The following is a 115343-nucleotide window of genomic DNA, read 5'->3' as shown; positions in this document are numbered from 1 at the left end:
ATTAAGCCCTAGAGCGAGCTGACTCTTTTGCAGATCGACTCTTAAAGATCGACGATTAGGGCCTGCAAATGGGATTGTACCGTTTACTTGTGCTTGAATCATATTAAGCTCACGTCCAACAGTTCTTTCAGTAACTTCTTTTATATGAAAGCTTAAGAAGCCATTAAATACTAAATCACTTTCTTCGATAATATTTCCATCAAAGCCAACAACTGCACCTTTAACTTGAGTCATGCGCTGAGATTGGTCACTATAGTCTTGCTGGTTAAAAGTAAGGACATTTTTACAACTAATAAGCTGAATATTTAAATGATCCTTTGCCATCTCTGCCTTACAAGCAGACTTTGGAAATTTAACAATTAAAGCATTTAAATTATGTAATTCAAAAACATCGCTTAATCGATCTGAAAGCTCAAAATTAAACCCAAAATCAGGATACTGCAACAGAGCACCTTTTATAATAATTTCAATATGCTCAGTAGAGTTATTTAAAACTTCAACTGCTGGCATTTGATAATTCCATGGACTTACATATTTTAGAGACTTAATTTCACTAGCAAATGAATTAATTGATAATAAACCTAATAGAATAACAAATATCTTTTTCATTAATATCTCCTTAATGAGCATTGTGCTCATTGATTAAGAGATAAACTAACGAATTAAATTAGATAAATAAAATACCTATATTAGATCACTGTGATAAAAAATTCTTATACCTATTACCACCATTTTTTTGTAACGTATTCCTGGTGATCAAAGCTTACAATTTCTCCCATCTTAGGGGCCATTAACTTTAGCTTTCCTTGCTGTGAAAACTCATTGAGCTTTATTATAGGATCATCCCACGTGTGAAATGCTAAAGAAAATGCACCCCAGTGAATTGGAAAGTAGTAATCTGCATTGATGTCTTCATAGGCCTTTGGCCATTCATCTGGCAAGAGGTGGACAGCAAACCAATCTGGGTTATATTGACCTGATTCCATAAATGCTACATCAAAAGGACCTAGACGTTGTCCGATTTCTTTAAAATGAGTATCGTAACCAGAGTCACCACTAAAATAGAGATTATTATTACGAGTTTTTACGGCCCAAGATGCCCATAGAGTTGTATTTTCGTGTGCTTGGTCGCGGCCAGAAAAATGCTGAGCAGGTGTTGCCGTAAATTTTACCCCATCAAATTCAACGTTTTGCCACCAATCAAGTTCTGTGACAAGTTTACGATCAATACCCCAGCGTTTTAAGTGTGAGCCAACTCCTAAAGGAGTGATGAATTTAACATCCTTATCCACAAAGAATTTTATGGTTCTCATATCTAAATGATCATAGTGGTCATGAGAGATTAATATATAGTCAATCTTTGGTAATTCTTTAAGTGTTAATACAGTAGGTCCAAAACGTTTAACAAATATTGGTACAGGAGATGAAGAATCTGAAAAGATTGGATCAATTAGAACAATCTTAGAGTCGATATTAAATAAGACTGTTGAATGACCAAACCAAATCGATTTTACAACATCAGACTTCTCTAGAAATTTATCCATATCGGGTTTTAACATTGGAAGTGGTTTATCTGGATAGCGGCCATTGCCCTTACCCAAGAATTCTATGAAGTTAGAAAAACCAAAGCCATCTTTCTTTATTGGCTGTTCACTAGTTATATTAGGTCTGCGATTTACAAACCTCATCTTCTCCTTGTTAAATTGACTAGATTTAGTGAAAGTCTCTAATTCTTCCTTATCTGGGTGTGACCCCATAGAAGACATAAATACTGAAGCAACTTTTGTCACGGCCGAACATCCTGAAAAATTTATTAAAATAATTAACAATATTAACTTCTGCAATTTCATTGTTTCATTCTACTATAAAGCTTTATCTAAATCCTTAAATTAAATATTTCTTACAAAAAATTGTCACAAATTTGAATTAGCATACGAATGAAAGAATAAAACCAATGGAGTAATAAATGAAGTTAACTGTATACACTATTTCTATGCTACTTCTCCTTTCTTGCACAGGAAAAGAGAATAATACCGATAAGAAATCTTTAGAAGAAAGGCGAGAATTATTTGGTAATGGACTAAACTCAATAAGATACTTTGGTGAAAATCGTCCAAAAGAAGAAGTCATCGAACTTGGAAGAATGTTATTTTACGATACTAGGTTAAGTAATGACAAAACAGTAAGCTGTTCAAAATGTCATTTACCACAATTAAGCTTTAGTGATGCTCTTCAAAAATCTATTGGTGCAAAATATCGTCTTTCACATCGTAATGCTCAAACACTAATCAATACTGCAGCTCAAATATCACAACATTGGAACGGAAATCGAAAAGACGTCGAAGAGCAAGCAAAGAAAGCTTTCTTCTTTAAGGGGGCCTATGATCTTAAAGACAGTAGTCATTTAAAGAAGAAACTTGTGGAAAATAATTATAATGAAGCATTTAAAAAGGCTTTTAACACTGAGCTTATCACATCTAATGAAAACGACATTTTAGAATTGAGTGCAAAATCAATTGGCGCCTTTGAAAGAACTCTCGTCGGTCCAGCTATTTTTGATGATTACCTTGAGGGGAAAGATGACGTTCTTAATTTAGAACAAAAAAGTGGACTCAAGAAATTTACCCAATACGGATGCATCGGCTGTCATAATGGTAATCTTGTCGGTGGAGGAATGTATCAGAAATTTGGAATCGTTGAAGATCCCTATAAGTACACAAAGAGTAAGAATCGTGACTTAGGCCGCTACACACATACAAAGGATGAAGATGATAAAGAGTATTTTAAAGTCCCTCCACTTAGAAATGTAACAAAGACATCTCCCTACTTTCATGATGGTAGTGTGGCCTCACTTGATGAAGCAATTGATATAATGGGGCGAGTTCAACTTGGAGTGGAGATTCCAAAAGAAGATCGAAAACTAATTATTGAATTTCTAAAAACGCTAGAAACAAAAGAGGAGCATTTAAAAGAACTAACAAGGATTCCTGATCTTCCGTAGTGAAGTTTTGAAACAAATCGAACACAGGTTAAGTACCAACCTTTTTTACGAAGGTCATGAAATTGCCATTGTCTTTAAAGAATCGCCAATTAGATAACAACGTAAAGACGACAGTGATAATAACGGGAACAATGAATGAATAGAAAAATGATGATGCCTCAAAACGTACTGGTAATGAACGATCAACAAACATGGCCGGCATGATTGTAGGTGAAAACTGAACTAACAATTTTAACACAATAAAGCTTAAGATATTTCCAACTGCAATTGCACTTGCAGTTATGATTGCAATATTTAAACCACCGTATTTCTTTATATGGCCCATGCTCATGCCAAGAATCCAAAATGAGGCAAAGTCATTTCTAACACGTGCATAGAAAATTGAAAGACCAGAAATAATTGAAAATGTAACAAGAACAATAGTTGCTAGAAATAGAAAAAGAACGACATTATTTTCTAAGGCCAGAGCAAATACGAGGTTTTGATTTAATTCTTCCCAAGTATGAAAACGTGCTCCATCCCCTGCAAACTTCGACTTAAGTTGTTCTTCTTGTATTTTCGTTAAGTTTGAGAAGACTCTAAGCTTATTATAATGACGAGACTTAGCAATAGAGAATGCACTATAAGCGTGTCCCCAAGCGTGAAATTCATCAATATCAGGGTCCATAGAATCGGTAAAGGCCTCAACATCAAGAGACTTAAAACGAGGTAATTCGCCAAAGAATGTATCTGTATGGGCCGGTGAGATTAATTGCACACGATCATCAAGTCCTGCATAAACCTTACGAGCTAAATATGGCGACATTAAGATCTCATTTCTCTTAGGCCAATGATCAATGGCCTTTGGAAGTATTGAACTTGTATCTTCTATAATTCCGTGAAAAATGACTGGTGCTAAATAACCTTCTAATCTTATCAGGCCTTCAATTTCATACTCTAATGTATACTTATAATTATTATCATTGAGATAAGAAGAGGCCTTTTTAAAATTGAAGTCTTTTTCAAGGTCAATAATATAGCGACCTAATGTTTGTTTACCACGTTCAATACGATTGCTTTGCAACCCTTTTAAAACTGATTGAACAGTAAGTAGAGAAAAGCTAGATATAACAAGACTCGCCAAGGCCATAATAAGTAGCCTTTGGCGAGTCTTCGCTTTAAATAAATAACTTAAAAAGAATTTAAAGAAACTAAAAAACATTATTCTTAGTTCTATAATTCGTAGAACTTTCCATTATCACTTGCGAGTTTATTAATTAACTCACAAGGAGTGTAGCGATCTTTATCAACACTATCTGCAAATTTAAGCATCTCTTCTTTTAATCTCGCAATACCTTGAGTATCTGCATATCTTAGAAGTCCTCCTCTAAATGGAGGGAATCCGATACCAAAAATTAGACCAAGATCAACATCTTTTGCTTTTGCAACAATCTTATCTTCAAGAGTCGTTGCAGCTTCGTTAATCATTGGTAAGAAAATTCGCATTTGAATTTCAGTTTCGCTCATCTTCTTAGATGCTTTTGGAAGCATTTTCCATGCTTCATCATTAGGTCCTGTAACCTTTCCTTTCTCATCGTAAAGGTAGAAGCCTTTAGAGTTCTTCTTGCCTAAGAATTCTTTTTCAAGCATCTGCTTTCCAATTCCATTAGAAGCAAGACGTGCTCCAAGGCCATCGAAAATAATCTTAGAAACTTTATCACCTACATCGATTCCAACTTCATCTAAAAGCCTAAATGGCCCCATTGGCATACCAAAGTTTAGACAAGCATCATCGATATCTTTAATTGAAACACCTTCTTCTAATAAGAATCCTGCTTCATTCATATATGGCATAAGAATTCTATTAACTAGGAATCCTGGCCCATCATTAACAACAACAGGAGTCTTCTTAGTTTTTACAACCCAATTATAAAGAGATTCAACAGTTTCGTCTGAAACGTTATCATGCTTAATAATTTCTACTAAAGGCATCATATGAACAGGGTTAAAGAAGTGAAGTCCAGCAAAACGAGAACTATCTTCTAATGCCTTAGACATCTCTTGAATTGATAGAGATGAAGTATTTGACGTAAGAATTGTATCTGGACGAACTTTTGTTTCTGTCTCAGCAAATACTTTCTTTTTGATATCCATATTTTCAACAACGGCCTCAATTACAAGGTCAGTATGTTCAAAACCACGATAATCTGTTTGAGCACTAATTGATCTCATCTTGCGCTCAAAATCATCTTTAGACATACGTTTTCTTTTTACAGCACCTGAAAAGTTACTTGAAGCCTGCTTTAAACCAAGCTCTAGTCCGTGTTGGTTTAGATCCTTCATGATTGGAAACATATCATTTTTGGCCATAAGCCATGCGATTCCACCACCCATTGTACCGGCACCAAGACAAGCTCCACGCTTTAATGGACGTCCTACACCTTTAGCATCATCCATTTTCTTAGATCCTTCCATTAAGAAGAAAATATGACGTAGGTTCTTTGATTGTTCACCAATACATAACTCTCCAAAAGCTTGTGCTTCTGTTGTTAAGTAAGATGCGCGACCTTTCATCACTCCACCTTCCATAACATCAAGTATTTTAAGAGGGGCCTGATAGAAGCCTTTTGTTTTCTTTAAAACTGACTCGCGGGCCTTTTGAAAAATAATTTTCTTTGTAAATACGTTATCAGTAGCAGCATCTTGTACTTTATCCATCATGCTACGCTTATCTGCTTTTTTCTTAAAATGCTTTGGAGCAAGATCAAGAAGGCGCTCTTTTGCATAAATCTCATCAGCAATTCCAACTTTCTTTGCTTTCTTTGCATTTAAGTTCTTACCAGTAAGGATCATATCTAAAGCAGTTGGAAGTCCCACTTTCTTTGGCAGGCGATAAGTTCCACCAAAGCCTGGAATTAATCCAAGTTTAACTTCAGGAAGTCCAAGTCCAGTAGACTTATCATCACTCACAATAATAGACTTACATGATAGAGCAAACTCAAGTCCACCACCAAGACATACACCGTTTACACAGGCCACAGTCGGCATTTTAAGGTCTTCAAGACGATTAAAAATTGTCTGCCCTGCCTCAGCTCCAGCCTGGCCATCAGCAGCCGTATGCATTGTATCGAATAGATTGATATCCGCACCTGCTAAGAAGCATCTATCTTTGTGTGAAAAGAAGATGGCACCATCTAATTCTTTTTCTTTTGAGTGAAGATCTTCAACAATATCTTGAAGCTCTTTTAATGTTTCTTCATCTAAAACCGTCATTGCCTTGTCACAATTGTAACCAAAACCAACAAACGCTTTCTTATCCTTAATTTCAAAACTTAATCTTTTATATGTCATATCTGTATCCTACTTATTTTTGAAGGTTCTCAATAATCATGGCACCACCTTGGCCACCACCAATACAAAGGGAAGCAATTCCGTAACCGGCCTTACGCTTTTTAAGCTCATGTGCAAGTGTAACAACAAGACGTGATCCAGTTGAACCAACAGGGTGTCCAAGTGCAATTGCCCCACCGTTTACATTAAGTTTCTCATCAGGAATTTCTCCCCAAAGCTTATCAACACCAAATTTGTCTGCAACTTTTTGATCAGTAAAAGCTTTCTTAACAGCAATAATTTGAGCAGCAAATGCTTCGTTAATTTCAACAAGATCCATCTGTTCTAAAGTTAGACCTGTTCTTCTAAAAACACCATCCATTGCTAATAGAGGTCCCATTCCCATACGCTCAGGCTCTAGACCGTGGAAGTGGTAGTCAACAACTCGCGCCATTGGCTCTAAGTTGTATTTTTTCACTGCTTCTTCAGAGCAGAAAAGGATTGCTGATCCACCATCAGTAATTGGACAACTATTTCCAACTGTAACTGTACCTGATTTACGATCAAAGTAAGGCTTCATCTTAGCAAGACCTTCAACAGAAGATTCTTTACGTGGACCGTGATCATTCATTAATAATTTATCTAATTTTGCACCGTATATTAAAGGGACAATTTCATCTGCAAAACGCCCTTCTTCAATGGCCTTAATGGCCTTGTGGTGTGACTCATTTGCATACTCATCTTGTTGCTCACGTGTAATTCCTAACTCACGTGCAAGAAGTTCTGCTGTTTGTCCCATATTTAACCCACAAAAAGGATCTGTTAGACCTTGCTCAATAGCAACAATAGGAGAAAGATAGGCCGGCTTAAAGCTTGATAAAACTTTTAGCTTATCACCTGTTGTTTTTGCCTTCATAAGCTTTGCAAAAAGCTCAGTCATCTGCTTTCCATAGATAAGAGGCATATTTGACATCGACTCAACACCACCAGCAACAACGATCTCGCTGCGGCCAGATGCAACTTTTAAAAAGCCTTGTGAAGCAGCTTCTAAACCAGAGGCACAATTGCGGTGAACAGAGTAACCTGAAGTTTTCTTATGTAGTCCTGCTTCAAGAGCGATAACTCGTCCAATATTTGGATATTTAGCTGGTGTCCCTGTGTTACCAAAAATAACCTCATCAACAGCATCATCTTCAATACTTGTCCCATCCATAATATGACGTACAAGGTAAGCTCCAAGGTATGGCGCTTGAATATCTTTAATAATTGTACCGGATTTGGCCTGTGGAGTTCTTACGGCCTCAACAATGTAGACTGGTTTCATCTATGATTCCTTTCTTCTGATTAATTGTTTTGACACTATTGTAGGGATTTTGACAGGTTATGCAAACAAAAAAAGGCTCCACTTTGGGAGCCTTCTTATTAGAACAGGATAAATTTCTTATTTAAACAATTGATTAGAATAGGTATGACAGTCCAAGACCTAAAGTGAATGAATCTGCACCTTCAAGGTTCTTAGCTTGATTATTTAGAACATAATCATTTGCTGAACCAGCATATTCATCTTCTTCACCCATTCTAAAGATATTCTTATCGTAGTTTAGCGCTAGCTGAACTCCAAATTCTTTAGCAAAATTAACTTCTGCACCTAAAGTCGCTCCACCTGAAACATAGCGATAAGATAATTCAGTATTATTAAAGCTATCTCTTGGGTTTTCAATTTTAAAGTTACCAAAGTGAACTTTAGTCCCAAGGCTTAAGAATGGCTTAATTTTCGCAGCACGAGAAAAGTAGAACTTAGCGTGTCCACCGAAATTAAACTCATTATATGAAATTTCATCATTTGCTGAGTGGTAATAACCAGTGCTGTAACAACCAGAATAACTACATGAGTATCCTCTATTACTAGCTAAGTCTTGGTCACCAATAGTCATTCCCATATAACCAACACTAATACCTACATCAACGCGATCAGAAACCTTAGTTTCTACTACCGCATCAAAATTAAGTCCTGCTGTCCACTCTTTCTGATCACCAGTGATTGTTTTAAATCCTGTTTGAACAGAAACTTTATTATCCAATTGTGGCCCTTGAGGTACAACTGGAGCTACGACCTCAGATCTAGCTGGAGCTGATTGAATGCTATTGATCTCGTCCATGGCCTTAATTTGACCTTCTAGAGCCTTTTGAATCTTCTTAGCGATTCTTCTCTCTTCTTTAAGACGCATATCCTCAACATTCTTTCTCATCATTTGCTCGTGCTTTTCCTCGAGCTCACGACGAAGCTTTTGAATCTTGTCTGCCGCAGATTTCTTCTTTTTCTTTTTGTAAAATCCATCCAGATTAATTTCATCTGTATGAACGACTTGATCTGTCTCACTTAATAGTGGGTCTTCTTGTGCAAATGAAGCTGCACTAGAAAAGATCAATGCTGCCATCACGGCGCAATTAAACTTTGTTGTTTTCATTCTGTACTCCCTGTTCTTTGTAGTTCTTTGTACTAAATAAGAGTTTTATACTTGTTTATAACACGTAGCGAGATTATTCTCTGCAAAAGGTGAACGTTGATGAAATTATTTCATGGAGAAAGAAAAACACTTAAAAATCAGACACTTAGACTGTCTAACGAAGGTTATAATAGCGAAATTTATCGGCCCTGACATCAGTTGAGCTATCAAGACCTATGGTATCAAGGAAACACAGAGGGTTTATGCTGCCTCGATCACAAGCACCGGGATCGGCCTTGAATCTGGCATCAAGAGTTTGAAAAGCAGCAAACATAATGGATACAATTGCAGTAATTAAAAGCAGATACTCGACAACAGTCTGTCCTTTATCATTATTTAACTCATTATGCTTTTTACTTTCTATCATTATAGTCCCTAATTTTAGACAAAAGTTTTATAATCTCTTGCCTCTAATAGAGTTTGAGTTATTCCAAGGTTATTTTTCTTTAAAGGCCCGTGATAATACACGCCCTTTACACTTTCAAGTTTACCACGACTTCCTGTTCTAAACTTGAGTTTTACATTTTCTCTAGCATTTAAAAGTCCATGATTTCTTAAAAGACAAACTTCATCTATGGCAACACAATTTAATAAAACATCTTGTGAATCGATTATCTCATTTTCAATTAGTAGTTTGTGAAACATATCTTGAACAAAGTCTACTTTGAAACAGTCTTCAAAACGCCAATACACCTTCACTTCACAAACGCCATCACCACCTATTTTTTTACGAATAAAGGCAACGTCGCTACCAAAGCTATGAGCATCAAAATGATAATACTCTCCAGACAATAAATTATCAGACATTTTATAATTAAGCTTGATACAGCCATATACGCTACTTAAATCATGGCCAATTCCCAACCTTTCAACGTTAGAGCTGAAGATGGCCATTTTTGATGGTGCTACAACTCCACTATAAGAAGCAAGTTGAGCGGCCCAAGGTCTTGCGTTTGAAAAACTAAATTCTTCAATCGTATCTTCTAAAGTTACTCCTCCAAGCTTTTCGATGGCATCCTTGGCCTGGGCCTCTAGAGCGAGACTCCAAATAAAGCGATATCTTGGAGATAATAGAACAATGAAGAAGTATATTAACTCAAGATCAGAAAATGTAAGCTCTATTGATTGTGTATAAATACAACGCAAAGAACTCATTAGCTTTTGTAATTCGCTATTGTTTTTAAACTCTCGTCTAAATGAAGAGTAACAATCATAAATATAATCAGGAAGTGCACTTTTAAAAGTAGCAACAGAAACTTGGTGAATCGTCTTGTAACGACATAATGACTCTCCAAGACGACTTACTGCTGTTAGGAAGTCCTCTTCAAAATCACTTATCTCTTTTTGTTCAGAAGCAAGTATCTGCTGTAATTGCGCATGTAAGTTTGGAAATTGTCTTGTTACCTGTGAATAATTCAGATAAGGCCTAGGTGATGCGAATTCATATCTTTTAGAATTAACTAATAAGCAAAATGGAGCCAGCTCAAAATTTGATTTCTTAAAAATTGATGACTCTTCATCAATATCTGATATCCATGTTTTAATGAAAGCTAAATCAATAGGCCCATAGAATTTAAAATAAGGATCGTTAGACTTAATTCTTTGATCCTTTAAATAGACAGCATCATGCCCGCTTTTTAAAATTTGAGACGAAGTTAAAAAACTCGTTATATTATTACCTATAATTAATGTATCAATATTTTTATTCATAATTTTACTTTGTTAATAAGTTAATTAATTTTCTCTTGGCCAATTCACTTTCTTCAATCATAGCAGAGATGACCTCAGCTTTCATAGAGTCTTCATTTTCTTGACTCATTATATGGTAAATCTCATGACAGTCTTCAATAATCTTTATATTAAAATTTGATGAGATAATCATATCGTATTCTGTCGAGCGATGAATATTAGGGCCACAGAAGATTTTCGAACCAGCAACAAATGGCTCCAATAATGAGTGAACACCTTTACCGTGGCCACCACCAACGTACACCTTATGAAAGTATGGATAGATTTCACAAAGGATTCCCTTCACTGTACATAAGATTAGTCCAGGATTCATTGTAATCTCTGTCAGAAAAGACTGAAATGATTCAAGTGATAATTTTGATTCATCTAAAATATGTATCTTTAACTTTGGAGAGAGTTTTTTGATCTCTGATAACATCTCTTCCACTTTATCTTCTTTTAATAAATGGGGAGCTAGAAATATAAATTTCTTCTTATCTGCTATATCATTTAATAAATTTGTATCATTGAAGAAAGTGAATTCATTTATCCACATTTGAGCAAGACAAATTCTATCTTGATAAGGATAGAGTCCTAAAATCTGACTTAAGAACTCATAGTGTTTATGTTTTCTAAAACTCTTTTGACGAGAGTTAATCTGAAGCATACGAAGTTCAATTGGGGCAACGATCTGAGTGCCTAACTGCGCACTTTCAAATACCTTCTGATCTTCAGTAGTTGCAGCAATAACCTCACTAAATTGAGCGTAGATAAACTTCTTAATCCAAGAGATGATAGGTTTACCATCTTTATTAAACCTTGCTTTAGAGCTTTTTGAAGTAGCGGAAAATAAGATAAACTCACTCATCTTTGATCCAAGATAAATAAGCTCAGGAAAAAAGTCATATCTAACCATCATCATCTTTGAGGCACTAGACCAAGCAATAATATTTTGTCTTTTTAAAAGTGGAAAGTATGTGATGAGGGGCAACCTTAGATAACGAACTCTCTCACGATGGGCCTGATAATATTCAACGACCTTGTGCTCCACACTAGGAGAAGTGAAAAGCAATTCAACATTTTTACCATGTGAAATTAGCTCATCAATAATAGGCCTAATTTGCTCGAACTCCCCTTCACTTGAGAAATGAAATAAGCAGTGGGCCTTCTTGCCTACACGAGAAAATGCTCTCGTTCCTTCATCCTGATAATTTTTGGACTCAAAACTTACTCGACGATAAAATGGCCCTATTCTTAATAAGTAGAAAAATAGAAAAAATGGATAGGCCACTATTCGAAGAATCGCCTGAATAAGAAAAATCAACAACATACAAATAGTATAAAGATACATCTAAGAGAATAGAAGCTAAAAATGTGGTCGAGATGACACCTAGTGGATACATTTTACATAAAATTATATAAAACGAGTGTCATTTTCTTAAAAAATCTTACATATAACTTTAATTTTGTACCTTAACGAAATTCTGGATTGCCATACAATAAAAAAACTTCGATTATTGGCTATTGTATAAAAAGAGGGAGAAAAAAATGGGATTATTTAGGGGAGCGATACTCGCATTCATGGTTACCAGCGCACTTGGTGCTACATCAACGGCATCAATGCCTTCAGTACCAGCTACAACGACAACTCAACAAACAGCAGCGACACCAAATCCAGAAGAAAACACAATTTGGCAAAAATTAAAGAAATCACCATTTAATGCCCAATATTTAGTGGAAGGATCAAATGGTTTTAAAGAATCAATTAATGGATACAGTTTCTATAACTACCTATATTTAGGTTACAATATCAACGACAGATTTGCTGTAAAAGTTGTTCCTTATTGGCAAACAGACTTCTCAGAAAAACAAGAAAATAAAGATGGAAGCCGTACAATTCATCAACAATACGGTGCAACTCAAGCAAGACTTTATGTTAAGAAACTTTTAACTGATAAAGAAAATGGTTACGACCTTTATCTTCAATACCGTCTATACCACTACCCGGCCGCCACAAGAAAGTCTGGATATGATGCAAAACAACGCTTTTACCTAATTGGTGGAAAGACAATTAATGATAAATTAAGAATCGGTACTTATGCATTTTACGAAAGTTATATTAGAAACTCTGGTAAATCATCTCTTTTAGCAAATTACTACGCAGCAGTTGCTCCAACATATTATATAAGTGATAAGCTATATACATCACTTACAATTGACTACTATAGACAACAAAGAAAATCTGGAAGTACAGAATCTGAGACTCTTTCAGTTTCTCCAGAAATTGGATACAGCTTCCCATTTGTTTCTCTTTCAGCATCACTAGCTCTTGAGCCAGTAGACTTTAGAGGTGAAGATCCTGATTTTGTTGATGAAACACTTAAGAATGCCAGACTAGTAGTGTCGGCCTATTTCTCAATCCTATAATTTCATAATTACATTACAGATACTTACTAGGCCGACTTTATAAGTCGGCCTTTATTTTTAAAGCTTTATTAAACATCAGGCAATATTTTCCGATAACTCTAGTAAGAAAGTGATTAAACTTATCAGGGTTTGAGGATTTATGAGTTCAAATACAAAGAAGAAAGTTACAGAATATCTACTGACTAAGAAGCAGATCTCAGCTGGCCTCTATGAGCCAAATGAAGTCTACTACATTAAAGACAGTGGAAAAGAACTTGGACCATTCTGGCAGGAAGATTTAAAAGAGTTTATTGATGACTATGGACTTCTTAATCAAAATGTTCTCGCTAAGAGCTTAAACGACTCAGATTGGACACCAGTAACTTCTCACCCATTATTCCAAAGACGAAGACCTGAAATTGTAAAAGAATTTAAAATTGATGAAGATGATCAATTCTTCTTACTAAAAAATGGTAAGAAAGATGGACCTTTTACAAGCAATGAGGTCAATGCAAAGCTTGATAAATTAGAGGTGCTTCACACTGATCTTGTATCTGTTGATAATGGGATCAGTTGGGGAACTATTTACGAATTTGAAGTATTTGATCGTCGTACTAGAGATAATCAAAGTTTGCCTGAATCACCGCAAGGTCATGTTTTTCAAAACTCTATGCTTGATGCGGATCGTGCGATGGCCGTATCTAAAAAAGATCAAGGCGATCGCGAATTTATTTATGATCTTGCTTATATTGGAAACCAAAAGCTAAATCCGAATAAGCCACAAATTGATGATTTTGAACAAAAAGAACAAACAGATAATACTGCAATGTTTAGACTAGCTGCTTTTGCTTTTAGCTTTATCGTTGTAGCTGCAGTATTTTTTACTTTTTCAAACTTTTCAGGAAGCCCTGAGCCAGTAGCGAAAAAACCAAAAGTGCAAAGAACGCAACGTACTCCAGCTGCTAAGAAGAGAACTCAACCAAAAGTTCAAGAAAGGCCAAAGCCTACAAAGAAGCCTACAACGAGAATTAAAAAGAAGAAAGAGGCCCCTAAAAGAGAGATTACAAGAAGCGATAGACCTCTTAATAAAGGAAGTTTTCTAAGTGACACTAGAGAGATGACTGATGGACAAATGGATCCAAGAGACCTGCCTCCTGAAGTTATTTTTGATGATAACTCTGAAGCATTAGAGCTTGATCCGATCAGAGAGAGAATATCAAAAGAAACTTTTGATCCACAACAAGAAGAGTTAGAAAATTATGACGAACTTGATGCGGCCCGTGAAATTGTCGATGATTATCTTGAGCGCTCACCTGCTGCAGGAGGACAAGAAGAGTTCTATGAAGATGAGTTTGTCCCTGAAGATGCTATTGAAGGTAGTGAGTATTAAGCAAAATTTTAAAGAATAAGTAGTCAAAAATTAAATATTTGTGTTATTTTTAAGTATGGAAAACACAAATGAAATCACGAATTTAACACAATACTTTAGAAAGGCCGCTTTCCCTGGCTCATATTTTTTCAGTTTCGAAGGTATCGAAGGATCTGGAAAATCAACTCAAATCGTAAAGATTAAAGACTATCTAGAAACAAAAGGTTTCAACGTAATTGTCATTAGAGAACCAGGTGGAACTGCATTTGGGGAAAAGCTTAGACAAGCAATTCTGACGTCTACACAAGAACTTCACCCAGCAGCGGAAGCACACTTATTTGCTTCAGCAAGAGCGCAGAATCTTTCATCATTAATTCTTCCAGAGCTTGAAACACCTAATACTGTTGTTATCTGTGACCGTTTTCTAGATAGCTCAATAGCCTACCAAGGTGTAGCAAGAGGTTTAGGGCCAGAATATATTTTAAATATTCACTCTAGTTTCCCTCTTAATATCGTTCCTCATAAAACATTCTACTTAAGAATTGATTTACAAAAGTCATTAGAGAGACAGCGACTAAGAAATATGCCTAAAGACTATTTTGAATCAAGAGATAATAGCTTTCATCAAAACCTCATTGAAGGATATGATTATTGTGCAAGTATTTTCTCTGATCGCGTATCAGTAATAGATGGTTCACAGAGCATGGATGATGTTACAAACGAATTAATAAATAACATTGACCAAATTATTAATGCAAAAGAATAATCAAGAACAAGATCTCGCCTTTAAGGCCCTCTTTAAAAGATACAAATCTTCTCAGATGGCGCATTTCTATACCCTACACACAGCAGGGCAATTAGAAGTTGATGAGAAATCTAAAATCTTAAGTAATTGGACAACTAACTTCCTTGAAAATATTCTCATGTTTGAAAATAATTGGGATCATGACCATGCAAGCGAATCCTTAACTCTAGGCCATGAAGACATACTAATTATTGAGACAGAAGAGAAAAGCTATAAAGTAAGTGATAAGAAAATTGAAGAATTTTTCGACTTTATTCGATTTAGGCCATCAAAATTAAAATACTGCATTACTATATTTAAAGACTCTCAAAAGATATCACCAATACTGGCAAATAAATTATTAAAAACACTGGAAGAGCCTCCTGCAGGCCATTTATTTATTTTTCTAAAATCTTCAAATGAGAAGTCACTAGCAACAATCGATTCAAGAACTATTAATATTCACATTACTAATGACTCTAATGATAATATTGATAAGGTTCAAAATCTCGATTTTCATAGCTTTCTAGATAGAAGCTGTAAAGATACTGAACTTAAAGACATCTTAGTTGAGATAAGAGATGGCAATCTAAAATTAGATGCAATCCAAGGCCTTATAAAAGAGAAGCCTGCCAGAGAATTAAACCTCCACCACTTGATAGCTGCCTATATTAATCAAAACGAAAAATTTGATATTAGGGATCAAATGAAGTGTCTAGAAGCAATAAAGAATTCAACTGAAGAAATTCCATTTAATGGTGCTGTAAAGTCACGTCTTTCACGCCTTTTGCAGTTCGTTATATAAGAAATTTACGATGCATAAAGGCTAGACATAAAGCAGTATAAAGAGGACAATAAGATCTGTTCAAAAATAAATTTGGTAATTAAATGACTGATAATAATACGACGCAGGACTCTGAGCAATCAGAAGCTGCTAAAAATACAGAGACAAAACAAGCAAAGGACTCTCATCGAGAATCCAATAAAGAGCAAAAGAAAAAAGCAAATAAGTTCAGCAAGCACGATGACAAACTTGCTAAAGAGCAAGAGGGAAAGTTCGAAGAAGGACAGACCCTAACGATGGTTCGTGTTAGATTTCCTGGTAATGCTAAATCTCAGCCTTTTTTACTTGGTAAGAGAAAGTTTACTTATGGCCAAAAAGTTATTGCCATGAGTGACCGCGGAATGACTGTAGGTTATATCAACTCTTTTCCATATGAAGTTGAATTTGATAAATCAATGCTACCAATCCGCTCCATCTCAAAAGTTGCCACTCAAGAAGATATTGACGAACAAAAAAGCTACATGAAAAAGGAAAATGAGGCTGAAGTCACATGTATTCGCCTCATTGAAAAACATAATCTCAATATGAACCTAACTCACGTTGAATTTATTCAATTTGGGAAAAAGGCCGTTTTCTACTTCACAGCTCCAGAGCGTGTTGACTTTAGAAACCTCGTCAAAGACCTTGTTTCTGAAATAAAGATGCGTATTGAACTTCGTCAAATTTCAGTAAGAGACCGTGCTGCGGCACTTGGTGCAACCGGTGCTTGTGGACTACAAACGTGTTGTTCATACTTTCTAACAAACTACGGTAATACATCGATAAAAATGGCAAAGAATCAAAATCTTGCCCTTATCCCGGCCAAGATTAATGGTGTTTGTGGACAAGTTAAATGCTGTATTAAGTATGAAGATGATGTTTATACAAATAAGAGAGAATTCCTTCCAGGTGAAGGATCATATATTCGCACTAAAAATGGCGATATTGGAAAGGTCCTAAAGCTTCATATTCTCCTTGAACAATTTGAAATGCTTACAGACCGTGGCTATATCCGCCGCTACTATAAGAACCAATTCGACCGCAAACGTTGTCGTCCACCAAAAGATTGGAAATTCCCGACAGAGTTTAGATCAATCACAAAAGAGAACTCTGTTGTTATTGGAATTGAAGAACTAGAAGAAGAGCTACGCCTAAGAAAGCAAGCATTTCTAAAGAGCCTTCACGATGAAGATGATGATCAAGACGAAGATGCTCATGAGTTAATGGATGATGAAGAATCGACTTCAGATGATGAGGAAATTGAAAAGCTTCCTCTTGATTCAACTGAAGATGAAAATGACAATATTCCAAAAGAAAATGTCGAAAAGAAGCGTCATAACAATAATAGGCCAAAGAGACGATCAAATAACAATCGCAATCGCGGCCCTAGAAATGACAAATCAGATAATAAAGATGGTGAAAAGAAGTCTCGTGGGAGAAATAATCGCAACCGACCACCAAAAGGTAAAGGCGGTGGAAACTTCCGTAAACCATCAGGTGAAAAGTCTGAAAACAAAGGGACCAACTCCCCTAAGAAGTCTGATCAATAATTCTTTTTAATGAATCATAAGCGCGATGGTGAGGGAAACGATTTTCTCTTACCATCTCAATATTTGGCAACTTTCCAAGAAACTTCACATTTAACATTTCATCTTTCTTATCAACAACAACCTTACGAAGACATTTCTTTAGCTCAATCTTCTCGTTTAACAAAATAATTTCTCGATAAACACCAAGGCTTACATATGAACGAACGCGAGTCTTTATTGGGGCAAGAGATGGTATTGGAAGGATCGCGGCAGGGCCTTTAGCAACCTTACCAACAAGCTTTGCTAATTTATTACGAGGTATAAATGCAGGAGCAACGTAAGTAATCTTACGATCCCCTACTTCAATCACATCGTGTTGTATAAGCCATTCTATTAATAGAGCACTTAAAGAGTGGGCCACAATATGAGCGGTAGGATTTGTTTTAAATACCTCTTTAATACGCTCACAATCTTCTTTAAGATTTGGCCTGGCCTTCTTATTAAAAGAAAGTGAAATATACTTAACATTTGGATTTGAAAAAATAAAAGATCCCGGGGCCTGATTGAGCCCCGGAAAGAATACTATATTTGGATAGTTTTTTTGATTAGAAGTCACAATTTCCCGGAGTACGAGGGAAAGCAATTACATCACGAATATTGCTCATACCAGTAATATACATAATTGCTCTTTCAAACCCAAGGCCAAAACCAGAGTGAGGAGCAGAACCGAACTTACGAAGCTCAAGGTACCACCAGTAACCTTCTTTCTCCATTCCCATCTCATCCATACGCTTTGTAAGCTTATCAAGGTCTTCTTCACGTTGTGATCCACCAATGAGCTCACCAATACCAGGAACAAGAACATCCATGGCACGAACAGTTTTACCATCGTCATTTTGCTTCATATAGAAGGCCTTACATGTTTTCGGGTAGTCTGTAACTGTAACAGGCGACTTGAAATGAACATCTGTTAAGTATTTCTCATGTTCAGTTTGTAGCTCATCTCCCCAATTCGTTGGGAATTCAAATTTTTGGCCAGAAGCATTTAATATATCAATTGCTTCTGTGTAAGTAATCTTTTTGAACTCTCCATCACGAACGGCAGCTAAAGTTTCAAAATGAGACGCATCAACATCTGTAAATGGCATCTTATATAAGAACTCAAGTTCTTTGCGACAATTAGTGAAAGCATAATCAATCATATACTTTATATAATCAGCAGCAAGATCAGCAACATCATCAAGATCAGCAAAAGCAACTTCTGGCTCGATCATCCAAAATTCTGCTAAGTGACGTTTAGTATTTGAGTTTTCAGATCGAAATGTCGGCCCAAATGTATAAACCTTACCAAGACCAAGAGCGTGGCACTCACCTTCAAGCTGACCTGTAACACATAGTGAAACATCTTTACCAAAGTAGTCCTTAGTAAAATCAACTTCACCTTTATCATTTTTGGACGGGTTTTGCTTATCAAGAGTTGATACATTAAACATCTCACCAGCACCTTCACCATCTACTGCAGTAATAATTGGCGAATTTAAATAGAAGAAACCTTTTTCATTAAAGAAATTATGAGTGGCCATTGCAAGTGCGTGACGTACACGAAAGACTGCGCCAAAGAGATTTGTTCTAACTCTTAAGTGAGCAATATCTCTTAAGTGTTCAAGAGAAGTTCCTTTCTTTTGAAGAGGATATGACTCATCAACTGCACCAATAATTTCACCAGTAACTGCTTGCATCTCAATTGTTTGATTCTTTCCTTGAGACTCAACAACCTTACCTGTGATTGAAACACATGTTCCTGTTAGCATCGTTGATAGAGCTTCATAATTTTCAATATCAGCATCTGCTACAATTTGGAGTAGATCTTGAGAAGATCCATCATTAAGAACAATGAATGAAAACTTCTTAGACTTTCTAACTGAGCGAACCCAACCTTTAACTACTACTTCATTACCGATAAAATCACTTGAACGATCAAATAATTTCTTTAATTCAATACGCTTTAAATCTGTCATTTAATACCTTCTATAAAACTTCTTTTAAAATACTCTGAGTTGTTTCTTTTTCTAGTCTTGGACCATATTGAGTCACAAGTTTTGCTGAGCAAGAACAAGCAAGTGTTCCAGCTTGAGCGTAATTTAGGCCATTAGTAATCCCATAAAGGAATGCTCCAGCAAATAAGTCACCTGCACCATTTGTATCCATAGCAGTTACTTTTGGAGATGAAACGTTTAGACGCTCATTTCCATCGAATAAGTAGGCACCTTTGGCCCCTGCAGTAATAGCAAATGTATGAGAAACTTCTTTAAGAGCATTGAAGGCATCATCTATATTATCCAATCCTGTGAACGACTTCGCTTCTTCTTCATTACAAAATAGAAGATCAAGTTTTTCACTACCGATCATTTTCTTAAAACCATCCTTAAAGAATCCAACAATACCAGGATCAGAAAAAGTTAATGCAACTTTAACATCATTTTTGCGTGCATAATCTCTTGCCGTTTCGCAAGCAGCAATGCCTGCAGCTCCAGTAACAAGGTAGCCTTCCATATATAGCCACTTACTTTCACCAAGACTAGCAAGATCCAGTTGATCTTCTGAATAAGTTGCAGTTGTTCCAAGGAAAGTATTCATTGTTCTTTCAGCATCATCTGAAATCATAACGAGACACTTACCTGTTTCACCATCATATAGGCCTTGCTCAATATTAGACTTTACACCATTAGCAAGAAGATCATTCTTGTAGAACTCTCCTGTCTCATCATCTGCAACTTTACAAGAGTAGAAAGTCTTTGCTCCAAGCTGAGTCGCACCAATAATTGTATTTGCAGCAGAACCACCACATGCTCTGGAATGACCAACGTTATTACCACTTAAAGCTTTAAGAAGATGATCTTGTCTTTCCTTTTCAACAAGAGTCATAAGACCTTTTTCTATTAAGTGATCAGTTAAGAATTCATCACTAACTTTAAATTCCATATCAACAAGGGCATTTCCCATTCCATAAATATCGTACTTCTTCATATAAATTCCTTTATTATTCTTCTCTTCTTTTAAATATTAATTCGTTACTAGCTTCATCAAATCCATCATATTGATATCCGGCCACATTAAACTTCTTGAGACCTTCAATATCTTTGACTTTATTTTCGATAATATAACGGGCCATCATTCCACGTGCTCTTTTAGCATTGAATGAGATCACTTTATATTTACCATTCTTCCAATCAAGAAAGCGTATATTTACTAATTCGGGAACTAGCTTATCTTTCTTCACACTTTTGAAATACTCTTCTGAAGCAAGGTTCACAAGGTACTTAGACTTATTCTTCTTAGCGTCTTCATTGATTTTTTCAACAATTTTATCGCCCCAGAAGTTATAGAGATTTGTTAATCCTTCTGCGTTGATACGTGTTCCCATCTCAAGTCGGTAAGCTCTTAACTCATCAAGTGGTGCTAAAACACCATATAGACCAGATAAGATTTTTAAATGCTTTTGGGCGTAATTCAACTCACTTTTTTTGAATTCACTTGCATTTAGTCCCTGGTATGTATCGCCAGCAAAGCTAAAGACGGCCGCACCAAGATCATTTGTCTTCTTAAACTTTTTAAAACGCTCCACATTTAAATTTGCAAGATTATCAGAGAGCTTCATCATTTTAGAAAGATCACTACTATCAAATTTTGCCATTTTCTTTGCCAACTCACTGGCCTCATCGATGAATGCAGGCGTTTGTAATTCGACATTATTTGCAAGCTCAATTTCTGAGTGGTCAAAATTAAGTTTTTTCGCAGGTGAGATAACAATATCCATGAATATCCTTTGAATAAAATTCGTAACTAAACGCTTGAAATGATAACAATAACTTTATCAAAAGACTATGATTTCTTAGGAGTATTTAAGGGATAAAATAACGTTCATAACGAGTGGATTTACCTGTATAGACAACTTTCTGACACCTAGAATCATCCGGGAGTTCTAAATTAGGTGCTTTCAATGGCCTCTTAAAACAAACCAACTTAAATTTCTTACATAATTCAGATAAAATAGTAGCTTGGTCTTCGTCACTTCCAACAAGTTCTTTGAATGTTTCCATTTCTTTACGGCTAAGGGCGCTCTTTGTTTTGGACTTAACTGATTCGTACATCGGATCATAAAAGCAGCGATCGTAGCCAGCTGGAATTTCACTAGAATAGGCCTGGCCATATTCTAGCCTCATCTGATTTTTAAAGGTTTGAGCAATCATTTCGTCGTCACTAGCACAGGCCTGCAAATAGGCCCATAATCCTAACGCAAAGACATATGGGTTTCTTTCAAAACAAATTAACTTGCATTTAAAACTTAATAATAAACAAGCATCCTTTCCTGTCCCCATTGTTGCATCAATAATTTGATTATGTGCTAAATCATCACCCTTGAGTTTTAGAGCACGAAAAAGAGGCTCTTTAGTAACTGCATAGCGTTTTTTGAGATGTGATTTTAATTCTTTGGCCCAATCCAGTGTTAGCTTAGATGATTTCTTCAAATCAATTAAACTTAACTGTTCACCGTTAAATTCTAAATAATAAGAAACCTCATCAGTTAAGCTTGAACAAATCTCAAATTCGACACCAAAATCCCTTAACTGCTTGGCCCAAAGACCTAGTGCATCGTTCTGAGATTCTAATGATTTCATATTAATATCAATGCCATGAACAAGAATTTGAATAGGTGTTAGTTTTACGTCATTTTTCATATTAAAATCAAGTAGATGGCCTGTTGTTTCTATGTTATAAAATCATTCTTAATTGAGACACAATTTATAACACAATTGGAGAATGGATGTCACACACACAAGACGTTTCTAATGCAACAATCGATAAATTAGGATTTGATCCTAGAAGTTTGAAGGTAAACTCTCAGGATATAAACCGTGAGCTAGCAAAGAATTACATTAGCGCTAGTGATAACGACATAGAATCAATGTTAAAAGAGCTAGGTCTTAATTCTCTAGATGAGCTTTTTTCACATATCAAAGATGACGTTAAATTCTCTGAAAAGATCGCTTTAGAAAAGGGCCTTAACTACGACGAGCTAGTAGCAAATTTAGAAGCACTCTCTAAGAAAAATAACATCCCTACTAATTACTTAGGAGATGGACTACCACAATATAAGATTCACGATATTGTTCCTTACGTATGTAATATCCGCGGACTTACTACTGCCTACACTCCATATCAACCAGAAAGGTCTCAGGGAACACTAAACACTCTTTGGATCTATTCAAGTGCAATAACTGCACTAACTGGTTTTGAAGCAATTAACTCTTCTCTTTATGAAAGATCAACTTGCTTATTTGAAGCACTTAAAACAGGTGTTCGTTTAGCTAGAAAAAAAACAAAGGTTCTTGTAAGTGAGGCAATTTACCCACAAGACAGAAGTGTAATTGAAACAAATGCTGCACATACTGGATTAGAAATCTTATGGGCACCTATTAATAAAGAAAGCGGACTTATTGATTTCGAAATTACAAAAGAGATCCTTACTAAAAATAACGACATCGCTGCATTTGCCTTTGGACAAGTAAACTCTCTTGGACTTCTAGAAGATGTCGATGCTCTAACAGATTTATGCCAAGAAAATGACGTATCTTCTATTGCAATTATTGATCCAATTCTTCTTGCAAACAAAGGACTTAAAAAACCAAGTGAGTACGGAAGTGACAAGTCAGGTGTCACAATGATTGTTGGTGAAGGCCAACACTTATGTCTTGATGCAAATTACGGAGGACCTGGTCTTGGTATTTTCGGTATTCGATTTAACGAAAAGAACAAGAATCAAATCCGTCAAACTGCTGGCCGCTATGTTGGTAATGCAGTTGATATGAATAATAAACAATGTCTAGCAATGGTTCTATCGACTCGTGAACAACATATTCGTCGAGAGAAGGCCACGAGTAATATTTGTTCTAACCAATCTTTTGTAGCAACAATTGCAGGAGCCGCCCTTCTTGCTCACGGTGATCAAGGGCTAGAAACGAAGCTTGGGATCTCAAGACAAAACACACAATACTTCCTTGCTAATATTTTACACCTTGATGGTGTTGAATTAGCTTTTAATGCGCCTTATTTCAATGAAGTCGTTTTAAAAATCAATAAGCCAGTAAAAGACTTCATCAACTCTAATAATGATATTGTTATAGGAAAAGATATCACTGGACGCCACGGGCTAGAAGGAAATCTATTAAAGATTTCATTTGGTGATCTTCATTCACAAGAAGATATCGACAAGCTTATTAGCGTATTTAAAAATAATTTCACAGGTGATGAAAATGCAGATGTATTCATGCCTGATTTACCAGAAAAGTTCCTACGTACAGACGCACCTGGGATAGCTCAATTTACATTAGAAGAAGTAAAGGCCTTCTATGATAAATGTGGAGAACTAAATGTGTCTCCTGATGATGCAATCTATCCACTAGGTTCATGTACAATGAAGTATAACCCATACGTAAATGACTGGGCAGCAGGTCTTAAAGGCTTCACAATGGCCCATCCAGACCTAGATGATAAATACACTCAAGGAACTCTTGAGCTCCTTTATAATATTCAAGAAGACTTTAAGGCCATCACAGGACTACCAGGTGTTGTAACTCAAGCAGTTGCAGGAGCTCAAGGCGAGCTTGTTGGTATTAAAATGTTTCAAGCATACCATGCTGATAAAGGAAATGCGCAAACTAAGAATGTTATCTTAATACCAAAATCAGCACATGGAACTAACCCAGCAACTGCTGCAGTGGCAGGATTTGTTCCTGGTAAAGTGGATGGAAAACAAGTCGGAATTATCACTCTTGATGCTGACCAAAGAGGTCAAATTGATCTTGAGCAATTAAAAGAGATTATTAAAACAGATGGTGATCGCATTGCCGGTATCATGGTTACAAATCCAAATACAGCAGGTGTTTTTGAAGAAAACTTCAAAGAAGTTGCAGACCTAATTCACTCAGTAGATGGGCTTGTCTATATGGATGGGGCCAATATGAATGCAATTGCAGGTATTGTCTCTCTAGAAAAGCTTGGTGTTGATGCTTGCCATAATAATCTACATAAAACTTGGACTATTCCACATGGTGGAGGTGGACCAGGAGATGCTATTGTAGCAGTAAGTGACAAACTCGTTGATTATATACCAGGTACTCAAGTTGAAAAACTTTCAGATGGAAGTTTCAAAAAAGTACGTGCAAAAAAATGCATCGGAGACTTTCACCGTCACGATGGAAATGTTGCCCACAAAGTTCGTGCATACACTTACCTTAAGGCCCTCGGTCAAGACGGCGTTGTTACGATGTCACAAATTGCAGTTTTAAGTGCAAGGTACTTATTTAATAAACTTAAAGATGTATATCCAATGCTACCTCTTGGTGCAGACAATACACCGAGAATGCATGAGTTTATTATTACATTAAGTGATGATATGTTTGCTCATATTGAAAAATCTGGGACACCAAAGAATCAAATCATTGCAAAGGTTGGAAAGCTATTTTTAGACTTTGGACTTCATGCTCCAACAGTTGCCTTCCCTGAAGTTTTTGGTTTAATGATCGAGCCAACTGAATCATTTACTAAAAAAGAATTAGATGAATTCTGTGATGTACTCATTGCAATCAAGAATGTTTTAAGCGATTCTCCAGAAGTTCTTCAAACAGCACCACACTTTACACCAATAAAGAAGGTTGATGAGGTATGGGCCAATAAGAATCTAAAATTCTACACAGAGCTTAAAGAATTGTGGGAGCTACCAAGTGACGAAGTTTCGCCTAAGCAATTAAGGCTAAATGATGCAATCGAAGTAGTTGAAATGATTAGAAAGAAACACAGAGAAATAAAAGAAGCATAGAAATAAAAAACGCCAGTCAGTGACTGGCGTTTATATATTGAAGTAGCAGGAATTGAAAAACATACGAATAATTCGAGAATAAACAACAACACGAAAATTAACACGAATTTGGGGAACAAAGAACAACAACACAACTTTATCGATATGTTTATTCATCAATCCCTGCTACATATGTCTGTGATTTATACGATGTGATTTTGGAAGTTACAACCTATCATTTTTGCACGTGTAAATATTACAAAGGGGTCTTGAACTGTTAAGCCTTGTTATTAACAAAGCTTAATTCAGATATAAGTGGCCCTTATAGAAACGAAAGAAATTAAATAAAATACTAACTGAAAAGACAAGAAAGAAGTAACTATGGAAGATTTAAAAAGAGCAACATTTGCAATCATCTCTCACCCGGATGCCGGTAAGACAACAATGACAGAAAAGCTATTATGGTTTGGTCAAGTTGTAAGAAGCGCGGGGATGGTAAAAAGTAAGCAAGGTAATTATGCTAAATCTGACTGGATGGAGATGGAAAAAGAGCGTGGAATCTCTATTACTTCTTCAGTTATGTCATTCCCATATAACGAAAGGGCCATGCACCTACTCGATACTCCTGGTCACAAGGACTTCTCAGAAGATACTTATCGAACTCTTACGGCTGTTGAAAGTGTTCTTATGATGATTGATTCAGCGAAAGGGGTTGAGGCACAGACAAAGAAGTTAATGGAAGTCTGTCGTATGAGAGACACTCCTATTGTATCTTTTTGTAATAAGTTTGATCGTGATGCTCTTGACCCGTTTGAGCTAATCGACGATGTGGAGAAAACTTGCTCAATTCAATGTGTTCCAATGACTTGGCCAATCGGCTCAGGTGTTGAGTTCAAAGGTGTATACGATCTTCGCAATAAAACGATTATGAGTTTTAAAGATGCTAAAGATCCGTTTAGCCCAAATATTATCGATGCAAGCGATTTAAAAGCGGATCACATTAAAGAATTTGTAGGTGAAACTCTTCTAGAAAAACTTGAAGAAGACCTAATGATGATTGAAGAGTTAATGCCAGAATTTAACGAAGAAGAATTTCTAGCAGGTATCATGACTCCAATGTATTTTGGATCTGCCCTTAATAACTTTGGAGTTAAAGAAGTTCTTGATACTTTTTCAAAATTTGCTCCAGGCCCTGGAGAGCGTGAAGTTCTTAAGGCCCCATTTGAAAAAGAAGAAACACGTATGGTTGATCCAAGTGAAAAGAAGTTCACTGGATTTGTCTTCAAGATTCAAGCAAATATGGATAAGAAGCACCGTGATCGTGTTGCATTCATTAGAGTATGCTCTGGGCGATTCACAAGAGGACAAAAAGTTACTCTTGCAAGAACTGGTAAAGAGATAAAGATTGCAACTCCTCTTATGTTTCAAGCACAAGATAGAGAGATCACAGAGTATGCAATTCCTGGAGATATAATTGGAATCCACGACTCTGGAAAATTACAGATTGGTGATACATTCACTGAAGGTGAAATTATCCAATTTACAGGAATTCCAAGCTTTGCCCCAGAGATCTTTAAAAGAGTTTTATTAAAAGATCCAATGAAAGGAAAGCAGCTTGATAAGGGACTTCAACAACTTTCAGAAGAAGGCTCTGTTCAATTGTTTAAAAGACATAATTCAACTGAAAAGATTCTTGGTGCCGTAGGTGTTCTCCAATTTGAAGTTGTACAAAGAAGACTTGAGGATGAGTACAATGTAAAAGGAGAATATGAAGGTTTCCCTTATACAGGTATTCGCTGGGTTAAAATTCCAACAGAGAAGATGAAAGATGAATTCGTGTCGCGTTATTCTGCTAATATCGCCTACGATATAAAAGGGCGTATATGCTTTATCTATCGCACGGAGTGGGATTTGAAGCTGGCCCAGGAAAAATTTGAAGAAGTGGAATTTTTCAAGACTAATGATTTTAAATAGTTAACTAAACTAAACTAAATATGTCTTGTAAATCAAATAAAAATTAACTATTATTATCTTCACCTTATTGAACAAAAAACAAGGTTAAGAGTATTGAAATTTTTATTTGTAGAAGATGAAGTAGAGTTAGTCGAATTATATCAATATATGTTTGATCGAATCGGCCTAGACTATGAAGTCGCTTATAATGGCGAAGAAGCACTTGAAAAAGTGAAGAATGGTCAATTCGATTTTATTTTCTCTGATATTCGTATGCCGAAAATGAATGGAATTGATTTTCTAAAGAATCTTATTTCAGAAGGTCTCAACTTCAAGAAGTTTGTTTTCGTTACGGCCCATCAAGAAGTCTCACTAGATGAGGTTAAGGAGATGGGAGCACACGACATACTCTATAAACCAATAAGACATCAAGTTTTCATGGATTATATTCAAGATTTACAAGCATAAAAAAGGGCCCTCAACGGGCCCTTTTTATTTATAGAATTTCATTAATTAATTCGTCACAACTATTGGTTCGAACAAACTCTCCAGGTAGCTCACGAGCTGGTACAATTTCTTGTCTCATTTCTTGAGCGGCCATAGCAGCTCTAATACGATGATCATTATTCATTGTATTTAGTTCATCTGCAGGACCTGGTGTCCACTGACGGCCAGTAGAGTTTAAAGCATTCTCTTCACTTCTAGCATCAACGGCCTGTCCCCAACCTCGTTGATGTGGATGAATCGCCATTTTCTCTTCAATATCTCTAAAGAAGACCTTCTGACTCTCAATTTGTGAAGTTGATAATCCTTCCATTGCAGCAGTTCTAAATTGATTTACATCAAGACCTAAGTCATCACAAAGTTTCTTTAAGTCATCTTCAACAGTAGCTGGAGATTTTACATAATCTAAGTGAGTTGTATTATCAACTTCGCCATCTAAAGGCTCAGTTGAATTAATTGCCTTATCAAGCATTGCACGAACTAGCTTAATTTGCATTGCTGATTCAGCAGCATCTCTTGGCGCATTAAACATTCTAAACTCAGCTTTTCTAATTTTCGGGTCAACTCTGAATGTTCTTCTCCAGTCTGTTGTCGGATTTGAAATATCGAAATCATCTGTTACAAACTCTTCAGGAATTACATCTTGGTAATAAGCTGAAACATCAAGTTGTAGGTAACGTGTCTTACGTCCAAAACGAGTGTTAAAGTATCTTTCATTATAAAGAAGTTTTTTAAGCTCTTCCTCTGTTCCGTTAAAGTCTTTTAGCGCATTCTTAAGGGTATCACTAATCTCTATTTGTTCAGAAGTGTGAGTACGATTAATATGCTGGAACATAAGTGAAATAATCCCTCTGTGCTCATGGAAGATCGTTAAAAATCTTGCAAGGGCCTTAGGGTTATCATCAAATGCAGCTAGGTCAATATTCACGTGACCACCACCGGCCATAATAGACGGTAGAACATTATTTTTCTCAAATGCTTTATAAACTGCACTTACTTCTTCAATTGTTGGTGTGAACTTTGGTGTAATAAGCTCTATCGTTCCACCACGTGGAGAATCTGCGATGATTTCACCTTCAGGAGTATACGAACGTCCAATACCGTCCCACTCAACTTGCCACTTACGACCTTTCGAGTCGCGAATAGCATAGGCTACATCTAAACCGTGGCCGTGCCCATCAACCTCTAGCTTAACAGGTGGCTCACCTTCTTCACCGCCAATCTGATCGTAAAGGTCCTTAGCAACTCTCTTAATAATTGCTTCTCTTTCTTGTGAAGATAGATCAATAATCGTTTGTACCCATGCACGTTTTCCATCTTCAAGTCTCTCTTTAGAAGTGATTGACTTAAGTCTTAATGGGAATTTACCTGAATATTCAATTCCTAGATCGATATCATTAACGTCAACTGGATTATTAACTCGGTTAGGAGCATCAACTTTGGCCTTAAAGTCCATTGTTAATTCGTTATAGTCCATATCTTTAGGACGCATATAGTTTTCAAGATCATCAATAAGCTTAGAAGCAGAAACCCATGTACGATTCATTTCACGAATTTCATTTTTCAATTGCGAAGGATCCATATCTGGGTCCATTAGAGCAACCTTTTGCGTATAATCCTTAACTAAGTTTTTAATAATCTCTCTTTTTGTATCACCGATGAAAGCAACACCTGGCTCAGTCCATCCCCAATACATGACTCGATAAGAGTCTTTTATTCCGGCCTTATTCATATTATCAAGGGCCTGCTTAACAACGTCTTGTTCAATTCCAAAACGCTCTGAAATACTCTGTGCAGTCTGAAACGATGAACTATTTAAATTATAATCAGCAATGTCTGCAATTCCACTAAAGTCATTAGCTGCAATTCTAGCGGCAAGTGTTGTTTGATAAAAACGAGCTGGTGCAAGATTCTTTGTCCCCGCTCTAAATTCAATACCTAGTCCGCCAGTATTTCTAACCCATGGTTTCCACTGATCATCAGGTCTAATTACACCGCGGCCACCATGATAGAGATTACTTAAGTTTGCTTCAGATTGAACACTTTTATAATTCGCAAATTCAATTCCAGAATTCCCTTTAATTCCGTTAAGAACAATATAAGACTGGACCATACGATAGAATTCAGAAAGTTTTCCTGTTTCTAATTCAGGGTGTTTTGCAAATACAATACGTTGGTGACCAGGAGCTTGGAATAATTTTATTTTTTTCTCTAATGTTTGAGGGTCACGAATAACCTGTGCTAGTGACTCTCTAAACCAAGCGACCATTTCCTCAAACTCACCATATGTGTTTTGAGCGTGGAAGTTGATTTCCCAACCACCACCTTGTCCACCACCATGTGCGTGGGCATCATTAATAAATTTTTCCGCCTTTCCAAAAACAGAAGTCCACTGAGAATAATCATATCTTTGTTTAAGAAATTTATCTGGAAGGCCAGGTAGATTTCCATTAAACATTTTCATTCTTACAGTAGGTTTAATAAATGAAAGAGGCTTATCCCCCATTTGATCAAAGAGGTTATTAAAAACTGTTTTTAGAGTATCTAAATTTGCCTCTTCAATATTTGTTGCCTTAAGTTCTGTAAGATCAAGTACCTTAGGGTTCCCCTCTAAATCTACAACATCTGAAGCAAGATCGATTTTCTTTCCTGTAAACATATCTTTATATGTACGATAACCATTAGCATCTTTGGCGTAATTAGAAAGAAAGTCACGATAGAACTCTTCTTGCTTTTCAGCACTTAAATTTCCAATTTTTGTTTTAATATAAGAAGTTGGTGGCGTCATTACACGTGTAAGTAAACTTGAAGATGCCTCTTTTTCTGCACCAAAAGTTACCCCACCAAGCATTCCAGGAAGAGTCTGACCATCGACAAGTGCTGCTTTTGCGCTATAGCTTGCCCCAGAATACTGGAGGTCTGCCCAGGCCTCATAGGCCGTTTTATAGTTACCATCTGATGATGGCGTACGATAATCACTATTTTTTACGTGGGAAATACCAAACCAAGCAGCAGTTCCAATCGCAACAGTTCCAAGAACTGGCAAATAGAGATCTTTAAATTTTTTGTTTGTTTTACTCATAGGTCATACCTTTTTGTATATTTAATAAAAATTAATTACTTAAAAAAACATTTCTTAGACTTAAGCTCTTCTATACTTGAAAGAGTCTCAGGAGTCTTATCACTCACCTTGTACAGTTCTTTAAAGAACGCATCTTCCCTTTGTGAAACAGGCTTATTGGCCGCTTCATCAATGGCCTTTGCAAGCTTTGCAGCTCTTTCAGGTGAAAACTTTCCATCAATAATCTTCCAAAATGAATTTTTAGCTCTTGGCCCGACCATTGTTACTTCTCTAGAATTACCTTTGCTAAATTTTGCAACGGCATTAAAGAATTCACGATACTCCTTCTTAGCTCTTTGCTCAGAGAAGCTTAAGAAAATTGCATATGATCTTCTTTCACTACTATTTAGATAGCGAGAAGCATCTTTGATATTATTGTTTCGTGATAATCTAGAAATGTATCTTGTAACTCCGGCAGGAGTTTTAGGTACTCTTTGAACAACTCTCATTAAGTTTGAATCAGCAACTTTCACAAGATTGTTACTAAAACCTAATGTTGCGAGTTCATCTGCTTTACAATACGAACAGTTAAGAACTTTTGCAGATTGCTCACCATATACTGAAGCAATATAAGCGAGATCATTTACAACATCTCTAAAAGTCTCACCTTCTACATCTTTATGAGACATCTTCAATGCTGCCATAACACGACCAATCTTTGCTTGGTCTTCTCTATTGGCACGATTTTTAATATCGGCCAGTGCGGTACTTAAGTCAGGATAACCATGCTTTAAGGAAACAACACTTGTACGAATAGAATCCTTTAATGTCGTTACCGATGCCCCTGAAACACCTTCTTTTACAATTTTTGATTTAATTGAAATAGGCTTTAAAAGCATTTCACCTAAAGTAAAAACACTGGCATTGGCCGATAACGTTATTGCAACTGAAGCGCAGAAAAGTAGCGCACTTTTGCCAAATAATTTCATTAATCTCTCCTCACTTATCAATAAATTTGATAAATAGCTAAAATATCATTCAACTTAACGGGTGAATTAACTGATAACTTGAGTCCAGTAATTGCTTTTTTTTCAAATTAGAGCATAATTTACGTAAATCTGATTAGTTACCAAGGACAGAAATGAGTGCAATACATGGTCGAATAAAAAAACTCTATCGACATAAGAAAAAGTGGGCCAGAAAAAATCAAATCGATTCCTATCGACTCTACGATCGAGATATTCCTGACTTCCCATTTATTGTCGATTGTCATGGCCCATATTGCGTGATTTATCGAAGAGAGATTGATCGAATTGATGAGAAGAAAAATCATCTCCCACTACTCATTGATGCCTTAATCAATGAATGTGAGTACAGTGAAAAGAATATCGTTATCAAAGAAAGAAAAGTTCAAGACGAAACTTTTCAATACACAAAAGAGAGCACACACCAAGATCTTGTCTTTAACTCAAAAGAAGGTGAAATTCAGTTTAAGTTAATTCTTAATCGCTATATTGATACTGGTCTCTTTTTAGATCATAGGCCCCTTAGACAGAAACTAGCAAATGAACAGCTAGAAGATAAAAATGTCTTAAATCTATTTTGCTATACAGGAAGCCTCTCTGTTGCCTCTGCCCACGCTGGTGCAATCGTTACCAGCGTTGACATGTCTAACACCTATCTTAATTGGGCAGAAGATAATTTTAAATTAAATGATATCGATCCGAACAAGCACAAATTTATAAGAGAAGATGTCTTAAAGTATTTAGCACATAACGCTCAAAAGGTTTTAAAAGAAGAAGAAAAATACGATCTCATCATCCTCGATCCTCCATCAATGTCTAAATCAAAGAAAATGGAGAAGCTCTTTGATATTCAAAGTGATCATGTTGAACTTATAAATAATTGTGCAAAGCTTTTAAAGAAAGATGGGACTCTCTATTTTTCAAATAATTTACGCAGCTTTAAGCTTGATGAGAGTGTTCAAGAATCATTTGACGTCAAAGACCTCACCAAATGGAGTATTCCACAAGACTTTCACGATGCAAAAATACACAAGCTGTATAAAATAAATTTGCACTGCTAGATTTTGTCCATATAATGGTAATACATGAGTTTAAAACTTCTCTTTCAATTGATTACAACATTAATTATTTGCACCAATATAATGGCAGCAACGGTCTTAATAGACCCAGGACATGGGGGTGAAGACTGTGGAGCCAAAGCAAAAGTGTGGAAGAAGAAAAAGCTAAAGGTAGTTTGCGAAAAAGATATCGCACTAAAAATTGCAAAAAAACTCAAAAAGTTTATCAATGAAACAAAAAGGCATCGAGCCTATTTAACAAGAACTCTCGATACTACAATCACCCTACAAAAAAGGGCCGATATGGCCGACATAATAAAGGCCGATATTTTCATTTCAATTCACTTAAATGCAGCAACAGATAAGAGCTCAAATGGCTTTGAAACTTATTATTTAAATAATCATAAGGATGCGGCAATAACAAAGATTGAAAATGTCGAAAACCGAGATCTTCACGGCAAAGAAGTTGTTATCAATAATATTCTTACAGACCTTGTTGTTGAAAGAGTTGCTCCAGAATCAAAAAAGCTTGGAGAAAATGTTCACGGAGAACTAAGTAAACTCTTAACAAAGAATTATAAAATGAAAGACCGAGGCTTAAAACCAGGTCTCTTCTATGTTTTGGCCCTTTCAAAAAGACCTTCAATTCTCTTGGAGGCTGGTTTTTTAACAAATAACTCTGAAGCTAGTTTGGTATTGGATAACTGGTTTCACCACCTTTATGCAAAGTACGCTGCAAAAGGTATTATTAGCTACTTAGACTCCATATCAGGCCCTAACCTCTTTTAATTTATTTTTCTCAAAAAAACTTTCGTTAAATACTCAAGTATTACCCATACATAGCCGAAAAGTTTAACGAAATGTATCGATATATCATTATTGTTTTAACATTCATTCTACAATTGAACTTCGCCTACGGTGCGCAGACTTCAACATGTGTGGTTCAAAAAGAATCAACAGTGAGCAATAGTGTTCGAGATATCTGTAGTGCAACCTTAATTGATCAACACAATATTCTATTTGATCCTTCTTGCCAGGGCGGCGTAAACCCTAGAAGTAGAAGAAATCAAAGATATATCGTAAGCTGTGCCAATGGATTAACGTCATTTAAACTTCCAAGAATAAACACTTTTCGTCCTAAAAGAAGTTCCACATTATTCACATTTGAAGATGAGCTTCCTTTCATCCCGACAAAGCATTCTAATCAAGTCGATAATTCAACATTAGCAAATTGTTTTATTGAAACCCACAAAAGACAAATTCCTTTAAGAAGTAACAGGCTCAAAGAAGATACAAGAAATTTAAATTTTCAAAAAGATTTAAGTAATGCTCCTGTCTATTGTAAGAGTACGAATGATGACGAAGTTGTGCTCATGGGTACATTAGATGAGAATGGTCATTTCAAGGACATTGATAGTTTAAATAATGAGTTCTCAATTGAATCTGACTTTAAGGTAAATTTAGATACAAGTAATTACGAACAAGATTCAATATCAGAAATATGTCACGGTGCTTATCAGTGTGTAAGTGAATTAATTGAAGATGTAAATCAGCTTAATAAAGACTTAGATGAAATATTAAAGCGCTTTTCAAACAAACAAATAGAAGAAGAACGTCAACAACTTGCACGAGATTTTCAAGAACTTGAAGCAAAATGTCATCGAACAAATGTAGAGGCCAGAATCGATTACAATACAGGTAATGACGCCGGAATGGGTGATAAAGCAATGGGTGCTTTAGAAAAAGGTGTTATTGGTGTCTTTAGGGCCATTGAAAGCGTTAACCCATTTGATGATGAAGACTTCTTACTAAGTCAATTTAAAAACACTGAAGCAATTGCACAGAACTTAAGTGAAGCAGAGATCAAAGCAACTTTTGATAAAGTTAACCAGCTTGATCTATCTAACTTTGAGAAAATACGAGAATTGGCCCTTGCCTACTCTGAAACGGTAGTTCATAAGGTTCTTGATGAAATGGGAACTTTTGAAACGGCACAAGAAAAAAACGATTTTCTAAAATCGTATATGGATGATTTTAAAGTATGTCTTTCAAAAACAATAAACTCTTCCCAAGTTAAAGAATGTGCAAATACTTTCACTAATAATATTTCAACGGCCATTGGTGAAGTTGAATTAGATCGCCAAATTGGACTAAATTTTTCACCAGAAGATGATCTCTCTTCTTTAAAACTTAAAGCAAAGAATAAATATCTGGGTTGCCTTGATAAAAACTTAGGTAAATTTGAAAAAATAATTGATGCCACTGCAACTGTTAAAGGATGTGTTTACCAGGGAATGATAGCAAGTTATCAAGAAACAAGAAGAACTCGCTTAAACGATACCCTAAAGTCATACACTGGAAGAGATGATAATAGAGAGATTGTAACTTCCATCCTTTCAAAGACAAATACATGTCGATTTGCACCTGTGATAAACAAAGCAGATCACAATGACAGAGACTACCTTGCTTTAGCTCAAATGAGCACTGATAGTTTTACCAATGAAATAAAAGACTGCATCGATGGATTACAAAGAGTAGCAGCTGGTGATGTTGTTGAAATTGCCGTTAGAACAAATCAACAAATCGTAGAAAATTTAAGTGCAGATGAAGCGCAACTACTGTCTCAAGAACTAAAAGATATTCATCTAAGAGCATGTATGGAGGCACGTAAGACGAGTGATGGAAATGAATGTGCAAAATTCGTTACGGCCATGGCAACACTAACAGCTGCGGAATCAATTTTAAGAAATGAGTTTGAATCACAATTTGAAGACTTAAACCTACCACAACAAAGAAGAGATGAATTAACAGATGAAATAATCGAACAATACCAAGCTTGTGCACAACGTACAAAAGAAGAATACTACAAAGACTTAACAAAAGAGCCAAATGAGAAGTTAGTAAACAACTGCTTAACAGGTGCCATTAAAAAGCTATCTAGTAGTATCTTAGAAGACAGTATAAATAAGGCAACAGCAGAAAAAGATATCGATGTGTCTCTCGTATCCAGAGCAGTTGACCGTCAGAAACTAGAAAGACTAAAAACAGAGATTAAAAAATGTTTTGATGAGGGCCTAGGAAAGTATGAAACAATGAGTACTTACCAAGAAAACCTCAATAAAGAGATTGAAAATTGTACCTTTAAAACGCAAAAAACAGTTATTGAATCAATCGCACAAGAGATGGCCTCAGATAAGATTGGAGACTTTGGTTTAAGCGAGAATAAGACTAATGAAGTTAGACAATTAATCTCTAGTCATATCAATGCAAGTACTCCACTAGATATGGATGAAAGAATTGATACTCTAACTCCTCTACTGATAAGAAATGTCGCATCGGAGGCCATTGAGGGAACAGTAAGTGACTTTAAGTCAACAATGACAAAAGAAGAATATGAGACAAAGCGTGATCAAATTCAAGACCAATTAAATACATGCCTTGATAAGGTTATGTCTGAAAATGAAAAAGATACTTCTTTTAATGCTACTGATGCATCAAATATTTGTATCTCTGTTACAGCTAAGGATGCCTTTATTACATTAGCACCAACTATAATAGAAGAGTCGATCGCACCTTTATTTAATTCAGAGCCACAAAAAGTTCTAGACTTAACAAATCGTGCAAAGAGAAATGTCATGCCTTGTCTTGCAAGAATTAAAGATGATGAAAACGCACAAGCTAATGCTGAAAAATGTGTTATTGATGAATTACCACAAATTGCGACAACAATAGCATCTCAACTATTAGGAGATCTTAATAGTTTTGCAAATAAAGATGGAAGACAACCATCACTACTCGCTTCTAATAGCTACCAAGAATTTGAAAAGTGTCTTATACGTCTTGAGTCTCCTTCACTTAGCGAGGCCACTGAGAATATGAATGATTGTATAAAAGATCTTGAAAGAGGCGCTAAAACTGAATTACAAAAGCGATTTGTCCATGTTTATGGCCAAAACAACCCAAGAGAAATTAATGAAGTTATCGATCTTATCCTACAAATTCCAGGAGAAGATAAAGCACAAGAATATAAAAGTAATGAAGAGACTTCAGGAACTCCTAATAGTGAATTGATTTCAACACTTGAGCTTCTTGGGGAAACGATGAAATATTCTTGCGACAATAATACAGCTGTCTGTCAGCAGCATATTTACAACGCAAAGATTTCACTCACAAGGCATTTTCAAAATAATCCAAATGCTACAACACAAGAAAATACGCAAGCTTTTATGAATAGCCCTATCATGGACAACGTCATCGCTTCTCAAATAGGAATGACTCTTAATGAAACTTTTAAAACAGAGTTAAACGAATATAATGATAGCTCTAACCTTCTTAATAGAAAGATTGACGAGATTACAAATAATCGCATGTTAACTAATATTTTAGCAACGCCTGAAGGTAGGCAATTAAAATCATATATATTTGATAAAATTGAAAAGGGTGAATTAGATAATCTGGCCGAAGACACAAGACTTAGAGAGCTATTGGCCGAGGCCCTAACAAAAGATACTGGAGAAGGATCATTTGGAGATGGACTTGCTGAAGGCCTAGTTCAAATACAATTAAATAAGATGAGAAGAAGATCAAGTGGCTTTGGAGGACTATTTAGAGAGTTCAAAGTGAAGTTTGGTGACATTCTCAATATTATTGATCGTAAAGACTTCAAATGGGATATCCTAACAAAGACACGCTCTGGACAAAGAGCACGAGAGTACATGATTAAAGAAATACTCGCCCCTTCAATTAAAGGTGAAGACTTAAGTGCACTTGAGAGCAGAGACAGAAAATATCCAAATCAACAAGAAGAGCGACTTGGAAAGCTTACTGAAATGATCACACAGGCACTTAAAGAAGCTAATGATTAAGAAATAAAAAAGGCCTCTTTAAAAAGAGGCCCTTTATTATATAGAATTTAATTTAAATTATCTCATTCTCTGAAGCATTCCCTGCCCATTTACGAAGAATAAATCGTTTTCATCAATTGATCGTAGAACAGATGAGGCCTTATAATTAACTTTAATCATAGCGGAAGCAATTGGGCTATCAAGACTTCCTTGGTTAGCAATTGAGATTACTTCACTAGAAGCATTAAAGTTAAATCCCCAAGAAACACTAATATTACTTGCTGTAACAAATAATCCTGTTAAATAAGCACCCTTGCCTTCATATTTACCACCGTATTGAAATGCTACAGTATAAACAAAAGAGATAACCTCTGAGCCAAAGCCATTTTTATAAGTTACTTTAAATGAGCGAACAATTGGCATCTTCCAATTTGACATTGAACTAAACGTTGAGTTTGGATCATCCATATTTGGAATTACGCTAATGGCCTTAGCAAAACTTGAATTACTAACTGGCTTACCAGCTTCAACAATCTTCCAAATCTTTTGTCCCAAGGCAATGAATTTATCAATTGTCATAAATACTTGACCCAATGAAGTGGCACCAGACTTTTCGACTAAACCTTCATAGACAGCTTCATAATCAGGAGCGACTTCTTCAACCTCTCTTGATACAATATGTAAATATTGTTCTTGATCAACGTTATCTAATTTTAAGAACGACTCTCTTGTCCCTACCTCAGGAACCTGAGCGAACGAATTGAATCCGATAACAATAGTTACAATGGTAACAAATAAACTTAAAAATGAGTTTGATGATTTCATTTAACCCTCCCAATGATTTGTTAAGACATAACTATCCTTTTCAAAGGAGACTCGTCAATAAAACAAGGGAGATATCTGCCATTGTAAGTTTTTTTCACAAAAACCGTGAACATTTTTCACTAATTTTGTGAATTTTTAACAATTTGACTTACGCAGTACTTACGCATAACATATGAATATGGCGTTAACTAAAAAACAGAATCAAGTTTATTTATATATTAAAGAGTATTTTGATAAAGAGGGCTATGCCCCAACTCAAAAAGAAATCAAAGAACACTTTGGGCTTAAGTCCTTTGGTTCAGTCAATAAGTACATGCACTATCTTCAAGAAGCAGGAAAAATCGAAATCGATTGGAATGCGAGACGTGGAATAAAATTACTTGAAGAAATCACTGCCCCACCGGCCATGGTAACAACACATCAGGCACAATTTAGTGAGGTCCCACTGCTTGGTGATGTCGCCGCCGGAAATCCCATTGAGGCCATTGAAAACCCATCAGAGCACACAATGGTTCCAAATCACATGGTGGCCAAACCAGGCCGATACTTTGCTTTAAATGTACAGGGTGATTCAATGATTAATGACGGTATTTTTGAAGGAGATATTCTTGTTTGCCGAGCACAAGAAAATGCAAACCAAGGTCAAACCGTTATTGCTGTTGTGGATAATGAGGCCACTGTAAAGAACTTCTACAAGAAAAAGAATTCTATTGAATTACACCCGGCCAATGATCGACTCTCACCTTTTATTATTACGGGGCAAAATGATTTTCGTATAGCTGGTATCGTCGTAGGCCTTCTAAGAAGTTATGAATAACAAGAACTTCATTTCTCATATAATTAACAATCTTAATATTAGATTGGATTCTCCCCTTCTTTATAAAGATGACAAGGTCCAATTAACATACCAAGAATTATTAGAAGCAATCAGTAAAAGGCCTAACTTAGATCAGCTAGACCAATTAAAGCAAAGTGATAAATCTTATACATTCTTAAAATGGACGGAAAATAATAAAGAGTTTATTTGTCGCTATTTTCAATTAATAAACTTTGGCATTATTCCCATCCTTGTTGATGAAAGAAGATTACAAAACTCTCCTGGTGACTATGACATAAAAGATGTCTTTGAATCATTTCAAAAAAATCAAATTCATATAATTGAAAGATATGAAGATTGTGCAACAATACTCTACACTTCAGGAACAACAGGTACACCAAAGGGTGTACGTATCTCACTTAAAAATTTAATCTCTAGTGCAAAAGCAACTATTGAGCATTATCAAATTACATCAGATGATAACTGGGCACTCTCACTTCCCCTATATCACATAGGTGGACTTATGATCTTATGGCGATGCCTGATGGCAGGCGCTAGCACTACCCTAGCACGCCCTGATAATGTGCAAGAAACAATCATTAATAGCAAGAAAGTTACAATCGCCTCACTTGTACAATTGCAACTTGAACGAATTATTAATATTGCGAGCATAGATGATTTAAAAAAACTTAAGGGAGTCGTTCTCGGAGGATCAAAAGTAGATCCAACGTTAATGAAAAAGGCAACCTCAAAGAATTTAAAGCTTTCAAATTCATATGGAGCAACAGAGAGTTGTGCTCAATTCTTAGCAACACCATTTACCACTGATCTGCAAACGCTTATGAGTGTTGGAAGTCCAATGAATGGCCATGTCTTTATCGAAAATGATCACCTCATTTTAGAAGGTGACAGTATTGCGCTAGGTTACCTTAATGGAGAAAACTTTAATTCAAGACTAATGACCAATGACAAGGCCACTTATGATGCCAATAATAATATTTCAATTATAGGAAGAAGTGATAACACTTTTCAAAAAGCAGCTGAAAATATAAACCCAGAAAATATTGAAGCAAAAATAAACGTAGGCTTAGAAACAAATTGTTATGTCGTCCCTATTGATAATAATCGTTATGAAAACCTTATCAGTTTAATTTTTGATAAGAGAGAAACTCTTAAGAAAGTAAATAAAATTATTAATGACTCCCTAATTCCATTTGAAAGGCCACATCTCATTTATCAATGTGATGATATAAGCTCTTACCAGAAAGGAATTAAAATTAGTCGCAAGCAGATTGCGTCAACATTAAATGAGCTACACGATGGCTTCAGTGAGAAGCTCTATTTAAACGCTTGTGGTAGGCCTAGTGGCGATATTCTTATCGTCTCTCATGGATTTATGGGAGAGGCCCTAGAGTTTGAAAACTTGATTCAAGAACTTAAAGAAAAGTATTTAATTATCTTTATCGATCTTCCAGGCCATGGGAGCAATTGCAAATTAGAAAGCTTAGAAGAGTTTAAAAATGAGATGATTAATTTCATAAAAACTGCCAATAATAAGGATCGTAAAATAAATTTCCTAACCTATTCAATGTCGGCCCGTATATTCCAGGAAATTCTTTTTGATCAACGACTTTCTAAGATCCAAAATATTGATAATTTTATTAATGAGTCTGGATCACCAGGCTTCTTAACAGATGAAGACTCACGAAAAAAACGTATGGCCCATGATGGCCGAATCTTTGATATATATAATTCAAATCAAGATGCAAGAGAGTTTTACAAAAACTGGTACGAGCAGAGTGTTTTTACAAAAGTAAATGAACATAGTGAATATCAAAACATGATTGAAACGAAGTCAGCACAACTTCCTTCTATGATCACTTACTGGCAAAAAGCTGCCACGACTTTATCTGTAGCAAACCAAGAAAACCTTTTGGACATTACAAAACTGCCTAAAAGAATAAAGTATCACTATATACACGGCAGACTTGATACAAAATATTCTCAATACGCCCAGCAACTCAAGGCCTATGGTGCATTCACCTATGAAATAGCAGATGCTTCACACAACACTCACCTCATGTCCCCACAAGATTACTTAAAAGTTCTTCATAAAATACTGAAATAATGCTTATTTTTGTGTCAGAAGGGATTAACTTCTTACAACTTCTTACTATAAGCTCTCGAAATTTGCAGGAGTGTGACTGAGGTCATAGACTTTTTGTTCACAAACAAAGGGAGATCGTAGTGAAAAAGTTAATACTTGTGACATTATTGCCACTTACCGTCTTTGCAATGGACAAGTCTATATGTGGAATGGATGAACGTGTACCATCAAGTGACCCTAAGGTTGGGCGTTCACTAGAAAATAAAAGAGATAAAGCAGGTTGTACTGTAACTCTAATTTCAAACTCATGTGTAATTTCTGTCGGACACTGTGCTGCAACTCTAAACTACCTAGAGTTCAATACACCTACTTCAACAAGAAGAGGTATCAGACACCCAGGTCCAAAAGATATCTATCGCGCAGATAGAACAACACTTAAATATAAGAGCAATGGACAAGGTGATGACTGGGCCGTTGTAAAAGCACTACCAAATGAGCACACTGGACTTCTACCAGGTCAAGCACAAGGTTATTACCCAATCGCTAAAGAAGTTCCACCAATTGGAACAATGCTTTCAATTACAGGATATGGAAGTGACCGCGGTGAATATGAAAGACACTTCGCTCAACAAAATAATTTTGGACCGCTAAAAACTGTTGGTGGATCAATCTGGAATGGTGGACACAGACCTGCCCTTCTAGAGCATAGAGTTGATACAATGGGTGGTAACTCTGGTTCAAGTATTATCAATCTTGAAACAGGTGAAATCATTGGTGTTCACTCTCATGGTGGATGTTACACAAGTGATGATAGCAAGAATGCAGGAACAGTTCTTCAACTTCACCCAGAATTCAAAGCAGCAGTTGAAAGCTGTCTAGCATCTGAATAATATCAAATAAATAAAATTTAAATCTATAGAAAGCCTCCAGTTTGGAGGCTTTTTTTGTCTATAAAAGATTCAAAAATATAGATTCTACTCTCGCCGTGCGTTATTTTGAATCATTCAAATATTAATTAATTGCGGGGAAGACTTTGAAAACATTATTCATCTTACTATTTGTATTACCTATAACGACATTAGCAAATAATAAGTCCATTTGTGGAATTGACGATCGTGTACCATCAAAAAACCCAAAAGTAGCTCGTGCATTAAAGTCGCTAACGTCCAGACATGGTTGTACTGTAACGATGATCTCTAACTCGTGCGCTATCTCTGTTGGCCACTGTAAAAAAGACCTCAAGATTATTGAATTCAACACACCAGAGTCAACTAAAGAAGGTATTCAGCATCCTTCTCCAATGGATATATACTACGTTAATCAAGAAAGCTTAGTTTATAAGAATAATGGGCCAGGAGATGACTGGGCAGTTATGAAAGTTGAAAATAACGAATTCACGAACTATGCCCCTGGAGAAGTACAAGGCCATTACAAAGTAGCAAGTGAGATGCCTGAACCAGGTGCTTTTATAAAGATCACAGGCTATGGATACGACGATGAGTTTGAGAAAAACTTTGCTCAACAAACTAATATTGGAGAATTAAAATCATATGGTGCACAGGAGCGCTACAGAAACCTGCCAGGCTTAATTTCACATAAAGTTGATACGATGGGTGGAAACTCTGGCTCAAGTATTGTTGAAGCAAAGAATAATCAAGTTATTGGAGTTCACTCACACGGCGGATGTAATATGAGTCACTACTCGAATACAATGAATAAGGGTACAAGTATTATACTAAATAAAGAGTTTAATAAGGCCGTTAAAGAGTGTCTTGATTCAGAAAAAGAAGAAGATTAGAAATAAAAAAGCCTCTCTTTTGAGAGGCCTTTAAATTATGATTTCTTTTTCTTCTTACCTTTCTTTTTCTTCTTCCCTTTCTTCTTACGATTTTTTGCAATAAAGACACCTGCTCCAACTATAAGGGCCAAGATAATATATAAAGTCATATCATCGCCACCAGAGCCTTTACCTTGCTTGCGTTGTCCGCCAACTCCAATATCCTGAAGACCTGTTTCACTATCTAGGAAGTCACCTGATGCTCCTGGTACAGCTTCACCTTTATTTCCTGCAAGTTTTAATCCGTCAGCATTACTCTTAATACGTGAGAATACCTGCATCGTTTCAATAATTTTATCAAAAATTGGCTTATAAGTTTGGTAGTGCTCTTTTGCTACAGAAAATGTTACTGCAACACCAAGCTCTCCCTTAACTGTTGCCATATAACGAGTATAGAAGCCTGGAACCTCACTTGATAAGTGAAGAGAATCAACCCATGTGTGACCTTGGCCTTGAATCTTCTTCATTCTTGTATATGAAGGCTCAGAGATCTGACTCTTACCACCAGGCAGTTTAAAAGTTTTTGCTTGTTCTAAGTAAGCCTTGTATTGAATAAGATCATCTTGCTTACCACGATGTTTGGCAGCAAAAATAATAATGGCCTCTTTCTTTCTTCGATCATTTGTCGACTGACAAACATATTCACTTCCTTCAATTGCACATTCCCAACCATTAGGTAGCTCAAATTCCAAGAAATTAGATGTATAAGGTTTGGCAACGATACTTGAAGCGGCCAATAAGTAGAAAGCAATCAGAATATGCTTTATCATCAATAAATCCTTTTTGTGTTTATATTCAATATTTTATCTTAACTTAAAATTATATCAAAGGTTAAATATTTCCTAATATCAACTACTTAATTCTGGCCGCAAAGCCTTTTTGAATTGGCATCTTTCTATAACGAGTAACAATCTTCACAATTGAAGAGGCACTTGCAACTTCATACACCATTCCCTTTGCCACTAAAATATTTCCACCAAAGTAATCAGTTTTATAAATATCCACAATATTACCTTTTTGAATATCATCTAGGCTTCCGTGATCAATCTTAATAAAGACACCTCGTGGAGAAACTTTAATAACATTTGCTTCAATGGTGTATTCTTTAAAGCTTTCTTCAAATTTTTGTTGAGCGCTAACCCCACCAGTTGTCCATTGAACACCTAGTGAAGCATAGATATCTTTATCTGTAGAAGTCGCAAGTACAGTTGAGCCGACTTTTCCATATATTAAATATTTATTTTTAATGATGGTTTGAGCGGTAGCATCAAGGGCCAAGAATTGACGATTGATAGAATTCCATCTTGATGTATAGCCACTTGATAAAACTGGTTTTGTCTGTGGTGAATCTGTATACTCATCTCCACCTAAACTATAGACTCCGTTTGCTGAAAGCCAAAATGCCCAATCGACATAGTGCTTAACCCATCTGGCTTCAAATGGGATTTCTGAAGAAATAGGGGCCCCAGGGATTCGATAACCAATTTTAAAATCATATGAGGTCCATTTAGTAGAATCAAATTTTGCAAGGAAATTAAACTCAATATCGTTTCCGCCATCTCCGAGAATAACTTCATCACTAGGAGCTGCATTTGCATAGGTATCAACAGAGTAGGGCCTAAATCGATACAAAGCACTTATTGCAAAGTCGCGTCCTCTCTTCTTACCAAGCCCGTAAATAACACCAGCATAGAATGATTCAAGACCTGCATTAGTAATCGTCTCTACAGAGTCTCCACTACTAACGTAGCGGGCCTTTAACCCGGCCAAGAGTTGAAAGTTATCCATGATTGCATATTGATAATCAATATTGGCATCAAATAGAAAGTAGCTTACTTCATCATTATAGATTACTTCATTTCCATCAACATCATGCTGAGAAAGAGTCGATGAGAGATCAAACGAAAGATCAACCCAAGAAGCACCTTTGGATAAGAGCTTTGCTTCAGATCGATAGATTCGATCATTGGCATAGGAATTATTTTTAGCAAATAATGATAGTATAACTACTAAAGAAAAAACGAATAACTTAATGATTTCCATACGTTTAATAGAATAACGTACATTTTTATTCTTTTATAGAAGTAGTATTCTTTTACCTAGCTAACCAACTTATACTGTGAGTAACCGAGTTTTTTTATACGAATAGAGGTATACCATTTGTGATTCTTGGCCCAAGACTTAAAGCTGATATCTTGCTTTTTAGCTAATGAGGCCAAAGAATGAAGGCCTACACTATTTGATGGATCCTGTTCACTGAAGTCTTGTGAAATCGTATTCTCAAAGATTAGCTCAATTGATTCATCAATAGATGTGATAAATACTTTTAAATCCTTCTTATTCGACCAGAGAAAGATATTTTTTACGATGTTTTTTATCATTCGTTCAAAAAGGGCGATATCAAGATCAAGAGTGCTATCACTTAAGTCCTTATCGAGCTTAATTGAGAATTCTAAGTTATAAAGTTTAAATTGCTCAGAAATATACGTTGTAAGTTGTTCAACCGTTAACGTTTTTGCTTTGGCCGTAAGCTTATCAAATTGCGAGGCTATTTGATTTTCTAGTGCCTGAATCTCTTGGTAAATCAGGGCCAAGGATTCTTTGCCCATTCCTTCAACATCATTCTCTCTTGCTTCGAGAAATAATTTAAGGCCATGAGTGTGATTGAGAAGATCATGTAAGAAGTGAATGGCTTCATTTTCTGGTATTTTCTTCGACATATAAAAGGCCTCTCTTCATATTTTACAAAGTAGGAGAGGCCTTGTATTGAAAGATTTAGATTAAACCATCAAAGGCGGCATTACTGCCAAGGGCCTCTTCAATTCTTAATAATTGATTGTATTTTGCAAGACGGTCACTTCTTGAAGCTGATCCAGTCTTGATTAACCCACTTGAAGTTGCAACAGCAAGATCTGCAATAAATGCATCACTTGTTTCACCAGAGCGATGTGAAATAATCGCTTGGAAATTATTATCAAAAGCAAGCTTTAGTGTTTCAAATGTCTCAGTAAGAGAACCAATTTGGTTGATCTTAACTAAGATTGAGTTGGCCTGTTTCTTCTCAATTCCTTCAGCAAGAATTTTCTTATTTGTTACAAATAAGTCATCCCCTACTAGAAGAATCTTTTCACCAAGCTTTTCAGTCAGACTTACCCAACCATCATAATCAGCTTCATCAAGGCCATCTTCAATTGAATATATCGGATACTTTGAGACTAAATTTGAGTAATAATCAACCATATCAGAGCTTGATAACTCTTTTCCTTGCATTTTATACTTACCATCTTTGTAGAACTCACTAGCGGCCGAATCAAGGCTGATACTAATGTCCTTACCTGGTGTATAACCGGCCTTCTCAATGGCCACTAGAATAAGGTCTAGCGCCTCTTCGTGTGAAGAAAGGCTTGGTGCAAATCCACCTTCGTCACCAACATTTGTTGAATAATTTTTCTCAGTTAATACTTTCTTTAGCGAATGAAATGTTTCAACACCAGCTCTTAAGTTTTCACTAAATGACTTATCCATATGAGGAACGATCATAAACTCTTGAATATCGAGATTATTTGAAGCGTGTTCACCACCATTGATAATATTCATTAGAGGTGCTGGAAGACGTGTTTTATTACTTGCAGTTGGTACCTTAAGGTCTTCTCTTAAGTATTGCCAAAGAGGTTTACCTAATTCGAGAGCACCAGCGCGTGCAACACACATTGAAACCGCTAAGATTGCATTGGCCCCAAGTTTTTCCTTATTCTCTGTACCATCAATTTCAAGCATAAGCGCATCAATTGCCTTCAAATCAAATACATTCATCCCAATCAACTTTGGTGCAATATATTCAGTAATATTTGAAAGGGCCTTCTTAACAGACTTTCCAAGATAATAAGACTTGTCACCATCTCTAAGCTCAAGTGCTTCTTTTGAACCAGTTGATGCTCCAGAAGGAACAGCGGCACGGGCCATAAACCCATTTTCAGTCACAAGATCAACTTCAACAGTTGGATTACCTCTTGAGTCCAGTATTTGACGGGGAGTAATTGATTTAATTTTTGCGATTTTTTCAGACATATCCAAATCCTTAGTTTTATCTAAATATCATTATCTTTATACAAAGCTGGCCGATATTGTATCGTTAAAATTCAAGGATCGTCACTTTTTTAACCTAAAAAAACGGAAATCCTTTAAGGTTTTCTTTTTTGACAATGCGCCATTGCTCTTTAGTCGCAGCTTTTGAAGTATCTCGAAAATAGAAGTGGTCTCTGATTTCCTGTGTTTCATCAAGCTTATTAACAAGGCAAGAGGCCATATGCTTGGCCACATGAGCACAAGGAGAAATGGAAGTAGTCCCTAACACTTTTTCAAAAACCTCACTTACAAATGGATAATGTGTACAACCTAAAATAATGTAATCAAAACTGTCCTTAGTAGATTTTGTAAAAACAGAACTCTTAATCTCTTCTTCAATTTTATGTGTATCGAGGCGTCCTGAATCAAAAGCTTCTTCAATTAGCTTAGCAAGCATCTTTGATGTTCGGTACTCAAGAGTATGATTCGCATCGTATTTTTGCTGAAGGTACTTAAAGCGATTTGAGTCGGCCGTTAACTGAGTTGTTAAACATACTCCCCTTTTACTAATAAGTTCAGGCCTTAAATTTATGACGTTGATAAATGGCTCAATTCCAAAAAAGCGAATTTGAGGAAAGTTACTTCTTAATTCATCAATTGCCATTGCTGTAGCAGAGTTACATGCAATTAGAATGGTATCAATATCAATACTTAGAAATTCATTAACAATAGCTTCACAATAAGAATAAACCTCTTGCTTAGTCTTATTTCCATAAGGTGCATTTAGACGATCTGCAAGATAGTAAATATCATAACGATCCATGTAATGGGCCACTTCCTTAAGGACACTTAATCCGCCAATTCCTGAATCAAAAATTCCAATCTTCAAATACTTACACCTTGAAAAATTAAACTAGACATCCTGCCAAAAAAGATTATTTTACCTCTATGGCATTATTTAAAATATTAAAGAACTTTATGACGTTAAGTCAAAGAAAGCGATTAGAAAAAGAATCCACGAAGGAGATTCTTTTGGAAAATATTAATGATCTTCTAAATAAGAAGAATGAAGATCATATTAATAATTTAAGGATCTGCCTGGCCCATAATACATTTGAAAAAGTGGCCATAAAAGATTTGCGAAAAAACCTACATGATACATACCTAAGTTTCGACTACAACTTAGAGTCAGGAAAACAAGCTGGTCACATTATTCATCTCGATCAGGATTCAACTTTGCACCTTGTTAAAGATGGCTATATTGAATACCAAAAAGAGATGGCCGAATTTGATATTGCACAAATCGAAGATAAGACCACAAAGTTCATTATTGATAATGCCATTAAAGAACTGACAAAAATAACTCCACAAGCAACCTTTAACAACGAAGACAAATCACTTGAATGGCTTAAAGTTACTCTTCTAACGTTAAAGAAGTCTCTTGATAAAATCGATCATCAAACAACGATACAAAGCTACAAGATATACTTTGGTGAATGGGAAGAAAATCCTATTCTACGCTTCATGATTTATAATCTTGATATTAAGTTGGCCTTTTCTCAAGATGAACTTCTTCTAGAAGTTAGAAATAAAGAAAACCGTCAAGACTTTGATGAGAATGCAAAGCTTTACCAAGCTTCATTTAAACAACTTCACAATGAAGTATTAAATGAAATAATAAATGTATTTATTAAATTAAAAGAAGTGAGAAATCGACCGCAGTAAGAGACTGCGGCCTATATATTTTTATTTTCTAATTACTTTCTTATCAAGTTTATCGACGAATGCTACCGCTGAAGTATTAGAGATTGCAGTGTATTGATACGAATCTAAAATTTCAGACTGAACATCTTTTTTAAGCACATATATATTTTGTAGCTTTTTCTTATCTGTATTTGACTTAGCAAGGCCCTCAAGTTGTTTATTAATTGCCTTAAGCTCACCAATATATGTATTAATTTGAATCTCTTCACCAAGACCTAGCATTTTATTCTTGGCCTCTTTAAAGATAGAAACTAATCCCTTATCTTTCTTTTGAGTATTATTAAGTGTTGCTACAACTTCATAACTTGCACGACAATTAGTGATTCGCCCAGAAAGTTTCGGACATTCAAATTTTAACTTTTTAATTTCATACTTAACAGTTGTCTGATCTTTAAATCCGATTCTAGACATTAAACGATTAAGGTTTGAAGTAATATCATTTTTAAGAACCTTAGCTGCTTGCTTACTCTCCAATGTTAATCCACCATGAGAAAGCTTTGCCATTGTAGTGGCCTTATTTGAATTGATTTTTACTATTTTTTCTTTCGAAATATCGAGATTAATTAGACTTGTCTTCGTTGTGAAAATCGACTCATCAACTGCCACTTCAACACTCTCAACTTGCTTCTTCTTATCTTTAATCTCAACTTCTAACGATGGCCTTTCAATTCGAGTAAATGCAAGCTCTTTAAACTCACCATTACCGTGATTTTTCATCGTAAAAATTTGCTTCGATTTTAATCTAACTGAGATAGAGCTAATATCGTCTTTAATATTTGCATCTGTGGCAAATGTTAACCCTGCATAAGTGACTAGGGCCAACTTCAGAATGTTTCTACTGAAAGCACTTAATTTCATTTATTTCTATCCTCTCGTCCTAATGTGTGTGTTCTTTTTCCATATTCATTCTATCAATTCAAAAGACTATTTTCTTGTTCGTTGAAAATATGAAAGGCCATGTTAAAAATTTTGTCACTAAAATTTAGTCAAAGATTACAGACACTTACAGGAATCTGCGTAGTACAAAATAATTGCTTTTTATTTTATTGTAATTACAATTAATTATATGAAGATTGATGTAGATATTGACAAGTTTTCAGGGGGTTATAAGCTTACTTTCCCTCTTAGTGAATTCAACGACTTAACAGACTCTAAGATGGCCATTGCCATTATTAAAGTCTTCAGTGCCGATATGGAGCTTGAGCCAGAACTCAGTCCTGATGACATTGATGACATAATTGATAAGACCAAAGAGCTAGAGCAAGAGCGCTTTATCGTGGAAATCTACGAAGACGGTATTGAAGTCGATATTTAGATAATTCCTAAGCAGCTTTCTTCTTAACAAGTGGTCTTGCCCAGTCTGGAGCAAGAAAATTCTGCTTTGGAAAAGGTAGTTTGTGAACCACAATATCTTCAAAGAATGTAGGAACATAATTACAAGGAACCATTTCACCGATATACTTTCCAGTCTCAGGATCCTTTCCTGTTTGAACCCATCTAAATATATCGCGAGTTATATAATTCCCATTATTATCAACACCAAGTACTTCTGAGATATGTGATGTACGTCTACCACCATCATGATAGCGACTACATTGAACAATGATTTGCAGTGCACTTCCAACCATTTTACGAATCGCATCCGGTGGTATTTTAGTCTCACCCATAAGGCAAAGAGTTTCTAAACGAGTACAAGCATCCACAGGATTATTTGCGTGAACTGTCCCCATTGAACCATCGTGACCAGTATTCATAACCTGAACAAGATCAAGCGCTTCATCCCCACGAACCTCTCCTACAATAATACGATCAGGACGTAGTCTCATGGCCGAGATAACAAGATCTCTAATAGTAATTTCACCTAGACCTTTTAATTCATCGGCCTTACGTGTTTCAAAATTTACAACGTGCTCAGCATCTACTTGTAGCTCGGCCGCATCTTCAATAATTATTAATCTTTGAGTCTTAGGAATACGCCCACCAAGAACGTTAAGCATAGTGGTCTTACCAGAACCAGTACCACCTGATACCAAAATATTCTTACCTAAATAAACACAAATATCTAAGAACCTTGCGGCAACATCTGACATCGAACCAAACTCAATGAGATCCTTTAAAGTTAAGCTATCTTTTGAAAACTTACGAATGGCAACAGTGGTACCATTCTTTGCCATTGGAGGAAGGACAACGTGGATACGAGAGCCATCTGGTAATCTTGCATCCAGACGTGGATTATCTTCATCAATTGTACGATTTACAGATTGAGCAATGGCACGCATTGCTGAAATCAATGTACCCTCATCTTCAAATTCATTAGGAACTTTAAAAACTAATCCTTTCTTTTCGACAAAGATTTCATGTGGCCCATTAATCATGACCTCAGAAACACCTTCATCTTCTAAAAGATCCCCAATAGGTGAAAGTAAATTTTTAATTGCATCCGTAAATACAGAAGACATAATCCCTCACATGCTAATTATTCCTAAGCTTAAGTAAAATTCCTACTCTTCCTTAGGTTGCCATACTCTAACGTTATCACGTCGAGTAGAAGCTAAATCCCTCTTTTTCTTCTTTTGATCCTTCGGGTGATCAATAACTGTAAAGCTTCCGCTAATCTCTCCTGATGGGCAATAGAACTTAAAGCGCCCTGGAGAATCGAGAAAGATCGTGGCCTCACGAACTTCTCCCTTTTTGGCCTCGACATAAACATCATGCTCTTTCATAATAAAACAGCTTGGACGATCAGTAGCGGCCGTTACAAATAAGCTAACTCTTTCCCCTACAAATGCAGTGATATTTTCAGGATAGAAACCCTTCTCACTTGCTATTACAGAAATGCTTCTTCTTGGAACATCAAAGGATGTTTTTTTGAAATAGTCTTCTTCAATTCCAAAAGAATCAATTGATAAGAAGAGCGCAAATAAGGTCATAACGAAGCTTTTCATAACTGTTTTATCGGCATTTTATGCCCCATACTTTAGTTTCTTGCTCAAATTTGGCCAAAAAAAGATCAGACATATTATCGTAATTCCAGCTAGTTATATTTATTAATAAATCTTAAAGTTTTTTAACTAAGAATTATTGATAGTTAGATCTAAGATGAGTCTAGACAACTAATAGAGCTTAACGCCCAATAATCAATGAGGATATCAACATGAAGGCCCTAATTATTGATGACCGCAAAAGAATATCAGAATCTTTAAAACTACTTATTTCACAAAGTGGCTACTTCTCTAATGTATCGACAGTAACTAATGGGATTGATGCCTGTGAGGAAATTAAAAAGGATCGCTATGATCTGATTGTTCTAGACTTAAACCTACCTGAGATGGGAGGAAAAGAAGTCTTACAATATATTGAAAGACTTTATCATCTAGAAGAAAGAAATAAGGAGAACTACCCTCATATTATGCTTATTTCTGGGGACCTCGATTTAGGCAAAATTGATAATGCATCTCAGATAAATGTGGAGCAGGTTCTAACAAAGCCATTTAGCGCAAAAGACTTCAATCATAAGCTATATGCAATTCTTGAAAATCTCAATGGTGAGATTATTGCGGCTTAGTCTTTATATTAAATAGAATTTTTAGGAAGCTTTTCTTTAAAAGATAAGACAATATTACCATCATCCATCTTCATATCGACACTAGTAGTATCGAGGCTCGACTTAATAGGAATACTTTGTGAGAAGTTAAATTTTGAAAATGAGTTCTTCGACTTAGAGACTTTCATCCCACTTAGAACAACCATTCCCTCTTTTACATCGATATTGACTTCGTCGTCCTTATTAACCTTAACAACAAGGGTTTTCGAGTCTTTCCAAAAATATTCTATTGCTTGAACATTTGTATTAAAGCGATCGGGAAGGCCTTGGATTTGCCCCATCTTCTGCATTCTTTGAAACATCTTTTGAATTTCACTGTCAAAACTATCAGTTGCCTGCATCTGCTTCATCATTTCTTCTCTCATTCGATTCAATTGTTCCATCACAGGATCATTTGATTGCGAGAATGCAAGAAAATTGAATGTTAACAATGTAAACAAAAATAATGATTTCATACGAGAATTCTATCATAATTCTAGATAGTTAGGCAATATTCGACAAAATATTATACCAGCAAAATGACGCACCAAACAACAAAGAAACCAACAAAAACTTACATTTAGTTACTTTGGGCAAAAACCCTTAGACATACCGTGAACTTTTTAGAAAAATCAAACCTACGCTAAAACAAATTGTATTAGTCAAGTTAATAAAGCAAATCAGACAACATACTTTCAGGGAGGACTGAATTGAAAAAAGGAATTTTAGCTCTATTGATCACTTGTGTGGCTTCTTTTTCATACGCATGTGATGAGCACGGAAAAACTGGAATCGTAGAAGACAACAACCTATGGATTCCATCAAATGTTAAAGGTATCAACACAATTACAGAAGGTGAGTTCAACTCAATCATCGATAAAATTGAAGCTATCTATGCTCCTATTATTGAAGCAAAAGGTAAAACTCTTGAAATCGAAAGAAAGTGGGAAGACGGAACTGTTAATGCTTACGCACAACAAGTAGGAAACACTTGGAAAGTAAGTATGTTTGGTGGTCTTGCAAGACACGAAACGATTACAGGTGACGGATTCGCAACAGTTGTATGTCACGAACTTGGTCACCACCTAGGTGGAGCACCAAAGAAATCAAGCTGGTGGGGATCATCTTGGGCATCAAACGAAGGTCAAGCTGATTACTTCGCAACTTCTAAGTGTCTAAGAAAGTACATGGAAAACGACAACAACATCAAAATGATGAACGAAGTTGAAGTTCCAGCAATCGCTAAAGAGTCTTGTGCAAAGAACTTTGTTAACGAGAACGAATATGCAATGTGTTTAAGAGGTTCAATGGCAGGTATGTCACTAGCTAACCTTTTTAGAGCTCTAAGAAACCTAACAACTGATCTTAAGTTTGATACTCCAGATTCAAATGTTGTTTCTAGAACTAACCACAATCACCCAGCACCACAGTGTCGTCTAGATACTTACTACCAAGGTGCTCTTTGTACAATCGATGCTTACACTGATCTTTCAGATTCAGATGTAAACACAGGTGCTTGTAACAGAGATGAGAACTTCACAAATGGTCTAAGACCACTATGTTGGTTCAAGCCAGGTGAGCAAATTGTTGAAGGACAAGCTCAACTTTAATTAAAAAATTAAATTAAAGAAATAAAAAAGGCCCTCAAGATGAGGGCCTTTCTTTTTATTAATTCGGTGTCTACCAATTAGTCTTTCTTACGATCTTTCTTCTTACGAGTTTCAAGATCACCATTGAATACCTTAAGTTGATTTACATAATCCTTGTATCCAAATACATCATCGTAAAGAGCTTCAAGTTCTTGAGCTAGTACAACATAAGTTTGCTTAGCTTCTTCATTTAGCTTTCCAGCTGCTGCTGAAGCCTTGTACTCTTTTTGAAGTGCACCGATTAAAGTATTTGCAACTCTAGCATTGTTATCCCAATCAGTATCGATTTGAGCTTCAGTTCTGTTAAGGATCATTGTGATTAATGTCTCAACACGGTCCTCTTTGTACCCATCGCTACCATAGTTAGTCGTTGAGTTTGTAAGAATAGAATTGAAGTAATCTGCTACTGCTCTGTCATAATCAACACTGTCACCAGAAGCACTACGAGAGTTCATAATTCTTCCACCAACTTTAGAAGTTGCTTTACCACTTACACCATTGTTGATGATAAATAGTGGGTCAAGTCCTGTTACACGTACTGGTACACGCTTTGACTCACCTGCTTTTAGCGCAGTCGTCGATGCTGTATAAGTATTTCCATCATTCATCGCTACTGAAATATCAACAGATGCTGAAGTCTCAGAGTTTGATGGGTTCTTAACAGTTACATAAACTGTTGCATCACCAGCTACGACAGAATTAATTTTAGTATCTGCTTTGTACACAGGAGCAACATCTAAGATCTCAATTCTCTTTGAATCAGTACTCTTTAGCTCATATACCTTTTTAATATCACTTCCATCAATACTTACTGTTAAATAAGCTGTATCAAATACTTCAAGATTATTACTTAATTTACCTTGAGCACTTTGTGACTTATGCGTAAAGTTTAGTGAAGCAGGTGCAGTAACGTATTCAGAGCGGGCACTTCCAGCTTCAAAAGATGATGAATTAAGTGATACTTTTACGGCACCAGACTTAAGACCTAAGTTTCTAAGCCCTAAAACAGACTTTAAAGACTCACCTCTTGTAAAGATTCCATTTCCATCACCTGAAAGGTCAAAACCAGTGATCTCAACCATAGGATTATTTGCAAAGTAATCATAATTCTTATTCCAAGAAGTAACGAATAGGTTTTCATATTCTTTAGCAAATGAAGTTGCTGATTGTGCTTTATAAACACCATCATATGCTTCTTGCTTTGCTACATCGCGTGCAACGATTGCACCTACCGCTTTACCAGCATCTTCACCTAGGTTACGTGCCATATTGTGAGTTGATACGAAAGCTTTTCCAAAGTGCTCTTTTGCAAGGTTTCTATAAGATTCAAAGAATGCATCTTCATAAACGGCCTTAAGATCTTGCGCTGACTTACCTTGAACTGTACGGTAGCGAGTTTCAAAAATAGGACGTGATGTATCGTCTACTTGCTTATAAACGATATTTCCATTTGCATCTCTTTTTACAACTTTTCTACCAGTTGGTTGACCATTAGCATCTAATTCATCAACTTCAACTGCAACACTTTTCTTGTGGTAACCAATTTTAGCTTGGTAAGCTTCTTTTACATCTTGAATATTTCTGTATGCAATTGCTTCTTGTTCTTCTGAAGCTTTAAACTTATTCCATGCTCTAGTTGTCGACTTCCAACCATAATCTTTGAAGTTATACTCTCCATATGCTGAGAATAGGTCCCAAAGAGAGATCGTATGTAGTCCACGATCAAATAGAATTGGTGTTGAAGAACACTTATCTGCTAAATTTGCTTTAATACCAAATTGTCTTGCAACAGCACGTGCTTGGATTCTTTTTCCAATTGCACTTGATGATGAAACCCAACCAGCATTAATTACATCTTTAAAAGATCCACCTTTTCCATCAGCTGCATAACCATCTCCAAAGCCTTCAAAACGAGGAACTTTAAGTACATCTGAATAGTCAGAGCTTGGAGCTGTAATTTGTTGATTTTCACTATCTCTTACATTGTCTCTAAAACGAGCAATGATTTCACTCTCAGTTGAGTAACGTGAGTCCTTTGATGCTTTTGCTTTACCACGTGCAACTGCATTTTCAAGAGTTACACCCTTAAGAGCACGCTGCTCTTCTTTTAGAATCTCAATAGACGGGTTAGACGTCATATTGAATCCTCTATATAGACCTTGTTGGTAACCATCAACACAACCTAGGTGTGTACCTTCACCAGCAGCATATACAGCGGCCATACGTTGAGCAGACTGAACACCACGCTCACACATTTGCGTATGCTCTTTGTCCATATTTGCATCATCGTAAACTTTCTTACACACTGTTTTTGAGATATTACTTAAATTTTCTGGCGTATAAATACCATCAAGAGAAATCCCATCGATTGATGAGTTGTAATAACCAGCTATTACGGCCGGCGCCTGAGTCATTAAGAAAGCAGCTACTAGTAACCTGCTCCTTGTGTTTTGTTGTTTTTGTTTCATTCCTTCTCTCCTTTTAGAAACATAAATTAATTCTTCTTGTTGTTTATTTTGTTTCAAATTCAATAACGTCATATTTTAAATTTAAGTCTTTATCTATAATTCCTTTTTTTATTAATTCATTAAGTGAATTCTTCGCATGCACACTAATTGCTTCATTTGATGAACTCATATCTCTTAGTATCTGCTCTTTTAAATTGTGAGCATTCACATATTGTGGATACTTAAGCTTTCTTTTTTCTACTTCACATACAACGTCTGTCATATATGATTCATACAGATTATCTGGTGTCTGTAACCCTTCTGGAGGATATACAATCTGTATTAAGTTTCTAATAATTGGAATTTGGTTCCAATTAGAAGAGATAACATTTCCAAAGGCCCAGTTAACAAAGTCAGAACAAACACCCAATTTTGAATATTTCTCTTTCTTATCTACCTTCTTCAAGGCTTTCTCTTTTCTCTTTGTTACCTTCTTTGCTGAACTTGCGTTAACACTCATCCATGCAAAATTCGTTCGATAATCGTTATATGTATCGCAACCACTAGAATCACATCGACGATACCCCTTCTTAATTTCTAAAAATGGAGGCATCTTATCTTCTTCATCTTTTCCCCAGTTAAAACTTAAAGGATAGAATCCCATTGATGTAATTCTTGTATCCCTTTCAATATCTGTAATAATCTCAGCATGTCTAAAGTCCAGCTGACGATCGTTAAATTTTAAAAATTCAACTAATTTAATGGCACCACTTGTTCTTGGGCTAAAGTCTTCAAAGAGGTCAATATCACTTTCAATCGACTTTCTAAGTAGAATATTCCCAGGCCCACCTAGTAGTGAACACACCTGTGTTGCTCGATAATACTTATATTCAACAGACTTAATTCCTAAGTCAGTTTCAATTTTCGTTGGCCTTAATTTGCTATTTACTTTAGCCGCCTCCAAAGAAAATCTATTGAACAGGATATTTACACGATTTAAGAGTACTTTTGTGTTTTTGTTATTTGCCTTTGTAAGTTTTACTAAGTGTTGTAAATCTAACACCTGCTTTGAAATTTCTTCATACTCATCAAGATCATTGATATCAAAGTCTTCTAGATCATCAGCAATACTATCTGCTAACCTTTTAAATTTTAAATATGGATATGACTCATCTGTATAAATACGATGACGTCTTTCACGTCTAGGTCCAATCGCTCTTTTAATAAATTGCTTCAGATTGTCTTCAAGTTTATAAAGTTCTTCTTCTAAAAGGTCCAAGGCCTCAAAGTAATCACCTAGCAACTCTTCTTTTAGTGCCAAGAACTCTTCTTGCTTCTTATAGATTTTGCTAAGTTTCTTTAGGCCATCTAGGATATCTGCCGGTATTGATATGTTATAACCATCTTCTTTTAAGTATTGAATTAAGGTTTCAACTGAGTTTGCAATTTGTGAAACAAGAAGTTTACGTGAAGAAGGAAGTCTTTTATATCCTTCTAATTCTGAGAATGTGATGATGTACTTGCCAACATATTGAATAAAGTCATCTAATTCTTTATAGGCCAATTCATCTGAATAATTTCCATCATCATCTTTTCCAAGCTCTCCTTTTTTAAGAGCTCTCTTATGAAGGTTTTTAATTTTTGAATGGATATTCCAATAAAAATGATAAGCTTCTTGCGTTTCCTCTTCATGTAGGAAACCTTTATTGTGACGGGCCACTTGTCGTAAGCGAGATAAGATCTTAGAAGAAGCTCGCTTTGATTCAAGAATCTCACGCTTTATCGCAGTATTTGCATTTGCGTTTGTACTCATTGATAAAACGAGGATTGTTAATATTAAATAAAATGTGGCCACTAGAGACCTAGAGCTTTGTTTTAAATTTTGCATACGAAAGTAAGTGCAATTCATATGCCACAGACGAAGTCTAAATATTAAGCACTTAATATTTAAAAAGTGTTCATTTTTTAAACATTTCTTCAAAGATTGAACAAAAAAGGCCTCCGTGAAGGAGGCCTTTTATTATTCGTAGTGTTGTTGTTCTGGTTTCCCAGTATTTGAATTATTTGATTAGACCAATCTCTCTAAGCCTCTGATTTAAGAAGTCACCAGCAGTGATATCTTCCCATTTCTTGCCTTCACCTACACAGCTATCAAGGCAAGCAAGTGACGCTTTAGAGTGTGGATGCACGAAGTATGGCATAGAATATCTCTCTTCACCAGAGTTATCTGGGTTAATAACTCTGTGAGTTGTTGCAGGAAGAACATTATTAGTTAATCTTGCCATCATATCCCCAGAGTCAACCACTAATTGACCAGGCTTTGAGTTAACATCTAGCCAAGTTCCATCGCGATCTAGAAGTTGTAAACCAGATGAAGTCGCACCCACAAGCATTGTAATTAAATTAATATCTTCGTGTGCACCCGCTCTGATTGAGTTAGTAGTATCGTGTCCATCAGTTGGTGGATAGTGAATCGTTCTTAAGATTGAATTTCCATCCTTTACCATATCTGCAAAGAAGTTCTCAGGAACGTCTAGACCTTTACCAATGGCCTCTAAAAGAACATTAGCTGTAGCATCCATTGATTCATAAAGATCAAGAAATTTCTCTTTAAAACCAGGAACTTCAGCTGGCCAAATATTTTCAGGGTAAATACCCTTATATTGAGAATCAGCTGCCAATTCGCGTCCAACGTGCCAAAACTCTTTCAGGTCAGGATGTTCGCTATCTTTAGCGTGCTCCATACCAAATGGTGTATAACCGCGCTGTCCACCATTCTCACCTTTGTATTCATTCTTCTTCTCAACAGGTAGAGCGAAGAATTGCTTTACCATTGCATATGCTTCATCAACTTTTTTCTGGTCAACAGTGTGATCATTAAGAATAACGAATCCATATTCCTTAAGTCCAAACATTAAAGTATCGACAAATTGTACTTGCTCTTCAGGGCTTCCCTTAGTGTAAGAAGTAAGACTTAATTCTGGTACTTTTCTTTCATTATTATTGGCATTACTCATAATGACTCTCCGTTTTTAAAGTCGAATTAAATTAGTTGATAAAAATTTATTACAGTGCGCATAAATTAAAGTCAATAATACCTAGAATTAGTTCAAACTTATGTTTGCTGTATTTTTAACGACTTAGAGGGGTAATTTTAGAAATTAGATAGTAAGAATACAATAATTAGGACTTAAATATGGCACTTCCGACCCTAATGCAGTCACTTCCAAGCTCCAAGGCCACCTTCATATCACCGCTCATGCCCATTGAAAGTTTTAGATTAGGATCAATCTCAATTCTAATATCTACTAGTTTTTGGAATGATTCTCTAGGAGGAAGGCCACTGGCAGCGGCCATTGTCATGAGTCCTACGATATTGATATTTTTCAATTCTTTTGCTGCATTATAAAACTCTTGAACAGTTGAGCTATCCCACAGGCCACCTTTTTGTTCTTCTGCGCTCGTATTAACCTGAATATAGAAATCTAATGGCCTAGCTAATTTTTCATCAAAGATTTTCATATGCTTTATTGAATCAAGTGATTGTACTGACTTTAAATTTGGAACTTGTGTAATCTTAGATATTTTCTTTGACTGGATGTGGCCAATAAAGTGCCACCTTATATCAGATAAGCCTAATTCTTGAGCTTTAAGTGCTTTAGGCAAGAGGGATTCAATTCGATTCTCTCCAAAGTCTCGATGGCCTAGATCGTAAACTTCTTTAATATCATCAAATTCACTATATTTTGTGACGGCCATAAGTTTATTCTTATCACCGATTTCATCTAGAATTTTTTGATAATTTTTAGTGATCACTTAGTTTTCTTATCATCTCTTTTTTTAAATCGTACTACGACTTCATAATCATCAAGTATCGACTCTAAAAGTGTTTTTGGATCAACATTTTTTAAATAATGTCTTAATTCCTCTTGAACAGAATCGATGAAGTCCTGCTTCGACTTTTTTGCATTAGCAAGAAGTCCATTAACGACATCATTTGGAAGAGGCAAATCATCAATCACTTTCTTGACTGCTTCTTCAGTCATAAAGGCTGCGCCTATTCCTATTGAAACTACCTTCTTGATGGTATCACCAAGTAGGCCTTCTTTATGATATTCTTTCTTATTGTCTTTTGAATCAGTCATTAAGATTTAGCTCTCTCATAAAAACTCTTCATCATTGACGGAAGAGATGTTTCAGTTAATTTATTAACAATCATTTTAGAACCAGGAATAAATCCTTTTACTTCAATCTCTAAGCTATAAGTGACTTCAGTCTTACCATCACCAAGATCTTTAAGATCCCAACCACCATCGTTGATTTTAAAGAGGTCACCTTTCTTAAAAGTCCATGCTACTTTATTAGGACGACTCATTTCCATATCCAATTGATAATTAAGTTTTTTAATCATATCAATTGAATACTCCACAACACCACTTGTCTCAGTCATGTCATGAACTTTAATATCATTAACACCAAGTACAAAGTCAGGATAAGACTCAAAGTCGACAATAACGTCGTATAATTTGTTAATATCAATATCAAATACTTCAGTTCGGCTTGCCTTTGCCATAATCAACTTCCCTGTTTAATCAATAAAGTAACTTATTTTAATAGCGTGGTTTTGTATCAAAGCGATGTTCAGCAACAATTCTTCTAATTGTCCCTGACTGGCTTCTCATAACAATCGACTCAGTAACAGCACCCCAAGACTTAAACTTAACACCGTTTAAGAAACTTCCATCCGTTACACCAGTTGCACAAAACATTACATTTCCGGCCGCTAGTTCATCGATATTATAGATCTTATTAATATCATCTATTCCCATTGTCTTAGCGCGCTCAATTTCCTCATCATTTCTTGGCTTAAGTCTTCCTTGAAAGTCTCCACCAATACAACGAAGTGCTGCTGCAGCGATAACACCTTCAGGAGCACCACCAATTCCAAAGAGAATATCAATACCGCTATCAGGCTCACTACATGCAATAGCTGCAGAAACATCACCGTCTCCAATTAATTGGATACGAGCTCCTGCATCCCTTACTTGTCTAATTAATTCTTCGTGACGAGGACGATCTAGAATAACTGCAGTTAAATCTTGGATTCGACACTTCTTGGCCTCTGCAAGTCTCTTTAAATTTTCAGCAGGAGTATCGTCAATATTGATTAGGCCCTTACCTTCAGGGCCAACTGCGATTTTTTCCATATATGTATCAGGAGCGTTAAGGAAATTACCCTTTTCAGCAATGGCCATAACAGCAATTGAATTCCAACCACCATTTGCACAAACTGTTGTCCCCTCTAATGGATCAAGAGCAATATCAAGCTCAGGTCCATTACCAGAACCAACTTTCTCACCAATGTAGAGCATTGGAGCTTCATCTCGCTCACCTTCACCGATAACAACCGTTGCATTACACTCAACAGAGTCGAGCATTGTTCTCATAGCATCTACTGCTGCTTGGTCTGCAGCTTTTTCATCACCGCGTCCCATAAGCCTAGCACTGCTAATAGCTGCCATTTCTGTTACTCTTACAAATTCTAAAGCGAGGTTTCTATTCATTGGTAATCCTTTTAATTTGAAATATTTAGCTATATTTTAGGAAGTTAATTTCCAAATGAAAAGCCTTGTTTCAAATCAAATGAAGAATCTCGAGGTGTTTTATGAATTATCCACTAATCTTACGCGTTAAAAACTTAAGATCCCCTTCTGAAATCAAAGACTCAGGGATATGCTGCACAAGTTCATTAGCGAATTCAAGCTTGTCTTGATCAATTGGTGAATCAATTAGGAATTCAATTTCTTCTTCATGAGTTAGAGGTTTGTCTGAAGGACGCACACTTAAGACTTTTCCAGTCTGAATACCTTCTCCATCAGTCCATTCGAGAATTGAATCCATCATAAGAATTTGAATTTTAGAAATTTCACCATCGCGATGGTGCCAAACAAAAATTTCAAATGGGCCATCACAACGCAACCATGTCTTAAGACCGATAGGCAGATCCATTTGTTCATCATATTCATGAATTGGTCTTAAATTCTTTGAAACATTAGAAACAGATAGAAAGTTTAGAAGTGATTTATCAAAGATATCACTTTTTACAAATTCAACTCCGATATTATCTTCTTCAACTCTTCTTACAATACATTTTACATTTACTTTCTGGTCATACCAGTGGATCTCTCCCGAGAACTCATCATCTAATTTAGCATTAACAACACCATCTTTTAGAGCGAGACTCATACCGCCATATGAAATATCTTTTACTTGGTAATTTACAGAATTATCATCTCTTTTAAAGACCAAGTAGCTAAATGGAAAACGTGGAAAAACACGCTTTTCAATAGATTGATGACCAGTTTTGATTAAATTGAGATGCTTTTTCATAGCTTCTGATATCCTTGTTTTTTTTGTTTTATCTAATTTATGTTAATTATTATAGACGTTTATGGCCTTAAGGTTTAAAGTTTAATTAATAGGAAAATTCTTCATTGAGTAGATATGTCAGATAACAATAAAAATAATGATAATAAAAAGAGCGCAACGAATACAATGACTGACAGAGAGTTATTAAGTGAATGGGAGATCGATAATCTACCTAATCGCTTAACTATTTTTCGTGTAGCTTTAATTCCTGTTATTTGCCTGACTCTTTATCTATGTTTATTTGAAGAAAATATCTTTAAGGCCACGCAAAAAACTCTTGGTTATATTGCTGCTTGGACATTTGTAGCGGCTTCTTTTACTGACTTCTTAGATGGATATATTGCTAGAAAAAGAAATATCGTCACAGTTTTTGGCTCTTTCTTAGATCCTATTGCTGATAAATTCTTAGTTGTTTCTTCTCTCATTCTTCTTCAATCACTTAATCGTGTAAATGTACTAGTGGTTATCGTATTAGTAATTAGAGAAATGTATATGACGGCATTGAGATTACTTGCAATGGAGAAAGGCCTAAAAGTAAGTGTCAATCAACTAGGTAAATGGAAAACAACATTTCAAATGATGGCCATTCCAATGCTTATGGCCTGGGATAAACCATTTGGTTTCTCATTCCCACTTGTTGGTACGATATTGATTTATTTATCATTTTTCTTCTCTGTATTGTCTGCGCTAGTTTATACATTTGGACTTGCAAAGAGAATCACTGAAGTAAGGCAAGCAAAGAAAGCAAAAATTTAAAAATACATACTAGGTTGAGCTCATGGAAGATAAATCAAATAACAACTCTAAAGAAATCATTATCACAGTATCTGGTGCCGACAGACCGGGGATTACGGCAAAATTAATGAAAGTAATTAGTGATAATAATTCCGATATTACTGATATCAATCAGGCCATTACTCACAACCTACTTTCTCTTTCATTTGTCTTAAATATCAGTAGTGACAAGGATCATGATCAAAACGTTCTAAAAGAGCTACTTTTTGCGGCCCATGAGATGGGATTAAAGTTAGAATACTCAATTATTAAAGAAGACGTTAAATACAAGTCTCCTTACAATAGTTTTATAGTAAATTGTGTGGCCCCTAAGAAAATATCTGCAAGCTTCATTGCTGATATGTCACAAAATATCGCCTCAAATGGAATCAATATATATCGAATTGATAATGTATCTAAAGAAGGCTTTAACTCTCTAGAAGTTTTAACTGACGTTCCTGAGCAAGTTGATTTAAACAAGGTTAAAGAGGATCTACTTGCTATAAGTAATACACATAGTACAGATATAGCCTTTATTAGAGACGATGTTTACAGAAGATCAAAGAGACTAATTGTCTTTGATATGGACTCAACTTTAATTCAAGCAGAAGTTATTGATGAACTTGCAAAAGTACATGGTATTGGCGCAAAAGTTAGCGCGATTACAGAAAGGGCCATGAATGGAGAACTCGACTTTAATCAGTCACTTGTTGAAAGAGTCTCGCACTTAAAAGGCCTTAAAGAATCAACGCTAGAAGATATCTGTCAAAACCTTCCCTTAACAGAGGGTGTTGAAGAATTCATAAAAACAGTAAAAAAATATGGGTATAAAGTTGCATTAATTTCAGGTGGTTTTACATACTTTGCAAATTACTTAAAGAACAAACTTGAATTAGACTATGCGTTTGCAAACGAGCTTGAATTTGAAAATGGTGAACTTACAGGCAAGGTAAAAGGTACAATTATCAACGCAGACCAGAAGGCCGTACTTGTAAACTTAATCTCTCAACAAGAAGGTATTTCTCTAGAACAAGTTGTGGCAATCGGTGACGGGGCCAATGACTTACCTATGCTAGCACAAGCAGGCCTTGGTATCGCTTTTCATGCAAAAGACATAGTGCGCAAAAACGCACAAAACCACATGAGTCACGGCCCAATGACATCTATTTTATACTTTCTAGGTATTCCAGGTCCTGAAGCAGAAATATAAATAGAAAGCGCTTATTACGTTAATAAAATCTTCATTTTTGTTGCGTTCTCGCCTAAGAATTTGATAAATAAGTTTCATGCGCGAAATGTTACAATCAAAAATACATAAGGCCGTCGTTACTCAGGCCGATCTTAACTATATAGGCTCAATTACTATTGATGAGGAGCTACTTGATCTCGTAGACTTATGGCCTGGTCAGAAAGTACTCATTGTTTCAAATACTAACGGTGCAAGACTTGAGACTTACGTTATTAAGGGAGAGCGCGGTAGTGGTGAGATTTGTTTAAATGGCGCCGCTGCACACCTAATTAACGAAGGCCACGAAGTTATTATAATTGGCTTTCAGATGACAGATAAGAAAGACATTAGGCCAAAGCAAATCTTAGTCGATAAGAATAACAAATTCGTCCAATATCTATAATTTAACTCAACTGACAATCATATATGTTACAATTTCTTTATGCTTATAAAGGTATCAAAAAGATATAGTAACTTTGATATTAATGACTTCTTTAAAGAAAAAGATGAGTCATTAACAAGTATTAGCACATTAGAGCTAATGGTTAAGCATAAATGTGAAGTCCACTTAAACCTCGATGCTTTAACAAACCTTAAGAAGTTTTATATTTATGCTGACGGTGAATGTAGCCTAAATCTAATAGGCAAGGCACCTTTAGAGATTCTCAAAATGAGAGGAGTTAAGAATTGTCATGATATACATATTCATGAGAGCTCACCTATTAAGATACTACAATTAACTGAGTGCAATCTACATGCGATCCCTAGTTGGCTCTACAAGCTCACTAAAATCGAAACACTAGAATTACAAAGAAATAAATTAACTGATCTTCCAATTGAATTTGAATGGCTCAAAAACCTCAAGAGATTAAATTTGGACAATAACCTATTTCAAGATGTTCCAAGAGTCCTTGCGAACCTTTGTGAACTTAACCATCTTTCATGTGATGCTAATGAAATAGGTCAACAGAAATTAAGAGATTTCCTACAACTCTTAAACAGTTAAACCTCAGGTTTAACACGATTTGATGCCTTTCGTATGCGATCGATTAGTGTTTCTAATAAAGTTCGAAACCACTTTGGTTGCTTATTAACATACATTTCAAATTTCGATGAAGGGATTACAAGAAGACGTGAATCGGTTAAGGCCTTAATTGTTGCACATCTTGGAGAATTATCAAAGAAGCTCATTTCCCCAACTAACTCTCCTTCAAAAATAGTACCTATTTTTACTTCTTGGCTATTTTTTACTTTGAATACACCAAGACTTCCCTCTTCCACGATATATACTTCGTTACTCTCTTCACCTTCACGAATTAAATATTGATCTTTATTTACAAATACCGTTGTAGGAGATGCCATGAATTACACCTTTATCTTTTCATTAGTAGTTCTTAAACGATCTGCAAGGGTTCTCATCATAGTTTGAAGCCACTTTGGTTGTGAATCTAAGAAAGCTTGGAATTTGTGAGCATCAAATACCTCAACTTCACTTTCACCAATAGACTTTACGGTTGCACATCGAGGCCTATTATCAAGAAAACTTACTTCTCCAACAAACTCTCCAGGATAAATGGTTCCAATCTGCTTTTGTCCATCTGTTGTTTGTTTAAAAACAGCAAGAGTTCCTTCTTTTAGAAGATACATACAATCACTTGCGCCACCTTCTTCAATCAAAACTTCACCTTGAACTAAGTTAATTTTCTCTCTCATCTTAGGCCTTAAATTTAAAGAAAAAGAACCTCATGACATGCATTAATAAAGTCATGCTGCTTTTGTGATAGCTTATCTTTTTCTAGAATATTTTCATCATAATAAGTTTTATCAATAACGAGATCCAAAAGATCCTTATCGTCATTACTTACTTGTATTATTCTAGCATATTTAGAAATAACTTCGATATTATTTAACTTAAAGCTAAATTTAGGAGTTCCACCATAGATATGTTGCCAACTAGAAGTGTCAGATATCTTTGAGATCATATCTGGAAGCATACAGATATCTTGTTCTGTAATATGTAAAACTTCGACATCCGTTTTATAGTACTTACCAAAAGAGTCTTGAATCGATGTTTTAATTTTTTCTTCTGAAAGACTGTTAGAAATATCAAATAGATTTATAACATTAGATCTTACTGACTTTACTCCAAGTGCTGTACTGGCCTCAAATTTGGAACGTAATAACTTATTCAAGATATCTAAATCTGCATTCATAAGGAGTGTTCCATGGTGTAGAGCACTATTTCTTATCTCTTTAAAAGCACACCCCGATATCTTATAATCTTCACCTTCATGATCGACTCTTAAGTCATGACGTTGATTTTCAAATGCACTAATCCCTAAGCTTCTAAGGGCATCAACTATAATGCCAGCATTAGCAGATTTATCATAATTTGAGCGGGGGCCTATAAAAGAGTAATTCAAATTTCCAGGATCATGATAGACACAACCACCACCACTTTGTCTTCGTACAAGATTTATTCCTCGATCTCGTATTTCTTTTACACGACATTCCACCCATGGATTTTGAAACTTCCCCATTACGATACTAGGGGAACTCTTCCAAAGTAGAATGATCTGATCTTGACTTTCATTTTCACTGTGAGAGCGAAGTAAATGATTCTCATAGGCAAGATTAACAAATGGATTAAGAGATTCAAGAAGGTATAGTTTTAGTTTAGAAGATGTCATATCGGCCACAGGAGAAGCTACTCATCAGATAGAAGATCCATATCTTCTTCTACTTTAGCAAAAATATCAAACTCCTTTAGGCCATTAGTTGATCGTTTACAAATACTTAGTTTTTCAACAAGCCCATGGCTTTGATCAGGAAAAGACTCATCTGCCATCTCTATCTTCTCAAGTGTTTGCTTAAATGGCGCACAACCATTTTTAAGGACCAAGAGAGAAAGATATTTTGATAAGGGAAGCTCTTCAATTTTTACAGATGCGTTTATCTTAGAGAGGTATTCACTATTTAAACGAGTTAACTCATTTAAAGAGGAAGCGATCTCCTGTTCTTTATGAGTTAAACGACGAGCTGACACGTTCACAATATTGATACAAAAACCAATAATGATTAATATAGATGAGGTTTTTAAGTTAAGTTTCATATGTAATTCCTTTTACATACAGAAATTTTGACTTATTTTGTCTTCTTTGGCAATGCAGTGGCAAAATTTATTACTTCGCTAAAGTTATCAGCAATTGTGACGTCACTATCCAATTCATACTTTCCACGTAAATGAATTGTTTCAACAAGAGGAAAATCGAGATCATCACTCATTTTATCTCCTACCATATACGAATCAGAAAGCTTAATTGGAAAGTCATAACACGCCTCTAATAGCATTCCTGGATGAGGCTTACGACAAAGAGAGTGAAATTTATACTGGCCGACACCTTTTAAGAATTCAAATGGTGCAATATAAAAAGCATCGATAAGATTTTGTAATGAATCATTTAATGCATTATTAAAATGAACAACATCTTCATATTCAAACATTCCTTTTGATACACCAGATTGATTAGTTAAAACGATTTTAAGACGTTCAATATTGAACTCATTTAAGAGAAATTCATATGCCCCCTCTTTCAGCTCCAAATCATCAACCTTATGCACATATGAATGATCAACGTTTAAAACACCATCGCGATCAAGAAATACAGCAGGTCGATAAGCCTGCTTCTTATGGTAAGACTTAACTATTGGCATCACTGCTTTCTCAAAATGAGGCATTCCCACTGTATCAACAGCATCAACATAGAACACACCACTAGCAGCGTAATATTCAGAGCAAAGAGTGATATCCATTACTTCAGGAAAGAATTTTTCATTATTTTCCAATTCTTCACTATTGAAATTTAGTTTTGATAGATAGTAGTACTCACAATTACCATTCTTAGGTAAGTCATAAATATTAAATAGGTCTGGCTTCACACTACTTTTATAAGTAATGAACAAAACCTTATTACCTTCATTCACTAGATCCTTTAGTTGGCCATCGTCTTCAAACTCTAAAACTTGAAAAAGGTCACACTCTAGTTCTTTTATTTCTTTATAGTCACGTTGACAGAGAACAATATCAAACATATTTAATCCTTGCGCTTAAACTTCATTGAGCAGTTAATTTTGTAAGAAGGTGCCGTAAACTTATTCATAGGCTTAACCCTTACTTGAAGGTTATCTCCACCAATGGAGATATTAAATGAAGAGATCTCAGGATTTAACTCGTGAATTCTTATCTCTTCAACTTCTGTGTAATTTACAACATGACAATAATCTAAATCATAACTTTTATGCTTATAAAAACAAATCCCTTGGACAACATCCTTATTTCCAAGCCCCATTAAAGGAAGTAAGGATTCAATAAACTTGGCCTTATCTTGACTGAGTAATTTAGTAAAAATTTCGTGATAATGCTTAATTAAATGACGATAGAGAATATAGAGGTCATCACGGTCTGCATCCTTAAGCTCTCCTGGCAGTTGAGTCTTTGTCCAAAGGGAGTCAAATCGTCCACTATATTCAAGTCCATGTCTATTATAAAGAGAGCTAGCGAAACGATCAAATTCCTTATCAATAAATTCATTTAAAGTATTTTGAACGAAGCCAATTGAGTCATAGGATCTAAAGTACTTTTCAAAAATACTCTTCGCACCAGCAGACTTAGTTGTGATATTGGCACCACTTTTAACAAGCTTTAAGCTAATTGGAACAATCTTCAAATCACCGCTTTTTATATCTTGAACTTGTACAACGATATCTGCTTCATGTAGGCGTTCTTTAATAATATGATCGTGTCTCTTACCGACGACGGTAACGTTTTTAATTTCACCTTCAATATTTGAGCTTAAATCCTTGGCCATCTCAATTGCCAGAAGAGGAAGTTTTGCCAATAGGTTACGATCATATTGCCTTAACCAACTTTCATACTCTCTCATCATAGTTAAAAGCTCACTATCCACATTCTTCAAGAATAGAGACTCTACTTTACTGACAATAGCAATTTGACGGGCCACTAAAAACTCAAAAAGATTGCCCTTCACTTCATTTTTGAGTGCTTCTAATTGAGTATTATTATGTATTTCTTTAAAGTTCTTGGTAACCATATTCCCTATTTAAAAAAAGTGAAGTTTTTTGTGGCCATAAAGCTTTGACTTTATTATTCTTTTTAAAAACCATACTAGCTCAACGCTATTGGAATGTCATGATTGGATTTCCATCTATTCTGGAAGGAATAGAAGACTTAAATCGAGAGCAAGTTGAGAAACTCCTCGCTCGCACAAAGGAACTAAAAATTGGTTCCCCTGCTAGACTTCCCCTAAAAAGAAAAATTTCAGTTGCAACCTCTTTCCTTGAGAATTCAACACGTACAAAACTTTCATTCATAATGGCCATAAACCTACTTAAAGGTATTCACATTGATTTTGAGGCAGAGAAGTCTTCACTTAAAAAAGGTGAAAGTCTAGAGCAAACACTACTGACTCTTAACTATCAAGGTTTTGATATATGCATCGTTCGAACAAAGGAAACGAAGCTCTTATCTCAATTTAAACAAAGGCCACCTATAAAAATGATTAACGGTGGAGATGGAACAAATGAGCATCCAACTCAGGCCCTGCTCGATCTCTATACTTTGAATGAATTATTTAATGGTGAGTTGGCAGGAAAGAAAGTTTGTATTGCAGGAGATTGTACTCATTCTCGTGTTACCCATTCTCTTATGAAGCTTCTGCCACAATTTGGTATTGAAATTACCCTATGTGGGCCAAAAGAGTTCTTACCGAAAGAAATACCTGCAGGTATTAAAACAAATGCAAGTCTAGAAGAAGCATTAAAAGAAACAGATGCTGTTTATCTGTTAAGAATTCAAGCTGAAAGACATGAGAATCAATTTGATATGTCCACTTACAATGAGAAATGGGGACTAAACTTAGATTTAATTCGTCAGGTAGGCCGCAAGATTCCAGTCTTTCATCCAGGACCAGCAAATATAGGTATTGAAGTGGATCAAGAATTAGTAGATTCAAACCTATGGATGGCCCACAAGCAAGTAGAAAACTCAGTATATGTACGTATGGCAATCATTGAGGCAATGGTTACTAATGGCGATACAAATATTGGTGCAAAATATAACACAATTAACTTTGATAAAGGATTAACGACAAATGAAGAAAACAAAGTCTGATGGTCAATTGACATCATCACAACAGTCGGAACTTAATTTTCAAACCTCTCTTAAACAAACTCCTATTTTTCTTCATTTTCCAGATCATACAAAATTTCAAGCATATATTAATCTCCCTAATAACGACTCTCGACTAAAAGATGGTATCTTTGGTGAAGCGGCTTTTACAACAGGAATGAGCGGATACCAAGAAACAGCTACCGATCCATCCTTCCTTGGTCAACATATCATTTTCACAACGGCCCATGTAGGAAATTACGAATACAATGAGAAAGTTTCTCAAAGTCTTATTTCACAAAAGCCATTGGCCCAAAGTTTAATAGCTCGAAACTTCTCATATAATGAATTCTTAGAAAATTGTGATACTCCACTAATAAGTGACGTCGATACAAGAGCTCTTACAAAATACTTATCATGTGAATCAAAAGATCACCGCTGTCTTATAACAACAAGTGAAGAAGCACCAAATTTTAATAATCACAAATTGATTTGTAATGAATTATCTAGAGTCTCAATAAAAGAAAAGAAGTGGATAATTGAAGGTAAAAATCCGATTGTCGTTATGGATTATGGGATAAAAAAATCAATCGTAAATTATTTAAAAGATCTTGGACATCCCCTAGTGGTTGTTCCTAACAATACGCCTGCACAGGAAGTTATGGAATTTAGACCAAGGATGGTCTTTTTATCAAATGGGCCAGGAGATCCAAAAGAATATAAAGAAGAAATTTCACAAGTAAAAGAAATTCTAAAATCAGATATTCCGGTTAGGGGAATCTGTCTAGGACATCAACTAATTGGTCTTGCGTGTGAAATGGAAACAATAAAACTTCCATTTGGACAAAGAGGGGCAAACCACCCAGTCTACAATCATGGAGATGAATCCCTACTTATCACAAGTCAAAATCATGGTTATGCAATTGATGCAGAATCTTTTAATTCAAAAAGACTTGAAAACGAATTTAATCTAAAACTTTTTTGTGAGTTCACTTCCCTATTTGATCGCTCACTTGAAGGTTTAAGAAGTTACGATTCAAGAATCCGAAGTGTACAATTTCACCCAGAATCAAACCCTGGGCCTAAAGACGCCTTCGTTTTCTTTGAAGAAATTAGAGAATTTTTAAATGGAGATGTTAAAAAATATAATCCTGAAGATATTAAAGAGATTCCAGAATATCACCAAGGCCAAATGGAGTCACCTTATAAGAAAATTCTCTTAATTGGCTCTGGGCCAATCAAAATAGGTCAAGCATCTGAGTTTGATTACAGTGGGACACAGGCCTTAAAATCACTTAGAGAGCTTGGATTTGAAGTAATACTACTAAATTCAAATCCAGCAACTATCATGACTGATAAAGAGATGAGTCATCGAACATATATTGAACCTATTACCAAAGAAACTATTAAAAAAATTATCCTAAAAGAGAATGTCGATGCAGTCTTATCCACAATGGGTGGTCAAACAGCACTTAATATGTGCATAGAACTAGAAAAAGAAAACTTTCTAAAGGACAACGGTGTTGCTCTATTGGGTGCAAATACAGATACAATTGAAAGAACAGAAGACCGTGAATTATTTGCAAAAGAACTAGATAAGCTTGGCTATAAATCGGGTAAGAGATTTAGTGCAAAGAGTTTTGAACACGCACTAGAACTTGCTGACAATGATGTAAAATTTCCTTTAATTATTAGACGTGACTTTGCTCTTGGAGGAAAAGGTGCCGCTTTAGTTCACAATCTAAAAGAGCTAGAAGAGACCTTATCATCAAGTGATGTAAAGTTTCCAATTACCATGGAAAAATCACTTCTAGGATGGAAAGAACTTGAACTAGAAGTAATGGTTGATAAAAATCGTTGTGGAGTAGTCATTTGCTCTATTGAAAATGTCGATCCATGTGGAATTCACACAGGTGATTCAATTACAGTTGCACCTGCTCAAACAATCTCTGATCGTTGCTACCAACAACTTAGAACCATGTCTCTAACGATTGCTAAGCATATGAATGTCGTAGCTGGTGGTGCAAATGTACAATTTGCAGTAAATCCACTAGATGAAGATGATATTGTTGTTATCGAGATGAATCCAAGAGTTTCAAGATCATCGGCGCTAGCTTCTAAGGCAACAGGTTATCCTATTGCAAAAATCTCTGCTGGCCTAGCTGTAGGTCTAACATTATTTGAAATTTTAAACGATATCACACGTATTTCTCCAGTAGCATTTGAGCCGACTCTAGATTATGTTGCAGTAAAGATACCAATTTTTCCTTTTAATAAATTCCCTTCAAGCTCACAGGTTCTAGGCCCTCAAATGAGATCTGTTGGAGAAGTTCTTGCACTCGGTGGAAATTTTAATGAAGCTTTTATGAAGGCCCTTCGTGCTACAGAACAAGGACTTGAGGTACCTTCACTTGAGCAATTAAAAACGACCCCTTATCCATTAACAAAAGAATATCTTAGAGATCGCTTAACAAATCAAAGAGAGCTATCTCTACTAACGGCCCTTGAAGCTTTAAGACAAGGATTTACGACACAAGAGATTTACGAAATAAGCTCCATCACTCCTTGGTTTGTTAATCAAATGGCCTTATTCCATCGAGATGAAGTTACACTTAAAAACTCTCCAGATTTAATTAAAGACAAAGAATCCCTTTTAAATCTGAAAAAGAATGGTTTCTCAGATAAGTACTTGGCCTTATTAACTGGAAAAAGCCTTGAGGCAATTCTTGACCAAAGAATAGCAAATGGCATACGACCAGTCTTTAAGGCCGTCGATACATGCTCAGGTGAGTTTAATGCTCTGACACCTTATTTTTACTCTACATACACACAATTTAGTGACGTAAAACCTATATCAGAAGAAAGTTGTGCAATATTTGGTTCTGGTCCAAATCGTATTGGACAAGGAATTGAGTTTGACTACTCATGTGTAAAAAGTTGTATGGAATTAAAAGAGCAAGGAGTAAAGTCTATACTCCTTAACTCAAATCCTGAAACAGTTTCAACAGATTATGATAGCTCAGATAGACTCTATCTTACTCCTCTATTTTCAGAAGACCTTTTTGAGATCCTAAGTTTTGAATCTCCTGAACAAATTATCACTTCATTTAGTGGTCAAACTGGGATTAATATTCGCTCTCATCTTGAGGCACCATTTAGAAAGAAACATCAAGAATTTAACTTTTTAGGACCTTCACTTGAATTACTCGATACGGTTGAGGATCGAAAACGCTTTGATAACCTAACAAAGGAAGTTCCACTATCGCACACAACTTCAAAGGAAGTTAGAGGTTATAAAAACTTCATTAATGCTATTACAGAGGTTGGCTTCCCTGTCATCATTAGACCAAGTTATGTTATTGGTGGTGAAAGTATGTTTATCTTTGAAGGCCCAGAGGATATCGAAAATCTTCCTGATCAAATTTTAAAAAGCCTTCATGAAAACTCGATAGTCTTCCAGGTCGAAAATTATATATCTGGTGCACTCGAGTATGATGTTGACTTAATAAGAGATAAAAACGGTAATACTGTATTTACAGTATGTGAGCATATTGAATATGCAGGAGTTCACTCCGGTGATTCTGGTATGATATCACCTCCTGCCAAAGCAAATGATGATACCATCAACAAAATGAGAGGACTTGCCTGCCAGATGGCAGATATTATGAATATTACTGGGCCAGTAAACTTCCAATTTGCTCTTAAGGGAGAAGATATCTATTGTATTGAAGCGAATCCAAGAGGCTCTCGAACGATTCCTTTCCTATCAAAAGCCTACGATATAAATCTTGCGGCCATTGCAACAAAAGCATTACTTGGAAAAGAAATTGAAACAATAAGTAATATCAAAGGTGATTATCATATCATTAAGCAGTCGACATTTCCTTTTGATCGATTTGTACAAGATTCAATTATCCTTGGCCCAAAAATGCGCTCTACTGGAGAAACACTTGGTATTGATAAAGACACAGATCTTGCAATGTTAAAGTCGTACTTAGGAAATTATCCAGACATAACAAATAAGAAGTCAGTTCTTGTATCTCTAGCAAAAAAAGACGATCCAAAGTTAATTGAAAATATCCAAAAGCTATCAGAACTTGGACTTAATTTCTATGCGACTAAAGGGACACATAAATTCTTAAAAGAAGAATGCAATGTAGATGCGACTTTAATTAATAAATTAGCAGATAAAGGTGACAACCTTTCAATGCTTGATGCTATCAAGAAAGATGATATGGCCTTCGTACTAAACACACCATTAAATCAGGGACGCTCACAATCCGATGGAGAATTTATTAGAAATGCCGCCATCCAATATGCTGTCCCATGCTTTACTAGAATAGAAAATATTAAAGCAGTAACAAGTTCCATTATTAAATCATATACCACAGAACTTGAACCAGTAAGCCTTCAAGAGATGAGTGGAGAGGTATAAATGGAAAAGACCTTTGTAGCGCTAGATAATATGGATAAGGATCAAGTTAGACAGCTTCTAAGTGACTATCCTCAAATCAAAAAAGTTAAAATTGGACTTGAACTCTATTTAAAGTATGGCAATTCGATAGTTAATGAAATTGCAAATGACTTTAACGTTGAAATCTTTCTCGATTTAAAACTACATGACATCCCTTCAACTGTTACAAAGGCAATTTCAGCGCTAAAAGGCCTACCAATTAGCTTCTTAACGATTCATGCAAGTGGTGGAAGAAAAATGTTAGAAGCAGCATTTGAAAGTGCACAAGTAAATCTTCCAAACTGCCAACTTCTTGCCGTTACAATTCTAACTTCTCATACAACACGAGAAATTAAAGATATATGGGGAAGAGAATATAAAGAGAGTTTAAACGCATTACTTAATGAGATTACAAAAGCACAAATCACAGGCCTTGTATGCTCTGCCCAAGACCTGTCCATTATTAGCGCACAAGAAAATGAAACAAACTTAAGCTTTACAAAAGTGACACCAGGGATTCGGCTAAAGAATGATGAAAGTGATGATCAAACAAGGATCATGACACCTGAAGATGCAATTAAGGCCGGAAGTAACTTTCTTGTCGTTGGGCGCTCTATAACTAAAAACCCCAATTCGATTTTAGAAGGTCACTACCCTTAATTACATATCCCAGTAACTTTCTTCTAAGCTCTGCTCTTTTACTGGCAAATTGCGCGATAGTCTTGGCGACTTTTGCTTAAGAACCTCGTAACTAGTTCTATTTGCATATTTACATAATTGGTGAATCGAAGAATAAGTTAAGTAGGTACCATCATGCTTAATTGAATGCGGTAAGAGTTTACGGTGATAAACATTAGCAGAGATATCATGCAAAATAGCTGCAAGTGCAGCATCTCCAGCACCATTAGTATTTTCAATACTCTCAGGTCCTCCCATAAAAGGATTAATATGAGAGTAAATCTTTATAGGCTCTTTACAATGTTCTTTTAGTTGTCCACGAGAATATTCAAATTGATTATAGTTTTCAATTGATTTTGAATGCAGCTTATCTTTAGTTTCTCTGGCCTTTTGCTTACATGCCCAAGAGGCCATATAAAGGCCCTGGTCGCCATCTGTAATAAGAGCAAGATCAGTAATATCTAAAACGGCCTGTCCAATTAATAGTGGATCATCAATTCCTAAAAGAGCATGAGCTTCCTGGCGATTCATGGCCAAGACATTTACGTTCTCTTTTACAAAGTTATAAAAGAAGTCGCGATTCTCTTCAATAAGTGAACTTGTTCCAAGAGCAAATACAACTGGAACTTTATATTTCTTGGCTATGCTTACGGCCTTAAGGGTAGCTTTGAACAAAGGAGCGCTATGATCCCTTAACAAGAATGCTGTAACTAAGAGGGCACTTGAGTTTTTTATTAATTCATAAGGAATGAATGATTCATCTAATTGATTCATTATTCCTTTTCCAATAGCGAATGTACGCTCTTTATCAGGAGTGATCATACAAATTGCTCTGGCCATTTGCCCTTTACAAGGCTGTAAATAGCTAAAATCTACTTTTGATGAAGTACTGCAAATATACTTAAAGGCATAATCCCCTACTTTTATATTTTCACAAATAGTTCCCAGAGCAAATGATTGATCATCTGATAAAACCGAGTAATTATGAAGAGTATTTCCAACGGCACCACCAGCATATTGGCCAAGAATTTTATCGTTTTCTAAACAGTCTTGATAAAGCTCTTCAACGATGTGATCAGGTAAGATATAAGATTCACCTGGTGAAAGCTTATAGCGCTTTAATAGATCTGTTGGGGCATCAATCTCGATATCAACTAATAATTGATCGATTCCAACAATATATACATTTTCCTTACTGTTAAAATCTGTTTCAAATGAAAGTCTGCCTTTAGCACTTACCGGAAAGTAGTGCTTGGAGCGTCTCTTACCTGGAAATCTCATGGTAGTTCCTAAACTATTGTAGTCAAAAATTTTAAATTGATTATAATGTATATATGAAAAAAATTTTAGTATTATTTTGTATTCTTTTCCATTTAACAGGGCATGCTTATCGTTTTGCCATAACAAAGGCAAGACAAACAGTTGTTTATGCTGATGTCGACCTCGCTGCCCCTATTGGATATATCAGAAGTGGTAGAAAGCTTAAGGTTGGAGATACGAGCTTAAAACAAGGTAGCATTGTCCCTTTAATCGTTTCTGGAAAAATAGCCTATGTTAAAACAAGTGATATCAGCTTTACAATCTCTGGCTCAAAACTTGAGCATAGAACTCCAGAGCTAACTGAGCATGAAATTGATAAAATTTTCAAAAGTGATGCTGAGAAACTTAAAGAAAATAGCTACTTAAGTCTTGATTACATGCGAGTTTCACCAGGCAGTGACTGGCAAGACTTTCATGAAAAATATAGCAATACAGATGCCCCGGCCTTTAATCGAATCAACCTTGCTATTGAATACCGAGACCCAAAGTCGAGAAACGGCTTTAAGCTTGGGCTGGGTTATCTCTTTGGTTCAAGTGAAAATACAAAAATCACTAGTATCTACGGGGATTTTCAATATCAATTTCGCATTATCAATCGATCAAGTTTTGCACTTGAGGCCTATGCAGGACTCATTATAACTGGAGACTTTACACAAGAAAACTTTGGTGAGAAGTCAGCTGGAGGCGCTTGGGGATATAATGCAGGAGGAAGAGTAAGGATTGCACCTTTTTCGGCCCTAGGATTCTATGCTCAAGCAGCAATAGTATCTTATAATTCTTATTCAATGGATGAAATCGTTACTGAGACTGTTTCTTCTGTAGGTGGTGTATCTTTAGGTGTTGGTATTAGTTATCGACTATAAAAAAAGCCTAGCTAAAAGCTAGGCCTGTATATTTAGAAACAATTTATTGAAGCATTTTCTCCAGATTCATTTACATATTCAATGAAAATTTCATCAAGCTCTTCATCATAATTAACTGTAATATAATACTGATCAAAGCTTTCTTGAATAAAAATTGAATTTTTAAGGCTTACGATTGCATTATAGCTAATTGTATTTCCATTGAATGCCTTATCACCTTCTGCTCTAAGATTATATAATCTAATTTCTATATCTTCATCAGTACGAGCAGAATTCTTCTGTCCATCAAGACATACATTTCGATAGTCGTTTAAAAGAACATCACGGATTTTGTCTTCAATTTCACGTGCACCCCAGCCAGTTTTAGCACCCCAACCAGTCTTTCCAAGAACATCAGATACATTTGGTAAGAGTTCATCGAATACGACAGTAGAAAACATTGCACTTGTGTTTAAAGAGATAATGAGTGTGAGAAAAATAGTTTTAAGCATATAGTGTATTCCTTTTAATGCCTATTTATCCTATATTGGCGTCATTTACTCAACCATGTGTGTAATATCTTTAGTTCATTGTATAAATTAGTAAATTTTCAAATATTTCACAGATTTTGCTAAATTTATTTGAAAAAAGAGACGAAACGTAAGTTATGGATATTAGAGGTATAGACCTATTTAGCTATATTGATTATCGACTTTATTTAGAAGATGTCTTTAGTGAGCGAAAAAAACTTGATCGCAAGTACACTTTTGGAAAGTGGGCAAAAGAGCTTGGTATCTCAAGTGTTTCAGGTCTAACTATGATCTTAAAAGGGCAAAGACATCCTGGCCCTAAGCTAATTAAGAAATTAATAGAGAATCTCAAACTAAATGAAAAAGAAGCAGATTTCTTTACATCTCTTGTTCAAGCAAAAAAGAATGCAAAAGGAGATGAAGAAGTATTTCAAGTTATTGCTCAAAAGCGTGTGACGGATATCTCCAAAAAAGAAAGGCAAGTTGAATTTAAATGGGAGATGGCCCTAATTAGAGAGATGTTAAAGTGGAAGAACTTTAATACAACTAAGGACTTAAACTCGCTACCAATTATTTTTCAATCAAATGAAGGTTATCAAGAGATTATCGAACAAATGAAAAGTTCAACGATAATCAAAGAAGAAAAGAAAAAAATTAGTCTTAATCCAGATTACGAACCTCAATACAAACTTGAGATGTCACAATTTGTCCCTCTCCATCAAGAAATATGTGATCTATCAGATGATAGTTACTATATGCCAAAAGAGCAAAGAATTCTTGAGCACGTCCTTATCAATGTAAAAAAAGAAGACTTAACTAAGGCAAGAAAAAAACTATATGAATTCATCCAAGAATTTACAGATGAGTTTGATAGAGAAGATGGTAGCTCTGATGATCATCAAATCTTTAATTTAACCACACTATTCTTTCCATTTACAAAATAGAAACTTATTTAACATTATGAATGTAGACAGAACTTAGCTTTCCAGGTCCCATACAATGTAGCCTGATCTGCATATTTTTATCAATTTGAGCATGACCAATTAGTGCACATTGCGCAGGTATTGAGTAGTGATACTTGAGTTTCGATGATAATACGTTACCATCTTTTGTTATAACGCTTATGTTATTTCCAAAAAGTCTTTGCATATCAGTATAGATTCCACCTTTAGAAGAATTAATCTGTGACATTTGAAAGATTTGAGAAAAGTTAGCACCAGGGAAACTAGACTCTCTATTAATAGAACGCTTAGAGTGATTCACTATCTTATTATCTACAATTTTTAATAAGTGAATATTATATCTTCCTTCAACGTATATTGAATACTCGCCTTGACCTTCATCAAATGCTGCAAGAATTGAAGAAAGAGGATCTTCCCACTCACTCTCAAACCTTAAGGTCTTAGATGAATCGGAGAATTTAAATGCAAGTTTGTTACGTTCTTGCTGTCTTGTGATGAGATAGTTCTGAGTGAACTCTCCATCAACAGTAGATCTAATCGTTGTAATATTAGACTTATGAATCTGTAACGAGCGCTTCTTTTTAACGATATTAAAATTAGATGTATCATCAAAATTAATCACATAGTAATTATTAAAACTGACCTCTCCTACTGCAAAAATTAACTTCACACTCCCCTTCATTAGAGATTTATTATCTTGTTCAAGGAGTGATACAAATTGTAGATTTTCATAAAAACCAAGATCTAGCTGTTCTCTTAACTTAGAGTCAAAATCATAAGACTCTAATGTTCTAATTTGTAACTTAACTTCTTCGTCAACAACCTCAGGTAGAAGATAGTATGGGCGTTTCTTTTTAACGTTATTTAAATAATCGATTGGATCTTGATTATTATCAATTTGAGGCAAGTCAAAAACTCTTGAAACAAGCGGTACTAAGACATCACCAAGAGATTTAGATGTAGTTTTAATAAAATTAAAATAAGGCCTTCCTCGATTAAAATTCAATCCACCAAATTGTGTAGCATTTAGTTTCCATGTTGATTTTTCACCAAATAGTGGTTTTCCCGCTACATCATATGAAGCGAGGATATATTCTCTCTTATCTTTAGAAGTTCCATACACAAGAATATCTTTTGTACCATCTAGATTCATATCAGCTTTTAAAACACTAATGACATTGATATCTGTTGCAAATTTAATTTGCATTGGTGAATATTCTTTTTTTGCTTCATTTAGATAGAAAATACTTCTTAATGAACGATTATTTAATACATAATAATCCTGTGTTGCTTTATTAGCAGTGAAATCGATTACTTTTAACAGAGCAGAACTTTTAATATTAGGTGCAATTCTTAACAGAGCGCCTGCTGCAATCTTAGTGATGACCTTGGCCTCGTCTAACTTAATTGGCTTAACAAGCTGTAGACTTGCCTTTTTAGAAACAAGAACCTCATCAGATGAAGTGATTAATTTAATATTAAAATTTTGCCAAGACTCAATATCAAAAGATTTAATTTTTGACTTAAGCTTTATCACATTGCGTCCAGCTACTATTTTTTTGTCAAAGCAAGTATCTTTAATAAGTATGTCACTATCAGATGTTAGACATACTTTATGAGCTGAAATTGATTCATTTGGATTATATACTTCAAATTCAAATACAATATCTCCACGAGGAGATACTTCTAATGTATCCATCTTCTTAGTAAGAAGAACAGGATAAAGATTCTTAACGAGAAGAGATCTCTTGTAATCAACACTAGGAAGCCAAGAGTCTTTAGAATAATTTGTGCTTGATTGATTCAAGACAGATAAGAATTCATAGCTATTTTTAACAATTCCTTTTAACTTCAAGGCAGCTGCAAGCGCTGTCACATGAGCAATAGCGTAAGAAGTTCCACTTTTAAGATCATATTGACCAATACGAAGAACTTTTGATTCCATATTTGTTGGAATCGTACTTATTAGCTTTTCTCCAGGAGCATAGATATCAACAACCTGACCATAGTTAGAGGATGCAACTTTTTCACCTTGAATATCAATCCCACCAACACAAATAACTCCATCATAATTACAAGGAAAGATATTCTTTTTCTTATTATTATTTCCGGCAGCAGCAACAACAATCACATCTTTTTCAAGGGCGTAATCAATTGCACTAATCAGCTGTGGAGTTTCGATTACTTTTGGAATACCAAGAGAGAGATTAATTACATCAGCACCATTATTTACAGCAAAAGCTATAGCACGAGCTATATAACTTGAAACGACCTTACCTTTATAAGTAAAACCCTGAAAGTTTGTGATGGCCTTAATAGGCATAATTTTGATGTTTTTAGGCAATAGGCCATCAATACCTACACCATCTTTCTTAGCGGATAAAAGACCTGCAACAAATGTACCGTGTCCTTCATTATCTGAAACGTCAGCATTACCATCTAGCACATTATAACCACGACATGGTAATTCTTTCTTTTCTTCTTCACTCTTACCAATACATTCAGGATAGAGCCAAATATTATCTTTTAATTCAGGATGATCGATATCGACACCAGTATCAATAATAGCAACTAAAGACTTTTTATCATCAATACTTTCTAAGTCCTCGTCAGAAAAGTAATTAATATCGACACCATCAACGCCTTTGATTTCTTTAAATTCTAATTCTGATACTTTTCTTGAATATGATTGTGTATTATTATCTATAGACCATTGTCTAGAAACTAAATCGATACTATTAGCATTCACAACTAAATATACAGCAGAAAGCAATAATGTTTTTAACAAGTGAGTTCTCATTAATTAAGATCCTCCCTATACCACAGGCCTTTAACTTCTGCTTTAATTAGATTAAGAACAGATATTAACTTACCAATAGGCCCACCAAAGCTTCTCGTATTGATCTTTCCATATGAGTTGCCTTCAATAGGAGCTAACATTAATTCATGATCAACGCGATATCCAGAAAGCTTAGATTCAACGTATAAGTTTCTTTCACCAAAGAAGTCTAAAAGAGTACGTGCATCAATATAGCGAGCAAAATAATGACCAACATGAGAGAGGCACTTTAAACCTTTTTGAGCTTTATCTTTTCGTAAATACTTCCTACACCAATATAGTTTATTAGATATTACATCAAGATCCCCACAACGAAGACGTTGAGAGCGTGTTTGCCCTGAATTATTGCGGTCGTGACGACGATGTCTCTGATGACAATTTCTAATAATCATCTTACTTGATAATTCATCTAATTCTCTATCTGAGATATTAAGAATTCTCTTAACTGCTCCATCAAAGAAATGAATCTTTGTCTCAAGTCGTGCAAAGTGCATATCTCCGGCATCAGATGCATCTGATTTTGTATATAGCTTTAAATTAAAGTCCTCGTTTTCCTTTTTAAGTTTCTTTCTAACAACTTTTTCTTTAATTACAGCTCTTTCATATGTTTTACGATAACTCATATAGAGCTCTTTCATATTGCTGATTTCAACTTTTCCTTCGTCATCAATAAGCTTTGACTCTAAAGTTGTCTCATGTATAGTAGCTGCTCCAAAGAGATTCTTTCCTGGATTCTTATAATAATGTTTGGCTTCAGACAAAAATGGAAGATCATCGACATCAAAGCTTGAGCCAATTTCACTTATATATCTCTTTAAAAGGTAGCCACCCATGTTGCGAAGAAACTTACTATAATTGACACCATCAAGTTCACCATGACTAGCAGAAACTAATTTTATATCAAGGCGATTCTTGATTTTAACCAGTATTTCACTAAATGTATTAAGAGACTTTTTAACAAGAAACAAGAAGTTAAAGTTAAAGAGGCTATCGTTTGAATTATTATAAACTTGAATATCTTCTTCTCCCATCGCATCGTTTGTACGATCTCTTAATAAAGAGATAAACTTAGCAACGTTCTTAGAAAAATCTAATTCATCCTGGTCTGGATCAAGATTGATTTGATATAATTTCATATCAAGTTTTGAATCAATCTTCTTTCCTTCAAACATAACAATTGGAATAAGATATGATAATCCACCTCGAACCCTAAGCTCATTTACACGTGCATCATCATAATAAATATGAAAATTATATTTTGATTTTCTAGTAATATGAATACGTGATAACTCTTTATACTTCTTACTCACACTCCCATAACCGTTAGCAACATCAAACAGAGGAGCATTTATAGAAAGTGTAATATCAGGAACCACAGAAGTTGATATAATAATCGACTCTCCAACCCCAAAGTTTTCTGAAATTGAGCGGTATATATCAAATAGCTTTTCTTTTTTATCTTCCTCATCATTTGAAGCAGATAAATATTGAGTAAGATTCTTTTGTAAGACCTTAAGTGTTTTTCCTACAAGCATATTCTTATAAGGTGTTTTAATTGCTTGCTTAAGATCTTCGACAGGCCTTACATGAGTATAGCTTGTATGAATACCAATATTAGGAAATAACGATCCACTGGTTGTTTGAGAAATAAACCTTTCAAGCCCAATAAAGAGTCCTAAATTTGTTGTAAAACCAATAGTATCTGCTAATTGAACAAAGTTATCTGTACCAAAGTTTTGACCTACGACAACATCTCTACCAAATAAAATATTTCCACTTACAACAGGAGACTTCCAGCTTGAAAAAGGAAGTGGTGGAAATTGTCCATGTTCTTCAAAATAATCTAAAGCAAATTCTTTATTTCCTTCAAAGTCTTCTTGCAGCCATTTTATTTTTGCATCCGAAATATTAAATAGTTTTAAGTTTTCACTCACCTTACCCATAATTCCAGAAAAAGCTGCTGATTGAGCTTCTCCAAAGAGAAAAGATGGTAGATGATCAAGTGGACCTTGAGATGCTCCAAAACTGAATTGTCCAGCGTAGCCCTCAAACTTATGAGGCTTTAAGTGTCCATCTTTCACTAATTCGTGTTTTATTTCTTTTTTAAAGTCATATTGCTTGGCCTGAAGCTTTAAAACTTCAACCAAATTATTTCGTCTAGCAATTAATTTCTCGATAAGAATCTTTTCAACGATAGCAGGATAGTGAGAGGCCTTTACTAATGCCGTTATATCTTCACGATCAAGCTCGGCCACAAGTCTTGCCATCCAAAGCACATCATCATATGTTGCATCAAAGTCTGAAGTTGTAGGATAATCAAAAACGAGATGTTCATTTTTTATTTTTAAGAAATTATATGAGAATTTATTAATTGATTCATTTAAATTAAGATAAGAATAGATCACAATTAAGCTTCTAAGGGATCTCAAATCTTTTGAGTCATTTAAAGATGTCAGAGCAACATCATAGAAATCACTTTCTTGTGGCATACGAACAAAGATATCTTTTAGAACTAGATAATTCGTACCTTCTTCAACTAGCCAATTCTTATATGATGCTCCTAATTGAGTTACTAGATCAACGTCTTTAAAGAAGTCTTTTTGTCTTTCATTTTTAAAATTGATACGCACTTCTTCTAAATATTTTGAAGCTGGGATAATGTAGCCAAGCCTTCTTAGAAAATGCTTACGAAGAAGTATTGTATGTAGACTTTTTGAAAGGTGTACCTGGAAATTACCTTCATTATTTGAAGCATTAAATCGTAAGATACTTGCAGGAGAGCTGATTGTTCCCTTGAAATCTAATTCATGGCCTTTATAAATTGGTAATTCTTTGTCATCACGCTCATGATCAGCGAAGTTATTGTGTCCGTTCCAAAGACTTGAAAGTACAGGTGAAAGCTTGGATAAATCCACTCCTTCTTGTTGTAATTCGAAGGCTTGTTCTGAGTCGATAGCACCATATTTAGGACTATAGAGATCAGCAGCAGGTAAAGACTCACCTTTAATAGCAACCAAACCAGTGGAAGCAAATGTCTTATAAGACATACTGACTAAGACAATAAATAATATAGCTGCTTTAAATAAATTCATTGCCCTAACTCTATCAACATATGGAACGAAATAAGGAGAAATTGAAACAAATTCAAGTATGTAAATAATGTGAACAGTAATTAGTTCTCTAAAAACAAAGGGGCCAATTTAGGCCCCCTCTACGGTGTGGTATTTCTTGTCTTATCAACAACTTATAATTCAATTGATAGTAGCTCTGGAAGGATAACATCTTCGATATTCTGAGTTGTCGTTCCTAAGTGGCCAGCTACATCATCAATGATTTGTTCACGTGCATTTAGATCATTCTTTGCGGCCATGAATTCCTCAATCGACTTACCTGTAAAGTGCTTGATATTATTTGCAATTGCTTTTTGGTCTTCTTCAAGAAGTTCACCATTTTTAGCATTTTCTAGCATTCTTGAAACTTCTTTTTCCATCGTTACTAGAGAAAGAGCTTTATCTGAAGGAAGTTTAAATGCTTGAGAATAAAGAGAAGCTTTATTAAACATTTCTAACTCTTCATCATTAGCGGCCATAAGACCTGTATCCATTGTTTCTTCTTCATCTTCATAGTAGTAACCAGTATCAAAACCTTCAAATACTGGATCACCAAATACATCGTAACCTACGTGATCAACGATTTCGTAATCATCACCCCAACCGTCACCGATAATTCCATAGTCCCAAGCATCATCACTTTGAACATCACGGAACTCATCAGCTAGACCTTGGTTATTTGAGTAGTAGTCCCAATAAGCAAGAGTTCTAAGGTATGTAATATCAATAGCTACAAATTCATTATATTTAGCATCCCAGTAAACAAAGAAGTCTTCTCTAAGAGAATCATATTCATCTTTTTCAAGTGTATTAAGGTCATAGTAATAAGGATCAACACTATTTAGAGCTGATACAAATCCATTTGCTGTAACATAAGGTGACGTGTAAGTACCGTAAGTCGAAGAAGAACTGCTTCCTCCACCTGAACGTCCACAAGATGCGAATAAAGTTGCTAGCGCTGCAATAACCAATAAGTTTTTCATGTAATTTTCTCCCTACGTTTCAAAAACTCGACACCCCTCGCTGCCGATAGTGTTAAAGTTAAATCTTCTTGATTTAAAATTGAATAGTGAAACTAGTTCAAGATTCATGCCAACTTTTACACCACATAATTGACGTTTTTAGTAGCATACTGGCCCCAAGTTGAAAAATTAACAGGTGCTTAATGTAACTAGATATTATTTTAGGACCAGAATGCACCTTGCAACACATCATTTAACGCTATGCTCTTCTTAAGCGCGCAAGATCCTTTTAAGATTGACCACTTAGACAATATTACTTATATTTTATATTTAAAATATTAACGTGTTTTTGAGTAAAGAATTTCAAGATGAAAGTAACTGAAAATATGGAAATTGAGATTATCGAGGCCAGTCTACTAGACTATCTACCTCATTATGAAGCTTTCTTTTCAAAAGTCGGCTTTAAGCGCATTGAAGGCGCTGTCTTTGGTGTACTCGTTTATTCTCCAAGGGCCCTTGCCTCTGATGAGATTGAAAAGATCTTAGGTCTATCGCAACCAGCAGTTTCAAGTGCCTTAAAAACACTTTCAACATATAAGATGGTTCTAACTAAGGATCATCCTGAAATTAAACGAATGAAAATCCATGAGGCCAATGATGATGCCATCAATATCGTTTCCAATATTGTAAAGAAACGTGAACTTGAAATCATCGAAGAATTTGAAAATATCACTTCAGAGTCTTTAAACCTTATAAAAGATGAGAAAAGAAAAACACGACTAACAAATATTTTAACGACAACTCGATTTGCAAAATCATTGAGCGAATTCATCATCTCTATCAGCAAAGAATTAGATAATCCTTATATGGCCATTGAGAAGTTCCCAGTTGTGACGAAAGTATTAAAAAACTCTATGACAGATATTAATCAACTTAAATCAGGACTTAAGACTGGTTTAAGAAACTCATTTCTAAATATTGTATCAAAAATTGAAAATGAAAAACATAATGGAGCAGGTAAATGAATCTATCACGCGTTGTGATTACAGGTGTTGGACTAACAGCACCAAATGGAAATAATTTAAGAGAATTCCGCTCAGCACTTCTTGAACAAAAGTCAGGAATCACTTACGAAGAAGTTCGATTTATGGGAGAAATTCCAGTTGGAAAATGTGACTTTGATGTGAAGAAGCACCAAAAAGGAAAGATGAGAAAACGTGGGACACGCGTAGGAAGCATCTCTGTTTATTGTTCTAAAGAAGCACTAGAAGACGCTAATCTCAATATCGATGAAATGGATAAGTCTCGAATTGGGATCTATCTTGGAATTACTGAGCATGGGCCAGTAGAGACAGAAGAAGAATTATTCCAATTCTACAAGAATAACAATGAAGATAATTCACTTTGGACTCATCACCACAATCCAAGAACAGTTGCCAATGCTCCTGCTGGTGAAGTTTCACTAAATCTAGGAATTACAGGGCCTCACTATACAATAGGTGCTGCATGCGCGGCCGGGAATATGGGACTAATCCAAGCGGTACAAATGTTACAACTTGGAGAAGTTGATCTCGCTCTTGCAGGTGGTGTATCAGAATCGGCAAATTCATTTGGAAACCATGTTTCATTTAAGGCGCAAGGTGCACTAGCAGACTTCCCAGAAGACCAGACTAGAGCAAGTCGTCCACTTGATAACAATAGAAATGGAATCGTTATCTCTGAAGGTGGATGTGTATATACACTTGAAAGACTAGAAGATGCACTCGCTCGTGGTGCAAAAATTTACGGTGAAATCGTTGGCTATCATACAAATAGTGATGCCTCAGATTTCGTATTACCAAATCCAGAGCGTCAAATGCAATGTGTACATAAAGCAATTGAGAAAGCAGGACTTACAATTAAGGATATCGATATTGTAAACCTTCATGCGACAGGAACAAAAATGGGCGACATCCAAGAAGTTTCAGGAATTAAAGAAGCATTTAAGGATGCTCCAGAAGTTGCTGTTAATTGTACAAAAGGCCTTATTGGTCACGCAATGGGTGCTGCTGGTGCATTAGAGCTAGCAGGAAACCTTCCAAGCTTTGAAGATGGAATGGTTCATCCTTGTCACAAAATTGATGAGATCGATCCTGAATGTGCAATGGATCAACTCGTTTTAGAAAAGCCACTAAAAAAAGATGTGAAGTATATCCTAAACAATTCATTTGGAATGTTAGGTATTAACTCAACGCTAATTATAAAAAAATACGAAGCTAAGGCTTAATTTAAAGTAAAAAGAATTACAGGAGAAGAAAATGACACCAGAACAAGTAAGACAAATCGTTGTAGATATTATTGCAGATATTGCAGTTGATGATGATGTAACAACAATCGATGATGCAACTCCACTAAGAGACCAACTAGATCTAGACTCAATGGACTTTCTAGACATCGTTATGGAGCTTAAGAAACAACACGCTGTAGAAGTACCTCAAGAAGACTACCCAGAGCTTGCTTCAATGAACTCTTGTGTTGCTTATCTAACACCAAAATTTCAATAAATTGATACATGGCCACCAAAGGTGGCCAATTTTTAAAAAGAAACGATATGACACAAAAATATGATGTAATTGTTATTGGCGCTGGGATGAGTGGACTTGCTGCAAGTATTAGGCTTGCGATGTTTGGTAAGAAAGTTGTCTGCCTAGAAAAGCACTCTATCTCGGGAGGACTGAATTCATACTACCGTCGAGGTAAAAGAAATTTTGATGTAGGTCTACACGCTCTAACTAACTTTGCACAAAGAGGAGAAAGAGGAAAACCTCTTACAAAACTCTTAAAACAACTACGTATTCCATGGAAAGAGCTAGAATTAATTGAACAAAAACAATCAAAAATTATCTTTCCCGATACAACTCTTACTTTCAACAATGACTTTGCTACTTTAGTTCAAGACATTGCAGAAAAGTTCCCTACTCATATTGATGAATTCAATTTATTTGTGGAACACATAAAAGACTTCAATGAAGTCGCCCTAACTAATGAAACATTTATGGCAAAAGATGTTGCCAGAAAATATATAAAAAATGAAAAACTTATCTCAATGATCTTTGCACCTTTGTTGATTTATGGATCGGCATGGGAAGACGACATGGATTTCTCTCAGTTTGTAATCATGTTTAAAAGTATTTATCTTGAGGGTTTTGCTAGACCAGATGGAGGTGTTCGAAAGATTATCAATCTCCTACTTGATAAGTATAAAGATCTAGGAGGAGAACTTCGTTTTCGCGCAGGTGTCCAATCCATCAATACACAAAATGATAAAGTAACAAGTGTTACCCTAGAAAACGGTGAAGTCCTTGAATGTGAAAAAGTAATCTCAAGTATGGGACACCCTGAAACAATGTCAATCACTCAAGGCCAAACATCTCAAAAGATAGAAGTAGGCCCGATGACCTTTTGTGAGACTATTCTGTGTTTAGATGAAAGACCTAAAGACTTTGATATGAATGACACTATTCTCTTTTACAATGAAAGAGAAGATTATCAATATCGAGCTCCAAGCGACTTTATCGACGACAAAAGTGCAGTCATTTGTTTCCCAAATAATTTTGCAGATGATGATAACAATGAAGGCCTAATTAGACTTACTTACATGGCAAATTACGAAAAGTGGAAAGAACTAGTCAATACTGATCGCAAGGCCTATTTAGCTAAGAAAAATGAAATATACGAGCAATCATTAAAAACTCTTAAAACAATATATCCAAATGCGAAGTTTGATGTGAAATTCAAAGATGTTTTCACACCTCATACAATTGAACGCTACACAGGCCATATGCGTGGATGTGTTTACGGCTCAACTCAGAAGCTACGCGATGGTAGAACACCAGTTAATGGACTGTTCTTATGTGGAACAGATCAGGGATTCCTAGGAATCATAGGCTCAATGCTAAGTGGAATTTCGATGGCAAACTTACATGGCCTAATGGAATAAGAAAGGAAAGAAATGAAGTATAATAATGTCGTAATAGAAGACTACGCATATATAGATCCTCCAGAAGTTTTAACAAGCGATAAACTTGAGGAATTACTTGAACCTATATATACAAGATTAAAACTTCCTCATGGAAGACTAGAGCTTATGACGGGAATTAGGTCACGAGGTTTTTGGCCAAATTCAACTAGGCCAAGCTCAATTGCAACTCAGGCAGGAGAAAAGCTCCTAGAAAAGCTTTCTAAAAAAGGAATTCAAAAAAGAGATATCAACCTGCTAATTAATTCCAGTGTATGTCGTGACTTCTTAGAGCCCTCAACGGCTTCGGTTATTCACTCTAATTTAGAAATGCCACAAAGCTGTAGCCTATTTGATATCTCAAATGCTTGCTTAGGTATGATTAGTGGATGGGAAGTTGTGGCAAATATGATTGAAACAGGTGCTATTAAGCGTGCAATTATTCTATCTGGTGAAAATAGCGCTCCCCTTTTAGAAAACACAATTAAAACACTTAATGAAGATCAAACGATTACAAGAAAAAGCGTTAAAAAGTTTTTTGCAAACTTAACAATTGGATCTGCAGGTGTAGCATATTGTCTAGCTCATAAGAGCGAGGCCCCTAATGCACCTCAAATTACTTCAATAATTAACAGAAGTGACTCGACAGCAAATAAGCTATGCCAAGGCGATGGTAACCCAGAGACACTTGTCATGGAAACAGACTCTGAAGAATTACTAAAATACGGAAAGGCACTAGCAAAGAAAACTTTTGAAGAGTCTCAATTAAAAGCTAATGAGATTGATATCGTTATCGGCCATCAAGTTGGTAAGGCACATAAAGAAGTCGTTCTAACAGAGCTAGGACTAAATAAACATCAGACATTTGATACATTTGATACTTTAGGAAATACAGGCTCAGCAGCGCTTCCTATTACACTTGCAAAAATGAATGATGAACAGGGAATTGAAAAAGGTAAGAAAGTTGCTCTTGTAGGAATTGGTTCTGGTCTTTCTTGTTCTGTACTAGGAGTAACTTGGTAATGGATATGACAATCGATACTTGGCAACACGAATACCCATTTAGAAATAATTTCCTTGAAATCAATGGCAATAAATATCACTATCTCGATGAAGGTAATCCAGAAGGTGAAGTTGTTATCATGCTTCACGGAAATCCAACGTGGTCATTCTATTACAGAAATATTGTAAAAGAATTACAAGAAGATTATCGTTGCATTGTTCCTGATCACTTTGGATGTGGCCTATCAGATAAGCCACAAGACTATGAGTATACATTAGAAAATCACATCAATAACGTCCTAATGCTTATTGATCAACTCCAAATAAAGAAGTTTAAACTTCTAGTTCACGACTGGGGTGGAGCTATTGGAATGGGTGTTGCAACATCAAGACCAGAAAGTGTAACAGGTGTTATTCTACTTAATACAGCTGCATTTAAGTCTCTTGATATCCCAAAAAGAATTGCTCTTTGTAAGCTCCCTCTTATTGGTGAGCCAATGGTTCGCACGTTTAATGCTTTTGCTTGGCCTGCAACATTTATGACCACAACAAAGCCTCTAGCTAAACATATTAAAGAAGGTTATCTCCACCCATATAATAGCTACAAGAATCGAATTGCTACAGCTCGATTTGTAAAAGATATTCCACTAACAAAGTCCCATCCAAGTTATGGAAGATTAGAAGAGATTGAAAATGGACTAAAGAATGTAAAATGTCCAAAAATGTTTCTCTGGGGCGCTAAGGACTTCTGTTTTAATATGAAGTTCTTAAAGAGATGGAAAGAGTTTTATCCCCAAGAGGACTCAAAGACTAAGTATGTCGTATATGAAAATGCTGGTCACTATGTGATTGAAGACGAAAGAGAAAATTGTCTTAAAGAAATAAAAGGCTTTCTGAATGAATATAGCTCTTAGAATTGAGAACTGGGCACAACAAACTCCAGACAAGACTTGTCTTAAATTTCCAGTTAAGACAGGCAGTGGATATAAGTATGACCAATTAAGTTTTAAAGCGTTTAATGACTTAAGTTCTCACTATGCGGCCTGCTTAAATGAAGAAGGTATCCAAAAAGGAGACAAGGTCTTACTTTTTGTAAAACCATCATTTGACTTCCCTGCCCTTACTTTTGCTCTCTTTAAACTAGGGGCCATCCCTATTCTAATCGATCCAGGAATGGGCCTTAAGAACCTTTTTAAAGCAATCAAAGATGCAAAACCTGACTATCTAATCGCAGTTAATATTGTGCATATTCTAAGGCTATTTAAAAAAGATAGCTTTAAAACAATTAAGAAGTATTTCACTACAGAAAGTAAGATACTTTCTTCTTTAACAACAATTAGTTCACTCAGAAATAAAGAACATAGGGACTTTAGTACACAAGAAGTTGCCCCTCAAGACTTAGCGGCCATTCTCTTTACTTCCGGTGGAACTGGTAGGCCAAAAGGTGTTGAATACACACATGAAATATTTAACAGACAAACTGATGTGCTACAGGAATTATTCAATCTAACTGCTGAAGATATTGATGTTCCAGGGTTTCCTCTATTTTCATTTTTTACCATGTCAATGGGAATGACTAGCGTAATCCCAGACATGAACCCGAGTAAACCAGCAAAATGTGATCCCGAAGCACTCATTAAAAATATCAATGATAATAAGGCAACATTTGTTGCTGGCTCACCTGCTATATGGGATAGAGTTGGACGTCATCTAGAAAAGACGAATCAAACACTCGATACTGTAAAATATATTGTTATGTTTGGTGCTCCTGTTCGCAATGAAGTACATGAAAGACTACTTTCAAGACTGACTCGTGAAGATGCGGACACATATACACCATATGGAGCAACTGAATGTTTGCCAGTTAGCTGTTTTAACGGAAAAGAAGTTCTTACCAAAACACAATTTGAAACTGCTAAGGGTTCTGGTACTTGTATTGGTCTACCTTGTCCAGGCGTTGAAATTAGAATTATTAAAGATGTAGACGGCGTAATTAAAGATATAAAAGATACAAGGCAGCTTCCTAGCGGAATGATTGGTGAAATTATTGTGCGAACGAAAACAGCTACTGCCGCTTATCATGAATTAGAAGACAAAACACGAGAAGCAAAAATCTATGACGGTGATACATTCTGGCACCGCATGGGTGATATTGGAAGAATTGATAACGAAGGTAGACTCTGGTTTTATGGACGCAAGGCCCATCAAGTAAAGGCCCATGCCACGACATATTATCCAATCTCAATAGAAGCAATATTTAATAAACATCCATTAGTTGAGAAATCCGCTTTGATATGGATTCTAAAAAATAATCGCATTAGACCTGCTTTAAGTGTTGAACCAAATTCATTTGTCATGAATAAATCTCGCTTAAAACAAGAGTTAAAGATCATGGCCAATCAACACTCACACACAAAGGATATCGATGAGATTTATATCTGCTCAAAATTTCCAGTTGATATTCGCCACAATATAAAAATTGATCGCAAGGCCTTATCAAAACTAGCACAAGCAGGAAAGCTGAGGTAGTCATGAGAGTCTTAGTTACAGGTGCTACTGGCTTCTTAGGCTATCATATTGCAAAAGACTTATTAAAAGATGGACATGAAGTAATCAACTTCTCTCGTCGACACACCTCAGAAGTTGACGAGCTTGGTATCGAAACAATTAAAGGTGACCTAACTAATTATGAAGATATTAAAAATGCCTTAAGAGATATCGATGCAGTATTCCATGCTGCAGGAAAAGTTGGAATGTGGGGAAAGAGTAAAGACTTTCATCGCATTAATGTTGATGGAACAAAGAACCTTGTAAATGCTATGAAGGAGCAAGGTGCAAAATATTTAATCTACACAAGTACACCAAGCGTAGTCTTTGGAAAAGACGAAATTAAAAATGGAGACGAGTCACTTCCCTATCCAAAAAAATATCTTAATGAATACGCAAAATCCAAATCTATTGCAGAACGATTTGTCCTAGAGTCAAATGGCCATGGAATACTAACAACTTCAATTAGGCCTCACTTAATTTATGGAGAACGCGATAAGAATATCATCCCAAGACTTATTCAAAGGGCAAAAAGTGGCCGTTTAAAAATTATTGGTGATGGCCAGAATTTAGTTGATATTAACTACGTAGAGAATGCTTCACATGCACATGTCATGGCCCTAAAAGAGCTATCTACAGAGGCCAAGAATCAAGGAAAAGCATATTTTATTGGTCAAGAGAAACCCGTCAACCTATGGGACTTCATAAATAAAATACTAGAGGCCAAAGGCGAAAAGCCTATTAGTAGTAAAGTTTCTCTTAAGATCGTATACTTTATTGGCCTTATTTTCGAATTAATTTATAAGCTCCTAGGAAAGTACGACGATCAACCACCAATGACACGTTTTGTGGCCCTACAAATGGGAACTTCTCATTATTTCAAGCATGATAATGCAAGAGTTGATTTTGGTTATTCACCTAAAATAACAATTGAAGAATCACTTGAGAAGATAAAAAACTAGCGCACTTAAAATCAAGCGATAAACTAAAAAGTAACCAAATTGGATTCTCTTAATAAGTTTCATAAAATAGTGAATAGTAGCAAGGCCTACAAAGAATGAAACCAACATGCCTATTGCACAATTAAAGAGCTCAAATTGCACACCTTGTGGCTTAGACATTAAGTTATAACTTTTGAGCATAAAGGCTGCAAAAATAAGAGGCAGAGATAATAAGAATGAAAATGAAGAAGCGTCAGCTTTAGAAAGCCCCAAGAATCTTGCCGCAGTAATTGTAATACCTGAACGTGATACACCTGGAAAGATTGCCAGTACTTGAGATAGTCCAATTACAATAGAGGATGAGGCACGAAACCCTTCCATATTCTTATTTGTTTTACTTATGCGATCTGATATGAACAATAAGATACCGAAGAATGCTAAGTTGAATGCAATAAAGACTTCATTTCTTCCATAAGCTTCAGCAACTGGTTTCAAGATTAATGCAAAAAAGCCTGTAAAAAAAGTTGCGATCATAAAGTTCTTAGTGAAATCATCACATGTTTTTCCAGGTAGAATAAAGAAAATTGCATTCTTTGAAATTCTTAAGACATCTTTATGGAAGTAGATACCTACTGCCAAAGCTGTTCCCACATGCATAGCTAAATCAAAGAATATTCCTGGGTCTTTAAACTCATATATGAATGGAAGTAAGGCCAAATGACCAGAGCTTGAAACAGGTAGAAACTCTGTTAATCCTTGAATTATTCCATAAACAATGGCCATCCATAATGTCATTTCAACTTTTCCTTAACTTCTAAAATTGGCGTTCTATCTTTTAATTTTAGGCCAAGAAGAATGTCATTGAAACCCTTAATTGTCGCTTTAGAATAAAATATGTCTTTTCTTTCTAATGCCATTTTAAAAACTAAAGAATAACGCTGCAAAGCTGAACGTACAGTATCGATATAATCTTGCTGATTAGACTCTAGAGCAGATAAAGCAGACTCAACGTAAACTCCTAAAATATATCTTTCAAAGTTTCGTCGATAATCTTTACTCTGATCAACTTCATTTAAAAAATCAAAGGCAAATAAAGGATTAAACAAGCTCTCCTTAATCCAAATATCATATCTCTCCTCAACTTTCTTTCCCCATCTAGCTTTGAAAAAAAGTGCGTTAGATAAAGCGGCCTGTGACTTATCATTATCAAGATGTCTGTCCCAAACACTTTTATAAACAATAGGTCTCAACTGAGAGAGACTAAAAAAAGTTTCACGGTATATAATATTCTCACCAGAATAATCTTTTTTACGTACAAATATAGTGTCTCCACTTTTAATGAAGTCCACATAATTATCGTGTGTTAATTCAAGTAACTTAGATAGCTCTAGTTTCATTTGAAGGTATGGTAGGAATTGGAAATGCCCTTTCATCATTAATTTAGGAATATTTTTATAATCAACAAGAAAAGCATTTGATATTAATTGAAACAGCTCTAGTGATGCTCGTTGATTAATATAGAAGTAGTCCTTGTCATCTTTAATTGATAACTCCAACGATTTATCAAGTTCGGGATAGTAAAGGCTAAAAAACCAAAGATTATTTTTTGCGACTTTAACAAGCTCATAGAGATCAAAACGTGAAGCTATTTTAAAACTGCCCTTAATTGAAAGTTTCTTATCCCATAGAGATACTAAAGGACGAAAGATTGTTTTTGAGGAAACCTTTCTAATTTCATAACTTGGAATAAGCTCAAAACGCCCATCTGCCAAGTTTGTGAAACTAGAAAATCCCAAAGTTTTTGAACCAATTTCTTGAAAAGATTCAAAGTCCTTAATATCCCCTTCCACAAAACTCTTTAGGCCATAATCAACTTGTTGCTGTCCTAGAAGTTGTTGCTTATACATCAAAGGACTAAAAGGTGTTAAGGCGACTGCTATGAGACAGATTAACGTAGCAAAGAAGTAAGAGATTACTTTTGAGCGATATACTAAGCGAGATGCTGTTAATTTAGAACTCCAAGGATGCTCAATTTCTCTAGAAAATAGGTCAAGTACAACACGAATTGGTAAAAGTATTAATCGCATAATGGCGGCCAATCTTCGCAAAAAGAAGCTAGGTGCCATAATTCTTACACCACATATTAATTGCCCAAAAGTTAAACTGAACAACAGTGCGCAATAGAAATAATAGAAGAAATAAGTCACGACAAAAACAAAGAGATGCTGGATCGAGAGAGAATCCTTTGAAATATGAAAAACAGAGTTGGCCAGTGCCAACACGAATTCATTTGACAATAATCCGTAGCTTAAAAACAAACATAGGCATAAGTCGATTATAGTGGCCGTAATCTTCAAATATCGTTTCGGTGTAAAAAACATAGAGATTTTGCTTCCAAATAATAGTTATTTCTTCAAACGGCCACAAATTTTGGCACTATATTTTTAGAAATTTTGAAATTTAGATATATTTTAACACTATGAAATGACGTGATCCAATTCATAATTTCAAGGACTTATTTTCTTGTCGAAACAATAAATTACCCAACTTACTAGGTCAGAATTGAAAACCTTAATAAAATAAAGAAAATAGATAATTTGTCGATAAGTATAAGGCATTGAATTGACAGGGGAACTAAAGTGAAAAGATTAACAAAGGCCAAAGAAACAAAGAGCTTGAATAAAGAAGGTGAAAATTCTTCTTTAAAAAAAGTTAAGGTTAGCGTACTTGCACTAACTCTTATTCATTCATCTCTACCATTAAGTGCTCAAGCTTTTGTAAAAAAAGATGGAGAGACATGGTCTCAATACACTTCTGGCTCTGGTGCTAAAACAATTATGGGTGCCCTAAACCTTGTCGGTAATATGTCTAAGCAGATGTATAACCAAGGACAACTTTCACAACAAGAAATCCAAGGCCTGCATTCATTCAATAAAGCACAAGCAGATGCACAACAGAAGATGTCTGCTCGTCGTTTTCACCCTGCCTTTAACTGCCCTCTTGCTCCTGAACCAATCCTTGCTCCAAATGGTGCCTGTAGTGTTGGTGGACAAATGAAAATTCCAGAGCAAGCGCTTGAATTTGGACAAAAGATTCTAAATGAATATATGAGCTTTAAAAAGCCTCGCAATGTTCCTCCTTATATCGGGGAACAATGTCTTACAGAGGGACTAAAAAGTATTGAAGACAATTACCAATCAATGACATCTAAATATGAAGAGATGATTGCTCAATTTGAAGCTCAATTAAATCAAACAATTGAAATTCAAAAGAAGAATAAAATTAAAGTTGATGAATTAAACGCATTACTAAATGGTGGCGGAAATAAAGTAAGTCAGGACTTTAAAAATACTGACTTTAATAAGCTACTACCAGAAAACTGCGTCGATGCATATGATGTTAACAAGATCATCAAAAGCCCTAGAGGTGGTGGACTTGTTGGCCTAAAAGATAAAATGACAAATGATGAAAGAGAAGCAAAAGGATTTAGAGGACACTCTCTTGCTGAATTAAATGCAAAAATAGCAAGTGATAAGAAAAAAGTTATTGCTGCTCTTAAAAAAGACGGACTAGGTGCCCTTACAAGAAATAGTACTTATAGTGGCCTAAGATTTGGAAAACTATTTAATGATATCGGAAAAGGTAACCTAAGAGCAGACCTTGGAACAAGAGCTGCAAAGATCAATAATCTTATGAGCAAACTTGGTGTAAGTGATGCAGACGTACCAAAGGATCCATTAGATCCAAGCTTTAGTGCAAAAGTAGAACGTCTTGCTGCAAAGAGTACTGCTTCATATCAAGAAAAGTTTGTCTTAGAGTGTATGTCAGGTTCAAATAGAGCTGCATACTCAACTCCTCTAGCACAATCACTAAAGAGCTTCGACCACGTAAAGCTAGGAAATAGTGGTGATGCCTTAAGCCGTTTTAAAAGAGTTGCTTCTGATGCATTTAGCTCTCCAACTTCTCTATCAGCACTTGATCGTACAGTTAACTCAATCGAAGATGGAAATATCAGAATTACTGTTACTAATAGTAGCGGTCGTGATGTAACAAAATCAGTTGGTCAATACTACAATGACCTAAAGAATGAATGTACAGCAATCTATAATGGTGACCTAAAGCCAGCTGGTGATGCTGCAAAACTTGAAACATATCGTGCAGAAGTTCAAGAACTAGTAAGTGAAGCTAAGAAACTACAAGAAGATACAAGTAGAAGTATCGCTTCAGGTGGAGAAGGAAGTATTTCTGCTCTTATCGATGAAGCATTATACAATTGTAATGGACGCTCTGTTGAACTAAGTAGCTGTAGTTCTAAAGATACTTATAATACATCAAGCTCAAGCTTCTGTGTAACTCAGGCAGCATCTTGTTCTGAAAACCTTGCACAATGTAGTGCATTCACAGAGAACTTAGTGCAACAAAAGACACAAGAACTAAAGCAACAAGCTGACCTTTATAATGCACAAATGATGCAACAAGAAGAAAGGGCCAAGGCCCTTGTGACTCAAATGCAGTCACACATGTCAAATGTTGCAGACAAAATGTATAAGGGAATGTTCCCTAACCTAACACCAGCTGCAGCAAAAGCTTTTGGATTATCATCAATGAACGGTCTAACATTTGAAGGTGGACTTACTGCTATTGATGTTCCAAAAAGTGATCAACAAATAGCTGGTATCTTTCTTGAAAAAGATCCAGAAAAGTTTAAGAAAGCATTAATGGATCAGATGGTTGGAAATATTTCTAAAATGAAAGGAAGTCTTGAAAACTGGAAAAAAGAGCAAATGAATCATATTGCTGAACAAAAAGGCACAATTGGACAAAGCTTAAATGATGAGATCACAAAGTGGCAAAACTTTGTTTCAGACTGTAATGGAGCAATTCAAGAAAGAAATAACAAGATGGCCTCACAACTAGAAGAAGCTAGAAAACAAGCTTCAGAAAATGCGCAAGAACAATTGAAGTTTTGTCAAAAACTAAGAGGTCTTCAAGAGCAAGGACCAGGGCCAGGTTGTAACGGTGATCACTCAGCAAAGGATCTCTACTCTGATGCAGTAGAAATTGCTTCTGTTCTTCAAGCACAACAGCCTCAACGAGGACCAGCAAGTATATTAAACCCAGGTAGCAATAGTACACAAATATTTGAACAGATAAATGAATATAGTCGCTTTTGTGATGAAGCAAATTCACAAGGACTACTTTCTGATAATGGAGAGGATAATAGCTCAAATGATCAATTAATTACACTATGTGAAGACAATGGTGGCGATCAAGAGTTAATCACGAACTTAACAGATACACTTATCAAAGGCCTAACAGAGGATGAGAAGAAGTATGAAGATAACTTAAAGGACTACATCCTTGGAGAAGCCGACTTAAGTGAAGATCTGAAGAAAGTGCTAAGGAAAGACAATAGAACAATGGCAAGACAAATTAAGTCATTACAAGAAAGATCTAATGAGTTTAAAGACTCTGAGAATGGATATGGCCGTGGATTCTGTTCAATGATTACTAGCAATAGCGGAAAAACAGCTTATATCTCTAAAGAATGTAAGAAATATGAAGGCGATGAAGATAAGACTGCTTTCCAAAAATGTGAATCAGAAGCAAGAGATCGCTTCAGTGACGATAAACTCGATGCCCTTGGACTTTCATCAGCTGCAAAAGTTATTGCCTCAGTTAATAGTCCAGGACTTCAAGATGCATGGCATAGCATTGGTGAGAAGTATAATGGTACAGCATGTGCGGCCATCAACGGATCACAACTCGGGCAAAAAGGACTTATCCCAGGACTTATGGAGAAGATCAATCGCGATATAGCTTCAGAGGATGGGATGATCCAATAAGGAAAATTAATTAAGGCATAGGAGGCCTAATTGAATATAGCGGTACGTAAGCTTAGAAAAAAACAAAGAGAATTAAAAGCACTCACCTTTTATTTGTGCTTAGGGCTTCTTACAACTTCATGCTTAGTAGATCCCGCTCAAAATCGTACAGGTTCTGGGGGAAAGGCCCTAAAGAATACACAAGATACAGTCTCTGCAGGTTATGGACGAGTACTTGCTGCTAATCCACTGATCTTAAGTGATTATAGTGCTGATGAAGATACAGATCTATCAACTCTTATCACGCGCTCTCCAGTACCAATCACAAATAATCAATATCTAATTAAAGATTGTACCATGGTTGCAAACTGCCTTGAGGTTACAGAAGATACAGGAATTTCTCCTTTCTACAATGAAACAAGTCAATGGGCATTTCCAGTTACATCAACTGAATTTCTACAAATTAATGCTTACTACCACATGTCAAAGATCATGGATACATACCTATCGGACATGCAAAATTACTATAATATCGTTTATCCAAATACTGGATCACGTCCCTTCTCAAGTACAATTCCAAGTGATTCCGATCAGCATAAGTCATTTTGGAAAAGCTTAACAAACTCAAGTTCAAAACTTATTGTAGAAGCGGATTCTTCACTTAAAGATAATGCAAGCTTTAGCCCAAGTAATTTCAAAATAAGGCTAGGTTATCTATCTGGTTATACAAATTTAAAAATGGCACAAGACCCTTCAGTTATCTACCATGAGTTCGGTCATACTGTTGTTGAGCGTCTAATGAACCATCGTAATCGCTCTTACGCAGTAAATAATTGCCTTGGAAATGATGAATACGAAGTATGTAGTGGTGAAAGTCAACTAGGATACTTTGCTCACGATGATGCTTTATCAATCAACGAAGGTCTATCAGATTATTTCTCGTACTTCGTTAATAGTCGTGAACATATGGGAGAATGGGGACTTGGTAAATTTAAAAATGCCTCTCGCCCACTTTCAGAAGATGATAGTCTTCACATTGCAGGAATATCAAGTGATAGTGATTCACGCTTAAGATATCCAGAATACCTAGGATATAATGTATATTCACCTGAAAAAAGAATTGATGATATCCACTTAGATGGACAAATAATCAGTCACTTCTTAGTTGCTCTTACAAAAGAATTTCAAAATAAATGTACTGGTACTCACACGCAAGCTAAGAAGTTAGTATTCTATACTTTGGCCGAAACACTGGCAGAACTTGGTGACTTAACAGCAAAGGCAAAGGATAGCTTTGTCGACCAGATAAATCTGGATATTAACTATGCACACGAATGGCTTAAATCAGTAAAGCCTGTTAATTTTAGAAACTTCTCTCAAGCATTTGCTAGAAATGTTTTAAAAATGACTATACAAAGCACAAGCCTATGCCCTCTCAATTCATTCTCAAAAGATGATCTTGAGCAATTACTCGACTCTTATGGCCTACTCCTATTTAGAACATATAATACTAATTATAACTTTACAGGTACATCTGGTAACGTAACTGTTAATCAACTTAATAGAAAAAAATCTGAACTAATAAGTAAAAATCTTTTAATAGAAGACACAAGATCGACATATTCGGATATTAGTGTTTTCGATATAAGATCTACGATCTATCAAACAATTAGAAACCAAATGAAGATCGAAGAAGTCACAACAACTGATGCAAGATATAATAATGGTAACGGCCAGGTTTCACCTGGAGAAATCGTTGGAATCTTTGCTAATGTCTTTAATAAGTCCAATTCGATTATGGCAGGAACAAGAGTGCTCGCTTCAGACTGGGCACATATGCAAGATGGCCTTCCATGTACAGACTTAAGTGACAACTTTCCTTCCCTAGCTCAGGGTGGAACAACATGTGACCAATTAACAAAAGATAACTATGATGATTCAGGACGTATCATGCCAGTTTGCATGCTTACATATAATGATGGCTCAAGCACAAAGATTTTAAATCAACATGAATTCTTAAAAAAGATGAAATCAGATATTGGACTACTTGAACAAGATTGTCTTGGACAAGGAGAAGAAAGAACACAAGATGATTTAAATAACTGTTTCGTAAAGGCCATACCAAGTGCTAACACACAGAATATACCATTCATGCTACCTAACTCAAACTGGCAAGAAACAATGCAAGATGAACAAGGACAGCCAATATTCACTGACTCAAATTTAATGTTTTTTGAAATTAACAAAAATATACCAATTGGAACAGAAGTAACATGTCGCCTACGTACGACATTTTCAAATTGTGATGATTGCTATCATGATAGTCAATCTTCATATGACGACTTCAGTGATTTTGAATTTGCAGGTGAGAAACCTTTTAATATTTTAAATATTAATTTTAAGATTGGACAATAGGCCATAAGGGAAATCATGAAAAAAGCATTAGTAATTGGAAGTTTCTTTGTTGCTGGGTTATTCATTATCTCTTCTTATCAAAATGAAGAATCAAATATTGTCACAAAGTCAAAAGTTCAAGCAGATAAAGCTATAACAAAAAACACACATAAGCATCACCATAATAAGAAAGTAAAGTCTCGCTCTATTGCATCTTTGGATACATCACTAAATAAGAATCCGCATAAAGTAGAAACGGAAACACCACAATTTGGACGAATAAAAAAAGAATTAACTGAATCTGATATTGAAGTTATCAACAAGGTTAAAAGCAATATCCCTGCCCTTGCAGATAGTGAATTTGAAATTGTAAAAAGGCTAAGAATCTCTAATAAGTCGATTTATATCGTTAATCAGACATTTAATGGATTACCGCAATCATTTACAGCACTAATTGATAACAAGAGTGGTCGAATTGAAAAGAGCTGGGGCAAAACACGATATGAAATGCCCCAAGCAACAAGACACTACCCAGCAACTACTTACTAACTTGCTTTACCCACTCAGTCGTATGACCGTTTAGGCCAAGCTTACGAGGAGTTTTATGGTAGCCGTGGCTTTCATTTAAAGAATATTGTCTGAAATTATCAATTGAACAATAATGAACAATCTCATCGACATTAAATTCTTTCGCGGCTTCTTCAAAGAAGTCCATTATTCTGTGAGAGTAACCACTCCCACTATGTTGCATTTTGATTGAAGTATTTTTACAAAGCAGTTTGCTATCTTCTTTCTTTACGAAAGCAGCTGCAATGATTTCATCTGATAGCTTTACTGAAAATAATTGCCAACCATCACTCATCTCTTTTTTAATATCATCAAGAGTCCACTTAAAATCTGGACTATCAGAGAATGCTTCAACATTGTAGTCATACACATCTTTTACATTCTTCTGAGATGTTACTGATTCAAATTTGAGATCGCCGACATTAATGGCCTTTACCATGATTCCTTCCTAGTAAAATTTAAATATAAAAATTGATCTTAAAGAGTTGAGATATACGCAGCAAGATCTTTGAAATCTGAGTCTTTCAGATTCTTAATAAATGGTAACATATCTGGGTTCTTTCTTTCACCTGTTTTAAATTGAACAAGTGACGAGTAAATATACCAATCATATTGGCCAGCAATACGTGGAGCCTTCATTGACTTCTTACCTTCACCATTTTCACCGTGACAAGAAACACAACGATTATATAATGTCTTACCATTAGCAGCGCTCTGTGCTTGAACACTATTCATTGAAAAAATACCAAGTGTGATAAGTGCTAGGGCCGTTAACTTCATTCTACTTCCTCTTTTATATACTCAAAAATTTTTAATATTTATTTACCTATAGCTATCTAATATTAACTGTTTATATATTACTGCGCAACCAATTTTATCTTTGTACTCTGATATGAGAAATTCAAATATCTAGCAATACTATCAAATAATACCTCTTTCAATTTATTGGCCTGCGGGCCACGAAGTCCACTAAATATGATTCTATCATCAAGGCAAACTTCATTCTCTTCTATGCTAAATAACTGAATTTCACCAATTTCAAACTGGTCTAAACAAGAATTAGTATTTTCAACAAAATTACTAACAGAATCAATTCTCTGTCTCAGTGAAAGACTTTCCCATTGCCTCATTTCAACCTTATTGCTCATCAATTGAGAATCAAAATAGTCCTTTTGGATGTCCAAGAGAATCATTTCAAACCACTTTTTTAGCTCTAAAACACCATCCCAGGCACTTTTTGTAGGATCATCACGCAAGAAGCTTTCTGCCTCGCGAAAACTCGCCATAAACAGTCCTCGAGGTCCAATTTTACTAATTATATTTAGAGCACTTACCACTAAAGCTTTTTTTGCCTCAGCATTCTCTTCTGTAGACATAAAGTGCTCGTCAAAGAATGTTGGTGATAAGTATTGCCCAAATTCACTTCCGGAATAGTTTTCTAAGAGAGAATGGGCCTGGTTAGATATATTCATTTTTATCTTTTTGTTAAAGTATGAGATCTGCAAATTATCAATAATGTTACATTTTGACCACTAGCTAGCGCAGCAATCTTTTATGTTATCATAATCACATGAGTGAAAATTCTAAACGCTTTCATTTAATTGATTTGATTCGCGGCATTGCCGTGATTCTAATGATTATATTCCACTTTACATATGATCTGGATATATTTGGATATGTTGATGTCGAGTTCTTTAGGCCTGGTTTCTGGTATTATCTACCAAGACTTATTGTTACTTTATTTATGTTTTCAGTAGGTGTCTCCATCTGTATGGCCCACCCCGGAAAAATACACATGAGATCCTACAATATCCGCCTTGCAAAAATTGGAATTGCGGCCTTAATCATAAGTATCTCAACTTACTTCATGTTTCCTAAGAATTGGATATACTTTGGAACTCTCCACTGCATATTCTTTGCGACTATTTTGATCACGCCACTACGCAATAGGCCATGGCTTAGTGCAACCCTTGCCGTCATAATCCTTATCCTTGAACAAACAAAGTATGCAATTCCTTTTCCACAAATGGATCATGCATCTCTAGATTATATTGCAATATTTCCATGGGTGGCCGTTTCACTACTTGGTATCACCTTTTTTCATCTCGGCCTACACCGTATTAACTACCCTCAACTTTATCCATTGAGAAAAATACAATTTCTTGGAAAGCATTCATTCCTTATTTACGTTACGCATCAAGTGATACTTTACTCAATTGTATATGTCGTATACCAGTTCACAAAATGGATCTCTCAATTGTAAGTTCTTTGTAAATTAAGCAAAATAAATGGCCTGACTTCAGGGAAAATGCTATTCAAAGTAGCAAAGAAGGAAAGGCCAAGTATCAATGATTACAGAAAAATTAACGAATAAGATAAATTATAAGTATCTTGAGCGCACAATCGGCTCAATGAAGTTTGCAGTTATTATTATCGCTTTATTTTCATTAGCAATGACTGTGGGAACATTTGTTGAAAGCTATTACGGAACTGACTTTGTAGGGCGCCTGATCTATAAGACTTGGTGGTTCATGGCCATCCAATTCTTCATGTGTCTGAGTATCCTATTTGCGGCCTTTGTAAGACTCCCTCCTAAAAAGCGTCTCTATGGATTTTATACAATTCACACAGGTCTAATCGTAATTGGAATAGGCTCATTCGTTACATATATCGCTGGTATTGACGGGACGATTCACCTTCGTCCAATGACTCCTTCAAGACAAGTTGTTTTAAATGAAGATGTAATCGAGATCACTCGCCCTGATGAAAATACAAGGGCCGTTCTTCCTCTTCCATATACAGCATTTGATAAGAATATTGATGTCAAATATAAAGACGTTGAAATTGGACGTTATATGCCATTTGCTGAAAAACAAATGGAGTGGCTACCAGCTCTTGATGAATCTGAAAATAGTGAGAATACTCATTCTTCAAGTTACATTATTTCAAACGATAACGTTGCTCAAGACTTCACACTAAGCCTTCATCCAGAAGCATATGACTTTGAAGCATCTCTATCGATGGGATTATTAAATATCACTTACCTACCAAAAACATTGGCACCATGTATTAGCCGCCCAGGAGTTAGCGGATTAATACTTTGGGATTCAAGAAATTCAAAATGTTTCACGGCCGAAGATAAGAATATAAAAGTCGAAAAAACAAGTTCAGATAAAAGATTCTTCGTTATTAAAGATGAAGGTAATGTATATTCATTTCTACCTGATTTAAGCCCCTGGGCCCTCGACAGTAATTTAAAACCAGTCATGAATGCTCCTATTCGTGTTTTCTCGATGAATCTATTTAAAGAGAAACCGAACCTCTTTCTATTTGGTCGCCAGGCTTCATTCTGGGACAAGTACGAAGAAAAATGGGTTAGCCAAGAATTCGATAACAATGGTGAGATGACTCTACCTTGGATGGGCTTCACATTAAAGCTAATACGCCATGAAGATAATCTTGTACCGACAATGGTACCCCACTCGACATTACCAATTCAGCAAAATGGTTCTCTTGTAAAAGGAGCCACTAGAGCGGCCAGAGTAAAAGTTAGAGACAAAGAGTACTGGCTAACTGATGATAAGCCCGTAACAGTTCTAATTGATGGTGTTAAAACAAATATCTTTTTAACAAAGCGATCATTTATGCTTCCATTTGAGTTTACGTTAACTCGTTTCAAAATGGATAAAGACCCAGGGACGAATCGTCCTGCAAGTTATGAGAGTTTTGTAAACCTATTCACAAACGGAAATACAACCCCATATCATGTCTATATGAATAATCCATTAAAATATGATGGATTCACATTCTACCAAGCTTCATATTCACAAGATCCACAAACTGGTCAATATAGTTCAACTCTTTCAGTGAACTTAGACCAAGGACGTTGGATTAAGTATCTTGGTTCACTTCTTCTTGTTTTTGGTTGTTCTTGGCATTATTACCTAAATTATAGGCCAAAGAAGAAGAATAAGGACCTACTTGGACTTGATGAAGAAACAGGAGACCTAAATGCTTAAACTACTACTAAGCTTTTTTGTACTAACAAACGTTTATGCAAATGTTAATTTTTGCCAAAGTGAACTTGAAAAAATGCCAATTAGGCAGGACGGAAGAGTTAAGCCTTTAACGGTTCATGCTAAAGAAGTTATTGATCACTTAACGGGCAAGAAGAAAGCTAAAGGATACACAAGTGTAGAGACTTTCTGCCATTTAAGTGCGAAAGCATTTGGACTTGAAGTACCATTTAAGCTTAAAACAAAAATTGAGCATAAAGACACGAAAAAACTTTTAGATAGCGATGGAGAGATGGGATTTGATGAACTCATCACTCATAGCACGACAATTAGAATGGCATACCAAAAAGAAAAGGTAGAGTCAGGTTATAAGAAAGAGCTAAACAAGTTACTAAACAAAATTGGCCTCTATAATGACATTGTCGGGGGAACAAATTGGCAACTCCCAGTGAAAGTAGGTGCAGAAATAAATTGGACACCTCTTACTGACTTTCTAACTAAAGAAAAGATTGATGCCATAGCACAAACTTCTAGTACACCATTTAAGGACGCATTTGCTCAAGCAAAGAAAGACTATGTGAACCTAAAAGGTGACAAGTACATGGTTGAGTATACTTTTGATAAAATGCAGTTAACAAAGATTGCATTTGCTTTAACACTTATCGCTCTTGCGGCACTCGTTTTATTTAAAAAGTTTGGCGTGGCCTTAAGTCTTGCTGCTGTAACTATTATTGTTCAAACAATTTACTTAAGCCTAAGAGTTTATATTTCTGGACGTGCACCGATTACTAATATGTACGAAACAGTTATCTTCTCGGGCTATGGTGGGCTACTTCTTTCAATGATCATCGGGCACCTTAAAAAAGAAAAAACATATTTATATATGGGGCTTGCTTATAATCTATGTACGCTTATGATGATCACATTTGCGACGAATATGGTTTCACCATCGATTAGTCCACTTGTACCAGTACTAAGAGACAATTTCTGGTTAAGTACACACGTTACAACTATTATTATGTCTTACGGGGCACTAGCATTAAGTTGGATTCTGGCCAATACAATTCTATTTAGAAAGGCTTTTGGTGAGTTTTCTTCAAAAGATGAAACTTATTACAATGACTTAATTTACACAACACTTAAGTATGGTGTGATCATGTTAGCAGCAGGAATTATTCTCGGTGGTGTATGGGCCGATTATTCTTGGGGACGTTTTTGGGGCTGGGACCCTAAGGAGACATGGTCACTAATCGTTCTGTGTATTTATATGGCAATACTTCATGGAAAATACACAAACTGGATTAATAATAATCGCTTTGGAACTCTCGTAGCAGGAGCGTTTATGAGTGTTATGATGGCGTGGTTTGGTGTTAACTATATCCTAGCAACAGGCCTTCATTCATATGGATTCTCTCAAGGAGGAGCTTACTTCCTTGGAACATTCTTTACAATTCAGACATTAATTTTAATTTTTACTAATATAAAGATTCACTCGAATAAATCAGCATAAGAAAAGGCCCACAAAGTGGGCCTTTATTTTTTATAAACTAGATGAAAATGGATTGATGTATTGAGACTTTAATTCTTCTTTCATAAATGCATTATCATTCATTTCAAAGTAACCAACTAAAGCACCTTCAGTGATTTGTTGAGTCTTATAGTAAGACTTAATAAATGCATCCACATTATCCTTAATAATGGCCGGTAATGGAACAAAGCTAAGTCCAAGTCCAGCAAGCGTTAGAACAGCTCTAAGTCTTTTCACACGCCCAGGTCTATCATATGAGTAGGCAACAGCTGGAGACCTATCAAAAGTATGATTTCCATCGAATAGATTCACAATTACACGCTCACCATCAAGAGTTACTTCTTGAAAGCTGTAATTTAATCTCTCACCTACTTCTGAGTATTTTGAATTATATTGTCTGAAACGGTTTGTTGCCATTCTAAACTGTGAATAAAAGTTTGAAGTACCATATCTTGGCCAGTTAAGCTTAGCACTACTTGACTCCCAAAATGCGATCCAATCGATTCGAGACTCATAAATTGAAGAATAAATCAGATCAACTTCTTCCTTAGTTAGTCCTAGTGCACTTGCATCAGCAAATTCTAAGTAATGAAGCATTAAGTTTTGATGGTAGTGTCTTCTTGTACGAAAAAGCTTTTCTGCTTCAGTAATTACATAAAAAGCAGTATTAAGCGCAGGAACACTAGATAGTCTCTTTCTGGCTTGATTTAAGGCCCATGAAACAACTTTATAAGTTACATTCTTACGATAGAAGAATGTAGAATTATCTGGCTTAGCAATAATTGTTGGATCAATGTAATAAAATGCATCCTTAAGCTTTGCTTGGAATTCTTCCATTAATTCTTTAAATTTTGGGTTTGCAAAAATTTCTTGAAAATTGATTCCTTCAAATGCTCTCATTGAGCGTACAACTCTCTTTACATTCTTTTGAGTTTGAAAATCATTTCCTAGAAAACCATTACCCGTTACAAATAGTCCTTCGACTTCTGCTTCATAATTTCCAGTAAGACCAGATTGTGCCATTAAGGCCTGTTCGTTAAGAATAGAGTTCTTAACGTAATCAATATAGTCTTGAAAACGAAATTTTTTGCGTATCGAAAGATCCCTTACGGCAACGATCTTACCTTGGTCATCTCTTTCAAATGAAAATCTGTCATGAAACTTTTGCAGATTTGCTGCTAGAACATTACTAGATAAAAATAGCATCAATGCTAATATTAGATTTCTCATTATCTTCCTCCATGAAAATATCCTTTTATTTTAAAGGCACTCGGAAAATAAATCATAAGATGTAAGAAAAGAAGAGAATGTTTCTAAATTAGTATAGTAATAAGGAAGGTTTTATTTTTTACTGGCAGTATCTTCAAGGCTTTGCATAAGTTTTTCATCTTCTGTTAGCTCTTTTTCTTTTGTTTCTTGAGCAGATGATTTCTCCCCATCTGATTCGCTATCGGCAGATGCTGCCGCCTCAGCTTCTAAGCGGGCCTTCTCTTTTTCTTCAATAAATCGCTTATTTGCCTCTTGTTGCTCTTGAGCTTCTTTTTCTCTTTCGTCTTTTTTGTGTTGAGTATAAACATCATTTACAAATTGACGAAGACGCATTTTTTCTTTTTCACCAATTGCATGAATTAACCCATGATACTTATAGGTATCACCTTCTTTAACGCTCAGTTTTCCTTCTTGAGGGACAATCTTAACGGCGAAGTTAAAAGGATGAGTTAAATAATAATTTCCATATCCAATTTCTTCTTTAGTAGTAAAAAAACAAGTGGATTCTGATATCTCTACCAGGCTCGCATCACGAATAATAAGCGCATGGCTCATTTCATCTTTTTTACTAACAAAGTATTTTGGTGGATCAAAGTATGTCTTATTAACTTTTGCATACTTCATAGGATCTTTCTTTCTTAATGCCGCAATTTTAGCATTAATATCTTGCTCTTCTTTTTGAAGTCTTTTCTCTTCTAATTGATGAATCATTTGCGCCAAGACGTTCATACCAATTTTATTCGGGTTTACTAGAGCATATTGATATGAGTACTTATCTTGAAATGATTTAGATGTATACTTTGTACAATTTAAAATAATTAAGTAAGGAGCATCGGCACCAAAGCTTTTTAATCTTGTAATTAATTCTGAAAAGATAGCATCTTGCCTTCTCTGGAAAGCCTCAAGCTTTTTAGCGGACTCAGAAAGACCTTCGACATCAACAGTCTTACCAGGCTCGTCTAAACTAAGAGGGTTACTATTTTTCTTTTTATCGTCTTCATCTTCTGTATCGACAAATGTATCTTCATTAAACGTTGGAAAAGAGTAAACGATAATATCAGGCATTATACGCGTTATATTTTTAAATTCAGAATCAAACTTTTCATTTATTCTAAATACAAAATCATAAGTATCTGGATGCTTCTTATTGTCTTCAAAATAACTCATATCAGGATCAACCATAAGAAGCTTGGTTCTTTTTCTTGATCCATAAGAGGCATTTTCATTTACCCATTTCTTTAGGCTCTTACCAAGTTTTAATTTCTTATTGAGCTCATCCTCACTGAGGTCTTCGACATTTAAGCTGAAGCTTCCATCTTCTTTCTTTGCTGGATCGACATATAAATACTCTAGATCAAGCCAGTATCTAGAACCATAGTAGATATCTTCACTACCAGATTTTAAAACAGTAAAATACTTCGTTGCCATATGATCTGAAGGTAGATGATGTTCCACTTCGATGAGCTTTCCTGATTCAATCTTATTTGCCGTTTCAACGTGCATTGAACTAAGGCCATAATAGCCAACTCGAGCAATTTCTTTCAATTTAATTGGAGCAGGCTTTTCCAAGGCACCCATGGCAAACTCTTCAGACTCTGCTATTTCTGGAAACTTAAACATAAAAGGGTGATACACAATATCGTGAGTTTCAACACCTTTAACAAATACAAAATCAAGATGATCTGATATGAGATTCATAACTTCTTTAACATTAGTTACGAGAGCAACAACTGGAACCATTGAAAAGAAATTGATTTTTTTTAAGAGCCTAGCAAGATCTATACTTGCCTTGTCATTTTCTTTGATATCAATATAGACGACATTTGGAGCAAATTTGAAAAGTTCATAAATTGAGTGATTAACATTACTTTCATCGACTTTTAGATCGATAAAATCAAATTGCTCTTTGTGGTAAGTATTGATAAATCGCTTCTTTAGGTCATCCCAGTAACCTAAATCATGGCCAAAGTAAGCGATTTTTTTAGACATTTATAACTCCAACAAAGACTTATTTAGTCTATTTTAGCATAAATTCATTTATCTATGTTAAATATTTGAAATTGTTGAAAGTTAAATTACCTACACTTCAAAGTCGTCATAATCCTGACCATAATACTCGTCAAATTCCTTAGTAAAGAACCTACGAACAAAGTATTGGCCAACACGAATTGTTGAGATAAAGCCAAAATTTTCCAGCTTCAATATTGACTGGTGAATTTCATCAAGTGAAATATTTAGCTTTTCAACAACTTCAGACATAGACATAAGTTGTGAGATACCATGAAGACGATATGGATTAGTCTTTGACCAAACCTTGCGGTACAGGTACATGAGGATCACAATCTCAACTCGTGATAAACGGTAATTTACAAGAATATCGTCAAAGAAAACTTCTGGAATATCAGAAAACGTAGGAACAGGAAACGAATTCGCATCAAGCTTCGTCTCATTTACATCTCGATTCTTATGAGTTGCAATAATTGAATGAATGTCAACCATATTACCCCCACCGAAGTATTTTCCTTCTTCTATTATCTCATATATTAAGATTGAAAATCTAGTGGTATCTTATTTAGGCAAAAAGTGCCGAAGCCTTAGACGAATAGCTCTTAAATGTACTAATTCGTTCATCTTTTGACCTGGCAGAATCTAAGCTCTTATCTAGTTCAACTTTTAAGTCATAATACTTAAAACGATCATCCACTTTAATTTTAGATAGGGCCTCTAAGAATTCAAGAGCATCCTTATCTAAGATGGCCTTCTTTAAGCGGCAGAGATTTGCATAACGAGACCTTTTCATAGAAAGAAATTTAAATGGCCCTTCTTCTACTAAGCCTAAGTCAAAAAGCAGAACCTCTTCATAAGAGTTTGTCTCTGATAGCAACGATTGATTTTTAAAGTCTTTAATTGGCACAAGCTCACTAACAAGAGCGATATTGTAAGTAAAAACAATTTTGACGAGATTATCGACAAAAGTCGCTGATGACTTACACTTTCTTATCTCATACTCAAAATAATATTGCGTAAGTTTTGATAGATTAAAGCGTTTATATGAATCACTTAATTGTAATTTAAAACCAGTGTTTACACTGAAACGAATTGCACGAAGAAGCCTTACTGGATCTTTAAAGAAATCATCATTTATATGTGAACATACCTTATTTGAAATTTCATCAAGGCCATTATACGGATCCACGATCGTTGCGCTTAATTCCTCTCCTAAATTAAACTCTAGTCCAATAGCATTAATACGAAGGTCACGTCTTTTAAAAGATTCAAGATAACTTAGTGTTGAATCAAAATGAGGTGTAAAATTCTTATGAGATAGTCCACCATCAAACTCTTCAGTTCGAGGTGAAGACAATTCAATTTCATATTCAGGAAGTTTTATTCTAATGACACCCATGCCGATATACTCGGCCGAAGGAAAGCTAGATTTCAAGAAATCAATCCACTCCTCACCTTGCATATTATTAATATGTCTTATTTCAAAATCAAAATCGAGACTCTCCTTACCAATGGCCCAGTCTCTAACAAAACCACCTACTAAGCAGAAGCGAAAACCTTTGCGATAATTCTCTTTAATGAATTCTCTTATTGATGCTGGAATATTATTAACATCAAATTCTTTCATGATTAAAGAAATGGATTCTGTTCTTTTGTTAGCATCTCTATTGTCTTTCTGATTCTAACAAGGTCCGTAGCATCCTTGTGATATACAATATAGAAACGGTCATGGGACACTTCAAAGGCCTTCCCCAATGTTTCGATATCATCTTTATAATGCCAACGCTTTAGAACATGATTTGGAACCACAGCAACTCCTAGTCCATTTTTTACGGCCTGGAGCATATTTCCATGTGAGTTAACAGAAAAACGAGTATTTACTTTCTTAGGTTTTTTTCCATACTTAGCAAGACACCAATTTTGATAGAGCTTATCACCTTGTTCAAATAAGACAGTAGGCATTCTAGTAAGCTCTTCTAGTGACGTGTTCTTTGTAATATTAAAAGGATTTCCCTTTGGAAAAACTAGAGTTACGGCCTCTTCACTTAGAAGAAGTTTTTCACCAGACTTCGGTACGGCCCCT

At 35.5% G+C, this 115343-nt stretch carries 98 protein-coding genes (2 of these 98 cut by a window edge); 43 read left to right on the top strand and 55 right to left on the bottom strand.

Going from position 1 to position 115343, the window contains the following annotated elements:
• Positions 1–609: the 5' portion of a hypothetical protein gene (locus VCM44_RS08265; RefSeq protein WP_334678510.1), read on the bottom strand. It extends 12 nt beyond the left edge of the window; the window shows 609 of its 621 coding nt (coding positions 1–609); the start codon lies at positions 607–609; the stop codon falls past the left edge of the window.
• 113 nt (positions 610–722) lie between these two features.
• Positions 723–1850 (bottom strand): MBL fold metallo-hydrolase, encoded by a 1128-nt coding sequence (locus VCM44_RS08260; RefSeq protein ID WP_334678509.1) that lies wholly within the window; start codon positions 1848–1850, stop codon positions 723–725.
• A gap of 116 nt (positions 1851–1966) precedes the next feature.
• Here VCM44_RS08260 and VCM44_RS08255 point away from each other — a divergent pair, with 116 nt between their 5' ends.
• The gene (locus VCM44_RS08255; RefSeq protein WP_334678508.1) at positions 1967–3001 is read left to right on the top strand and encodes a cytochrome-c peroxidase; all 1035 of its coding nucleotides are present in this window, start codon (positions 1967–1969) and stop codon (positions 2999–3001) included.
• Between the two features lie 28 nt (positions 3002–3029).
• Here the strand turns inward: VCM44_RS08255 and VCM44_RS08250 are convergent, their stop codons facing one another.
• From VCM44_RS08250 to VCM44_RS08220, 7 genes are all read right to left on the bottom strand, one after another.
• Positions 3030–4130 (bottom strand): ABC transporter permease, encoded by a 1101-nt coding sequence (locus VCM44_RS08250; RefSeq protein ID WP_334678507.1) that lies wholly within the window; start codon positions 4128–4130, stop codon positions 3030–3032.
• 83 nt (positions 4131–4213) lie between these two features.
• Complete coding sequence (locus VCM44_RS08245; protein WP_334678506.1) at positions 4214–6331, bottom strand: 3-hydroxyacyl-CoA dehydrogenase NAD-binding domain-containing protein; 2118 nt, start codon at positions 6329–6331, stop codon at positions 4214–4216.
• Between the two features lie 13 nt (positions 6332–6344).
• On the bottom strand, positions 6345–7634 hold the full coding sequence (locus tag VCM44_RS08240; RefSeq protein ID WP_115362799.1) for a thiolase family protein: 1290 nt from the start codon (positions 7632–7634) through the stop codon (positions 6345–6347).
• A 133-nt stretch (positions 7635–7767) separates the two neighbouring features.
• Positions 7768–8778: an OmpH family outer membrane protein gene (locus tag VCM44_RS08235; protein WP_115362801.1), complete on the bottom strand. Its 1011-nt coding sequence runs from the start codon at positions 8776–8778 to the stop codon at positions 7768–7770.
• A 154-nt stretch (positions 8779–8932) separates the two neighbouring features.
• Positions 8933–9184 carry a hypothetical protein gene (locus tag VCM44_RS08230; protein ID WP_115362803.1) on the bottom strand — a complete coding sequence of 84 codons (252 nt, stop codon included), beginning with the start codon at positions 9182–9184 and terminating at the stop codon, positions 8933–8935.
• A gap of 14 nt (positions 9185–9198) precedes the next feature.
• Complete coding sequence (locus VCM44_RS08225) at positions 9199–10527, bottom strand: hypothetical protein (RefSeq protein ID WP_334678505.1); 1329 nt, start codon at positions 10525–10527, stop codon at positions 9199–9201.
• A 4-nt stretch (positions 10528–10531) separates the two neighbouring features.
• Positions 10532–11875, bottom strand: a complete 1344-nt coding sequence (locus VCM44_RS08220; RefSeq protein WP_334678504.1) for a glycosyltransferase N-terminal domain-containing protein — start codon at positions 11873–11875, stop codon at positions 10532–10534.
• Positions 11876–12093: 218 nt separating this feature from the next.
• Here VCM44_RS08220 and VCM44_RS08215 point away from each other — a divergent pair, with 218 nt between their 5' ends.
• The 5 genes from VCM44_RS08215 (at position 12094) to VCM44_RS08195 (ending at position 17477) form a co-directional block, all read left to right on the top strand.
• Complete coding sequence (locus VCM44_RS08215) at positions 12094–12972, top strand: hypothetical protein (RefSeq protein ID WP_334678503.1); 879 nt, start codon at positions 12094–12096, stop codon at positions 12970–12972.
• Positions 12973–13111: 139 nt separating this feature from the next.
• Complete coding sequence (locus VCM44_RS08210) at positions 13112–14341, top strand: hypothetical protein (protein ID WP_334678502.1); 1230 nt, start codon at positions 13112–13114, stop codon at positions 14339–14341.
• A 55-nt stretch (positions 14342–14396) separates the two neighbouring features.
• Complete coding sequence (gene tmk, locus VCM44_RS08205; protein ID WP_115362812.1) at positions 14397–15086, top strand: dTMP kinase; 690 nt, start codon at positions 14397–14399, stop codon at positions 15084–15086.
• On the top strand, positions 15058–15909 hold the full coding sequence (locus VCM44_RS08200; RefSeq protein ID WP_334678501.1) for a hypothetical protein: 852 nt from the start codon (positions 15058–15060) through the stop codon (positions 15907–15909). The genes tmk and VCM44_RS08200 overlap by 29 nt, the downstream gene beginning before the upstream one ends.
• Positions 15910–15992: 83 nt before the next feature.
• Positions 15993–17477 (top strand): PSP1 domain-containing protein, encoded by a 1485-nt coding sequence (locus tag VCM44_RS08195; RefSeq protein ID WP_334678500.1) that lies wholly within the window; start codon positions 15993–15995, stop codon positions 17475–17477.
• Here VCM44_RS08195 and VCM44_RS08190 read toward each other — a convergent pair.
• The 5 genes from VCM44_RS08190 to VCM44_RS08170 all read right to left on the bottom strand — a co-directional run bounded on the left by VCM44_RS08190 (position 17458) and on the right by VCM44_RS08170 (position 22195).
• Positions 17458–18072, bottom strand: coding sequence for an alpha/beta hydrolase (locus VCM44_RS08190; protein ID WP_115362817.1), 615 nt, complete (start codon positions 18070–18072; stop codon positions 17458–17460). The genes VCM44_RS08195 and VCM44_RS08190 overlap by 20 nt on opposite strands.
• Complete coding sequence (asnS, locus tag VCM44_RS08185) at positions 18062–19474, bottom strand: asparagine--tRNA ligase (protein WP_334678499.1); 1413 nt, start codon at positions 19472–19474, stop codon at positions 18062–18064. Before asnS ends, VCM44_RS08190 begins: the two co-directional genes overlap by 11 nt.
• 10 nt (positions 19475–19484) lie before the next feature.
• Positions 19485–20483: an adenosine kinase gene (locus tag VCM44_RS08180; protein WP_334678498.1), complete on the bottom strand. Its 999-nt coding sequence runs from the start codon at positions 20481–20483 to the stop codon at positions 19485–19487.
• Between the two features lie 13 nt (positions 20484–20496).
• On the bottom strand, positions 20497–21273 hold the full coding sequence (yaaA, locus tag VCM44_RS08175) for a peroxide stress protein YaaA (protein ID WP_334678497.1): 777 nt from the start codon (positions 21271–21273) through the stop codon (positions 20497–20499).
• 85 nt (positions 21274–21358) lie between these two features.
• Positions 21359–22195 (bottom strand): class I SAM-dependent methyltransferase, encoded by an 837-nt coding sequence (locus tag VCM44_RS08170; protein ID WP_334678496.1) that lies wholly within the window; start codon positions 22193–22195, stop codon positions 21359–21361.
• A gap of 86 nt (positions 22196–22281) precedes the next feature.
• Between VCM44_RS08170 and gcvPB the strand changes: the two genes are divergently transcribed.
• The 3 genes from gcvPB (at position 22282) to VCM44_RS08155 (ending at position 27735) form a co-directional block, all read left to right on the top strand.
• The gene (gene gcvPB, locus VCM44_RS08165; RefSeq protein ID WP_334678495.1) at positions 22282–25335 is read left to right on the top strand and encodes an aminomethyl-transferring glycine dehydrogenase subunit GcvPB; all 3054 of its coding nucleotides are present in this window, start codon (positions 22282–22284) and stop codon (positions 25333–25335) included.
• Positions 25336–25695: 360 nt separating this feature from the next.
• Positions 25696–27288: a peptide chain release factor 3 gene (locus VCM44_RS08160; protein WP_115362828.1), complete on the top strand. Its 1593-nt coding sequence runs from the start codon at positions 25696–25698 to the stop codon at positions 27286–27288.
• Between the two features lie 93 nt (positions 27289–27381).
• On the top strand, positions 27382–27735 hold the full coding sequence (locus tag VCM44_RS08155) for a response regulator (RefSeq protein ID WP_115362830.1): 354 nt from the start codon (positions 27382–27384) through the stop codon (positions 27733–27735).
• Between the two features lie 28 nt (positions 27736–27763).
• On the opposite strand, the gene VCM44_RS08150 is transcribed toward VCM44_RS08155, so the two are convergent.
• Together VCM44_RS08150 and VCM44_RS08145 are read right to left on the bottom strand one after the other, a co-directional pair.
• Positions 27764–30853, bottom strand: coding sequence for an amidoligase family protein (locus VCM44_RS08150; protein WP_115362832.1), 3090 nt, complete (start codon positions 30851–30853; stop codon positions 27764–27766).
• Between the two features lie 35 nt (positions 30854–30888).
• Positions 30889–31821, bottom strand: a complete 933-nt coding sequence (locus VCM44_RS08145) for a hypothetical protein (protein WP_115362834.1) — start codon at positions 31819–31821, stop codon at positions 30889–30891.
• Positions 31822–31973: 152 nt separating this feature from the next.
• Between VCM44_RS08145 and VCM44_RS08140 the strand changes: the two genes are divergently transcribed.
• From VCM44_RS08140 to VCM44_RS08130, 3 genes are all read left to right on the top strand, one after another.
• Positions 31974–32918 carry a class I SAM-dependent methyltransferase gene (locus VCM44_RS08140; protein ID WP_115362836.1) on the top strand — a complete coding sequence of 315 codons (945 nt, stop codon included), beginning with the start codon at positions 31974–31976 and terminating at the stop codon, positions 32916–32918.
• A gap of 24 nt (positions 32919–32942) precedes the next feature.
• Positions 32943–33704: an N-acetylmuramoyl-L-alanine amidase family protein gene (locus VCM44_RS08135; protein WP_115362838.1), complete on the top strand. Its 762-nt coding sequence runs from the start codon at positions 32943–32945 to the stop codon at positions 33702–33704.
• Positions 33705–33775: 71 nt separating this feature from the next.
• A complete protein-coding gene (locus VCM44_RS08130; protein ID WP_334678494.1) occupies positions 33776–37780 on the top strand; it encodes a hypothetical protein in 4005 nt (1334 codons plus the stop codon).
• Positions 37781–37837: 57 nt separating this feature from the next.
• Here VCM44_RS08130 and VCM44_RS08125 read toward each other — a convergent pair whose 3' ends face one another.
• On the bottom strand, positions 37838–38584 hold the full coding sequence (locus VCM44_RS08125; RefSeq protein ID WP_334678493.1) for a hypothetical protein: 747 nt from the start codon (positions 38582–38584) through the stop codon (positions 37838–37840).
• Between the two features lie 178 nt (positions 38585–38762).
• On the opposite strand from VCM44_RS08125, the gene lexA reads away from it, so the two are divergent.
• From lexA to VCM44_RS08105, 4 genes are all read left to right on the top strand, one after another.
• Positions 38763–39401, top strand: coding sequence for a transcriptional repressor LexA (lexA, locus tag VCM44_RS08120; protein ID WP_158536897.1), 639 nt, complete (start codon positions 38763–38765; stop codon positions 39399–39401).
• A complete protein-coding gene (locus VCM44_RS08115) occupies positions 39394–41529 on the top strand; it encodes an AMP-binding protein (protein WP_334678492.1) in 2136 nt (711 codons plus the stop codon). The genes lexA and VCM44_RS08115 overlap by 8 nt, the downstream gene beginning before the upstream one ends.
• 119 nt (positions 41530–41648) lie before the next feature.
• Complete coding sequence (locus VCM44_RS08110; protein WP_115362851.1) at positions 41649–42398, top strand: trypsin-like serine peptidase; 750 nt, start codon at positions 41649–41651, stop codon at positions 42396–42398.
• Positions 42399–42541: 143 nt separating this feature from the next.
• Entirely contained in the window at positions 42542–43306 is a 765-nt protein-coding gene (locus VCM44_RS08105; RefSeq protein WP_334678491.1) for a trypsin-like serine peptidase, read from the top strand.
• Positions 43307–43341: 35 nt separating this feature from the next.
• Here VCM44_RS08105 and VCM44_RS08100 read toward each other — a convergent pair whose 3' ends face one another.
• From VCM44_RS08100 to VCM44_RS08080, 5 genes are all read right to left on the bottom strand, one after another.
• Complete coding sequence (locus VCM44_RS08100) at positions 43342–44115, bottom strand: hypothetical protein (protein ID WP_120404860.1); 774 nt, start codon at positions 44113–44115, stop codon at positions 43342–43344.
• Positions 44116–44197: 82 nt separating this feature from the next.
• Positions 44198–45388 (bottom strand): hypothetical protein, encoded by a 1191-nt coding sequence (locus VCM44_RS08095; protein ID WP_334678490.1) that lies wholly within the window; start codon positions 45386–45388, stop codon positions 44198–44200.
• 56 nt (positions 45389–45444) lie between these two features.
• Positions 45445–46065: a hypothetical protein gene (locus VCM44_RS08090; protein WP_120404862.1), complete on the bottom strand. Its 621-nt coding sequence runs from the start codon at positions 46063–46065 to the stop codon at positions 45445–45447.
• A 55-nt stretch (positions 46066–46120) separates the two neighbouring features.
• Positions 46121–47401, bottom strand: coding sequence for a phosphopyruvate hydratase (gene eno, locus VCM44_RS08085; RefSeq protein WP_115363735.1), 1281 nt, complete (start codon positions 47399–47401; stop codon positions 46121–46123).
• 106 nt (positions 47402–47507) lie between these two features.
• A complete protein-coding gene (locus tag VCM44_RS08080) occupies positions 47508–48299 on the bottom strand; it encodes a glutamate racemase (RefSeq protein ID WP_162929619.1) in 792 nt (263 codons plus the stop codon).
• Positions 48300–48358: 59 nt separating this feature from the next.
• Here VCM44_RS08080 and VCM44_RS08075 point away from each other — a divergent pair, with 59 nt between their 5' ends.
• The gene (locus tag VCM44_RS08075) at positions 48359–49135 is read left to right on the top strand and encodes a hypothetical protein (protein WP_334678489.1); all 777 of its coding nucleotides are present in this window, start codon (positions 48359–48361) and stop codon (positions 49133–49135) included.
• Positions 49136–49156: 21 nt separating this feature from the next.
• Here VCM44_RS08075 and VCM44_RS08070 read toward each other — a convergent pair whose 3' ends face one another.
• A complete protein-coding gene (locus tag VCM44_RS08070) occupies positions 49157–50032 on the bottom strand; it encodes a hypothetical protein (protein WP_115362865.1) in 876 nt (291 codons plus the stop codon).
• A gap of 208 nt (positions 50033–50240) precedes the next feature.
• Between VCM44_RS08070 and VCM44_RS08065 the strand changes: the two genes are divergently transcribed.
• Positions 50241–50489: a hypothetical protein gene (locus tag VCM44_RS08065; protein ID WP_115362867.1), complete on the top strand. Its 249-nt coding sequence runs from the start codon at positions 50241–50243 to the stop codon at positions 50487–50489.
• A gap of 7 nt (positions 50490–50496) precedes the next feature.
• Here VCM44_RS08065 and VCM44_RS08060 read toward each other — a convergent pair whose 3' ends face one another.
• Together VCM44_RS08060 and VCM44_RS08055 are read right to left on the bottom strand one after the other, a co-directional pair.
• The gene (locus tag VCM44_RS08060; protein WP_115362869.1) at positions 50497–51633 is read right to left on the bottom strand and encodes a CpaF family protein; all 1137 of its coding nucleotides are present in this window, start codon (positions 51631–51633) and stop codon (positions 50497–50499) included.
• A 42-nt stretch (positions 51634–51675) separates the two neighbouring features.
• On the bottom strand, positions 51676–52119 hold the full coding sequence (locus VCM44_RS08055) for a cupredoxin domain-containing protein (protein ID WP_115362871.1): 444 nt from the start codon (positions 52117–52119) through the stop codon (positions 51676–51678).
• 209 nt (positions 52120–52328) lie between these two features.
• Here VCM44_RS08055 and VCM44_RS08050 point away from each other — a divergent pair, with 209 nt between their 5' ends.
• Positions 52329–52739, top strand: a complete 411-nt coding sequence (locus VCM44_RS08050; protein ID WP_115362873.1) for a response regulator — start codon at positions 52329–52331, stop codon at positions 52737–52739.
• Between the two features lie 8 nt (positions 52740–52747).
• Here VCM44_RS08050 and VCM44_RS08045 read toward each other — a convergent pair whose 3' ends face one another.
• Positions 52748–53233, bottom strand: coding sequence for an Hsp20/alpha crystallin family protein (locus VCM44_RS08045; RefSeq protein WP_133296964.1), 486 nt, complete (start codon positions 53231–53233; stop codon positions 52748–52750).
• Positions 53234–53467: 234 nt separating this feature from the next.
• Between VCM44_RS08045 and VCM44_RS08040 the strand changes: the two genes are divergently transcribed.
• A complete protein-coding gene (locus tag VCM44_RS08040; RefSeq protein WP_115362877.1) occupies positions 53468–54367 on the top strand; it encodes a hypothetical protein in 900 nt (299 codons plus the stop codon).
• 77 nt (positions 54368–54444) lie between these two features.
• Here the strand turns inward: VCM44_RS08040 and VCM44_RS08035 are convergent, their stop codons facing one another.
• The 8 genes from VCM44_RS08035 to VCM44_RS08000 form a co-directional block, all read right to left on the bottom strand.
• Entirely contained in the window at positions 54445–56874 is a 2430-nt protein-coding gene (locus VCM44_RS08035; protein WP_162929620.1) for a COG1470 family protein, read from the bottom strand.
• A gap of 43 nt (positions 56875–56917) precedes the next feature.
• Positions 56918–58666, bottom strand: a complete 1749-nt coding sequence (locus VCM44_RS08030) for a hypothetical protein (RefSeq protein ID WP_334678488.1) — start codon at positions 58664–58666, stop codon at positions 56918–56920.
• 247 nt (positions 58667–58913) lie between these two features.
• Complete coding sequence (locus VCM44_RS08025) at positions 58914–59870, bottom strand: isopenicillin N synthase family dioxygenase (protein WP_115362883.1); 957 nt, start codon at positions 59868–59870, stop codon at positions 58914–58916.
• 166 nt (positions 59871–60036) lie between these two features.
• Positions 60037–60669: a YggS family pyridoxal phosphate-dependent enzyme gene (locus VCM44_RS08020; protein WP_334678487.1), complete on the bottom strand. Its 633-nt coding sequence runs from the start codon at positions 60667–60669 to the stop codon at positions 60037–60039.
• Complete coding sequence (locus VCM44_RS08015; RefSeq protein WP_115362887.1) at positions 60666–60998, bottom strand: hypothetical protein; 333 nt, start codon at positions 60996–60998, stop codon at positions 60666–60668. Before VCM44_RS08015 ends, VCM44_RS08020 begins: the two co-directional genes overlap by 4 nt.
• Positions 60998–61426: a type II toxin-antitoxin system RatA family toxin gene (locus VCM44_RS08010; protein WP_115362889.1), complete on the bottom strand. Its 429-nt coding sequence runs from the start codon at positions 61424–61426 to the stop codon at positions 60998–61000. The genes VCM44_RS08015 and VCM44_RS08010 overlap by 1 nt, the downstream gene beginning before the upstream one ends.
• A gap of 37 nt (positions 61427–61463) precedes the next feature.
• Entirely contained in the window at positions 61464–62417 is a 954-nt protein-coding gene (gene glpX / locus VCM44_RS08005) for a class II fructose-bisphosphatase (RefSeq protein ID WP_115362891.1), read from the bottom strand.
• A gap of 106 nt (positions 62418–62523) precedes the next feature.
• Entirely contained in the window at positions 62524–63243 is a 720-nt protein-coding gene (locus VCM44_RS08000) for a PilZ domain-containing protein (RefSeq protein ID WP_115362893.1), read from the bottom strand.
• Between the two features lie 114 nt (positions 63244–63357).
• Here VCM44_RS08000 and pgsA point away from each other — a divergent pair, with 114 nt between their 5' ends.
• The 4 genes from pgsA (at position 63358) to VCM44_RS07980 (ending at position 66290) form a co-directional block, all read left to right on the top strand.
• Positions 63358–64038 (top strand): CDP-diacylglycerol--glycerol-3-phosphate 3-phosphatidyltransferase, encoded by a 681-nt coding sequence (gene pgsA, locus VCM44_RS07995; RefSeq protein WP_334678486.1) that lies wholly within the window; start codon positions 63358–63360, stop codon positions 64036–64038.
• A gap of 22 nt (positions 64039–64060) precedes the next feature.
• The gene (serB, locus tag VCM44_RS07990; protein ID WP_334678485.1) at positions 64061–65266 is read left to right on the top strand and encodes a phosphoserine phosphatase SerB; all 1206 of its coding nucleotides are present in this window, start codon (positions 64061–64063) and stop codon (positions 65264–65266) included.
• 76 nt (positions 65267–65342) lie between these two features.
• Positions 65343–65687 (top strand): aspartate 1-decarboxylase, encoded by a 345-nt coding sequence (gene panD, locus VCM44_RS07985; protein WP_120404873.1) that lies wholly within the window; start codon positions 65343–65345, stop codon positions 65685–65687.
• A 39-nt stretch (positions 65688–65726) separates the two neighbouring features.
• Positions 65727–66290, top strand: a complete 564-nt coding sequence (locus VCM44_RS07980) for a leucine-rich repeat domain-containing protein (protein ID WP_334678484.1) — start codon at positions 65727–65729, stop codon at positions 66288–66290.
• On the opposite strand, the gene VCM44_RS07975 is transcribed toward VCM44_RS07980, so the two are convergent.
• The 6 genes from VCM44_RS07975 to VCM44_RS07950 are packed head-to-tail and all read right to left on the bottom strand — an operon-like array spanning position 66287 to position 70395.
• Entirely contained in the window at positions 66287–66646 is a 360-nt protein-coding gene (locus VCM44_RS07975) for a Crp/Fnr family transcriptional regulator (protein WP_115362903.1), read from the bottom strand. The two genes, VCM44_RS07980 and VCM44_RS07975, sit on opposite strands and share 4 nt — an antisense overlap.
• Before the next feature lie 3 nt (positions 66647–66649).
• A complete protein-coding gene (locus VCM44_RS07970) occupies positions 66650–66997 on the bottom strand; it encodes a Crp/Fnr family transcriptional regulator (protein WP_115362904.1) in 348 nt (115 codons plus the stop codon).
• 14 nt (positions 66998–67011) lie between these two features.
• Entirely contained in the window at positions 67012–67974 is a 963-nt protein-coding gene (locus tag VCM44_RS07965; RefSeq protein WP_334678516.1) for a lipoate--protein ligase family protein, read from the bottom strand.
• Positions 67975–67991: 17 nt separating this feature from the next.
• Positions 67992–68396, bottom strand: coding sequence for a hypothetical protein (locus tag VCM44_RS07960; protein ID WP_115362906.1), 405 nt, complete (start codon positions 68394–68396; stop codon positions 67992–67994).
• Positions 68397–68428: 32 nt separating this feature from the next.
• Positions 68429–69376: an HAD-IIIA family hydrolase gene (locus VCM44_RS07955; protein ID WP_334678483.1), complete on the bottom strand. Its 948-nt coding sequence runs from the start codon at positions 69374–69376 to the stop codon at positions 68429–68431.
• A gap of 2 nt (positions 69377–69378) precedes the next feature.
• Positions 69379–70395, bottom strand: a complete 1017-nt coding sequence (locus VCM44_RS07950) for a hypothetical protein (protein ID WP_334678482.1) — start codon at positions 70393–70395, stop codon at positions 69379–69381.
• Between the two features lie 98 nt (positions 70396–70493).
• Here VCM44_RS07950 and VCM44_RS07945 point away from each other — a divergent pair, with 98 nt between their 5' ends.
• Genes VCM44_RS07945 through pyrF form a run of 3 tightly spaced genes read left to right on the top strand, consistent with a single transcriptional unit; the run spans position 70494 to position 76584 of the window.
• A complete protein-coding gene (locus tag VCM44_RS07945) occupies positions 70494–71474 on the top strand; it encodes an aspartate carbamoyltransferase catalytic subunit (RefSeq protein ID WP_334678481.1) in 981 nt (326 codons plus the stop codon).
• Entirely contained in the window at positions 71455–75906 is a 4452-nt protein-coding gene (carB, locus tag VCM44_RS07940) for a carbamoyl-phosphate synthase large subunit (protein ID WP_334678480.1), read from the top strand. Before VCM44_RS07945 ends, carB begins: the two co-directional genes overlap by 20 nt.
• A complete protein-coding gene (gene pyrF / locus VCM44_RS07935) occupies positions 75907–76584 on the top strand; it encodes an orotidine-5'-phosphate decarboxylase (protein WP_334678479.1) in 678 nt (225 codons plus the stop codon). It abuts the gene before it with no gap.
• Here pyrF and VCM44_RS07930 read toward each other — a convergent pair whose 3' ends face one another.
• Positions 76585–77883: an inosine/guanosine kinase gene (locus tag VCM44_RS07930; RefSeq protein ID WP_334678478.1), complete on the bottom strand. Its 1299-nt coding sequence runs from the start codon at positions 77881–77883 to the stop codon at positions 76585–76587. It abuts the gene before it with no gap.
• A 53-nt stretch (positions 77884–77936) separates the two neighbouring features.
• On the opposite strand from VCM44_RS07930, the gene VCM44_RS07925 reads away from it, so the two are divergent.
• Entirely contained in the window at positions 77937–78785 is an 849-nt protein-coding gene (locus tag VCM44_RS07925; protein WP_115362913.1) for a hypothetical protein, read from the top strand.
• A 32-nt stretch (positions 78786–78817) separates the two neighbouring features.
• Here VCM44_RS07925 and VCM44_RS07920 read toward each other — a convergent pair whose 3' ends face one another.
• Entirely contained in the window at positions 78818–79276 is a 459-nt protein-coding gene (locus tag VCM44_RS07920) for a hypothetical protein (RefSeq protein WP_334678477.1), read from the bottom strand.
• Between the two features lie 155 nt (positions 79277–79431).
• Between VCM44_RS07920 and VCM44_RS07915 the strand changes: the two genes are divergently transcribed.
• Complete coding sequence (locus tag VCM44_RS07915) at positions 79432–80238, top strand: TIGR02147 family protein (protein WP_334678476.1); 807 nt, start codon at positions 79432–79434, stop codon at positions 80236–80238.
• 4 nt (positions 80239–80242) lie between these two features.
• Here the strand turns inward: VCM44_RS07915 and VCM44_RS07910 are convergent, their stop codons facing one another.
• The 3 genes from VCM44_RS07910 to VCM44_RS07900 form a co-directional block, all read right to left on the bottom strand.
• Positions 80243–83056 (bottom strand): S8 family peptidase, encoded by a 2814-nt coding sequence (locus tag VCM44_RS07910; RefSeq protein ID WP_334678475.1) that lies wholly within the window; start codon positions 83054–83056, stop codon positions 80243–80245.
• Complete coding sequence (locus VCM44_RS07905) at positions 83056–86187, bottom strand: hypothetical protein (protein ID WP_334678474.1); 3132 nt, start codon at positions 86185–86187, stop codon at positions 83056–83058. The genes VCM44_RS07910 and VCM44_RS07905 overlap by 1 nt, the downstream gene beginning before the upstream one ends.
• A gap of 152 nt (positions 86188–86339) precedes the next feature.
• Complete coding sequence (locus tag VCM44_RS07900; protein ID WP_115362924.1) at positions 86340–87188, bottom strand: hypothetical protein; 849 nt, start codon at positions 87186–87188, stop codon at positions 86340–86342.
• A gap of 347 nt (positions 87189–87535) precedes the next feature.
• On the opposite strand from VCM44_RS07900, the gene VCM44_RS07895 reads away from it, so the two are divergent.
• The 8 genes from VCM44_RS07895 to VCM44_RS07860 are packed head-to-tail and all read left to right on the top strand — an operon-like array spanning position 87536 to position 95675.
• Positions 87536–88192, top strand: coding sequence for a GbsR/MarR family transcriptional regulator (locus VCM44_RS07895; protein ID WP_115362926.1), 657 nt, complete (start codon positions 87536–87538; stop codon positions 88190–88192).
• Positions 88189–89433: a beta-ketoacyl-[acyl-carrier-protein] synthase family protein gene (locus tag VCM44_RS07890; RefSeq protein WP_115362928.1), complete on the top strand. Its 1245-nt coding sequence runs from the start codon at positions 88189–88191 to the stop codon at positions 89431–89433. The genes VCM44_RS07895 and VCM44_RS07890 overlap by 4 nt, the downstream gene beginning before the upstream one ends.
• 31 nt (positions 89434–89464) lie before the next feature.
• Positions 89465–89710 carry an acyl carrier protein gene (locus VCM44_RS07885; RefSeq protein ID WP_115362930.1) on the top strand — a complete coding sequence of 82 codons (246 nt, stop codon included), beginning with the start codon at positions 89465–89467 and terminating at the stop codon, positions 89708–89710.
• A 47-nt stretch (positions 89711–89757) separates the two neighbouring features.
• Positions 89758–91146, top strand: coding sequence for a phytoene desaturase family protein (locus VCM44_RS07880; RefSeq protein ID WP_334678473.1), 1389 nt, complete (start codon positions 89758–89760; stop codon positions 91144–91146).
• A 12-nt stretch (positions 91147–91158) separates the two neighbouring features.
• Positions 91159–92187 (top strand): 3-oxoacyl-ACP synthase III, encoded by a 1029-nt coding sequence (locus VCM44_RS07875; protein ID WP_334678472.1) that lies wholly within the window; start codon positions 91159–91161, stop codon positions 92185–92187.
• Entirely contained in the window at positions 92187–93080 is an 894-nt protein-coding gene (locus tag VCM44_RS07870; RefSeq protein WP_167849483.1) for an alpha/beta fold hydrolase, read from the top strand. Before VCM44_RS07875 ends, VCM44_RS07870 begins: the two co-directional genes overlap by 1 nt.
• On the top strand, positions 93064–94695 hold the full coding sequence (locus VCM44_RS07865; protein WP_120404889.1) for a fatty acid CoA ligase family protein: 1632 nt from the start codon (positions 93064–93066) through the stop codon (positions 94693–94695). Before VCM44_RS07870 ends, VCM44_RS07865 begins: the two co-directional genes overlap by 17 nt.
• Positions 94696–94697: 2 nt before the next feature.
• The gene (locus VCM44_RS07860; RefSeq protein WP_334678471.1) at positions 94698–95675 is read left to right on the top strand and encodes an NAD-dependent epimerase/dehydratase family protein; all 978 of its coding nucleotides are present in this window, start codon (positions 94698–94700) and stop codon (positions 95673–95675) included.
• Here the strand turns inward: VCM44_RS07860 and VCM44_RS07855 are convergent.
• Entirely contained in the window at positions 95652–96449 is a 798-nt protein-coding gene (locus VCM44_RS07855) for an undecaprenyl-diphosphate phosphatase (RefSeq protein ID WP_115362941.1), read from the bottom strand. The genes VCM44_RS07860 and VCM44_RS07855 overlap by 24 nt on opposite strands.
• A complete protein-coding gene (locus tag VCM44_RS07850; RefSeq protein ID WP_334678470.1) occupies positions 96446–97741 on the bottom strand; it encodes a hypothetical protein in 1296 nt (431 codons plus the stop codon). The genes VCM44_RS07855 and VCM44_RS07850 overlap by 4 nt, the downstream gene beginning before the upstream one ends.
• Before the next feature lie 552 nt (positions 97742–98293).
• Here VCM44_RS07850 and VCM44_RS07845 point away from each other — a divergent pair.
• The 3 genes from VCM44_RS07845 to VCM44_RS07835 are packed head-to-tail and all read left to right on the top strand — an operon-like array spanning position 98294 to position 104422.
• On the top strand, positions 98294–101500 hold the full coding sequence (locus tag VCM44_RS07845; protein ID WP_334678469.1) for a hypothetical protein: 3207 nt from the start codon (positions 98294–98296) through the stop codon (positions 101498–101500).
• A 30-nt stretch (positions 101501–101530) separates the two neighbouring features.
• Entirely contained in the window at positions 101531–103894 is a 2364-nt protein-coding gene (locus VCM44_RS07840) for a hypothetical protein (RefSeq protein ID WP_115362946.1), read from the top strand.
• Positions 103895–103909: 15 nt separating this feature from the next.
• Complete coding sequence (locus VCM44_RS07835) at positions 103910–104422, top strand: hypothetical protein (protein ID WP_334678468.1); 513 nt, start codon at positions 103910–103912, stop codon at positions 104420–104422.
• Here VCM44_RS07835 and VCM44_RS07830 read toward each other — a convergent pair.
• From VCM44_RS07830 to VCM44_RS07820, 3 genes are all read right to left on the bottom strand, one after another.
• Positions 104412–104879 carry a hypothetical protein gene (locus VCM44_RS07830; RefSeq protein WP_115362950.1) on the bottom strand — a complete coding sequence of 156 codons (468 nt, stop codon included), beginning with the start codon at positions 104877–104879 and terminating at the stop codon, positions 104412–104414. The two genes, VCM44_RS07835 and VCM44_RS07830, sit on opposite strands and share 11 nt — an antisense overlap.
• 38 nt (positions 104880–104917) lie before the next feature.
• A complete protein-coding gene (locus VCM44_RS07825) occupies positions 104918–105220 on the bottom strand; it encodes a c-type cytochrome (protein ID WP_115362952.1) in 303 nt (100 codons plus the stop codon).
• A 77-nt stretch (positions 105221–105297) separates the two neighbouring features.
• The gene (locus VCM44_RS07820) at positions 105298–105912 is read right to left on the bottom strand and encodes a hypothetical protein (protein WP_334678467.1); all 615 of its coding nucleotides are present in this window, start codon (positions 105910–105912) and stop codon (positions 105298–105300) included.
• Between the two features lie 98 nt (positions 105913–106010).
• On the opposite strand from VCM44_RS07820, the gene VCM44_RS07815 reads away from it, so the two are divergent.
• The 3 genes from VCM44_RS07815 (at position 106011) to VCM44_RS07805 (ending at position 109966) form a co-directional block, all read left to right on the top strand.
• Entirely contained in the window at positions 106011–106703 is a 693-nt protein-coding gene (locus VCM44_RS07815) for a heparan-alpha-glucosaminide N-acetyltransferase (protein WP_115362956.1), read from the top strand.
• A gap of 85 nt (positions 106704–106788) precedes the next feature.
• Positions 106789–108459: a cytochrome c biogenesis protein ResB gene (locus tag VCM44_RS07810; protein WP_334678466.1), complete on the top strand. Its 1671-nt coding sequence runs from the start codon at positions 106789–106791 to the stop codon at positions 108457–108459.
• On the top strand, positions 108452–109966 hold the full coding sequence (locus tag VCM44_RS07805; protein WP_115362960.1) for a cytochrome c biogenesis protein: 1515 nt from the start codon (positions 108452–108454) through the stop codon (positions 109964–109966). Before VCM44_RS07810 ends, VCM44_RS07805 begins: the two co-directional genes overlap by 8 nt.
• 30 nt (positions 109967–109996) lie before the next feature.
• Here VCM44_RS07805 and VCM44_RS07800 read toward each other — a convergent pair whose 3' ends face one another.
• The 5 genes from VCM44_RS07800 to VCM44_RS07780 all read right to left on the bottom strand — a co-directional run.
• Complete coding sequence (locus VCM44_RS07800; RefSeq protein WP_115362962.1) at positions 109997–111214, bottom strand: hypothetical protein; 1218 nt, start codon at positions 111212–111214, stop codon at positions 109997–109999.
• A gap of 111 nt (positions 111215–111325) precedes the next feature.
• Entirely contained in the window at positions 111326–113242 is a 1917-nt protein-coding gene (locus VCM44_RS07795) for a hypothetical protein (protein ID WP_334678465.1), read from the bottom strand.
• 90 nt (positions 113243–113332) lie between these two features.
• Positions 113333–113752, bottom strand: coding sequence for a hypothetical protein (locus VCM44_RS07790; RefSeq protein ID WP_115362965.1), 420 nt, complete (start codon positions 113750–113752; stop codon positions 113333–113335).
• Positions 113753–113825: 73 nt separating this feature from the next.
• A complete protein-coding gene (locus VCM44_RS07785) occupies positions 113826–114887 on the bottom strand; it encodes a hypothetical protein (RefSeq protein ID WP_334678464.1) in 1062 nt (353 codons plus the stop codon).
• A 2-nt stretch (positions 114888–114889) separates the two neighbouring features.
• Positions 114890–115343 carry the 3' portion of a LysR family transcriptional regulator gene (locus VCM44_RS07780; RefSeq protein ID WP_115362969.1) on the bottom strand. Its footprint extends 446 nt past the window's final position, so the window shows 454 of its 900 coding nt (coding positions 447–900); its start codon lies beyond the right edge, outside the window; the stop codon is at positions 114890–114892.

The organism is Halobacteriovorax sp. DPLXC-1, assembly GCF_036903125.1.
Lineage (GTDB): Bacteria > Bdellovibrionota > Bacteriovoracia > Bacteriovoracales > Bacteriovoracaceae > Halobacteriovorax_A > Halobacteriovorax_A vibrionivorans.
This window is presented reverse-complemented; position numbering and strand designations above follow the sequence as displayed.

Coding starts and splice junctions, on each gene's coding strand:
- VCM44_RS08260 (WP_334678509.1), bottom strand. CDS start 1,850: ATGAAATTGCAGAAGTTAATATTGTTAATTATTTTAATAAATTTTTCA.
- VCM44_RS08255 (WP_334678508.1), top strand. CDS start 1,967: ATGAAGTTAACTGTATACACTATTTCTATGCTACTTCTCCTTTCTTGC.
- VCM44_RS08250 (WP_334678507.1), bottom strand. CDS start 4,130: ATGGCCTTGGCGAGTCTTGTTATATCTAGCTTTTCTCTACTTACTGTT.
- VCM44_RS08245 (WP_334678506.1), bottom strand. CDS start 6,331: ATGACATATAAAAGATTAAGTTTTGAAATTAAGGATAAGAAAGCGTTT.
- VCM44_RS08240 (WP_115362799.1), bottom strand. CDS start 7,634: ATGAAACCAGTCTACATTGTTGAGGCCGTAAGAACTCCACAGGCCAAA.
- VCM44_RS08235 (WP_115362801.1), bottom strand. CDS start 8,778: ATGAAAACAACAAAGTTTAATTGCGCCGTGATGGCAGCATTGATCTTT.
- VCM44_RS08230 (WP_115362803.1), bottom strand. CDS start 9,184: ATGATAGAAAGTAAAAAGCATAATGAGTTAAATAATGATAAAGGACAG.
- VCM44_RS08225 (WP_334678505.1), bottom strand. CDS start 10,527: ATGAATAAAAATATTGATACATTAATTATAGGTAATAATATAACGAGT.
- VCM44_RS08220 (WP_334678504.1), bottom strand. CDS start 11,875: ATGTTGTTGATTTTTCTTATTCAGGCGATTCTTCGAATAGTGGCCTAT.
- VCM44_RS08215 (WP_334678503.1), top strand. CDS start 12,094: ATGGGATTATTTAGGGGAGCGATACTCGCATTCATGGTTACCAGCGCA.
- VCM44_RS08210 (WP_334678502.1), top strand. CDS start 13,112: ATGAGTTCAAATACAAAGAAGAAAGTTACAGAATATCTACTGACTAAG.
- tmk (WP_115362812.1), top strand. CDS start 14,397: ATGGAAAACACAAATGAAATCACGAATTTAACACAATACTTTAGAAAG.
- VCM44_RS08195 (WP_334678500.1), top strand. CDS start 15,993: ATGACTGATAATAATACGACGCAGGACTCTGAGCAATCAGAAGCTGCT.
- asnS (WP_334678499.1), bottom strand. CDS start 19,474: ATGACAGATTTAAAGCGTATTGAATTAAAGAAATTATTTGATCGTTCA.
- VCM44_RS08180 (WP_334678498.1), bottom strand. CDS start 20,483: ATGAAGAAGTACGATATTTATGGAATGGGAAATGCCCTTGTTGATATG.
- yaaA (WP_334678497.1), bottom strand. CDS start 21,273: ATGGATATTGTTATCTCACCTGCGAAAAAACTTAATTTTGACCACTCA.
- VCM44_RS08170 (WP_334678496.1), bottom strand. CDS start 22,195: ATGAAAAATGACGTAAAACTAACACCTATTCAAATTCTTGTTCATGGC.
- gcvPB (WP_334678495.1), top strand. CDS start 22,282: ATGTCACACACACAAGACGTTTCTAATGCAACAATCGATAAATTAGGA.
- VCM44_RS08160 (WP_115362828.1), top strand. CDS start 25,696: ATGGAAGATTTAAAAAGAGCAACATTTGCAATCATCTCTCACCCGGAT.
- VCM44_RS08150 (WP_115362832.1), bottom strand. CDS start 30,853: ATGAGTAAAACAAACAAAAAATTTAAAGATCTCTATTTGCCAGTTCTT.
- VCM44_RS08145 (WP_115362834.1), bottom strand. CDS start 31,821: ATGAAATTATTTGGCAAAAGTGCGCTACTTTTCTGCGCTTCAGTTGCA.
- VCM44_RS08140 (WP_115362836.1), top strand. CDS start 31,974: ATGAGTGCAATACATGGTCGAATAAAAAAACTCTATCGACATAAGAAA.
- VCM44_RS08135 (WP_115362838.1), top strand. CDS start 32,943: ATGAGTTTAAAACTTCTCTTTCAATTGATTACAACATTAATTATTTGC.
- VCM44_RS08130 (WP_334678494.1), top strand. CDS start 33,776: ATGTATCGATATATCATTATTGTTTTAACATTCATTCTACAATTGAAC.
- VCM44_RS08125 (WP_334678493.1), bottom strand. CDS start 38,584: ATGAAATCATCAAACTCATTTTTAAGTTTATTTGTTACCATTGTAACT.
- lexA (WP_158536897.1), top strand. CDS start 38,763: ATGGCGTTAACTAAAAAACAGAATCAAGTTTATTTATATATTAAAGAG.
- VCM44_RS08115 (WP_334678492.1), top strand. CDS start 39,394: ATGAATAACAAGAACTTCATTTCTCATATAATTAACAATCTTAATATT.
- VCM44_RS08100 (WP_120404860.1), bottom strand. CDS start 44,115: ATGATAAAGCATATTCTGATTGCTTTCTACTTATTGGCCGCTTCAAGT.
- VCM44_RS08095 (WP_334678490.1), bottom strand. CDS start 45,388: ATGGAAATCATTAAGTTATTCGTTTTTTCTTTAGTAGTTATACTATCA.
- VCM44_RS08090 (WP_120404862.1), bottom strand. CDS start 46,065: ATGTCGAAGAAAATACCAGAAAATGAAGCCATTCACTTCTTACATGAT.
- VCM44_RS08075 (WP_334678489.1), top strand. CDS start 48,359: ATGGCATTATTTAAAATATTAAAGAACTTTATGACGTTAAGTCAAAGA.
- VCM44_RS08070 (WP_115362865.1), bottom strand. CDS start 50,032: ATGAAATTAAGTGCTTTCAGTAGAAACATTCTGAAGTTGGCCCTAGTC.
- VCM44_RS08065 (WP_115362867.1), top strand. CDS start 50,241: ATGAAGATTGATGTAGATATTGACAAGTTTTCAGGGGGTTATAAGCTT.
- VCM44_RS08060 (WP_115362869.1), bottom strand. CDS start 51,633: ATGTCTTCTGTATTTACGGATGCAATTAAAAATTTACTTTCACCTATT.
- VCM44_RS08055 (WP_115362871.1), bottom strand. CDS start 52,119: ATGAAAAGCTTCGTTATGACCTTATTTGCGCTCTTCTTATCAATTGAT.
- VCM44_RS08050 (WP_115362873.1), top strand. CDS start 52,329: ATGAAGGCCCTAATTATTGATGACCGCAAAAGAATATCAGAATCTTTA.
- VCM44_RS08045 (WP_133296964.1), bottom strand. CDS start 53,233: ATGAAATCATTATTTTTGTTTACATTGTTAACATTCAATTTTCTTGCA.
- VCM44_RS08035 (WP_162929620.1), bottom strand. CDS start 56,874: ATGAAACAAAAACAACAAAACACAAGGAGCAGGTTACTAGTAGCTGCT.
- VCM44_RS08030 (WP_334678488.1), bottom strand. CDS start 58,666: ATGAGTACAAACGCAAATGCAAATACTGCGATAAAGCGTGAGATTCTT.
- VCM44_RS08025 (WP_115362883.1), bottom strand. CDS start 59,870: ATGAGTAATGCCAATAATAATGAAAGAAAAGTACCAGAATTAAGTCTT.
- VCM44_RS08015 (WP_115362887.1), bottom strand. CDS start 60,998: ATGACTGATTCAAAAGACAATAAGAAAGAATATCATAAAGAAGGCCTA.
- VCM44_RS08010 (WP_115362889.1), bottom strand. CDS start 61,426: ATGGCAAAGGCAAGCCGAACTGAAGTATTTGATATTGATATTAACAAA.
- glpX (WP_115362891.1), bottom strand. CDS start 62,417: ATGAATAGAAACCTCGCTTTAGAATTTGTAAGAGTAACAGAAATGGCA.
- VCM44_RS08000 (WP_115362893.1), bottom strand. CDS start 63,243: ATGAAAAAGCATCTCAATTTAATCAAAACTGGTCATCAATCTATTGAA.
- pgsA (WP_334678486.1), top strand. CDS start 63,358: ATGTCAGATAACAATAAAAATAATGATAATAAAAAGAGCGCAACGAAT.
- serB (WP_334678485.1), top strand. CDS start 64,061: ATGGAAGATAAATCAAATAACAACTCTAAAGAAATCATTATCACAGTA.
- panD (WP_120404873.1), top strand. CDS start 65,343: ATGCGCGAAATGTTACAATCAAAAATACATAAGGCCGTCGTTACTCAG.
- VCM44_RS07980 (WP_334678484.1), top strand. CDS start 65,727: ATGCTTATAAAGGTATCAAAAAGATATAGTAACTTTGATATTAATGAC.
- VCM44_RS07975 (WP_115362903.1), bottom strand. CDS start 66,646: ATGGCATCTCCTACAACGGTATTTGTAAATAAAGATCAATATTTAATT.
- VCM44_RS07970 (WP_115362904.1), bottom strand. CDS start 66,997: ATGAGAGAGAAAATTAACTTAGTTCAAGGTGAAGTTTTGATTGAAGAA.
- VCM44_RS07965 (WP_334678516.1), bottom strand. CDS start 67,974: ATGACATCTTCTAAACTAAAACTATACCTTCTTGAATCTCTTAATCCA.
- VCM44_RS07960 (WP_115362906.1), bottom strand. CDS start 68,396: ATGAAACTTAACTTAAAAACCTCATCTATATTAATCATTATTGGTTTT.
- VCM44_RS07955 (WP_334678483.1), bottom strand. CDS start 69,376: ATGTTTGATATTGTTCTCTGTCAACGTGACTATAAAGAAATAAAAGAA.
- VCM44_RS07950 (WP_334678482.1), bottom strand. CDS start 70,395: ATGGTTACCAAGAACTTTAAAGAAATACATAATAATACTCAATTAGAA.
- VCM44_RS07945 (WP_334678481.1), top strand. CDS start 70,494: ATGATTGGATTTCCATCTATTCTGGAAGGAATAGAAGACTTAAATCGA.
- carB (WP_334678480.1), top strand. CDS start 71,455: ATGAAGAAAACAAAGTCTGATGGTCAATTGACATCATCACAACAGTCG.
- pyrF (WP_334678479.1), top strand. CDS start 75,907: ATGGAAAAGACCTTTGTAGCGCTAGATAATATGGATAAGGATCAAGTT.
- VCM44_RS07930 (WP_334678478.1), bottom strand. CDS start 77,883: ATGAGATTTCCAGGTAAGAGACGCTCCAAGCACTACTTTCCGGTAAGT.
- VCM44_RS07925 (WP_115362913.1), top strand. CDS start 77,937: ATGAAAAAAATTTTAGTATTATTTTGTATTCTTTTCCATTTAACAGGG.
- VCM44_RS07920 (WP_334678477.1), bottom strand. CDS start 79,276: ATGCTTAAAACTATTTTTCTCACACTCATTATCTCTTTAAACACAAGT.
- VCM44_RS07915 (WP_334678476.1), top strand. CDS start 79,432: ATGGATATTAGAGGTATAGACCTATTTAGCTATATTGATTATCGACTT.
- VCM44_RS07910 (WP_334678475.1), bottom strand. CDS start 83,056: ATGAGAACTCACTTGTTAAAAACATTATTGCTTTCTGCTGTATATTTA.
- VCM44_RS07905 (WP_334678474.1), bottom strand. CDS start 86,187: ATGAATTTATTTAAAGCAGCTATATTATTTATTGTCTTAGTCAGTATG.
- VCM44_RS07900 (WP_115362924.1), bottom strand. CDS start 87,188: ATGAAAAACTTATTGGTTATTGCAGCGCTAGCAACTTTATTCGCATCT.
- VCM44_RS07895 (WP_115362926.1), top strand. CDS start 87,536: ATGAAAGTAACTGAAAATATGGAAATTGAGATTATCGAGGCCAGTCTA.
- VCM44_RS07890 (WP_115362928.1), top strand. CDS start 88,189: ATGAATCTATCACGCGTTGTGATTACAGGTGTTGGACTAACAGCACCA.
- VCM44_RS07885 (WP_115362930.1), top strand. CDS start 89,465: ATGACACCAGAACAAGTAAGACAAATCGTTGTAGATATTATTGCAGAT.
- VCM44_RS07880 (WP_334678473.1), top strand. CDS start 89,758: ATGACACAAAAATATGATGTAATTGTTATTGGCGCTGGGATGAGTGGA.
- VCM44_RS07875 (WP_334678472.1), top strand. CDS start 91,159: ATGAAGTATAATAATGTCGTAATAGAAGACTACGCATATATAGATCCT.
- VCM44_RS07870 (WP_167849483.1), top strand. CDS start 92,187: ATGGATATGACAATCGATACTTGGCAACACGAATACCCATTTAGAAAT.
- VCM44_RS07865 (WP_120404889.1), top strand. CDS start 93,064: ATGAATATAGCTCTTAGAATTGAGAACTGGGCACAACAAACTCCAGAC.
- VCM44_RS07860 (WP_334678471.1), top strand. CDS start 94,698: ATGAGAGTCTTAGTTACAGGTGCTACTGGCTTCTTAGGCTATCATATT.
- VCM44_RS07855 (WP_115362941.1), bottom strand. CDS start 96,449: ATGACATTATGGATGGCCATTGTTTATGGAATAATTCAAGGATTAACA.
- VCM44_RS07850 (WP_334678470.1), bottom strand. CDS start 97,741: ATGCGATTAATACTTTTACCAATTCGTGTTGTACTTGACCTATTTTCT.
- VCM44_RS07835 (WP_334678468.1), top strand. CDS start 103,910: ATGAAAAAAGCATTAGTAATTGGAAGTTTCTTTGTTGCTGGGTTATTC.
- VCM44_RS07830 (WP_115362950.1), bottom strand. CDS start 104,879: ATGGTAAAGGCCATTAATGTCGGCGATCTCAAATTTGAATCAGTAACA.
- VCM44_RS07825 (WP_115362952.1), bottom strand. CDS start 105,220: ATGAAGTTAACGGCCCTAGCACTTATCACACTTGGTATTTTTTCAATG.
- VCM44_RS07820 (WP_334678467.1), bottom strand. CDS start 105,912: ATGAATATATCTAACCAGGCCCATTCTCTCTTAGAAAACTATTCCGGA.
- VCM44_RS07815 (WP_115362956.1), top strand. CDS start 106,011: ATGAGTGAAAATTCTAAACGCTTTCATTTAATTGATTTGATTCGCGGC.
- VCM44_RS07810 (WP_334678466.1), top strand. CDS start 106,789: ATGATTACAGAAAAATTAACGAATAAGATAAATTATAAGTATCTTGAG.
- VCM44_RS07805 (WP_115362960.1), top strand. CDS start 108,452: ATGCTTAAACTACTACTAAGCTTTTTTGTACTAACAAACGTTTATGCA.
- VCM44_RS07800 (WP_115362962.1), bottom strand. CDS start 111,214: ATGAGAAATCTAATATTAGCATTGATGCTATTTTTATCTAGTAATGTT.
- VCM44_RS07795 (WP_334678465.1), bottom strand. CDS start 113,242: ATGTCTAAAAAAATCGCTTACTTTGGCCATGATTTAGGTTACTGGGAT.
- VCM44_RS07790 (WP_115362965.1), bottom strand. CDS start 113,752: ATGGTTGACATTCATTCAATTATTGCAACTCATAAGAATCGAGATGTA.
- VCM44_RS07785 (WP_334678464.1), bottom strand. CDS start 114,887: ATGAAAGAATTTGATGTTAATAATATTCCAGCATCAATAAGAGAATTC.